Annotated in this window: 102 protein-coding genes and 1 rRNA gene (1 of these 103 only partly in view); 69 read left to right on the forward strand and 34 right to left on the reverse strand. The window is 63.1% G+C overall.

Annotated elements, in window-relative coordinates; genetic code table 11:
• The first annotated feature begins 2 nt into the window (after positions 1–2).
• Positions 3–115: ribosomal RNA gene (gene rrf, locus VPH41_RS00005) — 5S ribosomal RNA — on the forward strand.
• A 215-nt stretch (positions 116–330) separates the two neighbouring features.
• Here rrf and VPH41_RS00010 read toward each other — a convergent pair.
• On the reverse strand, positions 331–903 hold the full coding sequence (locus tag VPH41_RS00010; protein WP_226941203.1) for an acyloxyacyl hydrolase: 573 nt from the start codon (positions 901–903) through the stop codon (positions 331–333).
• A gap of 90 nt (positions 904–993) precedes the next feature.
• Between VPH41_RS00010 and VPH41_RS00015 the strand changes: the two genes are divergently transcribed.
• Positions 994–1,896, forward strand: coding sequence for an NAD(P)-dependent oxidoreductase (locus VPH41_RS00015; protein WP_442906231.1), 903 nt, complete (start codon positions 994–996; stop codon positions 1,894–1,896).
• A gap of 1 nt (position 1,897) precedes the next feature.
• Here the strand turns inward: VPH41_RS00015 and VPH41_RS00020 are convergent, their stop codons facing one another.
• Positions 1,898–3,091: a M20 aminoacylase family protein gene (locus VPH41_RS00020; protein WP_152282206.1), complete on the reverse strand. Its 1,194-nt coding sequence runs from the start codon at positions 3,089–3,091 to the stop codon at positions 1,898–1,900.
• A 206-nt stretch (positions 3,092–3,297) separates the two neighbouring features.
• On the opposite strand from VPH41_RS00020, the gene VPH41_RS00025 reads away from it, so the two are divergent.
• The 4 genes from VPH41_RS00025 to VPH41_RS00040 all read left to right on the forward strand — a co-directional run bounded on the left by VPH41_RS00025 (position 3,298) and on the right by VPH41_RS00040 (position 10,135).
• Complete coding sequence (locus tag VPH41_RS00025) at positions 3,298–5,373, forward strand: molybdopterin-containing oxidoreductase family protein (protein ID WP_328568565.1); 2,076 nt, start codon at positions 3,298–3,300, stop codon at positions 5,371–5,373.
• A gap of 52 nt (positions 5,374–5,425) precedes the next feature.
• Entirely contained in the window at positions 5,426–6,433 is a 1,008-nt protein-coding gene (locus tag VPH41_RS00030; RefSeq protein WP_328569596.1) for an aminopeptidase, read from the forward strand.
• Positions 6,434–6,709: 276 nt separating this feature from the next.
• Complete coding sequence (locus VPH41_RS00035; RefSeq protein WP_287777070.1) at positions 6,710–8,392, forward strand: long-chain fatty acid--CoA ligase; 1,683 nt, start codon at positions 6,710–6,712, stop codon at positions 8,390–8,392.
• A gap of 60 nt (positions 8,393–8,452) precedes the next feature.
• Positions 8,453–10,135 (forward strand): long-chain-fatty-acid--CoA ligase, encoded by a 1,683-nt coding sequence (locus VPH41_RS00040; protein ID WP_152282203.1) that lies wholly within the window; start codon positions 8,453–8,455, stop codon positions 10,133–10,135.
• A 3-nt stretch (positions 10,136–10,138) separates the two neighbouring features.
• On the opposite strand, the gene VPH41_RS00045 is transcribed toward VPH41_RS00040, so the two are convergent.
• Both VPH41_RS00045 and VPH41_RS00050 read right to left on the reverse strand, forming a co-directional pair.
• Positions 10,139–11,728 carry an alkaline phosphatase D family protein gene (locus tag VPH41_RS00045; protein ID WP_328568566.1) on the reverse strand — a complete coding sequence of 530 codons (1,590 nt, stop codon included), beginning with the start codon at positions 11,726–11,728 and terminating at the stop codon, positions 10,139–10,141.
• Positions 11,729–11,752: 24 nt separating this feature from the next.
• Entirely contained in the window at positions 11,753–12,118 is a 366-nt protein-coding gene (locus VPH41_RS00050) for an acyl-CoA thioesterase (protein ID WP_226938791.1), read from the reverse strand.
• A 136-nt stretch (positions 12,119–12,254) separates the two neighbouring features.
• Here VPH41_RS00050 and VPH41_RS00055 point away from each other — a divergent pair, with 136 nt between their 5' ends.
• The 13 genes from VPH41_RS00055 to VPH41_RS00115 all read left to right on the forward strand — a co-directional run bounded on the left by VPH41_RS00055 (position 12,255) and on the right by VPH41_RS00115 (position 24,229).
• Complete coding sequence (locus VPH41_RS00055; protein WP_328568567.1) at positions 12,255–14,108, forward strand: ABCB family ABC transporter ATP-binding protein/permease; 1,854 nt, start codon at positions 12,255–12,257, stop codon at positions 14,106–14,108.
• A gap of 195 nt (positions 14,109–14,303) precedes the next feature.
• Positions 14,304–15,260, forward strand: coding sequence for an amino acid ABC transporter substrate-binding protein (locus VPH41_RS00060; protein WP_152254767.1), 957 nt, complete (start codon positions 14,304–14,306; stop codon positions 15,258–15,260).
• Positions 15,261–15,358: 98 nt separating this feature from the next.
• Positions 15,359–16,108: an amino acid ABC transporter permease gene (locus VPH41_RS00065; protein ID WP_152254768.1), complete on the forward strand. Its 750-nt coding sequence runs from the start codon at positions 15,359–15,361 to the stop codon at positions 16,106–16,108.
• A 1-nt stretch (position 16,109) separates the two neighbouring features.
• Entirely contained in the window at positions 16,110–16,802 is a 693-nt protein-coding gene (locus VPH41_RS00070) for an amino acid ABC transporter permease (protein ID WP_152254769.1), read from the forward strand.
• A gap of 18 nt (positions 16,803–16,820) precedes the next feature.
• A complete protein-coding gene (locus VPH41_RS00075) occupies positions 16,821–17,546 on the forward strand; it encodes an amino acid ABC transporter ATP-binding protein (protein ID WP_152254770.1) in 726 nt (241 codons plus the stop codon).
• Between the two features lie 37 nt (positions 17,547–17,583).
• A complete protein-coding gene (locus tag VPH41_RS00080) occupies positions 17,584–19,032 on the forward strand; it encodes an amidohydrolase family protein (RefSeq protein WP_328568568.1) in 1,449 nt (482 codons plus the stop codon).
• A gap of 163 nt (positions 19,033–19,195) precedes the next feature.
• Positions 19,196–19,594, forward strand: a complete 399-nt coding sequence (locus tag VPH41_RS00085; protein WP_328568569.1) for a type II toxin-antitoxin system RelE/ParE family toxin — start codon at positions 19,196–19,198, stop codon at positions 19,592–19,594.
• The gene (locus VPH41_RS00090) at positions 19,572–19,907 is read left to right on the forward strand and encodes a helix-turn-helix domain-containing protein (protein ID WP_328568570.1); all 336 of its coding nucleotides are present in this window, start codon (positions 19,572–19,574) and stop codon (positions 19,905–19,907) included. The genes VPH41_RS00085 and VPH41_RS00090 overlap by 23 nt, the downstream gene beginning before the upstream one ends.
• Positions 19,908–19,996: 89 nt before the next feature.
• Complete coding sequence (gene pyrC / locus VPH41_RS00095; RefSeq protein ID WP_152254772.1) at positions 19,997–21,061, forward strand: dihydroorotase; 1,065 nt, start codon at positions 19,997–19,999, stop codon at positions 21,059–21,061.
• 7 nt (positions 21,062–21,068) lie between these two features.
• A complete protein-coding gene (locus VPH41_RS00100; RefSeq protein ID WP_152282197.1) occupies positions 21,069–21,887 on the forward strand; it encodes a DUF3025 domain-containing protein in 819 nt (272 codons plus the stop codon).
• Position 21,888: 1 nt separating this feature from the next.
• Complete coding sequence (locus tag VPH41_RS00105; RefSeq protein ID WP_328568571.1) at positions 21,889–22,878, forward strand: Gfo/Idh/MocA family protein; 990 nt, start codon at positions 21,889–21,891, stop codon at positions 22,876–22,878.
• A gap of 11 nt (positions 22,879–22,889) precedes the next feature.
• The gene (locus tag VPH41_RS00110; RefSeq protein ID WP_328568572.1) at positions 22,890–24,104 is read left to right on the forward strand and encodes an MFS transporter; all 1,215 of its coding nucleotides are present in this window, start codon (positions 22,890–22,892) and stop codon (positions 24,102–24,104) included.
• On the forward strand, positions 24,104–24,229 hold the full coding sequence (locus VPH41_RS00115) for a hypothetical protein (protein WP_257571913.1): 126 nt from the start codon (positions 24,104–24,106) through the stop codon (positions 24,227–24,229). Before VPH41_RS00110 ends, VPH41_RS00115 begins: the two co-directional genes overlap by 1 nt.
• Positions 24,230–24,244: 15 nt before the next feature.
• Here VPH41_RS00115 and recG read toward each other — a convergent pair whose 3' ends face one another.
• Positions 24,245–26,347 carry an ATP-dependent DNA helicase RecG gene (gene recG / locus VPH41_RS00120; protein WP_328568573.1) on the reverse strand — a complete coding sequence of 701 codons (2,103 nt, stop codon included), beginning with the start codon at positions 26,345–26,347 and terminating at the stop codon, positions 24,245–24,247.
• Between the two features lie 199 nt (positions 26,348–26,546).
• On the opposite strand from recG, the gene queA reads away from it, so the two are divergent.
• The 9 genes from queA (at position 26,547) to VPH41_RS00165 (ending at position 34,948) form a co-directional block, all read left to right on the forward strand.
• Entirely contained in the window at positions 26,547–27,608 is a 1,062-nt protein-coding gene (gene queA, locus VPH41_RS00125) for a tRNA preQ1(34) S-adenosylmethionine ribosyltransferase-isomerase QueA (protein WP_328568574.1), read from the forward strand.
• A 2-nt stretch (positions 27,609–27,610) separates the two neighbouring features.
• A complete protein-coding gene (gene tgt, locus VPH41_RS00130; protein ID WP_034745502.1) occupies positions 27,611–28,750 on the forward strand; it encodes a tRNA guanosine(34) transglycosylase Tgt in 1,140 nt (379 codons plus the stop codon).
• A 196-nt stretch (positions 28,751–28,946) separates the two neighbouring features.
• Positions 28,947–29,279 (forward strand): preprotein translocase subunit YajC, encoded by a 333-nt coding sequence (gene yajC / locus VPH41_RS00135; RefSeq protein ID WP_034745505.1) that lies wholly within the window; start codon positions 28,947–28,949, stop codon positions 29,277–29,279.
• Positions 29,280–29,375: 96 nt separating this feature from the next.
• Positions 29,376–31,241 carry a protein translocase subunit SecD gene (gene secD / locus VPH41_RS00140; RefSeq protein ID WP_287777043.1) on the forward strand — a complete coding sequence of 622 codons (1,866 nt, stop codon included), beginning with the start codon at positions 29,376–29,378 and terminating at the stop codon, positions 31,239–31,241.
• Positions 31,242–31,331: 90 nt separating this feature from the next.
• Complete coding sequence (gene secF, locus VPH41_RS00145) at positions 31,332–32,354, forward strand: protein translocase subunit SecF (protein ID WP_328568575.1); 1,023 nt, start codon at positions 31,332–31,334, stop codon at positions 32,352–32,354.
• Between the two features lie 75 nt (positions 32,355–32,429).
• Positions 32,430–33,179: a hypothetical protein gene (locus VPH41_RS00150; protein WP_328568576.1), complete on the forward strand. Its 750-nt coding sequence runs from the start codon at positions 32,430–32,432 to the stop codon at positions 33,177–33,179.
• Positions 33,176–33,877, forward strand: a complete 702-nt coding sequence (locus VPH41_RS00155) for a helix-turn-helix transcriptional regulator (protein WP_193317423.1) — start codon at positions 33,176–33,178, stop codon at positions 33,875–33,877. Before VPH41_RS00150 ends, VPH41_RS00155 begins: the two co-directional genes overlap by 4 nt.
• A 74-nt stretch (positions 33,878–33,951) precedes the next feature.
• Complete coding sequence (locus VPH41_RS00160) at positions 33,952–34,578, forward strand: glutathione S-transferase family protein (protein ID WP_328568577.1); 627 nt, start codon at positions 33,952–33,954, stop codon at positions 34,576–34,578.
• A gap of 208 nt (positions 34,579–34,786) precedes the next feature.
• Entirely contained in the window at positions 34,787–34,948 is a 162-nt protein-coding gene (locus VPH41_RS00165; protein WP_328568578.1) for a hypothetical protein, read from the forward strand.
• On the opposite strand, the gene VPH41_RS00170 is transcribed toward VPH41_RS00165, so the two are convergent.
• The 3 genes from VPH41_RS00170 to VPH41_RS00180 all read right to left on the reverse strand — a co-directional run bounded on the left by VPH41_RS00170 (position 34,945) and on the right by VPH41_RS00180 (position 36,773).
• The gene (locus tag VPH41_RS00170; RefSeq protein ID WP_152282188.1) at positions 34,945–35,793 is read right to left on the reverse strand and encodes an HDOD domain-containing protein; all 849 of its coding nucleotides are present in this window, start codon (positions 35,791–35,793) and stop codon (positions 34,945–34,947) included. The genes VPH41_RS00165 and VPH41_RS00170 overlap by 4 nt on opposite strands.
• 215 nt (positions 35,794–36,008) lie before the next feature.
• The gene (locus VPH41_RS00175; protein WP_152254785.1) at positions 36,009–36,293 is read right to left on the reverse strand and encodes a hypothetical protein; all 285 of its coding nucleotides are present in this window, start codon (positions 36,291–36,293) and stop codon (positions 36,009–36,011) included.
• Positions 36,294–36,338: 45 nt separating this feature from the next.
• Positions 36,339–36,773 (reverse strand): MarR family winged helix-turn-helix transcriptional regulator, encoded by a 435-nt coding sequence (locus VPH41_RS00180; protein WP_193317421.1) that lies wholly within the window; start codon positions 36,771–36,773, stop codon positions 36,339–36,341.
• A 132-nt stretch (positions 36,774–36,905) separates the two neighbouring features.
• Between VPH41_RS00180 and VPH41_RS00185 the strand changes: the two genes are divergently transcribed.
• The 10 genes from VPH41_RS00185 (at position 36,906) to VPH41_RS00230 (ending at position 51,916) form a co-directional block, all read left to right on the forward strand.
• Positions 36,906–37,850, forward strand: coding sequence for a GlxA family transcriptional regulator (locus VPH41_RS00185; protein WP_152282187.1), 945 nt, complete (start codon positions 36,906–36,908; stop codon positions 37,848–37,850).
• Between the two features lie 141 nt (positions 37,851–37,991).
• The gene (gene astC / locus VPH41_RS00190) at positions 37,992–39,233 is read left to right on the forward strand and encodes an acetylornithine/succinylornithine family transaminase (RefSeq protein WP_328568579.1); all 1,242 of its coding nucleotides are present in this window, start codon (positions 37,992–37,994) and stop codon (positions 39,231–39,233) included.
• Between the two features lie 94 nt (positions 39,234–39,327).
• A complete protein-coding gene (locus VPH41_RS00195; RefSeq protein WP_152282185.1) occupies positions 39,328–40,359 on the forward strand; it encodes an arginine N-succinyltransferase in 1,032 nt (343 codons plus the stop codon).
• 13 nt (positions 40,360–40,372) lie between these two features.
• A complete protein-coding gene (gene astA, locus VPH41_RS00200) occupies positions 40,373–41,425 on the forward strand; it encodes an arginine N-succinyltransferase (protein WP_328568580.1) in 1,053 nt (350 codons plus the stop codon).
• Positions 41,418–42,914, forward strand: coding sequence for a succinylglutamate-semialdehyde dehydrogenase (astD, locus tag VPH41_RS00205; protein ID WP_328568581.1), 1,497 nt, complete (start codon positions 41,418–41,420; stop codon positions 42,912–42,914). The genes astA and astD overlap by 8 nt, the downstream gene beginning before the upstream one ends.
• 18 nt (positions 42,915–42,932) lie before the next feature.
• Positions 42,933–44,273, forward strand: coding sequence for an N-succinylarginine dihydrolase (astB, locus tag VPH41_RS00210; protein WP_152282182.1), 1,341 nt, complete (start codon positions 42,933–42,935; stop codon positions 44,271–44,273).
• 150 nt (positions 44,274–44,423) lie between these two features.
• Positions 44,424–49,151, forward strand: a complete 4,728-nt coding sequence (locus VPH41_RS00215) for an NAD-glutamate dehydrogenase domain-containing protein (protein ID WP_328568582.1) — start codon at positions 44,424–44,426, stop codon at positions 49,149–49,151.
• Positions 49,151–50,176, forward strand: a complete 1,026-nt coding sequence (locus VPH41_RS00220) for a succinylglutamate desuccinylase (RefSeq protein WP_328568583.1) — start codon at positions 49,151–49,153, stop codon at positions 50,174–50,176. The genes VPH41_RS00215 and VPH41_RS00220 overlap by 1 nt, the downstream gene beginning before the upstream one ends.
• 146 nt (positions 50,177–50,322) lie before the next feature.
• A complete protein-coding gene (locus tag VPH41_RS00225; protein WP_328568584.1) occupies positions 50,323–51,297 on the forward strand; it encodes a DUF2167 domain-containing protein in 975 nt (324 codons plus the stop codon).
• A gap of 109 nt (positions 51,298–51,406) precedes the next feature.
• Positions 51,407–51,916, forward strand: coding sequence for a DUF1993 domain-containing protein (locus tag VPH41_RS00230; protein ID WP_152282178.1), 510 nt, complete (start codon positions 51,407–51,409; stop codon positions 51,914–51,916).
• Between the two features lie 109 nt (positions 51,917–52,025).
• Here VPH41_RS00230 and VPH41_RS00235 read toward each other — a convergent pair whose 3' ends face one another.
• Positions 52,026–52,589, reverse strand: coding sequence for a glycine zipper 2TM domain-containing protein (locus VPH41_RS00235; RefSeq protein ID WP_328568585.1), 564 nt, complete (start codon positions 52,587–52,589; stop codon positions 52,026–52,028).
• Positions 52,590–52,762: 173 nt separating this feature from the next.
• Between VPH41_RS00235 and VPH41_RS00240 the strand changes: the two genes are divergently transcribed.
• The 6 genes from VPH41_RS00240 to VPH41_RS00265 all read left to right on the forward strand — a co-directional run bounded on the left by VPH41_RS00240 (position 52,763) and on the right by VPH41_RS00265 (position 61,788).
• A complete protein-coding gene (locus tag VPH41_RS00240) occupies positions 52,763–53,875 on the forward strand; it encodes an NADH:flavin oxidoreductase/NADH oxidase (RefSeq protein WP_328568586.1) in 1,113 nt (370 codons plus the stop codon).
• Positions 53,876–54,036: 161 nt separating this feature from the next.
• A complete protein-coding gene (locus tag VPH41_RS00245) occupies positions 54,037–55,620 on the forward strand; it encodes an ATP-binding cassette domain-containing protein (RefSeq protein WP_328568587.1) in 1,584 nt (527 codons plus the stop codon).
• Positions 55,621–55,874: 254 nt separating this feature from the next.
• A complete protein-coding gene (locus VPH41_RS00250; RefSeq protein WP_070254760.1) occupies positions 55,875–56,333 on the forward strand; it encodes a RidA family protein in 459 nt (152 codons plus the stop codon).
• A 115-nt stretch (positions 56,334–56,448) separates the two neighbouring features.
• Positions 56,449–57,879: an amino acid permease gene (locus VPH41_RS00255; protein WP_152254799.1), complete on the forward strand. Its 1,431-nt coding sequence runs from the start codon at positions 56,449–56,451 to the stop codon at positions 57,877–57,879.
• 419 nt (positions 57,880–58,298) lie between these two features.
• Positions 58,299–59,771, forward strand: a complete 1,473-nt coding sequence (locus VPH41_RS00260; protein ID WP_099666227.1) for an amino acid permease — start codon at positions 58,299–58,301, stop codon at positions 59,769–59,771.
• A gap of 67 nt (positions 59,772–59,838) precedes the next feature.
• Positions 59,839–61,788: a S9 family peptidase gene (locus tag VPH41_RS00265; protein ID WP_328568588.1), complete on the forward strand. Its 1,950-nt coding sequence runs from the start codon at positions 59,839–59,841 to the stop codon at positions 61,786–61,788.
• Between the two features lie 11 nt (positions 61,789–61,799).
• Here the strand turns inward: VPH41_RS00265 and VPH41_RS00270 are convergent, their stop codons facing one another.
• Complete coding sequence (locus VPH41_RS00270; protein ID WP_328568589.1) at positions 61,800–63,950, reverse strand: FUSC family protein; 2,151 nt, start codon at positions 63,948–63,950, stop codon at positions 61,800–61,802.
• A 90-nt stretch (positions 63,951–64,040) separates the two neighbouring features.
• Positions 64,041–65,729: a M14 family zinc carboxypeptidase gene (locus VPH41_RS00275; RefSeq protein ID WP_328568590.1), complete on the reverse strand. Its 1,689-nt coding sequence runs from the start codon at positions 65,727–65,729 to the stop codon at positions 64,041–64,043.
• A 149-nt stretch (positions 65,730–65,878) separates the two neighbouring features.
• Here VPH41_RS00275 and VPH41_RS00280 point away from each other — a divergent pair, with 149 nt between their 5' ends.
• The gene (locus VPH41_RS00280) at positions 65,879–66,448 is read left to right on the forward strand and encodes a hypothetical protein (protein ID WP_328568591.1); all 570 of its coding nucleotides are present in this window, start codon (positions 65,879–65,881) and stop codon (positions 66,446–66,448) included.
• A gap of 69 nt (positions 66,449–66,517) precedes the next feature.
• On the opposite strand, the gene VPH41_RS00285 is transcribed toward VPH41_RS00280, so the two are convergent.
• The 6 genes from VPH41_RS00285 to purB form a co-directional block, all read right to left on the reverse strand.
• Positions 66,518–68,671: a S46 family peptidase gene (locus VPH41_RS00285; protein WP_251351326.1), complete on the reverse strand. Its 2,154-nt coding sequence runs from the start codon at positions 68,669–68,671 to the stop codon at positions 66,518–66,520.
• Between the two features lie 307 nt (positions 68,672–68,978).
• Positions 68,979–69,248 (reverse strand): GlsB/YeaQ/YmgE family stress response membrane protein, encoded by a 270-nt coding sequence (locus VPH41_RS00290; protein WP_071075198.1) that lies wholly within the window; start codon positions 69,246–69,248, stop codon positions 68,979–68,981.
• A 166-nt stretch (positions 69,249–69,414) separates the two neighbouring features.
• Positions 69,415–69,990 carry a YceI family protein gene (locus VPH41_RS00295; RefSeq protein ID WP_328568592.1) on the reverse strand — a complete coding sequence of 192 codons (576 nt, stop codon included), beginning with the start codon at positions 69,988–69,990 and terminating at the stop codon, positions 69,415–69,417.
• Positions 69,991–70,122: 132 nt separating this feature from the next.
• A complete protein-coding gene (locus VPH41_RS00300) occupies positions 70,123–70,677 on the reverse strand; it encodes a YceI family protein (protein ID WP_152282168.1) in 555 nt (184 codons plus the stop codon).
• 42 nt (positions 70,678–70,719) lie between these two features.
• The gene (locus tag VPH41_RS00305) at positions 70,720–71,244 is read right to left on the reverse strand and encodes a cytochrome b (protein WP_152255127.1); all 525 of its coding nucleotides are present in this window, start codon (positions 71,242–71,244) and stop codon (positions 70,720–70,722) included.
• 188 nt (positions 71,245–71,432) lie between these two features.
• Positions 71,433–72,812: an adenylosuccinate lyase gene (gene purB / locus VPH41_RS00310; RefSeq protein ID WP_152282167.1), complete on the reverse strand. Its 1,380-nt coding sequence runs from the start codon at positions 72,810–72,812 to the stop codon at positions 71,433–71,435.
• A gap of 277 nt (positions 72,813–73,089) precedes the next feature.
• On the opposite strand from purB, the gene VPH41_RS00315 reads away from it, so the two are divergent.
• Positions 73,090–73,704 carry a glutathione S-transferase N-terminal domain-containing protein gene (locus VPH41_RS00315; RefSeq protein WP_101483050.1) on the forward strand — a complete coding sequence of 205 codons (615 nt, stop codon included), beginning with the start codon at positions 73,090–73,092 and terminating at the stop codon, positions 73,702–73,704.
• A gap of 58 nt (positions 73,705–73,762) precedes the next feature.
• On the opposite strand, the gene bfr is transcribed toward VPH41_RS00315, so the two are convergent.
• Positions 73,763–74,239 (reverse strand): bacterioferritin, encoded by a 477-nt coding sequence (gene bfr, locus VPH41_RS00320; protein ID WP_092607216.1) that lies wholly within the window; start codon positions 74,237–74,239, stop codon positions 73,763–73,765.
• A gap of 422 nt (positions 74,240–74,661) precedes the next feature.
• On the opposite strand from bfr, the gene VPH41_RS00325 reads away from it, so the two are divergent.
• Positions 74,662–75,342, forward strand: coding sequence for a Fe2+-dependent dioxygenase (locus VPH41_RS00325; protein WP_328568593.1), 681 nt, complete (start codon positions 74,662–74,664; stop codon positions 75,340–75,342).
• A gap of 222 nt (positions 75,343–75,564) precedes the next feature.
• Here VPH41_RS00325 and VPH41_RS00330 read toward each other — a convergent pair whose 3' ends face one another.
• Both VPH41_RS00330 and VPH41_RS00335 read right to left on the reverse strand, forming a co-directional pair.
• A complete protein-coding gene (locus VPH41_RS00330) occupies positions 75,565–76,266 on the reverse strand; it encodes an energy transducer TonB (RefSeq protein WP_152282165.1) in 702 nt (233 codons plus the stop codon).
• Positions 76,267–76,283: 17 nt separating this feature from the next.
• Complete coding sequence (locus VPH41_RS00335) at positions 76,284–76,505, reverse strand: (2Fe-2S)-binding protein (protein WP_328568594.1); 222 nt, start codon at positions 76,503–76,505, stop codon at positions 76,284–76,286.
• Positions 76,506–76,928: 423 nt separating this feature from the next.
• Between VPH41_RS00335 and VPH41_RS00340 the strand changes: the two genes are divergently transcribed.
• From VPH41_RS00340 to VPH41_RS00355, 4 genes are all read left to right on the forward strand, one after another.
• Positions 76,929–77,213 carry a FeoA family protein gene (locus VPH41_RS00340; protein ID WP_152282163.1) on the forward strand — a complete coding sequence of 95 codons (285 nt, stop codon included), beginning with the start codon at positions 76,929–76,931 and terminating at the stop codon, positions 77,211–77,213.
• A 2-nt stretch (positions 77,214–77,215) separates the two neighbouring features.
• Positions 77,216–79,117, forward strand: a complete 1,902-nt coding sequence (feoB, locus tag VPH41_RS00345) for a ferrous iron transporter B (RefSeq protein ID WP_328568595.1) — start codon at positions 77,216–77,218, stop codon at positions 79,115–79,117.
• A gap of 9 nt (positions 79,118–79,126) precedes the next feature.
• Entirely contained in the window at positions 79,127–79,408 is a 282-nt protein-coding gene (locus VPH41_RS00350) for a hypothetical protein (RefSeq protein WP_328568596.1), read from the forward strand.
• A 64-nt stretch (positions 79,409–79,472) separates the two neighbouring features.
• Positions 79,473–79,634: a hypothetical protein gene (locus tag VPH41_RS00355; RefSeq protein WP_193317420.1), complete on the forward strand. Its 162-nt coding sequence runs from the start codon at positions 79,473–79,475 to the stop codon at positions 79,632–79,634.
• A 35-nt stretch (positions 79,635–79,669) separates the two neighbouring features.
• Here VPH41_RS00355 and VPH41_RS00360 read toward each other — a convergent pair whose 3' ends face one another.
• Complete coding sequence (locus VPH41_RS00360; protein WP_328568597.1) at positions 79,670–80,590, reverse strand: AraC family transcriptional regulator; 921 nt, start codon at positions 80,588–80,590, stop codon at positions 79,670–79,672.
• A gap of 129 nt (positions 80,591–80,719) precedes the next feature.
• On the opposite strand from VPH41_RS00360, the gene VPH41_RS00365 reads away from it, so the two are divergent.
• Positions 80,720–81,709 (forward strand): oxidoreductase, encoded by a 990-nt coding sequence (locus tag VPH41_RS00365; protein ID WP_328568598.1) that lies wholly within the window; start codon positions 80,720–80,722, stop codon positions 81,707–81,709.
• A gap of 46 nt (positions 81,710–81,755) precedes the next feature.
• On the opposite strand, the gene nagZ is transcribed toward VPH41_RS00365, so the two are convergent.
• The 4 genes from nagZ to VPH41_RS00385 form a co-directional block, all read right to left on the reverse strand.
• Positions 81,756–83,297: a beta-N-acetylhexosaminidase gene (gene nagZ / locus VPH41_RS00370; protein ID WP_328568599.1), complete on the reverse strand. Its 1,542-nt coding sequence runs from the start codon at positions 83,295–83,297 to the stop codon at positions 81,756–81,758.
• A 181-nt stretch (positions 83,298–83,478) separates the two neighbouring features.
• Positions 83,479–85,089, reverse strand: coding sequence for an FMN-binding glutamate synthase family protein (locus VPH41_RS00375; RefSeq protein WP_328568600.1), 1,611 nt, complete (start codon positions 85,087–85,089; stop codon positions 83,479–83,481).
• Between the two features lie 104 nt (positions 85,090–85,193).
• Positions 85,194–86,207 (reverse strand): M48 family metallopeptidase, encoded by a 1,014-nt coding sequence (locus tag VPH41_RS00380; RefSeq protein ID WP_328568601.1) that lies wholly within the window; start codon positions 86,205–86,207, stop codon positions 85,194–85,196.
• 1 nt (position 86,208) lies between these two features.
• Entirely contained in the window at positions 86,209–87,261 is a 1,053-nt protein-coding gene (locus VPH41_RS00385; RefSeq protein WP_328568602.1) for a YjgN family protein, read from the reverse strand.
• Positions 87,262–87,426: 165 nt separating this feature from the next.
• Between VPH41_RS00385 and VPH41_RS00390 the strand changes: the two genes are divergently transcribed.
• From VPH41_RS00390 to VPH41_RS00400, 3 genes are all read left to right on the forward strand, one after another.
• Complete coding sequence (locus tag VPH41_RS00390) at positions 87,427–88,098, forward strand: glutathione S-transferase (RefSeq protein WP_328568603.1); 672 nt, start codon at positions 87,427–87,429, stop codon at positions 88,096–88,098.
• Between the two features lie 71 nt (positions 88,099–88,169).
• Positions 88,170–88,943: a 5'-3' exonuclease gene (locus VPH41_RS00395; protein ID WP_034745632.1), complete on the forward strand. Its 774-nt coding sequence runs from the start codon at positions 88,170–88,172 to the stop codon at positions 88,941–88,943.
• A gap of 45 nt (positions 88,944–88,988) precedes the next feature.
• Positions 88,989–89,396, forward strand: coding sequence for a response regulator (locus VPH41_RS00400; protein ID WP_034779039.1), 408 nt, complete (start codon positions 88,989–88,991; stop codon positions 89,394–89,396).
• Here the strand turns inward: VPH41_RS00400 and mnmA are convergent.
• Complete coding sequence (gene mnmA / locus VPH41_RS00405; RefSeq protein WP_328568604.1) at positions 89,393–90,514, reverse strand: tRNA 2-thiouridine(34) synthase MnmA; 1,122 nt, start codon at positions 90,512–90,514, stop codon at positions 89,393–89,395. The genes VPH41_RS00400 and mnmA overlap by 4 nt on opposite strands.
• A 31-nt stretch (positions 90,515–90,545) precedes the next feature.
• Complete coding sequence (locus VPH41_RS00410) at positions 90,546–91,025, reverse strand: NUDIX hydrolase (RefSeq protein ID WP_010401817.1); 480 nt, start codon at positions 91,023–91,025, stop codon at positions 90,546–90,548.
• Between the two features lie 412 nt (positions 91,026–91,437).
• On the opposite strand from VPH41_RS00410, the gene VPH41_RS00415 reads away from it, so the two are divergent.
• From VPH41_RS00415 to VPH41_RS00425, 3 genes are all read left to right on the forward strand, one after another.
• The gene (locus VPH41_RS00415) at positions 91,438–92,550 is read left to right on the forward strand and encodes a Re/Si-specific NAD(P)(+) transhydrogenase subunit alpha (RefSeq protein ID WP_328568605.1); all 1,113 of its coding nucleotides are present in this window, start codon (positions 91,438–91,440) and stop codon (positions 92,548–92,550) included.
• A gap of 64 nt (positions 92,551–92,614) precedes the next feature.
• Complete coding sequence (locus VPH41_RS00420) at positions 92,615–92,929, forward strand: NAD(P) transhydrogenase subunit alpha (RefSeq protein WP_152254822.1); 315 nt, start codon at positions 92,615–92,617, stop codon at positions 92,927–92,929.
• Between the two features lie 8 nt (positions 92,930–92,937).
• Complete coding sequence (locus VPH41_RS00425) at positions 92,938–94,392, forward strand: NAD(P)(+) transhydrogenase (Re/Si-specific) subunit beta (protein WP_287777085.1); 1,455 nt, start codon at positions 92,938–92,940, stop codon at positions 94,390–94,392.
• Positions 94,393–94,441: 49 nt separating this feature from the next.
• On the opposite strand, the gene VPH41_RS00430 is transcribed toward VPH41_RS00425, so the two are convergent.
• From VPH41_RS00430 to VPH41_RS00450, 5 genes are all read right to left on the reverse strand, one after another.
• Complete coding sequence (locus VPH41_RS00430; protein ID WP_287776953.1) at positions 94,442–95,395, reverse strand: GGDEF domain-containing protein; 954 nt, start codon at positions 95,393–95,395, stop codon at positions 94,442–94,444.
• A gap of 115 nt (positions 95,396–95,510) precedes the next feature.
• The gene (locus VPH41_RS00435; RefSeq protein WP_328568606.1) at positions 95,511–96,653 is read right to left on the reverse strand and encodes a UbiH/UbiF/VisC/COQ6 family ubiquinone biosynthesis hydroxylase; all 1,143 of its coding nucleotides are present in this window, start codon (positions 96,651–96,653) and stop codon (positions 95,511–95,513) included.
• A 9-nt stretch (positions 96,654–96,662) separates the two neighbouring features.
• Complete coding sequence (locus tag VPH41_RS00440; protein WP_328569597.1) at positions 96,663–97,985, reverse strand: aminopeptidase P N-terminal domain-containing protein; 1,323 nt, start codon at positions 97,983–97,985, stop codon at positions 96,663–96,665.
• The gene (gene murU / locus VPH41_RS00445) at positions 97,985–98,707 is read right to left on the reverse strand and encodes an N-acetylmuramate alpha-1-phosphate uridylyltransferase MurU (protein WP_328568607.1); all 723 of its coding nucleotides are present in this window, start codon (positions 98,705–98,707) and stop codon (positions 97,985–97,987) included. The genes VPH41_RS00440 and murU overlap by 1 nt, the downstream gene beginning before the upstream one ends.
• A 74-nt stretch (positions 98,708–98,781) precedes the next feature.
• On the reverse strand, positions 98,782–99,849 hold the full coding sequence (locus VPH41_RS00450) for an aminoglycoside phosphotransferase family protein (RefSeq protein WP_152282148.1): 1,068 nt from the start codon (positions 99,847–99,849) through the stop codon (positions 98,782–98,784).
• 99 nt (positions 99,850–99,948) lie between these two features.
• Here VPH41_RS00450 and VPH41_RS00455 point away from each other — a divergent pair, with 99 nt between their 5' ends.
• From VPH41_RS00455 to rsmA, 4 genes are all read left to right on the forward strand, one after another.
• Positions 99,949–102,195, forward strand: coding sequence for an LPS-assembly protein LptD (locus VPH41_RS00455; RefSeq protein WP_328568608.1), 2,247 nt, complete (start codon positions 99,949–99,951; stop codon positions 102,193–102,195).
• A 103-nt stretch (positions 102,196–102,298) separates the two neighbouring features.
• Positions 102,299–103,696 carry a peptidylprolyl isomerase gene (locus VPH41_RS00460; RefSeq protein ID WP_287776947.1) on the forward strand — a complete coding sequence of 466 codons (1,398 nt, stop codon included), beginning with the start codon at positions 102,299–102,301 and terminating at the stop codon, positions 103,694–103,696.
• Between the two features lie 28 nt (positions 103,697–103,724).
• Positions 103,725–104,765, forward strand: coding sequence for a 4-hydroxythreonine-4-phosphate dehydrogenase PdxA (gene pdxA, locus VPH41_RS00465; protein WP_442906210.1), 1,041 nt, complete (start codon positions 103,725–103,727; stop codon positions 104,763–104,765).
• Between the two features lie 49 nt (positions 104,766–104,814).
• Positions 104,815–105,594, forward strand: a complete 780-nt coding sequence (gene rsmA / locus VPH41_RS00470; RefSeq protein WP_152282144.1) for a 16S rRNA (adenine(1518)-N(6)/adenine(1519)-N(6))-dimethyltransferase RsmA — start codon at positions 104,815–104,817, stop codon at positions 105,592–105,594.
• Positions 105,595–105,680: 86 nt separating this feature from the next.
• Here rsmA and VPH41_RS00475 read toward each other — a convergent pair whose 3' ends face one another.
• Positions 105,681–106,598, reverse strand: a complete 918-nt coding sequence (locus tag VPH41_RS00475) for a LysR family transcriptional regulator (RefSeq protein WP_070281784.1) — start codon at positions 106,596–106,598, stop codon at positions 105,681–105,683.
• 226 nt (positions 106,599–106,824) lie between these two features.
• Here VPH41_RS00475 and VPH41_RS00480 point away from each other — a divergent pair, with 226 nt between their 5' ends.
• The 7 genes from VPH41_RS00480 to VPH41_RS00510 are packed head-to-tail and all read left to right on the forward strand — an operon-like array spanning position 106,825 to position 113,773.
• Positions 106,825–107,940 carry a porin gene (locus VPH41_RS00480; RefSeq protein WP_328568609.1) on the forward strand — a complete coding sequence of 372 codons (1,116 nt, stop codon included), beginning with the start codon at positions 106,825–106,827 and terminating at the stop codon, positions 107,938–107,940.
• A 58-nt stretch (positions 107,941–107,998) separates the two neighbouring features.
• Entirely contained in the window at positions 107,999–109,021 is a 1,023-nt protein-coding gene (locus VPH41_RS00485; protein WP_328568610.1) for an ABC transporter substrate-binding protein, read from the forward strand.
• 21 nt (positions 109,022–109,042) lie between these two features.
• Positions 109,043–109,882: an ABC transporter permease gene (locus VPH41_RS00490; protein ID WP_152282142.1), complete on the forward strand. Its 840-nt coding sequence runs from the start codon at positions 109,043–109,045 to the stop codon at positions 109,880–109,882.
• A complete protein-coding gene (locus tag VPH41_RS00495) occupies positions 109,879–110,658 on the forward strand; it encodes an ABC transporter permease (RefSeq protein ID WP_070290842.1) in 780 nt (259 codons plus the stop codon). The genes VPH41_RS00490 and VPH41_RS00495 overlap by 4 nt, the downstream gene beginning before the upstream one ends.
• Before the next feature lie 13 nt (positions 110,659–110,671).
• The gene (locus VPH41_RS00500; protein WP_328568611.1) at positions 110,672–111,703 is read left to right on the forward strand and encodes an ABC transporter ATP-binding protein; all 1,032 of its coding nucleotides are present in this window, start codon (positions 110,672–110,674) and stop codon (positions 111,701–111,703) included.
• 20 nt (positions 111,704–111,723) lie between these two features.
• Positions 111,724–112,668 carry a nucleoside hydrolase gene (locus VPH41_RS00505; protein WP_328568612.1) on the forward strand — a complete coding sequence of 315 codons (945 nt, stop codon included), beginning with the start codon at positions 111,724–111,726 and terminating at the stop codon, positions 112,666–112,668.
• A gap of 28 nt (positions 112,669–112,696) precedes the next feature.
• The gene (locus VPH41_RS00510; protein WP_328568613.1) at positions 112,697–113,773 is read left to right on the forward strand and encodes an adenosine deaminase family protein; all 1,077 of its coding nucleotides are present in this window, start codon (positions 112,697–112,699) and stop codon (positions 113,771–113,773) included.
• On the opposite strand, the gene VPH41_RS00515 is transcribed toward VPH41_RS00510, so the two are convergent.
• Positions 113,770–114,153 carry the 3' portion of a short-chain fatty acyl-CoA regulator family protein gene (locus tag VPH41_RS00515; RefSeq protein ID WP_328568614.1) on the reverse strand. Its footprint extends 999 nt past the window's final position, so the window shows 384 of its 1,383 coding nt (coding positions 1,000–1,383); its start codon lies beyond the right edge, outside the window; its stop codon occupies positions 113,770–113,772. The two genes, VPH41_RS00510 and VPH41_RS00515, sit on opposite strands and share 4 nt — an antisense overlap.

Genomic DNA, 114,153 nt, shown 5'->3' on the forward strand with positions numbered 1-114,153 from the left:
TGCCTGATGACCATAGCAAGTTGGTCCCACCCCTTCCCATCCCGAACAGGACCGTGAAACAACTTTGCGCCGATGATAGTGCTGCAACCAGTGTGAAAGTAGGTTATCGTCAGGCTTGTTATTCGCAGTAGAGAAAAACCCCGTCAGCAATGGCGGGGTTTTTTTTCGTCTGGCGCTTTGTTGGTGAGGTTGACGTTAATGCCGGATGACGCGCTTGCACGCCAATCCGGCCTGCACCCGGTCCGATCCATGCCGGCATCTGCACGCGGCCCATGCAACAGGCGAAAAAAAAGCAGCGCTACGCGCTGCTTTTGTCATTTATCAACCCCATTAGAAGTGATAAGCGACTTTGACGTTCATGTAATTGACGCCGCTATTCGGTTTCTTGTAGCCACCGTTCGAGAAATGCTGGATCTTCGCAGCGACTTCCCATTTGTTATTGAAGACATAGCCGACGCCGATATGGTCGCCGAACTGGAAGTGGGTCGACAGGCGGTTATCGTCGTTATCGTACAGCTTGGACAGCATGTGCACGCCAATGCCGCCTTCCGCATAAAAGCCCAGTTTGTTTGTGTTTTCAAAGCGGAACACGGGAGTAAAGCCCAGATCCCACAGTTTTTGATGCTGGCCAGGGACATTGCGGTAGCTCTTGCCATCCCAACCGCCGATGCTGGCATCCCAGTAACCGCTCAGCTGCGTGCCATTCGATACAAACCAGGCTTTGTCCCAGTTCGACGTCACGCCGGCGCGCAGCATTTGCACTTTGACGCCCTTGGCATATTCGCCGTAGACGGAGTCGATCAGTTTGTCGTCGGCGGCAAAGCCGGCGTTGGCCGCCATCAGCGCGGCAACGGCGGCGATGGATTTGAGGAGATTCTTCTTGAAGAACATAGAGGCTTTCATCGTAAAATTGGCCGATAGGCTATTGTCTTGTTTGCACAGGCACCTTGCTTTGCATGCCGCTCTCGCCACTTGTTGATCTCAGGGGTTCAATTGACATTCTCTACAAAAATCGCATTTCTTGGTATCGGTCTGATGGGGGATCCGATGGTCCGGTGCCTGCTACGCGCTGGATATTCTGTCACAGTTTGGAATCGCACGCACAGCAAGGCCCAAGTTCTGCGTGCGGCCGGCGCGCGGCCGGCGGTTTCCGTGGCGGAGGCGGTCAGCGGTGCGGACGTGGTCATCTCGATGCTGGAAGCCGGTCCCATCGTGGCGCAGGTACTGCACGAGGCGCTGCCGGCCCTGCCTGCCGCCGCGGTGTGGATCGATATGAGTTCCACCAAGCAATCAGAAGCCCAGCAATTCCACGCCACCTTGGAAGCTGCCGGCCATGCCTTCATCGATGCGCCCGTCTCGGGCGGCGTCGGCGGGGCGCAGGCGGGCACCCTGGCCATCATGGCCGGCGCCAGCAGCGCCGATTACGCGCGTGTGGAAACCATCCTGGCCGCCATGGGCCGTCCGACCCTGGTGGGACCGGCCGGCAGTGGGCAAGTTGCCAAGCTGTGCAATCAGCTGATCGTGGGCGCAACATTGACTATCGTGGCCGAAGCGCTGTTGCTGGCGCAGGCGGCCGGCGCCGATGCGGCTGCCGTCAGGGCGGCCATCCGTGGCGGTTTTGCCGAGAGCAAGATCTTGGATGTGCATGGCCAGCGTATGCTGGAACGAAATTTTGTTGCTGGTGGGCAGGTGAAAAGCCAGATCAAGGACATGCACAACATCCTCGCGGCGGCCGATGCAGCGCACGTCACCTTGCCGGTGACGCAACTGGTGACGCAGCGCTATGAAAGCATTGCCGAAACGTATCCGACGGCAGACCATGCGGCGGCCTTGCTGGCCCTGGAAGAACTGAATCCGGGCCAGCGCCTGGGCGATGGTCCGGATCAGCTGAGCTGATTTACGCGACGGGCAGGCTCGCTTCGGCCAGCTTGACCCAGAAACTGGCGCCGATGGGCAGCAGATTGTCGTTGAAGTCGTAGCTGCCATTGTGCAAGACGCATGGACCCAGTCCGTGGCCGCCATCGCGGTGCTCGCCATCGCCATTGCCGATGAAGATGTAGCAGCCGGCTTTTTCTTGCAGGAAGAAGGCAAAGTCTTCCGCGCCCATGGTCGGTTCCACATTCGCGTTGACCTTGTCGGCGCCCACCACGCTTTTCATCACGTCGACGGCAAACGCCGTTTCTTTCGCGTGGTTGACCAGCGGCGGGTAGTTGCGCTTGAAGTGGAAATCGACTTCCGCGCCAAAGGCGGCGGCCGTGTGCACGGCGATCTCGCGCATGCGCTCCTCGATCAAGTCCAGCACGGGCGTGGTGAAGGTGCGCACGGTGCCGACCAGGCTGGCGTCGTCGGGGATCACATTGGTGGCGCTGCCCGCATGGATTTGCGTGATCGACAGCACGGCCGTGTCGAGCGGGCTCTTGTTGCGCGTGATGACGGTTTGCCAGCTTTGCGCGATTTGCACGGCCACCATCACGGGGTCGATGCCCTTGTGGGGCTGGGCCGCATGCGCGCCCTTGCCTTTGACGGTGACGTGGAATTCATTGCTGGAGGCCATCATCGGTCCTTCCACCACGCTCAGCGTACCCGTTTCGGCACCGGGCCAGTTGTGCATGCCGTAGATGGCATCCATGGGAAAGCGTGTAAACAAGCCATCTTCGATCATTTCACGGGCGCCGGCGCCACCTTCTTCCGCCGGCTGGAAGACCAGGTACACGGTGCCGTCGAAGTTGCGGTGCTGCGCCAGGTAATGGGCCGCGCCCAGCAGCATGGCTGTGTGGCCGTCGTGGCCGCAGGCGTGCATCTTGCCCGGGTGGCGCGACGCGTGTTCGAAGGTATTCATTTCCTGCATGGGCAAGGCATCCATGTCGGCGCGCAGGCCGATGGCGCGCTTGGACGTGCCATGCTGGATGATGCCGACCACGCCAGTGCGGCCCAGGCCGCGTACCACGGGAATGCCCCATTCCGTCAGTTTGGCAGCAACGACGTCCGAGGTGCGCTGTTCTTCATAGCACAGCTCGGGATGCGCGTGCAGGTCGCGGCGGATACCTTGCAGCTCGGATTGAAACGCCAAGATGGGATCAACTAGTTTCATCGGACTCTCCTGTGGATGCTGGCACGCAGCAATGTATGGCGCGCCGGACCGCGCTTGTTTGATCAAAAACAGGCGCGGCTAATAATGCATTGTAGCCCTTGTTTGCCGGGGAAATCCAGCGCACGGACGTGCTTGCCATGGCGCCAACAGCAAGCGGGCGGAATGGTTTACAGTATCGCCTTCCCCCAACGTTTTTGGATTGCCCCATGACCACCACCCACGTGCGCGCCGCCTGCCCGCTCGACTGCCCTGATACCTGCGCCTTGCTGGTTACCGTGACCGATGGCGTGGCAACCGCCGTCAAGGGCGATCCTGACCATCCCACCACGGCTGGCGTGCTGTGCACCAAGGTGTCGCGCTTCACGGAACGCACCTACCATGCGGACCGGCTGCTGCATCCGCTGCGCCGCGTGGGCAAGAAGGGAGAGGGCAAGTTCGAGCGCATCAGCTGGGAGGAGGCATTGCAGACCATCGCCGCCCGCCTGAAACCGATCGCCGCGCGCGATCCGCAGGCAATCTTGCCGTACAGCTACTGCGGCACCATGGGACTGGTGCAGGGCGAGTCGATGTCGTCGCGCTTTTTCAACCAGCTCGGTGCTTCCTTGCTGGACCGCACCATCTGCGCCTCGGCCGGCGCCACGGGCTACCGCTACACGGTGGGTGCCAGCATCGGCACGGACCTGGAACAGTTCCAGAACGCCAAATTGATCATCATCTGGGGCGGCAACCCGATCGCCTCGAATTTGCACTTCTGGATGCGTGCGCAAGAGGCCAAGCGCAATGGCGCCACGCTGATCGCCATCGATCCGTACCGCTCGCTGACGGCGGAAAAATGCCATCAGCACGTCGCCTTGCTGCCGGGCACTGATGCAGCGCTGGCACTGGGCTTGATGCATGTCCTGATTGCCGAAGACTGGCTCGATCATGACTACATCGAACGCTACACCGTGGGCTATGATGGCTTGAAACAGCGTGCGCTGGAATGGCCGCCCGAACGCGTGGCCGAAGTCTGCGGCATCACGGCCACGGAAGTGGTGGAACTGGCGCGCCTGTACGGCCAGGCATGCCGCTCTGGCGAGGGGGCCGCCATCCGTACCAACTACGGCGTGCAGCGCGTGCATGGGGGCGGCATGGCGGTGCGTAACATCGCCTGCCTGCCCGCCCTGACAGGCGCCTGGCGCCACCCTGCCGGCGGCATGCAGCTGTCGAGCTCGGGGTCCTTCCCCATCAACCGCAAGGCCTTGCAGCGGCCCGATTTGTTGAAAGGCACGCCACGCACCATCAACATGAGCACCATCGGCGACGATCTGCTGAAAGCCAGCTCGCCCGACTTTGGCCCGCAAGTGGAAGCCGTGATCGTCTACAACTCGAATCCGCTGGCGGTGGCGCCCGATTCCTCGAAAGTGGCGCAAGGCTTTGCCCGCGAAGACTTGTTTACGGTCGTGCTCGAACATTTCCAGACCGATACCGTCGACTACGCCGACATCGTGCTGCCCGCCACCACGCAGCTGGAACACGTCGATACGCATGCCACCTATGGCCACCTGTACATGATGGCGAACAATGCGGCCGTGGCGCCGCTGGGCGAAGCAAAGGCGAATACGGAAATCTTCCGCCTGTTGGCGCAGCACATGGGCTTTGATGACCCGTGCTTCCAGGAAAGCGACGATGCGCTGGCGGCCAAGGCATTCGATGCGACGGATGCGCGCGCCGTGCATTTCGACTGGGAATCGCTGAAACGCACGGGCTGGCAAAAGCTGGCCATGCCCGAGGCGCCATTTGCCGAGGGTGGTTTCCCTACGCCATCGGGCAAGTGCGAGTTTTATTCGGAAGCCATGGCGCAGGCGGGCCTCGATCCCCTGCCCACGTATATCGCACCGCATGAATCGCTGGCCAGCAATCCCGCGCTGGCGGCCCGCTATCCGCTGGCCATGATTTCGCCGCCCGCGCGCAATTTCCTCAACTCCACCTTTGTCAACGTGAAAAGCCTGCGCGCGGCCGAAGGCGAGCCGCACCTCGATATCCACCCCGACGATGGCGCCGCGCGCGGCATCGCGGCCGGCGACATGGTGCGCATCTTCAATGACCGCGGCAGCTTTGTTGCCAAGGCCCGGGTCACGGACAAGGCGAGACGGGGCCTGGTCGTGGGCTTGTCCGTGTGGTGGAAGAAACTGGCCAGCGACGGCAAGAACGCCAATGAAGTGACCAGCCAGCGCCTGACGGACATGGGCCGCGCGCCCACCTTCTACGATACGCTGGTCGAAGTGGAAAAGGCCGGCTGAGGTGAACGCGCTGGCGCGCTGGCCGGCCCGGCTGCTTGTCGGCAGCTTGTGCATGCTGCTGGGCGGCTGCACGCAGCTGCGCTACTACACGCAGGCGGCGCAGGGGCAATATGCCTTGTGGTCCGGCGCGCGCCCCATCGGCGACTGGCTCGATGATCCGGCCACCGAACCGCGCCTGAAAGTACGCCTGGCCAAGGCGCAGCAGATCCGCCGCTTTGCCGTCAGCGAGCTGGACTTGCCCGACAACGGCAGCTACAAGAACTATGCGGCCCTGCGTCGACCGTTCGTGCTGTGGAACGTGGTGGCCACGCCGGAATTGTCGCTGCAGCCGCTGCAATGGTGTTTTCCCATTGCCGGCTGCGTCAGCTATCGCGGCTATTACAGCAAGGACGAGGCGCTCGCGTATGCCGAGGAGTTGCGCGCCCAGCATTACGACGTGCAGGTAGGCGGCGTGCCCGCGTATTCCACCCTGGGCTGGTTCGACGATCCCCTGCTGTCGACCTTTATCAATTATAACGATGCGGAACTGGCGCGCCTGATTTTCCATGAACTGGCGCACCAGGTGGTGTACGTGCCCGGCGATTCGGCCTTCAACGAGTCGTTTGCCGGCGCGGTGGAAGAGGCGGGCGTGCAGCGCTGGCTGGCGCGCGAGGGCAATGACGCCATGCGCGCGTCGTATGCCCAGTACGCGGCGCGGCGCCAGGATTTTTTGGCCTTGCTGCTGCAATACCGGGGGCAGCTGGAGGCCGTGTATGCCAGCGACGCCAGCGATGCGGACAAGCGCGGGCGCAAGGCGCAGGTGTTTGCGGCATTGCAAGATGCGTATCAGGTACTGAAGCAGCGCTGGGGTGGTTTTGCCGGTTACGACCGTTGGTTCGAACAGCCATTGAGCAATGCGCACCTGGCTTCCGTGTCTACCTACAATGAATTTTTGCCTGCCTTCAAAAAATTGCTGGAAGAAAAAAAGAACTTTCGTGCTTTTTATGCTGCAGTGCACACAATGGCCCAGATGAATAAGCCTGAGCGCAGGCGTGCGCTGGAACAATTGTCCAGCCCCTGACCCGTAAAGATTGTCTCGCACGCCAAGGCAAACGATCCGGTAACAGTGTATTTATCATGCTGCATTGCAGCATAAAAAGCCCTTAGAGTTGCCGCTCGAATACTGTTGAAAGCGCTTGCATGGAAGCGCGGCGCCCGATAGCATCGCATTAGTAGCATAGAGCAAATGCTCGTCAGAATGCTCAAACTGACTGCCGGACGACAGAATCCGCAGCAATGATCCGCGCCGACAGGGTGCGTCGGCTCCCCCACGATTATTCGAGACAAGAGGCACAGGATGGAAAAAATTTGGCTGAAGTCGTATCCTCCCGGCGTTCCCGCCGACATCGATCCTGATCAATATCGTTCGCTGGTGCATGTGCTGGAAGAAGCGTTTCAGAAATATGCAGACCGCAATGCCTATGTCTGCATGGACAAATTTCTTACCTATGCCGAACTCGACACTTATTCGCGCCAGCTGGGTGCCTGGCTGCAAAGCCGCGGCTTGAAAAAAGGGGCCAGAGTTGCCCTGATGATGCCGAACGTGCTGCAGTATCCGGTAGCCCTGGCCGCCGTGCTGCGCGCCGGCTACACGGTGGTGAACGTCAACCCGCTGTACACGCCGCGCGAACTCGAGCACCAGCTCAACGATTCGGGCAGCGAAGCCATCATCGTGCTGGAAAACTTTGCCCATACCCTGGAGCAAGTGCTGAGCAAGACGGCCGTCAAGCACATCGTCGTCGCCAGCATGGGCGAAATGCTGGGCGGCTTGAAGGGCATGATCGTCAATTTTGTCGTGCGCAACGTCAAGAAGATGGTGCCCGCGTATTCCTTGCCGAACGCCATGCGTTTCAAGCAGGCGCTGGCGCTGGGCAGCCGCATGAAACTCACGCCGGTCGAGCTGAGCATCAACGACGCCGCTTTCCTGCAATACACGGGTGGCACCACGGGCGTGTCGAAGGGCGCGACCCTGAGCCACCGCAATGTAATCGCCAATGTGCTGCAAAGCGAAGCGTGGTCGGGCGCGGCGCTCGACCAGAACAGCAAGGAGCAGCTGATCATCGTCTGCGCCTTGCCGCTGTACCATATCTTTGCGCTGACGGCGTGCGCGATGTGGGGCACGCGCGTGGGCGCACTGAACATCCTGATCCCGAATCCGCGCGATATCCCGGGCCTGATCAAGGAACTGGGCAAGTACAAATTCAACTTGTTACCGGCGGTTAATACACTGTATAACGCGCTGGTCAATCATCCCGACTTCGCCAAGCTCGATTTCTCGGGCTTGAAGATCGCCAATGGCGGCGGCATGGCCGTGCAGCAAGCCGTCAATGACAAGTGGCTGCAGGTGACGGGCGTGTCCATCATCGAAGGTTATGGCCTGTCGGAAACGTCGCCCGTCGCCACCTGCAACCGCGCCGACAGCACGGCGTTCTCGGGCACCATCGGCTTGCCCGTGCCGTCGACCGATATCGCCATCCTCGACGATGACGGCAAGGAAGTGCCGCTGGGCCAGACGGGCGAGATCGGCATCCGCGGCCCGCAAGTGATGAGCGGCTACTGGAACCGTCCCGATGAAACGGCCAAGGTCATGACACCCGACGGTTACTTCAAATCGGGCGACGTGGGCATCATGGATGAGCGCGGCTACGTGAAGATCGTGGACCGCAAGAAAGACATGATTCTCGTCTCCGGCTTCAACGTCTATCCGAACGAAGTCGAAGCCGTCATCGCGGCCCACCCGGGCGTGCTCGAGTGCGCCTGCGTAGGCGTGCCCGACGAGCATTCGGGCGAGGCCGTGAAAGTGTTTGTGGTGCGCAAGGACCCGAACCTGACCCAGGCCGTGCTGGCCGCGTATTGCAAGGAGCAATTCACGGGTTACAAGCGGCCGAAATACATCGAGTTCCGCGATGAACTGCCGAAGACCAATGTCGGCAAGATTTTGCGTCGCGCCCTGCGTGACGAAACAAAGATAGCAGCATAAACAGTGCCGGGGGCGCCCAAGGCTGCGCCCCCTTCAATACAGATAAAGATGAGGCAATTGATGGACAAGATTTGGTTGAAGTCGTACCCGGACAGCGTTCCCGCAGAGATCGACTGCACGCAGTACCGTTCCGTGACGCATTTGCTGGAAGAGTCGTTCCAGAAATATGCGGACCGTAACGCTTTCGTGTGCATGGATAAATTCCTCACTTACCGCGAGCTCGACAAGCTGTCGCTGCAGATGGGGGCCTGGCTGCAAAGCAAGGGCCTGAAAACGGGTGCGCGCGTGGCGATCATGCTGCCGAACGTGCTGCAGTATCCGGTGGCGATGGCGGCGATCCTGCGCGCCGGCTACACGGTGGTCAACGTCAACCCGCTGTACACGCCGCGCGAATTGCAACACCAGCTGATCGATTCGGGCAGCGAGGCGATCATCGTGCTGGAAAACTTCGCCACCACGGTGGAGCAGGTGCTGCCGCACACGCAGGTCAAGCATGTGATCGTGGCCACCATGGGCGACTTGCTGGGCGGCGTGAAGGGCACCATCGTCAACTTCGTCGTGCGCAAGATCAAGAAAATGGTGCCTGCGTTTTCCCTGCCGAGCGCCATCGGTTTCAACAAGATGCTGGCCGAGGGTTCCCGTTTGACACTCACTCCGGTGCAGCAAGGCCATGACGATATTGTCTTCCTGCAATACACGGGCGGCACGACGGGCGTGTCGAAGGGCGCGATGCTGTTGCACCGTAACGTGATCGCCAACGTGCTGCAAAACGAGGCGTGGATTTCACCCGTGATGACCAAGGAAATGCGCGCCACCTCGATGGGCTTCATGTGCGCCTTGCCCCTGTATCACATCTATTCGCTGACGGTCAGCGCCCTGATGGGCATGCGCGTAGGCGGCTTGAACGTGTTGATCCCCAACCCGCGCGACATCCCCGGCTTCGTCAAGGAATTGTCCAAGCACAAGATCGTTGTCTTCCCGGCCGTCAATACCCTGTACAACGCGCTGCTGAACAATGCCGACTTCGCCAAGCTCGATTTCTCCAGCTACAAAGTGTGCAATGGTGGCGGCATGGCCCTGCAGCGCAACGTGGCCGAACGCTGGCTGAAACTGACGGGCTGTCCGCTGATCGAAGGCTATGGCATGTCGGAAACATCGCCTGTCGTGACGGGCAACCGCGTCGACATCACGGAATTCACGGGTACCATCGGCTTGCCTTTCCCTTCGACGGAAGTGGCGATCCTCAACGACGATGGCGTGGAAGTGCCGCTGGGCGAGCCGGGCGAGATCGCCGTGCGCGGCCCGCAAGTGATGGCCGGCTACTGGCAGCGTCCGGACGAGACGGCCAAGTCGATGACGGCCGACGGCTACTTCAAGACGGGCGACGTGGGCGTCATGGACGAGCGCGGCTATGTGAAGATCGTGGACCGCAAGAAAGACATGATCATCGTGTCCGGTTTCAATGTGTATCCGAACGAGGTGGAAGACGTGGTCGCGTCGTGCCCGGGCGTGCTGGAATGCGCCTGCATCGGAGTGCCGGATGCCAACTCGGGCGAAGCCGTGAAAGTGTTCGTCGTGCGCAAGGATCCGAACCTGACGGTGGAACAGATCCGCGAGCATTGCAAGCATGAGTTGACGGCGTACAAGAAGCCGAAATACATCGAGTTCCGCGATGAATTGCCGAAAACCAATGTCGGCAAGATCTTGCGCCGCCAATTGCGCGACGAAAAGAAAGCGGCTTGAATACTATCTCTGCACGCCAGCCTTGCCGTCCTGCACGGTGAAGCTGGCCAGTGTCGCGATGGGGGACGCGCTGTCGCGCACATTGTCCAGGCCCTGGAAGAGGGCCGTGGTTTTCCCTGGCGTGATATCCAGCAGCATGTAGCCGCGCTTGTCGCTGCGTCCGTAACGGATGTGCGGATTCATCGCCACGTACTGCTCCGTGCGCGCCTGCGGGCGTGAACTCGAGGTGATTGAGGTGCCGCAAAACTCGGTGGCCAGCACGGGATTATCCTTGCTGGCGGGGCGCATGGCGTTGCGGCTCAGTTCCGTGGCATAAAAGGTGTGCACGTCGCCCGACAGCACCAGCGGGTTGCGCGCGCCGCTGCTGCGCAGGGCATCGAGCAGGTGCTGGCGCGCCATCGGATAGCCATCCCAGCCATCGGTCCAGATGCGTTCGTCACCGGGCCGCGCGATGGGCACCTGGCTCGATTGCGCCATCAGGGTTTGCTGGGCCAAAATATTCCAGTGCGCGGGAGAAGTATCGAGTCCCGCTTGCAGCCAGCGCTGCTGTTCTTCGCCCAGCATCGTGCGTTGCTGCTTGAGCAAGTCGGGGCAGCTGCGCGTGGTGACGGAATTGGAGCCGCCACGGCCCGGCTTGGCGCATGCGTGATAGGCACGGTATTGCCGGTCGTCCAGCACGTGGAAGCGCGCCAGGCGGCCCCAGTCATAGCGCTGGTAGATGCGCATGTCGACAAAGCCCCGCCGGCCCAGCGGCAGCAGGCGCAGCGGCATGTGTTCATAGAATGCCTGGTAAGCGGCTGCACGGCGCTGCAAAAAGGTAGGCGTGAGCAACTCGTCGCGGTCATTGCCATAATCGTTGGCCACCTCATGGTCATCCCAGGTGACGATCCACGGCGCGGCCAGGTGCGCGCCCTGCAAATTCTTGTCGCTCTTGTATTGCGCGTAGCGGGCGCGGTATTCGTCCAGGGTAAAACTTTCATGCGTGCGCACGGCCCGGCCTGGGTGCTGCAGCTGGTACGGCCCCCATTCATAGATGTAGTCGCCGAGGAAGGCCACCAGGTCGGGCGCGGCCGCGGCGATATGCCGGTGCGCCGCGTAGGCGCCGAATTCCCAGTGCTGGCACGAGGCCACGGCCAGCTTCAGCGAGGCGGGCAGGGTATCGGCGGCGGGCGCCGTGCGCGTGCGGCCCACGGGGCTGACGGCGTCGCCCAGCATGAAACGGTACCAGTACCAGCGTCCGGGCGCCAGGCCTGCCACGTCCACATGCACGCTGTGCGCGAGGGCGGGCGTGGCCGTGGCTTGCCCTTTGGCGACGATGCGCCGGAACGCTTCGTCGTCCGCCACTTCCCAGCGCACGCTCAAGGCGATGGCGGGCGTGGCGGCGGCGTGCAGCGGATCATGGCAGATGCGCGTCCACAGCACGACGGCATCGGGCAGGGGCGAACCGGAAGCGACGCCCAGCGCGAACGGGTAGCCCGCGCCATTGAGGCGCGTGGCGGCGCGCGCGCCGGAACCGGACAGCACGCTGCCGGCCGCGGCCAGGGACGCTATGCGGGCAGCGCTTTGCAGGAAGACGCGGCGCTGGCTATCCATGCCGTCTGAAAATACAACGCGGGATTATTGTGACAGCAGGGTTTCGATGGGCGGCACCTTGCGCGGCTTGCGGTCGGAGTCGGTCGCTACGTAGATCAGGGTGGCTTCCGTGACTTTCACGATGCACGCCTGCAGGCGGTTGCGCTCGGCATACACTTCGACATTGACGGTGATCGAGGTATTGCCGACCTTGACGATTTCAGCGTAGAAGGACAGCAGATCGCCGACGAAAACGGGGTTTTTGAAGACGAAGGAGTTGACGGCAATGGTCGCGACGCGGCCGTTGGCGCGCCGCGTGGCCGGCAGGGAACCGGCGATGTCGACTTGCGCCATGATCCAGCCGCCGAACACGTCGCCGTACACATTGGCGTCGGATGGCGCTGGCATCATGCGCAATTCCGGCATTTTTCCGGCGGGCAGGCCGGAGGCGAGGCAGTTATCAGGGCGGTCGGGGGAGGTGCTCATCTTTTATTCTCATGAAAGGCTACAATTGCCCCGATTGAACCATAAAAAGCCGACCTTCGCCATGCGCCGTTCCCAGACCCCCCCTCCGCCCCGCTCGCCAGCCTCCGCCAGCCACAGCGATTTCGCCACCATCAAGACCTTGCTGCCATATCTGTGGGTCTACAAATGGCGGGTGCTGCTGGCGCTGCTATGCCTGGTGGGCGCCAAGCTGGCCAACGTGGGCGTGCCCCTGATCCTGAAAAAACTCGTCGATGCCATGACCATCACGGCAGCCCATCCGCAAGCGCTGCTGGTGCTGCCCGTGGGCTTGCTGGTGGCATATGGCTTGCTGCGCCTGTCGACCACCTTGTTTACGGAATTGCGCGAATTCCTGTTCGCCCGCGTCACGCAGCGGGCCGTGCGCACCATCGCCCTGCAAGTGTTCCGCCACCTGCATGCCTTGTCCCTGCGTTTCCACTTGAACCGGCAAACGGGCGGCATGACGCGCGATATCGAACGGGGCACGCGCAGCGTGGGCTCGCTCATTTCCTACACCCTGTTCAACATCTTGCCGACCCTGGTGGAAATCACCCTCGTGCTCGGCTATCTGGTCTTGCATTACGACATCTGGTTCACCGTCATCACGGCAGTGGCGCTCGTGTCGTACATCGCGTTTACCGTGCTGGTGACGAACTGGCGCACGCATTTCCGCCGCACCATGAACGACCTCGATTCGAAGGCAAATACCAAGGCCATCGATTCGCTGATCAACTATGAAACCGTGAAATATTTCGGCAACGAGGATTACGAGGCCAAGCGCTACGACGAGGGCTTGCAGCGCTACGAGTCGGCGGCCGTGAAATCGCAGACATCCTTGTCCCTGCTCAATACGGGCCAGTCCTTGATCATCGCCACGGCCGTCACCTTGATCCTGTGGCGCGCCACGGTGGGCGTGATCGCCGGCACGATGACCCTGGGCGACCTGGTGCTGGTGAACGCCTTCATGATCCAGCTGTACATACCCCTCAATTTTTTAGGGGTCATTTACCGCGAAATCAAGCAAAGTCTGGCCGACATGGAGCGTTTGTTTTCCTTGCTGAACGAGAACCGCGAAATCGCCGATACGCCGGAAGCAAAACCGCTCGTCACGCGGGGCGCGGCCGTACGTTTTGCGCACGTGGATTTCAGCTATGAAGCCAAGCGGCAAATCCTGTTCGACGTGGATTTCCAGATCCCGGCCGGCACCACGACGGCCGTGGTCGGGCATAGCGGCTCGGGCAAGTCGACCCTGTCGCGTTTGCTGTTCCGTTTCTATGAAGTCGATGGCGGCGGCATCACCATCGATGGCCAGGACTTGCGCGCCATCACGCAGGATTCCCTGCGCGCGGCCATCGGCATCGTGCCGCAGGATACGGTACTGTTCAACGACACCATCGAGTACAACATCGCCTACGGCAAGCCGGGCGCCAGCAAGGACGCCATCGTGGCGGCGGCGAAAGCGGCATCGATCCATGATTTTATTGAAAGCTTGCCAGATGGCTACAATTCCATGGTGGGCGAGCGCGGCTTGAAGCTGTCGGGTGGCGAAAAGCAGCGCGTGGCCATCGCCCGCACCTTGCTGAAGGACCCGGCCATCCTGATCTTCGACGAGGCCACGTCGGCGCTCGACTCGAAGGCCGAGCAGGCGATCCAGTCGCAATTGAAGGAGATCGCCAAAAACCGCACCACCCTGGTCATTGCCCACCGGCTGTCGACGGTGGCCGACGCGCAGCAAATCCTGGTGCTCGACCATGGGCGTATCGTCGAGCGGGGCACGCATCCGCAATTGCTGGCAGCGGACGGCCTGTACGCGCAGATGTGGCAACGCCAGCAGGCAAATCTGGACGATGAGGGGGAAGAGGACGAAGCGCTGGCGGGCCTGGCGCCAGCAAAATAAATCGGGAATGGGAAATCAGTAGGAAAAATGCTACAGCCGCGCCCCTTCAGGCGCGCGTATAGCGCCTATTTGATGGCAATCGCAGAAAACGGCTAGTCCAGCGCTGAAAATGAAATAAAATTAATTCCATTGGTGGCGTCTGCACCACAGTTGTTTCGTTCGGAGTACATCCGGTTTGTCCGCCCAGGAGAATTTATGAAATTGACCAAAATCTTCGCCACGCTGCTCAGCGTTGGCGTCATCAGCAGCATGTCGCCAGTCCAGGCCCAGGAATTGACCGGCACCTTGGCCAAGATCAAGAAAGCCGGTTCCGTCACCCTCGGTGTGCGCGACGGCTCCGTTCCCTTCTCCTATCTCGATGACAAGCAGCAATATCAGGGTTATTCGATCGACCTGTGCATGAAAGTCGTCACGGCCCTGCAAAAGCACCTGGGCATGAGCGAACTGAAAGTGGTGATGAGCCCTGTCACCTCGGCCAACCGCATCCCGCTGATGGCCAACGGCACCATCGACCTCGAATGCGGCTCGACGACGAACAATCTGGAACGCCAGCAGCAGGTGGCATTCGCGCCCACCATGTTTGTCATCGGCAACCGCGTGCTGTCGAAGAAAACCTCGAACATCAAGACCCTGGAAGACTTGCGCGGCAAGACCCTGGTCGCCACGGCAGGCACGTCGACCATCAAGCAGATGACGATTCTGAACAAGGAAAAGAACCTGGGCATGACGATTGCCGTCGGCAAGGATCACCCTGAATCGTTCCTGATGCTGGAAACGGGCCGCGCGGTGGCCGAAGCCAACGACGATATCCTGCTGGCCTCGCAAGTGGCCAATTCGAAAAACCCGAACGACTACGAAATCACCAAGGAAGCGCTGTCCGTCGAGCCCTACGGCATCATGCTGCGCAAGGGCGACCCTGCCTTCAAGAAAGTGGTCGACGAAGCCCTGATCCGCCTGTACAAGAGCGAAGACATCAACCGCATCTACGCGAAATGGTTTACTTCGCCGATCCCGCCGAAAAACATCAACCTGAAATTCCCCATGCCGCCGCAGCTGAAGGCCGTGTTCATGAATCCGACCGACTCGGGCGACCCGGCTGCGTATGCGGCCGTTCCCGAAGCGCAGAAGACATCGGACAAACGGAAAAAGTAAAGACTGCGTAAAAAACCGGGGGGCGCAAGCCTCCCGTTTCATTTGCGGGGTGGACGGCCATCGTGCCGCGCCTTGTGAGCTGCATGGGAAGGATGATCATGAATTACAACTGGAATTGGCGCATTTTCTGGGAGATGTCTCCCGATGGCGTGGGCACGTATATGGACACCCTGTGGTCCGGCCTCGTCTGGACCCTGGCCACGGCCGGCACGGCCTGGATCATGGCCCTGATCCTGGGTCTGGTGATCGGCACCGTCCGCACCTTGCCGAATAAATGGCTGGTCGGCGTGGCCAATGCGTATGTTGAACTGTTCCGCAATGTGCCGCTGCTGGTGCAGATGTTCCTCTGGTATTTCGTCATGCCGGAACTGCTGCCGCCGGACCTGGGCGCCTGGGTCAAGTCGCTGCCGAACGCGCCGTTCGTCACGGCCGTGCTGTGCCTGGGATTCTTTACCTCTTCGCGCGTGGCCGTGCAAGTGACGACGGGCATCGAGGCGCTGCCGCGCGGGCAGAAACTGGCCGGCACGGCGCTGGGCCTGACCCTGCCGCAAACCTACCGCTTCATCTTGCTGCCGATGGCCGCGCGCGTCATCATGCCGCCGCTGACCAGCGAATTTTTGAACATCATCAAGAACAGTTCCGTGGCGCTGACCATCGGCCTGATCGAACTGACGGCCAGCGCGCGCGCCATCCAGGAGTTTTCCTTCCAGGTGTTCGAAGCATTTTCCGCCGCCACCATCATCTATGTCGTCGTCAACCTGCTGGTCGTGGTGCTGATGCACCTGATCGAGAAAAAGGTCGCCATCCCGGGCTTCATCGTCGCCGGCGCCAAGACGGGAGGACACTGACATGTTCGGTAATTTCGACTTCGACGTCATCTCCCGCTCGTGGGTCTATCTGTTCCAGACCGGCATGGTGTTTACCCTGAAACTGACGGCGCTGGCCATGGTGGGCGGCATCGTGCTGGGCACCCTGCTGGCGCTGATGCGCCTGTCCGGCAACCGCATCGTCTCGGGCGTGGCGTCGAGCTACGTCAACCTGATACGCTCGATCCCGCTGGTGCTGGTGATCTTCTGGTTCTACTTCCTCGTGCCGTACATCGCCGCCTGGGTCATCGGCGCGAACGAACCCGTGAAAGTGGGGGCGTTTTCTTCCGCGCTGATCACCTTCATCATGTTCGAGGCGGCCTACTATTGCGAGATCATGCGCAGCGGCATACAGTCGATTCCCCGTGGCCAGGTGTGGGCGGGCCAGGCGCTGGGCATGAATTACCGGCAGACGATGGGCAGCATCGTGCTGCCGCAGGCGTTCCGCAACATGATCCCCGTGCTGCTGACGCAAACCATCGTGCTGTTCCAGGACGTGTCGCTCGTGTACGTGCTGTCGATCCCCGATTTCGTCGGCGCCGCCTCGAAGATCGCGCAGCGCGACGGCCGCCTGGTGGAGATGTACGTGTTTGTCGCCGTCGTGTATTTCGTGCTGTGCTATGCCTTGTCGTTCCTGGTAAAGCGCCTGCAGAAACGCGTCGCCATCATTCGCTAACCGAAAAGAAAGAACAAGATGATTGAACTCAATAACGTCAGCAAATGGTATGGCCAGTTCCAGGTCCTCACCGATTGCACCACCAAGGTTTCCAAGGGCGATGTGATGGTCATTTGCGGCCCGTCCGGCTCCGGCAAGTCGACCCTGATCAAGACCGTCAACGGCCTGGAACCGATCCAGCAGGGACAGATCATCGTCGACGGCATCACCGTCAACGACCCGAAGACGAATCTGTCGAAACTGCGCGCGCGCATCGGCATGGTGTTCCAGAATTTCGAGCTGTTCCCGCACCTGTCCATCCGCGAAAACCTGACCATCGGCCAGATCAAGGTGCTGGGCCGCAGCGCCGATGAAGCCAATGCCAAGGGCTTGAAATACCTGGACCGCGTGGGCCTGCTGTCGCAGCAGGATAAATTCCCCGGCCAGCTGTCGGGCGGCCAGCAGCAGCGCGTGGCGATCGCCCGCGCGCTGTCGATGGACCCGATCGCCATGCTGTTCGACGAGCCGACATCGGCGCTCGATCCGGAAATGATCAACGAAGTGCTCGACGTGATGGTGGGCCTGGCGCAGGAAGGCATGACGATGATGGTCGTCACCCATGAAATGGGCTTTGCCAAGCGCGTGGCCAACCGCATCGTCTTCATGGACCAGGGCAAGATCATCGAGGATTGCAGCAAGGATGACTTCTTCAACACGACACGCTCGGACCGGGCGCGCGATTTCCTCGCCAAGATCATCCATTAATTTTCCATCACTTTGAAGTAGAGTACCAATGCCTGTCATGAAAAAAATAGCCGGCGTGATGCTGGCGCTGGGCTTGCTCGCCCAAGCCCACGCGGCGGACAAGATCGCCGTCGACATCGTCCTGCGCGACGCCACCCTGATCGATGTTGCCGGCGGCCGTGCCGTCAAGGGACAATCCGTGCTGCTCAAGGGCGACAGCATCGTCGCCGTCGTCGACGACGCGCAGCTGCGCAACTACGCGCCGAAGCAGACCATCCGCCTGCCCGGCAAATACCTGATGCCGGGCCTGTGGGACACGCACGTGCACTTTGGCGGCGGCCCCGAGCTGATCGACGAGAACAAGCAGCTGCTGCCCCTGTATCTGGCGCATGGCATCACCACGGTGCGCGACTGTTCGGGCGACTTGCCCGACACGGTGCTGGCATGGCGCCAGCAGATCAACGCGGGGCAGCTGGAAGGCCCGACAATCTTTACGTCCGGCGCGAAGCTGGAAGGCATCAAGCCGCTGTGGAAAGGCACCATCGAAGTGGGCACGCCGCAGGAAGTCACGCGCGCGCTCGACGGCCTGCAGGCGCAGCGAGTGGACTTCGTGAAGATCACGGAAAACACCCTGAAGCCGGAGCTGTACCTGGAAGCGCTGCACCAGGCGCGCGAACGGGGCATGCGCACCTCGGGCCATATTCCCGTGCAGCTGACCCTGGAGCAGATGGCCGATGCGGGCCTGGGCACCATCGAACACCAGTCCTACCTGCTGCGCGCCACCACGCCGCGCGAACAGGAGCTGACGGCCAGGGTGGCTGCCGGTACCCTGACCGGCCGCGAAGCCATGCGCGAGAGCCTGCAAAGCTACGACGAGCCGACGGCGCGCAAGGCCTTCAGCTACCTCGCCGCACGCGGCACGGCCATCGTGCCGACCCTGTGGGGTTCGCGTGTGACGGCTTACCTGGACCGCGAAGACCACACGCACGATCCGGCCCTGCAATACATCGGCAAGGGTTTGCGCGCCACCTACGACTGGCGCGTGCAGCGCGCCGCCAAGGATGGCCCGGAAGCCATCGCCCAGCGCCATGCGCAGTTTGAAAAGTCGGCGCAGCTGCTGCCGATCCTGCAGCAGCAGGGCGTGAGCATCATCGCCGGCACCGATGCGGGATTCCTGAATTCCTTCGACTATCCGGGCCAGGCCCTGCACGATGAAATCGGCCTGTACGTGCAGTATGGCCTGACGCCGCAGCAAGCCTTGCAGTCGGCCGTCATCAACGGCCCCCGCTTCCTGGGCAAGCTGGACCGCTACGGCAGCGTGGCGGCGGGCAAGGCGGCCGATCTGCTGGTGCTCGATGCGAACCCGCTGCAGGACATCGGCGCCACGCGCCAGATCCGCCTGGTGGTCAGCCGCGGCCACGTGTATGACCGCGCCGCGCTGGACCGGATGCTGGCCGATATCCGCGCCTGGGTGGCGAAGCAGGAGGCGCCTCAGGCCAAATCCTGATTCGCGTACGCTCCTGATATTGAAAACGGCCGGTGCATACCGGCCGTTTTGCCGTCTGCCAGCCCCCGTGCTTGGCGTGCCGCAAACGACCTCCAGTCAATCCGCCGTACGCTGATTCCTTGCCAGCCAATTCTTCCGATTTATACTAATAAAGGTATAATCCATGAAGACCGTCCAGAAACCGGCAAAGCCCCATAAGCCGCTGGTGTGGGTCGCTTCCGCCAAGAAAGAGTTAATGGGCTTACCTGTGGACATACGTTCGTTCTTTGGCCATGCGCTGGATCTGGCGCAGCGCGGTGACCGTCATGACAACGCCAAGGTATTGCACGGCTTCGGTTGCGCGGGCGTGCTGGAAATCGTCGAGGACGATGCGGGTGGCACTTACCGTGCCGTCTACACGGTGAAGTTCGAGGAGGCGGTGTTCGTGCTGCACTGCTTTCAAAAGAAGAGCAAGAGCGGTATCGCGACGCCGAAGCGGGAGATGGATCTGGTGCGCGCCCGCCTTCACAGTGCACAACAATGGATAGAGGAGTTACGCCATGAAAAAACGCATCGCCGATGAGGTAGAGTTTGAACTGTCCAGCGGTAACGTCTTTGCCGACCTGGGCCTGCCTGGCGCCGACAAGCTGCAAATCAAGTCCGGCCTGGTTGGCGAAATCCGTAATGCCATGCGCAAGCTGGAGCTGACGCAGGACGAAGCGGCGCGGCGCATGGGAATCGCGCAGCCGAAAGTGTCGGGCATGCTGCGTGGCGATTTTTCCGGCCTGTCCGAGCGCAAACTGATGGATTGCCTGAACCGCCTCGGTTACGACATCGAGATCCGCGTCAGGCCGAGCGCCGACGCCATCGGACACCTGAAACTGGCTGTCGCCTGAGCATTCCCCACAGGCTTGCCCAGCCGGTGCTGTAGTCCCGCGGCTGGTAAAATGGCGCTATTCGCAATGACCGCCTGAGAGCAGCCGCCATGTCCACACTCGATCACACCCAGACCGCCGTTCCATCCTCCATCACCATCACCCGCCCAGACGACTGGCATTTGCACCTGCGCGATGGCGCCGTCATGGCCAGCGTGCTGCCGCACAGCGCGCGCCAGTTCGGCCGCGCCATTGTCATGCCGAACCTGAAACCGCCCGTTACCACCACGGCCGATGCTGCCGCCTACCGCGAGCGCATCCTGGCCGCCGTGCCGGAAGGCGTGAATTTCGATCCGCTGATGGTGCTGTACCTGACGAACAATACCTCGCCCGACGAAATCCGCCGCGCGCAGGACAGCGGCATCGTGCAGGCCGTCAAACTGTATCCGGCCGGCGCCACGACGAATTCCGACCTGGGCGTGACGGATTTGAAGAACTGCTACAAGGTCCTCGAAGTGATGCAGGAAGTGGGCATGCCCTTCCTCGTGCACGGCGAAGTGACGGATCCGGAAATCGATATTTTCGACCGTGAAGCCGTCTTCATCGAGCGCGTGATGCGTCCGCTGCGCAGCGCCTTCCCGGCCCTGTCCGTGGTGTTCGAGCACATCACCACCAAGGACGCGGCGCAGTACGTGGCCGAAGCGGAAGGCCCGATCGCCGCCACCATCACGGCGCATCATCTGCTGTACAACCGCAACGAGATTTTCAAGGGCGGCATCCGCCCCCATTACTACTGCCTGCCCATCCTCAAGCGCGAAGAGCACCGCCTGGCGCTGATGACGGCGGCCGCCAGCGGCGACGAGCGCTTCTTCCTCGGCACCGACTCGGCGCCGCACGCGCAAGGCGCCAAGGAAATGGCCTGCGGCTGCGCCGGTTGCTACACGGCCCTGCATGCGATGGAAATGTATGCGGAAGCGTTCGAACGGGCTGGCGCGCTCGACAAGCTGGAAGCGTTCGCCAGCTTCCATGGCCCGGCCTTCTACGGCGTGCCGCGCAACACGGACACCATCACCCTGAAGCGCGAAAGCTGGACCTTGCCGGCTTCGCTGCCGCTGGGCGACAGCCATGTGATTCCGCTCAACGCGGGCGAGCAGATCAACTGGAAAATGGTGTAATCACTCCATGCTGCCATCGATAGACTGGACCCGCCCCTGGTTTGCCACGGTGCTGCCGGCGCGACGGCAGTTGGACCTGCAGCGCGACACGGTGATCGCCGCGCTCAACGGGCAGGCGCGGGCGCTGGACTTGCGCAATCCATCCGGCCTGCCGCTGGCCTTCGTGCCGCAGGCGGACCTACCTGAAGGCGTGGCCTATGAAGAGTTCATCGGCGCGACGGGCGGCGTGCCCACGCGCGACAATCTGCACGATTTTTTCAACGCGCTCGTGTGGCTTACCTTCCCCCGCATCAAGCGGCAGCTGAACGCGCTGCAGGCGGCGCAGATCGCCCTGTCCGGCGTGGGCAAGTCGCGCGGTCCCGCGCGCGACGGCGCGACGATCTTTGACGAAAACTCCGCCCTGCTGGTGCTGCGCGACTGCGACGCGGGGCGTGCGCTGGAAGCGGCTTTGCGCGGGCATGACTGGCGCAGCGCATTCATTGCGCAGCGCGATAAATTTGGCGCGGGCGGCGACGCCGACGTCTGGCTGTTCGGCCACGCGCTGATGGAAAAACTGGTGGCGCCGCGCAAGGCCATCACGGCGCACACGCGCGTGATCTTCGCCGGCGACGCCTACTTTGCGCTCGACGGTGCGGCGCGGCGCGCCTGGCTCGACGAACGGGTGGCGCAGGACCTGGCGCAGCAGGGCCTCACGACGGCGGACTTCACGCCGTTGCCGGTGCTCGGTTTGCCCGGCTGGTGCGCAGACCAGGACGACGATTTTTACAACGATGCGGCGGTGTTTCGCCCGAAGCGCAAGGCAGCTGGCGCAGAAAGAGAGCAATAGCATGGAAAATACCGTCCGCTGGGGCATCCTCGGCACCGGCAAGATCGCCCGCGCGATGGCCAATGGCTTGCGCGATGCGCCCGGCGCGCAGCTGGTGGCGGTCGCTTCGCGCAGTGCTGCCGGCGCGCAGGCCTTCGGCGCCGAATTCGGCATCGAGCGTTGCCATGGCTCGTACCAGGCGCTGGCCGATGACCCCGAAGTGGACGTGATCTACATCGCTACGCCGCACACCCTGCATGCGGAAAATGCCCTGCTGTGCCTGGCCGCCGGCAAGCATGTCGTTTGCGAAAAACCGTTCACCATGAACGCGCGCGAAGCGCAGGCCGTGGTCGACCTGGCGCGCGATAAAAAACTGTTTCTGATGGAAGCCATGTGGAGCCGTTTCCTGCCGGCCGTGCAGGAAGCCAGGCGCATCATCGCCAGCGGTGAAATCGGCGTGCTGCAGCAGGTGCAGGCCGATATCGGCTTTGTCGCCAATTTCCCGCCCGAGCACCGCATGTTCAATCCGGAACTCGGCGGCGGTGCGCTGCTCGACGTGGGCATCTATCCGCTGTCGATGGCGGCCTTCTTCCTCGGCCCCGTATCGCAGGTGCTGGCGCTGGCCGAGATGGGTGCCACCGGCGTCGATGAACAGGTCGTGTTTTCGCTGCTGCACACGGGCGGCGGCACCTCGTCCTGCGCCTGCAGCCTGCGCGCGCAAACGCCGACGGAAATGACCATTTCCGGCAGCCTGGGGCGGATTCGCCTGCCCAACCGTTTTTACAAACCCGACCACCTGATCGTCGAAACGCTGGATGGCGGGCGCCGCGTGGTCGCCGCGCCCCACCTGGGCAACGGCTATGCGCACGAGGCGATCGAGGCGATGCGTTGCATCCGTGCCGGCTTGCTGGAAAGCCCCGTCATGCCGCATGCCGACAGCGTGGCGCTGATGCACAACCTTGACACCATGCGTGGCCAGATCGGCCTCGTTTATCCAGCCGATCAGGCGTGAACAGGAATCCCATGACATTGCACCCATCGCGTCCCAGCCTGAAAACCGTCCTGATCGCCAGCGGCGTCGTGCTGACCCTGGCGATGGGCGTGCGCCATGGGCTGGGTTTCTGGATGCAGCCGATCTCGCAAGCCAATGGCTGGACGCGCGAAACGTATTCGCTGGCGCTGGCCATGCAAAACCTGATGTGGGGCGTTTTCGGCCCGTTCGCCGGCATGGCGGCCGACCGCTTCGGCACCATGCGCGTCGTCATCGTCGGCGCCGTCAGCTACATGGCGGGCCTTGTGTGGATGGCGCTCGTGACGCAGCCGACCCTGTTCATTGTCGGCTCCGGCATCTTCATCGGGCTGGCGCTGGCCTGCACGGCCTTTGGCGCCATCAGCGGCATCATCGGCCGCAGCGCACCGCCCGAGCAGCGCTCGTGGGCCTTCGGCATCTCGTCGGCGGCCGGCTCGTTCGGCCAGTTCCTCATGATGCCGGTCGAGCAGCAGCTCATTTCCGCCGTGGGCTGGCAAAACGCCTTTTATGTGCTGGCCGCGCTGGTGCTGCTGGCCATGATCCCGATGGCCTTCTATTTGCGCGAGCCGCCCGTGTCGCACGCCAGCGGTCCGCAGCAAAGCGTGGGCGCGGCCTTCGGCGAAGCCATCGCCAGCCGTTCGTTCTGGCTGCTGCTGGCAGGGTATTTTGTCTGCGGCTTCCAGCTGGTCTTCATCGGCGTGCACTTGCCCGCCTACCTGAAGGACCAGGGCCTGATGAATCCGAACATCGCCGTCACGGCGCTGGCGCTGATCGGCCTGTTCAACATCGTCGGCTCCTATTACGCGGGCAAGCTCGGTGGAAAAATCGCCAAGCGCTATCTGCTGTCGGCCATCTACGTGACGCGCGCTGTGGTCATCACCGTGTTCCTGCTGGCGCCATTGTCGGCGTGGTCCGTGTACCTGTTCGCTGCCGGCATGGGCGTGCTGTGGCTGTCGACCGTGCCGCTGACGAACGGCATCATCGCCGGCATCTTCGGCGTGAAGCATTTGTCGATGCTGGCCGGGATGGTGTTCTTCTCGCACCAGGTAGGCAGTTTTCTGGGCGCGTGGCTAGGCGGCTATCTGTACGAGCACCAGGGCAGCTACCACGTCGTGTGGATGATCACCATCGGCCTGGGCCTGCTTGCCGCGCTGATCAACCTGCCCATCGACGAGCGCGCCGTCAAGCGCGTGGCGGTGGCCGCGTAATGGGCAACTGGCGCACGTGGCTATGGCGCCTGGCCGGCGCCGCGCTGCTGGCCATCGTCTTCCTGGCCTATCTGCGGCCCGACTTCATGCTCGACCTGGCGAACCGCTTCTGGATGTGCATGTAGCAGGCAGCCGGTTTTTTATACCTTCAAGAATTCCTCTTTCCCGCCCAGCCAGCGGGCCAGGTGGGCTTCCACGGTGACCGCGGCGGCCGCCGTGGTGGCGTGCAGCAGGTCGTGCGCCACGTCGCGCGCCTGGTCGACCAGCCATTGATCCGTTTCCAGGTCGGCGAAGCGCAGCATGGCCTGGCCGGACTGGCGCGCGCCGAGGAACTCGCCGGGGCCGCGGATTTCCAGGTCGCGGCGGGCAATTTCAAAACCGTCCGTCGTTTCGCGCATGGTCATCAGGCGCTGGCGCGCCACGCCGCCCAGCGGGCCCTGGTACAGCAGCAGGCAGACGCTGGCCGCCGAGCCGCGTCCCACGCGGCCGCGCAGCTGGTGCAGCTGCGACAAGCCGAAGCGCTCGGCGTGCTCGATCACCATCAGCGAAGCGTTCGGCACGTCGACGCCCACCTCGATGACGGTGGTGGCCACCAGCACGTGGATATGGCCGGCGATGAAGGCATCCATCACTTCCTGCTTTTCCGCCGGCTTCAGGCGGCCGTGCACGAGACCCACCTGCAGCGCGGGCAGGGCCTCGGCCAGCATCATGTAGGTGTCGGTGGCCGTTTGCAGCTGCAGCGCTTCCGATTCCTCGATCAGCGGACAGACCCAGTACACCTGCCGGCCCTCCAGCGCGGCCGCATACACGCGGGCGATGACTTCGTCGCGCCGGTTTTGGTCGATGGCGCGCGTGACGATGGGGCTGCGGCCCGGCGGCAGTTCATCGATCACCGACACTTCCAGGTCGGCGTAATACGTCATGGCCAGGGTGCGCGGGATCGGCGTGGCCGACATCATCAGCTGGTGCGGCACGGCTGCGCTGTCGCCCTTGTTGCGCAGGGTTAGGCGCTGGCCCACGCCGAAGCGGTGCTGCTCGTCGACGATGACCAGGCCCAGTTTGGCAAACAGCACGTTGTCCTGGATCAGCGCATGCGTGCCGATCACCAACTGCGCCTCGCCCGATTCGATCAGGGCCAGCGCCGCCGTCTTTTCCTTTTTCTTCAGGCTGCCCGTCAGCCAGGCCACCTTCACGCCCAGCGGCTCCATCCAGGCGGCGATCTTGCGAAAGTGCTGCTCGGCCAGGATCTCCGTGGGCGCCATCAGCGCGGCCTGGTAGCCGCTGTCGATGGCTTGCGTTGCCGACAGGGCGGCAACCACCGTCTTGCCGCTGCCGACGTCGCCCTGCAGCAGGCGCTGCATGGGATACGGCTGGCGCAGGTCGGCGCGGATTTCCTCGAGCACGCGCGCCTGCGCGCCCGTCAGCTTGAAGGGCAGGGCGGCGCCAAAGGCTTCCGAGAGCGTGCCGACGATGGGCAAGGAGGCGGCGCCTTTCGAGCGGCGCGCGCGCTGGGCGCGTTTCAGCGACAGCTGCTGCGCTAGCAGCTCATCGAACTTCATGCGCACCCAGGCCGGGTGCGAGCGGTCCATCAGCGCGCTTTCATCGATGTCCTGCGGCGGATAGTGCAGCAGGTGCACGGCGGCGCGAAACGGCGACAGCTGCATCTCGCGCAGCAGGTGCTCGGGCAAGGTGTCCTGCCAGTCGATGCGGCGCATGGCGTCGGCGATCTCGCGCCGCAAGACGTGCTGCGACAGGCCTTCGCCCGATGGATACACGGGCGTGAGCGCCGTGGGCAGCGGCGCGCCCTCGTTGACCACCTTGTAGGTCGGGTGCACCATCTCGGCGCCGAAGAATCCGTGTTTGAGTTCGGCGCGCGCGCGCACCCGCGTGCCTTCGGCCAGCTGCTTGACCTGGCTGCCGTAGAAATTCATGAAGCGCAGCAGCAAATTGCCCGTTTCGTCGGCGATCGTCACCAGCAGCTGCTTGCGCGGCTTGAAATTGACTTCGCACTTGGTGACGATGCCCTCGACCTGCCACGATTCGCCGCCCCGCAGGCAGGCGTCGCGGATGGTGTAGACCTTGGTCTCGTCCTCGTAGCGCATCGGCAGGTGCAGCACCAGGTCCATATCCGTGCGCAAGCCCAGTTTGGCCAGCCGGCTTTCCGTGCTGACCACCTTTTTGACCGCTTTCGGCTTCGCGGCGGGCTTGGCTATGGGAGGAAGATCGGGCGTTGGATCGGGCATATGCAAGGTTTTGGTGCCATTAGCGCAGGTTTTTATGCCGCTAGCGTAAAATAGAGGGTTGTCCGGCACACCCTGTGCGTACCGCAGTCATCGCGTGTTGCGGCGGATTATTGTAATGCCTGTATAGGCGCACAGTATAGTGCCAGATGTTCCATTGCGCACTCCTAATCATTTTTGACGTACTTTTGAAGCAAAACGCATGTATTCGCTTTCCGATTTCGATTTTAATTTGCCGCAAGAAAATATTGCGCAAACTCCGTTGGCCGAGCGCAGCGCCTCGCGCCTGTTGCATCTGGACGGCGAGGCCCTGGTCGATCGCCAGTTCGCCGACATCGTCGGGCTGTTGCAAGCGGGCGACCTGCTGGTGATGAACGATACGCGCGTGCTCAAGGCGCGCTTCTTTGGCGTCAAGGAAAGCGGCGGCAAGATCGAGGCCCTCGTCGAGCGCGTGCTGGACGAGCGCACCGTGCTGGCCCAGGTGCGCGCGTCGAAGTCGCCGCCGCCTGGTTGCCGCATCCGCCTGGCCGATGCCTTTGACGTGACGGTCGGCCAGCGCGCCGGCGAATTTTTTACCCTGCACTTCGACGCCGACGTGTTCGAGCTGATCGAGGCGCATGGCCGGCTGCCGCTGCCGCCCTACATCGAGCACGATGCGGACGCATTTGACGAAACGCGCTACCAGACCGTGTTCAACAAGGTGCCCGGCGCCGTGGCGGCACCGACGGCGGGCCTGCATTTCGACCAGGCCCTGCTCGATCAGCTGAAGGCCAAGGGCGTCAACTTTGCCTATGTGACCCTGCACGTGGGCGCCGGCACCTTCCAGCCCGTGCGCACGGAAGTGCTGGCCGAGCACAAGATGCATACCGAGTGGTACACCATGCCGCAGGAGACCGTCGACGCCGTGCGCGCCACGCAACTGGCCGGACGCGACGTGGTGGCCGTCGGCACGACCAGCCTGCGCGCGCTGGAATCGGCGTCGCAAAGCGGCCAGCTGGTGGCGGGCAGCGCCGATACGGCCCTGTTCATCACGCCCGGCTATGCGTTCAAGACGGTGACGCGCCTGATCACCAACTTCCATTTGCCGAAATCGACCCTGCTGATGCTGGTGTCGGCCTTTGCCGGCTATGCGCCGATCCGCAGCGCCTATGCGCATGCGATCGCACAGAACTACCGTTTCTTCAGCTATGGCGATGCGATGCTGCTCACTACGCAATCGCGCGCGCCGCTGCCGCTGAACCTTACCCATACCGTGAAAGAATAAGAATGCTGGAATTTACCCTCCTCAAGACCGACACGAGCGGCCTGACCAAGGCACGCCGCGGCACCTTGAAACTCAACCATGGCGTCGTGCAGACGCCGATCTTCATGCCAGTGGGCACTTACGGCTCCGTGAAGGCCATGTCGCCGCTGGAACTCAACGAGATCGACGCGCAAATCATTTTGGGCAACACCTTCCACTTGTGGTTGCGTCCTGGCAACACCGTCATGGAGAAATTCGGCGGCTTGCACGGTTTCATGGGCTGGAACAAGCCGATCCTGACCGATTCGGGCGGATTCCAGGTGTTTTCGCTGGGCGCCATGCGCAAGATCACGGAAGAGGGTGTGCATTTCAACTCGCCCATCAACGGCGATAAACTGTTCCTGTCGCCGGAAGTGTCGATGCAGGTGCAGCGCGTGCTGAACTCCGACATCGTCATGCAGTTCGACGAATGCACGCCGTACGAAATTCAGGGCCGCCCGGCCACCATCGAGGAAGCGGCCAAGTCCATGCGCATGTCCTTGCGCTGGGCGCAGCGCTCGAAGGACGAATTCCACCGCGGCGAGAACCCGAATGCGCTGTTCGGCATCGTGCAGGGCGGTATGTTTGAAATGCTGCGCGACGAGTCGCTGGCCAAGCTGGAAGAGATCGACTTCCCCGGCATCGCCATCGGCGGCCTGTCCGTCGGCGAGCCGAAGGAAGACATGATGCGCATGCTGGCCCACGTGGGCCCGCGCCTGCCGGCCAACAAGCCCCATTACCTGATGGGTGTGGGCACGCCGGAAGACCTGGTGGCGGGCGTGTCGAACGGCATCGACATGTTCGACTGCGTCATGCCGACGCGTAATGCCCGCAATGGCTGGCTGTTTACCCGTTTTGGCGACATCAAGATCAAGAACGCCAAGTACAAGGAAGACCAGGCGCCGCTGGACGAGACGTGCAGCTGCTACGCCTGCCGCAATTTCTCGCGCGCGTATCTGCACCATTTGCACCGCTCCAAGGAAATCCTGGGCGCGCGCCTGAACACCATCCACAACCTGCATTACTACCTGGACCTGATGCGCCAGATGCGCGAAGCGCTGGACGAAGACCGTTTCCACGCATTTACCTTGCAATTCCATGCGGAACGCGCACGGGGAACTTAAGAAAAGCTTAGCTTGAGCCCTGGCTGCCGCATGGCCGGAAGTTTTGTGTATTGGTGCTTGGACTGGGGCGATAAAGCATTGCATAATGCTTTTTTAGCCCCATTTAAAGTTGCCATGCCTGCAATTCGGGTTATGGCGTATGGCCAATGCTAGAATACAGCGCTATTTTTTCAAACTGATTAGAACTGGAGTCACCGTGTTTTTCATTTCCAACGCTTATGCGCAAGCCCCAACCGACGCCCTGGGCCTCGGCGGCAACCTGACCAGCTTCCTGCCGCTGGTATTGATGTTCGTGGTCATGTATTTCCTGATGATCCGCCCACAGCAAAAACGCGCCAAAGAACAACGGGCGATGATGGACGCGCTGGCCAAGGGTGACGAAGTCGTCACCGCCGGCGGCATGCTGGGCCGCGTTGTCAAGGTAGTGGACGCTTACGTCACTATCGAAGTGGCGACCGGCACCGAAATCACGGTGCAAAAGAGCTCCATTACCACCTTGCTGCCTAAAGGCACCCTGAAGGCGCTGTAATTCCTCGCTGTCATTGCCTCGGCAATGATAGACCGGGGTGGCTATCCGCCGCCCCTCGCGACGCCTCCGACGCTCAACACTGAACGCTGAATCACTATGAATCGCTATCCTGCCTGGAAATACATCATCATCGTCGTCGCCTTATTGCTGGGCGCACTCTATACGGCACCCAATTATTTCGGTGAGTCACCGGCGCTGCAAGTAACCAGCGGCAAGTCGACTGTCAAAGTGACGGGCGAGCTGATGACGCAAGTCGAGCAAATATTGACGAAAGAGAACGTCAAGTCGGAAGGCGTCACCATGGATGGTGCCGGCAACCTGGCCTCCGTGCGCGTGCGTTTTGCCGATCCCGATACCCAGTTCAAGGCAAAACTGGTGCTGGAAAAGGATTTGAATCCCGATTCCACCGATCCCGCGTTCATCGTGACGGTCAACCTGCAAGCCAATACCCCGATGTGGATGCAAAAATTGCATGCCTTGCCCATGTTCCTGGGCCTGGATTTGCGCGGTGGCGTGCACTTCCTGATGCAGGTCGATGCGAAAGCCGTACTGAACAAGAAAGTCCAGGGCGTCCAGTCCGCCTCGCGCAGCGTGTTGCGCGACAAGAATATCCGCCATGCGGGCATCGAGCGCGTGGGCGATAGCGTGCAAATCAACTTCCGCGATGCGGAAACGCGCCTGAAAGCGAAGAACGTGCTGTCCGACCAGATGACGGAACTGGCGTTCGCCGATGCGGGCGAAGGCAGCGATTTGAAACTGAACATCACCCTGAAGCCGGCCGCCCTGAAAGCGACCATCGACGAAGGCGTGAAACAGAATATCTCCACCCTGTCCAAGCGCGTCAACGAGCTGGGCGTGGCCGAGCCGCTGATCCAGCAGCAAGGTCCTGACCGTATCGTGGTGCAATTGCCTGGCGTACAGGACGTGGCCCGCGCGAAAGCCATCATCGGCCGCACAGCCACCCTGGAAGTGCGCCTGGTCGATGAAACCATCGTGCCTGGCACCGAACTGTCGAGCGCCATCCCGTTCAACTCGGAATTGTTCACAGTTGGCAAGGGCGTACCTGTCGTGCTGGCGAAAGACGTGATCCTGACGGGCGACTATATTTCCAGCGCCACGGCCAGCTTCGACCAGAACCAGCAAGCGGCCGTGTCGATCGACCTGAATGGCGACGGCGGCCGCAAGATGCGCGAAGCGACGCGCGAACGCGTGGGCAAGCGCATGGCCATCGTGCTGTTTGAAAAGGGCAAGCCGGAAGTATTGTCCGTCGCGACCATCCAGCAGGAACTCGGCTCGCGCTTCCAGATCACCGGCATGGGCGGCGCGGAAAACGCGAATGAACTGGCGCTGCTGCTGCGCTCGGGCGCCCTGTCGGCACCGATGACCGTCATCGAAGAACGCACGATCGGACCGCAGCTGGGCGCGGAAAACATCGCCAAGGGCTTCCATTCGACCCTGTATGGCTTCATCGCCATCGCCATCTTCATGATCGCCTACTACATGCTGTTCGGCGCCTTCAGCGTGCTGGCCCTGGCCACCAACCTGCTGCTGCTTGTCGGCCTGCTGTCGATGATCCAGGTGACCTTGACCTTGCCCGGTATCGCCGCTATCGCGCTGGCGCTGGGCATGGCGATTGACGCCAACGTGCTGATCAATGAACGTATCCGCGAAGAGCTGCGCGCCGGCAATACGCCGCAAGCGGCCATCGCCGCCGGCTTCGACCGCGCCTGGGCCACGATTCTTGACTCGAACGTGACCACCCTGATCGTCGGCCTGGCGCTGCTGGCCTTCGGCAGCGGTCCCGTGCGCGGCTTCGCTGTTGTGCATTGCCTGGGTATTCTGACCTCGATGTTCTCCTCCGTCTTCGTGTCGCGCGGCGTGGTCAACCTCTGGTATGGCCGCAAGAAAAAGCTGACGACCCTGTCGATCGGCACGGTATGGGTGCCGGGCACGAGCAAATAAGCCAGGGCTCCGACTTACCGAATAGCGTCAACAGCGATAGCGTCCGGCGGCCCAGCCGCCGGACGCACAGAAAAGAACTCAGAGGATTTCATGGAATTTTTCCGGATCAAAAAAGATATTCCCTTCATGCGCCATGCGTTGATTTTCAACGTCATTTCGGCCGTGACCTTCATTGCCGCCGTCTTCTTCCTGTTCCACAAGGGCTTGCACCTGTCCGTGGAATTCAAGGGCGGCACCGTGCTGGAGGTGAAGTACCCGAAAGCGGCCAACCTAGAAGGCATACGCGGCACCTTGATCAAGATGGGCTACGAAGAGCCGGGCGTGACCAGCTTCGACACGGCGCGCGACGTGATGATCCGTCTGCCGGTGGAAAAGGGCGTGACTGCCGCGAACACTTCGCAGCGCGTGTTTGAAACGCTGTGCAAGGTCGAGCAAGGCACGACCAAGGGCATCGATACCGTTACCGACAAGGGCGAGCACGTCATCAAGACCGCCTGCGTGGACGCTGCCGGCAACGAAGCGCTGGTGCTGCAGAAAGTCGAATTCGTCGGCCCGCAAGTGGGCGACGAACTGACGCAGAACGGCTTGAACGCGCTGGTGGTGGTGATCCTGGCCGTGATGGCTTACCTGGCCATCCGCTTCGAGTGGAAATACGCTGTCTCGGCGATTATCGCCAACTTGCATGACGTGGTCATCATCCTGGGTTTCTTCGCCTTCTTCCAGTGGGAATTCTCGCTGACGGTGCTGGCGGCCATCCTGGCGGTGCTGGGCTACTCGGTCAATGAGTCGGTGGTGATCTTTGACCGTATCCGTGAAAACTTCCGCAAGCAGCGCAAGGCTTCCGTGCATGAAGTGATCGACAACGCGATCACCAGCACCATTTCGCGTACCATCATCACCCACGGTTCCACGCAGATGATGGTGCTGTCGATGCTGGTCTTCGGCGGCCAGACCCTGCACCATTTCGCGCTGGCGCTGACCATCGGTATCTGCTTCGGTATTTACTCGTCCGTGTTCGTCGCGGCCTCGATCGCCATGTGGCTGGGCGTCAAGCGCGAAGACTTGATCAAGCCGATCAAGGAAAAAGACGAAACCGACGGCGCCGTGGTGTAAACGCAGGTTTTTTGCATAGCGAACCCAAGAACGATCACCCTTCGCGGTGGTCGTTTTTTTTTGTGACGGATGACGATGAAGCGTTTTGTATGGATGGCGGCGATGATGGGCGTGACCGCGCTGGCCGGCGCGGCGGATGTCAGCCGGGCGGCGGGCGACGCCATCGTCGTGCGCGGCGCCATCGCTGACGGCGATGCGGAGAAGGTGCGGCAACTGGCCACGTCGGAAACCACCGTGTTGCGCGTGAATAGCGACGGTGGCGATCCGCAGGCGGCCATGCAGCTGGGACGCTACCTGCGCCAGCGGCAGTGGGACCTGTCCGTCGACACCGTCTGCGCGGGCAGTTGCGCGCTGTATGTCTTCCCGGCCGCGCGCCGCAAGCTCATCCCTGCCGGCGCCGTGCTGGCGCTGCAGGACACGGCCTTCCTGCGCGCGCAGGCAGGCCCGCAGCACATGCGCCGCAGCCTGGTGGAGGCGGGCGTGCCGGCCGATGAGCTCGAGCGTGAAACGGCGGCGCTGGCGGCGCAACTGGCCGCGACGGCGGCGCAGGAAGCAGCTTTTGCCGCGGAGCTGGGCATCGCGCCCGCCTTTTACCGCGACTTCCGGCAGGTGGCGGCGCAGGCCGACAGCGTGCGCCAGCGTTTTCCCGACCAGGATGCCGCCGTCTACTGGTGGCCCGCTGCGGCCCGTCTGCAGCGCTGCTACGGCATCGCGGGCGTGCAAGAGGGGCCGCGCGCGGCGCGCCTGGCGCCCGACGGCTATCTGTACGTGCCGGCCCTGTCGGCCCTCGTCATGGGCGACCAGGCATTGCAGGACTGTCCATGAGCCGCAGCGGTCGCCTGTTCCTGCTGATGGACGCCATGCGCGCCAGGCGCGTGCCCGTCACGGCGGCCCAGTTGGCGCAGCAACTGGGCGTATCCGAGCGCACGATTTACCGCGATATCCAGACCCTGGCCGAACTGGGGGCGCCCCTGCAGGGCGAGGCCGGCATCGGCTATGTGCTGCGCCGTGGCGCCTTCTTGCCGCCGCTGATGTTTGGTCCCGATGAACTGGAGGCGCTGGTGCTGGGCGCGCGCTGGGTGCGCCGGCAAGGCGATGCGGGCCTGGCGCAGGCGGCCAGCAATGCGCTGGCGAAGATCGCGGCCGCCTCGCCGCGCGACCTGCGCGACAGCATGGCCGACACCAGCCTGTGGGTGCCGCTGGGCCGTCCTGCCGATGGCACGCAGCCGGCCGACCTGCATGTGCAGCCCGTGCGCGAGGCGATCCGCTATGAACAGAAAATCACGCTGGGCTACCAGGATGAACACGGCAGCGCCACCTCGCGCACCGTGTGGCCGTTCGCCCTGGCGTTTTTCGAGGGCAAGCGCCTGCTGGCCGCCTGGTGCGAGCTGCGCGGCGATTACCGGCACTTCCGCATCGACCGCATCGCCAGCGTGCAGCGGCACGAGGAACGCTATCCCACACGCCGCCACGCCTTGCTCGACACCTGGCGCAAGGCGCATGATATTGATCCGGAATCCTGATAGCTGCTCCTGACAAAAACTGTCAGTGACTGGTTCTACGATGGTGGCTTCTTCACTCACCGGAGTACTCCATCATGCGTCTGTACCACCACCCCATGTCCTCGAATGCCCGCCGTGCCCTGATGACGGCGATCCACCTGGGCTTGCCTCTGGAACTGGCCGAAGTCGACCTGATGAATGCGGATGACCGCCGCCGCCTGGGCGAACTGAATCCGAACGGCAAGGTGCCCGTGCTGGCCGATGGCGCTTTCCTGCTGTGGGAATCGTGCGCCATCATGCAATACCTGGCCGAGCAGGTGCCGGGCCAGACCGTCTATCCTTCGGCGCCGCAGGCCCGCGCCGACGTCAACCGCTGGCTGTTCTGGGCGGCGCAGCACTTTGCGCCCGCCATCAGCGTGCTGGCTTGGGAACGTGCGTGGAAGGGCATGACGGGCAATGGTCCTGCCGATCCGCTGGAAGAGGCGCGCGGCGAGCACGAGCTGCACGCCTGTGCCGTGGTGCTGGACGCGCATCTGGCGGGACGCAGCTGGCTCAGCGGCGAAGACGTGACCCTGGCCGATTTCGCCGTGGCCGCGCCGCTGATGTACAGCGAAGCGGTGCGGCTGCCGCTGGCGCAGTACCAGCACATCCACGCGTGGTTTGCCCGCGTGCGGCAGTTGCCGGCCTGGCAGGAAACGGAAGTGGAGCTGTTGCCGCAATAATGTGCGCACTAAGTGTGCCAGCGCACGGAGCCGGTGTGGCGCAGCGCATAAGATAGGGCTGTCTCTTTCAGGACATCCCTAGCTTTGGACTTTACCCGCTTTCGAGCGGGTTTTTTTTGTTCGGCGTTTGAAGGGGGGGTAATTTAAGGCTTGATAATTTGATACCTGCTGCGCATGTGGGGCCTATCCCACTGCCAGCAGGTACGCCATGTTCATGCCACGCCATCCGCAGCCCCTGTTGAGCACCAGGGCGGTCGCCACGCAAGTCGTCCGGCAACAACAGGGAACGCAGGCCATGGACAAGCATGTGCTGATCGTCGAAACGGCCAAGCCGGCGCCGCCGCCAGTGGCCAGGAAGCCGGCAGGCTAGTGCACGAGCACCTTCAGCAGCGACTGCACTTCATCGTCCGATTCTTCCATGATGCTCGACAAGGTCGCATCGTCGCCGATCAGGCAATCGATGCTGCGTGCGGCGCGCGCGGCCCGCACGGCGATGGCGGCCGGACTTTCGTTGAGTGGGGAAGAGACGGGCGCCAGGTCGTTTGCCAGCAGCAGGGTGTCGCCCAGCGATTCGGGCGGGATGGCGCGCAAGCCTTCCCACAGCGCATCGATGGCGCCCATCACGGCTTCCGGCACCTTCAGTTTGGTCAGCACGCCATGGCCGATCGCCTGTTCGCCATGTTCGACCCAGTCCTGCGGTTCGCCGTCCAGGATGCCGGGAAATTCGGCCGCGCGCGACAGCAGATAAAAGCCGCCCACTTCATGCATGATGCCCGCAAACAGGGCCGTATCGGGGTCCACCTTGGTGACGCGGCGGGCCAGTACCTGCGACAGGGCCGCCACGTGGGCCGTGTGTTCCCACAGCTGGTTGGCCTTTGCCTGCAGCGCGGGATCGGTGATGGTGCTGCCCAGCTGGCGCACGATCAGCGATGCCACCACCGATTGCAGGGTACGCACGCCGAGCCGTTGCACGGCATTGCGCACGCTGGTGATTTCGTTGCCGGAACGGTTGAACGCCACCGAATTGGCGATGGCCACCGTGCGCGCGGCCAGCAGCGGGTCGGCCTGCACCAGCTTGGCAGCGGCCTCGATGTGGCAGTCGGGATCGGCCAGCGCCTCTTGCAGCTTGAGCGAAGCGTCCACATTGGCAGGAAAGGTCAGCTCGCCACGAGCGGCTTGTGCGGCGATGCTTTTAAAGGCGTCGAGTCTGTTCATTGAAAAAATTATACTCGCAATATTTCCGTACGGAACTTTTTAACCGTGATCTTTTCGCAAACAGCCGGGCAAAAGGCAAGCAAAGCCCCGTAAACGGAAAAAGGCATGCCGCTGGATCAGCGGCATGCCTTTTTTTAACGACAGCGATCGTCAAGGCGTTGAACAGGAGCCGCCGGCCGCACAGCCCACGGCGCAGCAGGTCCTGTCAAGCGCTACTACAGCGATTCGCTGAAGATGGCGTCGCAGCCTTCGACCAGTTCGTCGCTGTCTTCCAGTTCATCGGTCAGGCCCAGGTCGAACAATTCTTCGACGGCGTTCATGAAGCTGTTGTGCTTGGTGGCGCCGATCAGGCGGTAGATTTCGCCGTCTTCGTTGCGCACGCCGATGATCAGTTTTTCCTGGCGGACCAGTTCCGGCGTGCTGGCGTTGAGCAGCAGGTTGCCGATGATGCTTTTATCGAAATGAGCGGGCTTTTTGCCTTCGAGCAGTGTGGTTTTCAACTTGGTTTCCTTTGTCTTGTTTGAATGTCTGTGCTTGATGAATGGTCAGCTGTGGCCGTTGGCGATGGCGTGTTTCAAGCCTGCCAGGGTGGTTTCCAGGCGCATGAAATCGTCTTCCGTATAGCCGTCAAACAAGCGCTGGCCCTGCTTTGTGAGCTTGGGGAACACGTCATGGAACACCTGTTCGCCCTCGCAGCTCAAGCGCACAAAATAGGAGCGCTTGTCTTTCGTGCAACGTTCGCGTAGCACCAGCCCCTTTTGTTCGAGCCGGTCCACCACGCCCGTCAAGGTACCCTTGGTAATCAGGGTTTTCTGGCCCAGTTCCTTGTAGGACATGCCGCAGGTGTTGCCGAGCGTGGCAATGATGTCGAATTGCGCATGCGTCAAGCCGTACTGGCGCACGAAGTCGCTAGAAAACCGCTCGAAGCCCTGCATGCATTCGGCCAGCAGCCGGATACTTTTTAAATATCGTTCACCCATAGAGCGTGATTATATCCTTCCGTTCCGCTTTTTTCCGCCGCGTCGGGAGGCGCGGTTGCAACAGGGCTTCGACGGGGCGGAACTCCGGTATCATGTGTGCAACTCAGCCCTTGTCCGTATCCTGCCCCGCCGATGTCTTTCGCAAATCTCTCCCGTATCGGCCTTGATAAACCGTTGCGTTTGCTGCTGGTCCATGCCGGCGATGCCGAGTCGATTACCTGGGCGGGCCTGGTGCAGCCGCTGCGCCTGTGCGCGCGGGCGCTGGGACCGGAAGCCCTGCAACTGGACGTGCGCACGCCCGAGCAAGTGGCCCAGCAGGGCGGCAACTGGCATATCGCGCTGCTGGTGGCCGATGAAACGGAGGCGCCGCTGCGCGCCGAGCTGTGCCGGGCCGTGATCGAGCGCTGCCGTTCGGCGCCGTTCTGGGGCGGCGTGGGCGCGGCCGTGCTGTGGCTGGCCGACGCGGGCGTGATGGATGGCGTGCGCATCGCCTTGCCCTGGGCCCTGTACGCGGATGCGGAGGCCAAGGCCGAGCGGGCCATTCTGACGCCGCACCTGTTCGACATCGACGGCCCCCACATCACCTGCTGCGGCGGCGCGGCCAGCATCGACTTTTCTCTGACCCTGATCGAGACCGTGTTTGGCGCCGACGTGCAGGCGCTCGTCAAGGAAGCGTTGTGCGTGGACAAGGTGCGCGGCAAGGAAGAGCGCCAGCGCGTGGCCCTGCAGGCGCGCTTTGGCGTGCTGCAGCCGAAATTGTCCGAAGCGGTGACCTTGATGGAAGCCAATATCGAAGAACCGCTGTCGACCGATGACATCGCCAGCCTGGTGGGTCTGTCGCGGCGCCAGCTGGAGCGGCTGTTCAAGCAATACCTGGGCAGCCTGCCGTCGCGCTACTACCTGGAGCTGCGCCTGCAGCGCTCGCGGCAACTATTGCTCGATACACATTATTCCATCGTGCAAGTGGGCCTCATGTGCGGCTTTTCCTCCGGTTCCCACTTTTCCACGGCGTTTGGCACTTTATTTGGCAATACCCCCCGCGAAGAGCGGCAGCGCAAGCTGATGCCGCCAGCCTAGCCCCGTGTCAAGGCAGCTGTGATGAATTGTGAAAATCCTTGTCGCAGATTCAAAAGAGTTTTAGCATCCCGCTTTTTATAATGCAGTACACACGTAGCTGTCGTAGCTGCGGAGTACCTAACATATTGATGGGGAAATGCTATGAATGCCAAGCTTGATTCGACCGTAACGGCTCGTCCAGTCACCCGGGAAACCTTTGACCAGGTCCTCGTTCCTACCTACGCCCCCGCAGCCATGGTGCCCGTGCGCGGTTCCGGACTGGATCTGTGGGACCAGGCCGGCAAGCATTACCTCGATTTCACCTCCGGCATCGCCGTCAACAGCCTGGGCCACTGCCATCCGGCCCTGGTCGACGTGCTGACCAAGCAAATCAACAACTTGTGGCATTTGGGCAACGGCTACACCAACGAACCGGTGCTGCGCCTGGCGCTGGCCCTGACGGAAGCGACGTTCGCCGACCGCGCCTTCTTCTGCAACTCGGGCGCGGAAGCCAACGAAGCGGCCCTGAAACTGGCGCGCAAGTATGCGCACACCAAGTTCGGCGCGCACAAGTCGCGCATCATTTCGTGCTTCAGCTCTTTCCACGGCCGCACCCTGTTTACGGTGTCCGTCGGCGGCCAGGCCAAGTACACGGAAGGCTTCGAGCCGCTGCCGCCATCGATCGACCACATCGCCTACAACGACATCGAAGCGGCGCGCGCCGCCATCGGCGATGACGTGTGCGCCGTGATCGTCGAGCCGGTACAAGGCGAAGGCGGCGTGGTGCCCGGCAATCCGGAGTTCCTCAAGGAACTGCGTGCCCTGTGCGACAAGACGGGCGCCCTGTTGATTTTCGACGAAGTCCAGTGCGGCATGGGCCGCACTGGCGCGTTGTTCGCCTACATGGGCTACGGCGTCACGCCGGACATCCTGACGGCCGCCAAGGCGCTGGGCAACGGCTACCCGATCGGCGCCATGCTGACCACCAATGAACTGGCGCAGACCCTGGCCGTCGGCACGCACGGCACCACCTACGGCGGCAACCCGCTGGCCGCCACCGTGGCCCTGACCGTGCTGGAGACGATCAACACGCCGGCCTTCCTGGCCCGCGTCAAGGATGCGAGCGTCAATACCATCGCCATGCTGCAAGGCTTGATCACGGATTACCCGCAAGTGTTCTCCGCCGTGCGCGGCAGCGGTTTGCTGCTGGGCCTGGTAGTCAGCGATGCCTGGAAGGGCCGCGCGAAGGACATCCAGAAAGCGGCCGAAGCGCAAGGCTTGATGGTGCTGATCGCCGGCATGGACGTGGTGCGCCTGGCGCCGGCCCTGATCGTCTCGGACGAACAGATTGCCGAAGCGGGCCGCTTGCTGCGCGTGGCCATCGACGGCATGCTGAAAGCCTGAGGCTAGCCTCGCTCCCTGTTTGATCACCGGCCCGCCGCTTTGCTGCGGGCCGGCTTGGTTCTACCCTGGCATTGTCTGCACTGAAGGAGTATCCATGTATGTTGTCCGTCCGGTAGAAATTGCGGATATCGCAGCCCTCGAAGCGCTGGCCGCGGTAACCATGCCGGGTGTCCATACCCTGCCGAAGACGCGCGAAAAAATCGCCGCCTCCGTCGAGCGCTCCATCGCCTCGTTTGCCGCCCATGTCGACATCCCCAGCGAAGAGTCGTATCTCTTCGTGCTTGAATCCCTGCTCGACAAGAGCATCCTCGGTACGGCCGCCATCTTCGCCTCGGCCGGCTCGAACGGTACCTATTTTTCCTTTCGCAACGACGTCATCCAGCAAGTCTCGCGCGACCTGAACATCAGTCACAGCGTGCATGCGCTGACCCTGTGTTCGGAGCTGACGGCGTACTCGCAGCTGTCCGGCTTCTATGTGCGCAATATGGAGCAGGCGGGCCTGGAGGCGGCCTTGCTGTCGCGCGCGCGGCTGCTGTTCGCCGTGCTGGCGCCGCACCGTTTCGGCGACCGCTTCTTCGTGCCGCTGGCCGGCATCACGGACGCCAACGGCCAGTCGCCGTTCTGGGATGCGCTGGGCCGCAAGTTCTTCCAGATGGATTTCCTCGATGCCGAGAAAGTCATCGGCGGCGCGCGCAACCGTACCCTGATCGTCGAACTGATGCCGCATTACCCCGTGTACGTGCCGCTCTTGCCCGGCGACGCGCAGGCGGCCATGGGCCAGATCCACCCGAGCGGCGAACTGGCGTTCAATCTGCTGACGGAAGAAGGTTTCGAAGCCGACGACTACATCGACATCTTCGATGGCGGCCCGATCCTGCAGGCGCACAAGAATTCGCTGCGCTCGTTTACGGGTTCGCTCACGCGCCGTGTCGTCGCAGGCGTCACGCCCAGCCGCACGGGCCTGAAAGTGCATTACGCGATCGCTTCGGGCGCGGAGCGCAACTTCCGCGCCGTCACCTTCACCTGCGATGCGCTCGAAGGGCAGGACACCGTCGGCTTGCCGGCCGAGCTGCTCGAGGCGCTGGCCGTGGCCGAAGGCGACAGCGTCATCTGCGTACGCATCTAACCGAGAGAACATTATGCTAGTAGTACGCGCCATCAACGCTTCTGACCTGGACGCCCTGTACGGCCTGGCCAGCCAGGTCGGCACCGGCATGACCACCCTCAAGCCGGACATGAAAATGCTGGGCGACCGCCTGGCCATCGCCTGCGCCTCGTTCGCCGAAACGATCCCGCCCGAAAAGCGCGACTACATGTTCGTCATGGAGGATACCGACACGGGCCGCCTGGCCGGCGTGTGCGCCATCAAGGGCGCCGTGGGCCTGGACGAACCGTTCTACAACTACCGCATCGGCACGCTCGTGCACTCGAGCCGCGAGCTCGATGTGTTTACGCGCATGGAAACGCTGTACCTGTCGAACGACCTGACGGGCAGCACGGAACTGTGTTCGCTGTTCCTGCACCCCGATTACCGCAGCGGCAACAACGGCAAGCTGCTGTCGAAAAGCCGTTTTCTGTTCATCGCCCAGTTCCCGCACCTGTTCACGGAAAAGTTGATCGCGGAAATGCGCGGCTACCAGGCGCCGGACGGCAGTTCGCCGTTCTACGAGGGCCTGGGCCGCCACTTCTTCAAGATGGATTTCCACCACGTCGACGACCTGACGAGCCTGGGAAAGAAATCGTTCATCGCTGAACTGATGCCGCGCCAGCCCATGTACGTGGCCTACCTGCCCGACGAGGCGCAGGAAGTCATCGGCAAGGTGCATCTGAGCACGGCGCCCGCGCGCCGCCTGCTGGAGCAGGAAGGCTTGCACTTCGAAGGCTATGTCGACATTTTCGACGCCGGTCCCGTGCTGCAGGCGCGCGTCTCGGAGCTGCGCGCCATGCGCGACAGCATGCCGGCCGTGCTCGACGCCGAGGCTGCGCCTGACGTGTGCGGCGATGCTGCCCAGGCCGAGCCTTACCTGGTGTCGAACACCGACCTGAAAGATTTCCGCATGATCGTCACCAGCGCCAATCCGCACAGCGGCAAGATCGCGCTCGATGACGATGAATTGCATTTGCTGCGTAGCCGCAATGGCGACACCGTGCGCACCTTGTCACTCAACCCGAGGAAGCATCCCCATGTCTAAATCGTCCGACCTTCATTCATCTACCGCAGCATCGAACTTCATCAACGGCGCCTGGCTGCCAGGCACGGGCCGCGAACTGGTCACCATCGATCCGTCGAACGGCAAGCAGACCTGGGCCAGCCTGGAAGCGACGGAGAACGAAGTGGAACAGGCTTGCCAGGCCGCCCGTGCAGCGTTCGAAGCGTGGGCCGATACGCCCGTCGAAGAACGCATCGCCATCTGCGTGCGCTTCCGCGAGCTGCTGAAGGAGCACGCCGAAGCGCTGGCGCTGCTGATCTCGGAAGAAGTGGGCAAACCGCTGTGGGAATCGCGCACGGAAGTGGCCACGATGGCCAACAAGATCGATATCTCGGTGCAGTCGTATCACGCGCGCACGGGCGTCACGCAAAGCAAGATCGCCGATGGCGACGCCGTGCTGCGCCACCGCCCGCATGGCGTGTTCGGCGTGTTCGGCCCGTATAACTTCCCCGGCCACCTGCCGAACGGCCACATCGTGCCGGCCCTGATCGCCGGTAACACCATCGTCTTCAAGCCCAGCGAATATGCGCCCCGCACGGCCGTGAAAACCGTGCAGCTGTGGCAGCAGGCGGGCTTGCCGGACGGCGTCGTCAACCTCGTCAACGGCGGGCGCGACACGGGCGTGGCCCTGGGTGCCAATGCCCTGCTCGACGGCGTGCTGTTTACGGGTTCCTGCCAGACGGGCATCAGCCTGCACCGCCAGTTCGGCGGCCAGCCGGGCAAGATGCTGGCGCTGGAAATGGGCGGCAATAACGCCCTCGTCGTGTGGGATGTGAAAGACGTGGACGCGGCCGTGCATCACGCGATCTTCTCCGCCTTTGTCTCGGCCGGCCAGCGCTGCACCTGCGCGCGCCGCCTGGTGGTGCAGGACAATGCAGCCGGTGCCGCGTTTGTCGCGCGCCTGGTGGAGGTGGCGGCGAAGCTGGGCATCGGCGCCTCCGATGCGCAGCCGCAGCCGTTCATGGGCCCAGTGGTATCGAGTGCCGTGGCCGCGCGCCTGGTGCAGGCGCAGGCGGACATGGTGGCCAAGGGCGGCACCACCCTGCTGCAGATGCGCCAGTTGAATCCGCAGGCGGGCTTTGTGACGGCCGGTATCGTCGACGTCACCGCTGCCGTTGGCATTGCGGACGAAGAATGGTTCGGCCCCCTGCTGCAAGTGATACGCGTGGCCGATTTCGATGCGGCCCTGAAGGTGGCCAACGCTACCGAATTCGGCCTGGCCGCCGCCTTGCTGTCCGACGATCCGGCCCTGTGGCAAACCTTCCAGGTGCGCGCGCGCGCCGGCATCATCAACTGGAACCGTCCTACCACGGGCGCGGCCAGCACGGCGCCGTTCGGCGGCATCGGCAAGTCGGGCAACCACCGTCCGAGCGCCTATTACGCGGCCGACTACTGTGCCTATCCGGTCGCCTCGATCGAGAACAGCGCACTGGAAATGCCGGCCAAGCTGTCGCCCGGCCTGAATTTTTAAGTTTTGAAGGACATACCCATGCACAGCACGCGCGAATACAATTTTGACGGCCTGGTGGGCCCATCGCATAACTATGCGGGGCTCTCGTTTGGCAACGTGGCTTCGTTCAGCAATGTGAAAAGCGCTTCGAATCCGAAGCAGGCCGCCTTGCAGGGCCTGGCCAAGATGCGTGCGCTGGCCGCGCGCGGCTTTGCGCAAGCCTTGCTGCCGCCGCAGGACCGGCCCAATTTCCGCCTGCTGCGCTCCATCGGTTTCACGGGCACGGACGCCGAGGTGCTGGCGCGCGCCTACAAGGAGTCGCCCGTCATCCTCGCTTGCGCGTATTCGGCCTCGCCCATGTGGACGGCGAATGCCGCCACGGTCAGCCCGTCGGCGGACACGCACGATGGCCGCGTGCATTTCACGGCCGCCAACCTGAACAACAAGCTGCACCGCGCCTTCGAGCACGCGCAGTCGGCGCGCAGCCTGCGCGCCATTTTCAGCGACGACAGGCACTTTGCCGTGCATGACGCGCTGCCGTCAACGCCCGCCTTTGGCGACGAGGGCGCGGCCAACCACACGCGCCTGGGCGCGAACCACGGCGCGCCATCGGTCGAGCTGTTCGTGTATGGTCGCGTGGAGTTCGATCCATCGGCGCCGTCGCCGAAGCGCTACCCGGCGCGCCAGACCCTGGAAGCGTCGCAAGCCGTGGCGCGCCTGCATGGCCTGGATGCGAAGCGCACCGTGTACGTGCAGCAGAACCCGGACGTGATCGACCAGGGCGTGTTCCATAACGACGTCATCGCTGTCGGCAATGGCAATGTGCTGTTCTATCACGAGCAGGCGTTTGCGGACGAAGAGGCAAGCCTGTCGCAGTTGCACCGCGCCGTTGCCGCGACGGGGGCCGATTTGCAGGCGCTGCGCGTGGACACGGGCCAGGTGCCGATCGCGGACGCCGTCAGCAGCTACCTGTTCAACAGCCAGCTGCTGACGAAAGAGGGCGGCAGGATGGCGCTGGTGATTCCGCAGGAGTGCCAGGAAAACCGCGCCGTGGCGCGCTACCTGGAAGGCCTGGTGGCCAGCGGCGGCCCGGTCGATGAACTGATTCATTTCGACCTGCGCCAGAGCATGCGCAACGGCGGCGGGCCCGCCTGCCTGCGCTTGCGCGTGGCCTTGACGGAAACCGAGGCGCGCGCCATGCACCAGGGCGTGATCATGACGGAAGCGCTGTACCATCGGCTGGTGCAGTGGGTGGAGAAGCACTACCGCGACCATCTGGAGCCGAGCGACCTGGCCGACCCGCAGCTGGCGCTGGAAGTGCATGCGGCGCTTGAAGAATTGACGATCATCCTCAACTTACCGGGATTGTACGACTTGTAGGCGATAGAAAAACACACAGAAAAAATCCGAGACAGACTATCCGTAGCACAGAATTGGACGGGCGACCCCCGTCTCTTGACACCGCTGCCGCCCAGCCACAAGCCCGAACGACAGCGTTGGACATTCACATTACCGTAATGGAGATGCAAGATGAATCACACGCCACAAGATTTGCGTACACAAACGCTGGAGCTGATTAACGCGGCTGGCAATGCGAACAAGGCGGCAGCGCCTGTCGTACAACTGGTGCAGGCATGGCTGGACTCGCTTGACGCCGAAGACCTGGCCGACATCGCGCCCGGCAGCCTGGCGCCCGTGCTGGTCGACGGTTTTACGCAAGCGGCCAAGCGCACCGGCAGCGGCTGCCAAATCGCCACCCTGCGCTATGCGGATGGCCGTGGCGGCATGGCGAGCGCCTTGCTGATCCTGAACGAAGACATGCCTTACCTGGTCGACTCCATCGTCATGGCCATGCGCCGCCAGCACCTGGCCGTGCGCGGCGTGATGAATACCGTGCTGCCCGTGCGCCGCGCCGCCGACGGCAGCGTGGAAGCGGTGCGCCAGCCTGGCGATCCGCTCGAATCGTACGTACTGGTGCTGCTCGATGAAGAGCTGGCGCCCGATGCACTGGCCGCCCTGGTCGCCGCCATCGACATGGTGGCGCGCGACGCCGCCGTCGTGCGCCGCGACAGCGCCGCCATGAGCGAGCGCCTGGCAGCCGTCGCCACGGCCGCCGCCCAGCATGGCGAAGAAGGCGCGGAAGTGGCCGCCTTCCTGGAATGGGCCCGCAGCGGCGGCTTTGAAGTGTTCGGCTACGCGTATTACCGCGTCAAGCCGGGCGTGCGCGAACTGGAACGCGACATCCCGAGCCGCGTGGGCGTGCTGCAGGATACGGCGCACCCCGTCTACGGTACCTGCCTGGCGAATATTCCGGGCGATTTCGATACCCTGGCCAAGCGCGAATCGGCGCTGTCCATCGTCAAGGCAGACGTGGCCGGCACCCTGCACCGCGACCAGCAGCTTGATTTCATCGGCGTGCGCGACACGGATGCGCAAGGCGCCATCCTGGGCGAACACTGCTTCGTCGGCTTGTTTACCCGCGCCGGCAATTCCACCCCGCTGGCGGCGCTGCCCTTTGCGCGCGGCCGCGTGGCCAAGGTACTGAGCCTGGCCGGCGTGCGCCAGCAAGGCTTCCGCGCCGAGAAATTCCGCGAGATCCTCGAATCGCTGCCGCGCACCGAAGCGCTGGAAGCGGACCTCGACTGGCTGGCGCAAGTGTGCGGCGCCGTCGTCTCGCTGTACAAGCAGCCGCGCACCAAGGTCTTCGCGCGCCGCGACGTGTACGCGCGCCACCTGAACGTGCTGGTGTACCTCCCGCGCGAGCGCTACAGCGCCAGCGTGGCATCGAGCCTGGCCAAGGCGCTGCAAGCCAGTTCCGGCGCCACGCATGTGAGCACGCAAACCCTGGTGGCCGACGGCCCCCTGGCGCGCGTCTACCTGATCGCCCACGCCGCCCGCTACCCGCTGGACCTGGAAACGGATATCGAACAGCCGCTCTTGGGCGTGCTTGATGGCTGGCATAACGGCTTTGCTGCCGTCGCCGACGCCGTGCCCGACGTGGCCCTGCGCACCAGCCTGCGCAAGCTGTGCGCCACCCTGCCGCTCGACTACGTGGCCGCCACTGCGCCGGCCGTCGCTTTCCGGGACCTCGACACCATCTTGCGCAACACCGATCCATCGCACGTGGCCGTGCGCATCGAGACGGGTGCCGTCACCACCATCCGCCTGTATTCGGCCAACAAGGTGCCGCCGCTGTCGGCCATCCTGCCGGCGCTGCATAACGCGGGCGTGGCGATCGACCGCGAGCAGGCATTTTCGATTTCGCCGCTGGACGGTACGCGCTATTTCGTCACCAGCCTGACGGTCGATGCCGCCAGTGCGGCGAAACTGGCGCAGCCATCCGTCGTCGCCGTGGCGCAGGAACTGTTTGCCGCCCTGTTCAACGATGAAGCCGAAGACGGCCGCCTGAACGGCCTGGTCATCGAAGGCGGCCTGTCGACGCGCGAAGTGCAGCTGGTGCGCGCCTACACCAGCTACTGGCGCCAGACGGGCAGCCGCTTCTCGGTGCGCTACATTGCCGAAAGCCTGCGCAAGCAGCCGGCCCACGTGAAAGCCCTGGTCGACGCCTTCCTGCAGCGCTTCGATCCGTCGCTGTCGGACGCGCAGCACGCGGCCGCCCTGGAAGCCATCGCCACCATCAAGGCCGGCCTGCCGTCCGTGAACCATGCGGACACCGAGGAAATCCTCGGCGCGCTGGCCGACCTGATGGCCGCCACCCTGCGCACCAGCTACTTCCAGAACAATCAAGCCGGCGACAAGATCATCTTCAAGTTCGACACCAGCAGCCTGGCGCTGGTGCCGGAACCGCGTCCTTACCGCGAGATTTTCGTCTTCTCGCGCCGCTTCGAAGGCGTGCACCTGCGCGGCGGCCCTGTCGCCCGCGGCGGCTTGCGCTGGTCCGACCGCATGGAAGACTACCGCACCGAAGTGCTGGGCCTCGTCAAGGCGCAGATGGTCAAGAATGCTGTCATCGTGCCGGCCGGCGCAAAGGGCGGCTTTGTCTGCAAGATGATGCCGAAGGACGCCGTGCGTGAAACCATCGCGGCCGAAGGCGAAGCCGTGTACCGCCTGTTCATTTCCAGCCTGCTGGAAGTGACGGACAACCGTTCGCTGGGCAATATCGTCCCGCCCGTCGACACCGTGTGCTTCGACGACGCCGACCCGTATCTGGTGGTGGCTGCCGACAAGGGTACGGCCACCTTCTCGGACATCGCCAACGGCATCGCCGTGCAGCGCGGTTTCTGGCTCGGCGACGCGTTCGCCTCGGGCGGTTCGAACGGCTACGACCACAAGAAACTGGGCATCACCGCCAAGGGCGCGTTCGAAGCCGTGAAGCGCCATTTCTATGAAATGGACCACGACCTGAACACCACCCCGATCACCATGGTCGGCGTGGGCGACATGTCGGGCGACGTGTTCGGCAATGGCGTGCTGCTGTCGCGCCAGCTGAAGCTGGTGGCCGCGTTCGACCACCGCCACATCTTCCTCGACCCGACGCCGGACGTCGCCGTCTCGTTCGACGAGCGCGCGCGCCTGTTTGCCTTGCCGCGCTCCTCGTGGGACGACTACAACAAGGAGCTGATCTCGGCAGGCGGCGGCGTGTATCCGCGCTCCGCTCGCACGATCGAGCTGTCGCCGCAAATCCGCGCCGCCCTCGATATCGCCGAGACCTCGCTGCCGCCCGAAGAACTGATGCACCGCATCCTGAAGTCGCCCGTGGACCTGTTCTACAACGGCGGCATCGGCACCTACATCAAGGCCTCCAGCGAGACCCATGCCCAGGTGAAGGACCGCGCGAATGACCATATCCGCGTCAGCGGCAATGAGCTGCGCGTGAAGGTCGTCGCCGAAGGCGGCAATCTGGGTGCAACGCAGGCCGGCCGCATCGAGTTCGCGCTGGCGGGCGGACGCATCTTCACCGATGCGATCGACAACTCGGCTGGCGTGGATTGCTCGGACCATGAAGTGAACGTGAAAATCTGGCTGGACGTGGAAGTCAATGCGGGCAAGCTGACGGAAGCCGACCGCAACCGCGAGCTGTATGCGATGACGGACGACGTCGAGCGCCTGGTCTTGCGCGACAACACGCAGCAGACGCATTTGCTGGTGCGCGAGTTGCAGGCGCAAGGCGAGAGCGCCGTGCAGGATGGCTATGCCGCCCTGATCGCCAGCCTGGAAGAAGAGGGTGCCCTGTCGCGCGAGCTGGAGCAATTGCCGTCGGTGGCCGAACTGGCACGCCGCAAGGCCGACGGCCGTGGGTTGACCACGCCGGAACTGGCGGTGGTGATCGCCAACGTGAAGAACCGCTTCAAGCGCATTCTGTCCGCGCTGCCGCTGACGGAAGAAACGTGGGCCGAGCCGGTGCTCAAACCCTACTTCCCGTCCCTGCTGGTGGAAACCCGTTCGGCGCTCGACCACCCGCTGGCCAACGCCATCCTGGCGACCGTGCTGGCCAATGAAGTGATCAACCGCTGCGGTCCGCTGATGATACGCAACCTGGCATTCGAGCATGGCGTGGACGAATCGGCAGTGATCCTGGCCTGGGGCCAGGCCTGGGTGGCGTTGAACCTGGCGCCCGTGTTCGACGCGCTCGATGCGGATGCCCTGACGATTCCGCGTGCCGTGTCGATCAAGGTCGATGCTCAAACGCGCGTGCTGCAGCAAACGATGATCGCCGGCGTGCTGTCCGTGCCGGCAGAGCAATTGCGTGGCGCGGGCCTGGCCGAACTCACGCGCCTGTTTGGCGCGGAATCGAAGCGCGAGCTGCTGCAAGCCGTCGGCATCAAGTCCGAGGCAGCGCTGGTGCCGGGCCTCAAGCCGGCCTTCGTGCAGGCGTGGGATGCGGTCGATGCGCTGGAAGTCGTCTCCGGCTTCCTGTTCCCGGCCCTGTCCGTGCCGCGTCCTGCGTCGATGGACCTGGCGGCCTTCCTGCAAGTGGGCCTGGCCCTGCGCAGCCAGGCAGGCATCGATACGCTGGAACGCGGCCTGAAGCTGGCCGCGCAAGGCAAGTCGCAGGAACAGTTGCGCAACTACGCGCAGCAGGCGCTGCGCCGCACGCAACAGCGTTTGCTGACGCAGGTACTGGCGCGTGCCGAGCAAGGCAACGCGGGCAAGGCCGTCGATGCGGTGACGGGCGCGCTGGGCCTGTCGGCCTATGTGGCGGCGACGGAACTGGAGCAAGCCATGCTGGACGTGTGGACCTTGTCGGAAGCCGTGAATAAAATCACGGCGAAACCTACCGCGGAAGCGACGGTGTAATGACGCAAGCAGCAACACAAGCAGTAACACAGGCAGTGCAGGGCGCCGGCGGCTTGCCGCCGGCCGTGCAGGCGCTGGCGCAGGCCGATTTCGGCGCCGTGGCGCAGCTGTTCTCGGACGCCGGCTTCACGGTGGCCTTGCCGGCGCCCGGCATGCTGCAGGTGCTCAAGCCGGGAGAGGGCCGCGTCAGCGTGGCCGTCTCGGTGGGCGTGCATGGCGACGAAACGGGGCCGATCGAGGTGCTCGCGCATCTGCTCGACGCCCTGTCGCGCGATGCGTCGAAGCTGGCCGTCGATTTGCTCGTTTGCGTGGGCAATGTCGATGCGATCCGGGCCGGCAAGCGTTTCATCGACGCCGACCTCAATCGCATGTTCCGCCCCGTGCGGGGAAGCCTGGCGCAGGCGGCGGAAAGTGCGCGCGCCGATGAAATGATCGCTGCCACGGCAGCGTTCTTCGGCGCGGCCGGTCCCGTGCGCTGGCACCTGGATCTGCACACGGCCATCCGGCCTTCCGTGTATCCCACGTTTGCCATCGTGCCCGACCTGGTGGCCGACGAGGCCAAGGCGCAGCTGGTCGACTGGCTGGGCCAGGCGGCCATCGGCGCCATCATCATGAATCCGCAGTCGGCCGGCACGTATAGCTATTATTCGGCCGAGCACTTCGGCGCGGCCGCCAGCACGGTGGAGCTGGGCCGCGTGGGCACCCTGGGACAGAACGATTTGTCCCTGTTCGACGATGTGTCGCGGGCGCTGGACGGCCTGTTGCGGGGCCAGCCTGCGCAGCCCGTCAAGGCGGCGCCCCACGTGTTCAAGGTGGCGCAGGAAATCATCAAGCACAGCGATGAATTCCGCATGGCGTTTGATCGCAGCACGCAGAATTTCACGTCCTTGCCGCAACACGCCGTGATCGCCAGCGATGGCGACCACGTCTACACGGTGCAGCACGCGGAAGAGCTGGTGGTGTTCCCCAACCCGGACGTGCGGGTGGGCTTGCGCGCCGGTCTGATGGTGGTGCGCGTGTCTTAATCGCTGTACGGTGTTCGTACGTCAGGCGCCAGCCGGGGAAACCCGCCTGGCGCTTTTTTTGCAAAAAAATTCCGCACGGAAATAATTATCCATTAAGCAATCAATTGATATAAAATATTTACCCTTTGCAATTTTTTGGACCGATCATGTTGAAACGCCTGCTGACAGCCCTGCTGTGCCTGACCCTCTCCGGCCTGACGGCTGCCGCCCCTGCCGACGACAAGGCTTCCGCGCCGGAAATGACAGCCGAGCAATTCCTCGCCCAGTTGCACTTGCAGCGCGGCAAGATCACTTTGCCGGGCGGCATCGCCACCCTGGACTTGCCTGCCAACTTCCGTTATCTGTCGCCGACGGACGCCGAGCGCGTGCTGGTCGATGCCTGGGGCAATCCACCGGGCATGGTGTCGCTGGGCATGATCGTGCCCGCCAAGACCAGCGTGCTCGAGCGCGATAGCTGGGGCGTCATCGTTACGTATGAAAAGGAAGGGCACATCAAGGACGACGATGCGGACAGCATCAAATATGACGAATTGCTCAAGGATATGCAGGCGTCCGTGCTCGAACATAACGCGGAGCGCAAGAAGCAGGGCTATCCCGGCATCCATTTGATGGGCTGGGCGGAAAAACCCAGCTATGCCAAGGATACGCACAAGCTGTACTGGGCCAAGGACCTGATGGTCGACGGCGGCGAGCACTCGCTCAACTACAACGTGCGCGTGCTGGGCCGCGAAGGCGTGCTGAACCTGAACGCGATTGCCGGCATGCAGCAGATCGAGGCGATCAAGAAAGAAATGCAGCAAGTGACGGCGTTCACGGAATTTACCGAGGGTAACCGCTACACGGATTTCGACAGCAAGACGGACAAGGTGGCCGAATATGGCCTGGCGGCGCTGGTGGCGGGCGGCGTGGCCAGCAAGCTGGGCCTGTTTGGCAAGCTGCTGGCGCTGTTGCTGGCCTTCAAGAAAGTACTGATCCTGGCCGTCGTGGGCGCCGGTGCGGCCATCGTCAAGTTCTTTGGCGGCAAGCGCAAGGACCAGCCCGCACCGCAGCCGCTGCCGCAAGCGGAACCGGCAGAACAGCCTGGCCATGTGCCGGATGGCAAGGTCAACCTGGAAAAGTAAGGGCAAGTGGGCCGTTCGGTGCGCTGGCGCACGGGAGCGGCATGGCGCGCGCTGCCGGAAGACGAAGCCTCGGGTACACTGGCGCATCGTTCATTATCAGGAGTGCGCCATGTCCGTGTCCATGTATCAGGCAACCATCCCCGTCTTCATCCGCGGCTTGAAAGTCGTCTCGGCCTTGCTGGAAAAGGGCCAGGCGCATGTGGAGGAAGATGGCATCGTGCCCGAGATTTTATTGGGTGCGCAGCTGGCGCCCGACATGCTGGACCTGACGGCGCAGGTGCAGCGCGCCAGCGATACGTCGAAGATGTCGGTCGAGCGCCTGAGCGGCGTGCCGGCGCCGAAATTCGACGATAACGAAACGTCGTTCGAGCAGCTGCAAGAGCGCATCGCCAATACCATCGCCTACATCGACAGCGTGAATGCGGGCCAGATGGCGGGCAGCGCGCAGAAGGAAGTGGTGCTGAACTGGACCGATGCAGGCACGAAATTCTCGGGCGACGATTACCTGCTCAGCTTTGCCTTGCCCAACTTCTATTTTCACGTCTCCATGGTCCACGCCATCCTGCGAAACAATGGCGTGGCCGTGGGCAAGCTCGATTACCTAGGCCCTTACGATTGATGGGCCTGAAAAACCGTCGCGAGCGGCGATGATGGGCGGCCGAGAAGCGCAACTGTGCTGAAGCACCGTGAGCATCGCAGGCCGCAAAGCGCGACGCGCAGCAGGTTTGTTAACGTTGCGGCTGCTGCACCTGATTCTGCACCGCATTACCCAGCATGCCGCCGCCGATCACGCCGGCCACGGTCGCCAGCGCCTTGCCGCGGCCGCCACCGACCTGATTGCCGATCAAGCCGCCGATGACGGCGCCCGTGCCGATGCCCACGTAATTGGGTTGGGCAGGTGCCGGCGCCGGCTGCTGCTGGCGCACGGGTTCGCGGTAAGCCGTGTCGCGGTAGCCATCGTTGTTATCGTTGTAGGCAGGGCGCGCTTGCGCCACTTGCGTGTGGTGCACGACCCGCTTGTGCACGACGGGGGCCGGCGCCGGTGCCGGAGCGGCCTGCGCCACGACGGGAGCGGCGAGCGGGGCGGCCACGGGCGCCGCCAGGGCAGCCGCGCTCGCTGGCGTCAGCGCCGCCACGTCCGCAGGGATGGCCGGCGTGGCAGGCACGTTGGCCCGCGAATTGGGCAGGATGCCGGCGATGGACGCCGCGCCCACCAGGCACAGGACCGTGACGGAAATGGCGGCGCCGGCCATCAAGGGGTGGATGCGGTTGGCGGTAGTCGTCGTGTTCATGTGTTCTCCTGGGGGCAATATGTTGCGGTGGTGTTGCTGTGTTGTTGATGTGTCCAGATTAACGGCCGCGCCTGCGCAAGGCTAGCCCCTGCGCTGTATCAAACGTAAGCAGGTGTAAGCCGCGCTTTCCAAAGCACAGTAGAATCGGTGCTTCCCCTTTTCCGGAGTCCGCCATGAGCCAGCTATTCACGCCGTATGCACTGGGGCCGCTGCAAGTGGCCAACCGTATCGCCATCGCGCCCATGTGCCAGTACTCGGCCGACAATGGCAACGCCACGGACTGGCACATGATCCACCTGGGCCACCTAGCCCTGTCCGGCGCGGGGCTGCTGATGACGGAAGCGACGGCCGTCTCGCCCGAGGGACGCATCTCGGCCGAGGACCTGGGCCTGTGGTCGGACGCGAATCAAGCGGCGCTGGACAAGGTGGTGCAGGCGATCCGCCGCCACGCCCCGATGCCACTGGTGGTGCAGCTGGGCCATGCGGGACGCAAGGCATCGAGCCGCGCGCCCTGGCAGGGCGGCGCCTGCGTGCACCTGGCCGAGGGCGGCTGGCAAACGGTGGCGCCATCGGCCATCGCCCACGCGCCCGGCGAAACGGTGCCGATCGCCCTCGACGAGATGGGTTTGTTGCAAATCAAGGGCGCCTTTGTCGCGGCCGCCCAGCGCGTGCATGCGCTCGGTATCGAAGGCATCGAACTGCACGCGGCGCACGGTTATCTGCTGCACCAGTTCCTGTCGCCCCTGTCGAATCAGCGCACCGATGCGTATGGCGGCAGCCTGGAAAACCGCATGCGTTTTCCGCTGGAAGTATATGAAGCCGTGCGCGCCGCCGTGCCCGCCAGCGTGGCCGTGGGTGTGCGCATTTCCGCCACCGACTGGGTCGACGGCGGATGGGAGATCGAGCAAAGCGTGCGCTTCGCGCAGGAACTCAAGCAGCTGGGCGCCGACTTCATCCACGTCTCCAGCGGCGGCATTTCGCCCCAGCAGCAAATCCCCGTGGGGCCTGGCTACCAGGTGGCGTTTGCCGAGCGCATCAAGCGCGACAGCGGCTTGCCCACCATCAGCGTGGGCTTGATCACGGAAGCGCAGCAGGCGGAAGATATCGTTGCCAACGGCCAGTCCGACATGGTGGCGCTGGCGCGCGCCATCCTGTTCGACCCGCGCTGGCCCTGGCATGCGGCGGCCCAGCTGGGCGCACAGGTGCAGGCGCCGCCCCAGTACTGGCGTTCGCAGCCGCGCGAATTCAAGAACCTGTTCGGCGACACGAGCCTGGGCCAGCGCTGAACCGGCCGTCTCTGCTACACTGACGCTTCTTTCCCCTTTCTCCAGGACGCTTCGACATGCGCCATTGATACTGCCGTGCTGTGCACGGCCTCGCCCTTCCCGCCACGGCGCCTTGCGCCGCGCGGGTTCGCCAGCCCTGTCTGCACGTACCAGGAGTATCCATGCCCGCATTCCTACAACTCGACCGTCTGTCCCATGCCTTGCCCGATGGCCGGGTGCTGTTTTCCGATTTGCAATTTTCCTTTGCCCCGCAACGTATCGGCCTCGTCGGCGATAACGGCGTGGGCAAGAGCGTGCTGGCGCGCCTGCTGGCGGGCCACGAGCAGCTATCGGGCGGCGCCGTGCGCTGCGACGGCAGCGTGCATTACGTGGCGCAGGAACTCGATCCGCAACACTATCCTACCGTGGCGGCACTCGCCGGCATGGAGGGCTTGCTGGCCGCGCTGGCGCGCATCGCCGCCGGCAGCATCGACGAAGCCGACTACGCCTTGGTGGGCGAGCGCTGGGATGCGCCTGCCCGTTTGCGCCAGGCGCTCGACGCGCTCGATCTGCGCCATGTCGACGCCGGCACGCCCACGGCTAGCCTCAGCGGCGGCGAACGCCAGCGCATCGCCTTGCAGGGCGCCTGGTTGTCGCAGGCGGACTGGCTGGTGCTCGATGAGCCGAGCAACCATCTCGATGCGCAGCAGCGCGCCCGTTTGGTGGCGCAGATGGCGCGCTGGCCCGGCGGCTTGCTGCTGATCAGCCATGACCGCGCGCTGCTGGAGCACGTCGATGCCATCGCCGAATTGTCGCCGCAGGGCTTGCGCAGCTATGGCGGCAATTATTCCTGGTATGCGCAGCAGCGCGCGCTGGAGCAGGCCGGCTACGCTGCCGCCTTGCAGGCGGAAAAGGCCGGTGCCCGACGCGAACAGCGCGAAGCGCAGCAGCAGGCCGAGCGCCAGCAGCGCCGCGTGGGACGTGGCGAGCGCGAGGGCCGCGAAGGCAATCAAAGCAAGCTCTTGCTCGATGCGAAAAAGGAGAAAAGCCAGGATAGCCAGGGCAAGCTGCGCGTGCGCGCGCAGGAAGCGCAGCAGGCGCGCCAGCAAAGGGTAATGGACGCCAGCGCCCGCTGCGCGCCCGAGGCCGAACGGCTGCTGCTGGCGCCTGACAGCGCTGTGCCGAACGGCAAGTTGATCCTGGCATTGCGCGACGTGGTCTTGCCGCATGGCCAGGCGCACACCATCAACCTGATACTGAGCGGGCCGCGCCGCCTGGCCGTGACGGGAGACAATGGCAGCGGCAAGTCGACCCTGCTGCGCGTGATCGCCGGGCAACTGGCACCCGCCGGCGGCACCGTGCAATGCCATGCCAGGATCGCCTGGCTGGACCAGCATGCGGGCGCGCGCGAAGGAGACCGCAGCGCCGTGCAGCGCTTGCAGGCTCGCAATAGCATCCTGGCGGAAGGGGACTTGCGCACGCGGCTGGCGCTGCTGGGCATTGCCAGCGCGCGCGCCACCATGCCCAGCCATTTGCTGAGCGGGGGCGAGCGCATGAAGGTGGCGCTGGCGGCCGAACTGTATGCGCAGGCGCCGCCCCAGTTGCTGCTGCTCGACGAACCGGACAATCACCTGGACCTGGCCAGCCTGCAGGCGCTCGAGCACATGCTGCTGCAATATCAGGGGGCGTTACTTGTGGTTTCGCATGACCGGGCATTTCTGGAAGCGATAAACCTTGACCCGGAGGGCTTGACATTGCATAAGTGATAATTGAATGAAAAAATACACGCTCGATGCCTGGAGAGCATGCTTCATGAACCGATGCTGAATTTTGTTTGATTGTCGGTATAATCCACTGAATAACCGGGCCTATTTGTGAACTAAAACTGCTGGTTCACCAATATGATGACGTTTAATCTGGCACTGTTGTCGGTCACTACCGCGCTGCCAGGGCGACGCCGTCCTTGCCCTGCCGCTCATGAATTTCGGTTTCGTTTATATTGTTTTCTTGGAGAAATAGCATGTCGTTTTACGAAAAACTCAAAGCCCTCAACATCGAACTGCCAGTCGTTGCTGCGCCAGCTGCCGCTTACGTGATGCATGCCCGCACGGGCAACACCGTCTTCCTGTCCGGCCACCTGGCCAAGAAGGATGGCAAGGTGTGGGTCGGCCAGCTGGGCAAGGACGTGACCACGGAAGAAGGCAAGATCGCTGCGCGCGGCATCGCCATCGAACTGATCGCTACCCTGCAAGACGCGTGCGGCGGCGACTTGAACAAGGTCAAGCGCATCGTCAAGGTCATGAGCCTGGTCAATTCCACCTCCACATTCACGGAACAGCACCTGGTCACCAATGGCGCCTCGGAACTGTTCGTCGAAGTCTTCGGCGACAGCGGCAAGCATGCGCGCTCCGCCTTCGGCGTGGCACAAATCCCGCTGGGCGCTTGCGTCGAGATCGAACTGATCGCCGAACTGGCCTGATCGTCTGAGCATGCCGGCGCTTGCCGCCGGCTCACCGTTTCCTCCCTTCCAGCAAGAGCGGAACCGCCATTGGGTGGAGGGATCGGTGTATTCAAGAAAAAAACGGAGACACGTAATGAAAACGAGTGAACAAGGCTTGCACCGCGGCCTGGGCGAGCGGCAGATCCGCCTGATGGCGCTGGGCGCCGCGATTGGCGTGGGCCTGTTTCTGGGTTCCGGCAACGCCATCAAGATGGCCGGTCCCGGCATCATGCTGTCCTACATCATCGGTGGCGCGGTCATCTTCATGATCATGCGTGCGCTGGGCGAAATGGCCGTGCACAATCCCGTGGCCGGTTCCTTCAGCCGCTACGCCCAGGATTACCTGGGCCCGCTGCAAGGCTATCTGACGGGCTGGAACTACTGGTTCCTGTGGCTGGTCACATGCGTGGCCGAAATTACCGCCGTTGCCATCTACATGGGCATCTGGTTCCCCGACGTGCCGCGCTGGATCTGGGCCCTGGCGGCTTTGGGTTCCATGGGCGCGATCAACCTGCTGGCCGTGAAAGCGTATGGCGAGTTCGAATTCTGGTTTGCCCTGATCAAGGTCGTCACCATCATCCTGATGATCGTCGGCGGCACGGGCATGATCATCTTCGGTTTCGGCAACGGCGGCGTGGCCATCGGCATCTCGAACCTGTGGACGCATGGCGGGTTCTTCCCGAACGGCGCGCAGGGCGTGCTGATGTCCTTGCAGATGGTGATGTTTGCCTACCTGGGCGTGGAAATGATCGGCCTGACGGCCGGCGAAGCGGCGAACCCGAAGAAATCGATTCCCGACGCCATCAATTCCGTGTTCTGGCGCATCCTGATTTTCTATGTCGGCGCCTTGTTCGTCATCCTGTCGATCTACCCATGGAATGAAATCGGTACCTCGGGCAGCCCGTTCGTGATGACGTTCGAACGCCTGGGCATCAAGACGGCAGCGGGCATCATCAACTTCGTCGTGCTGACGGCAGCCTTGTCCTCGTGCAATGGCGGCATCTTCAGCACGGGCCGCATGTTGTACAACCTGGCGCAGCAAGGCCAGGCGCCGAAGGCGTTTGCGGAAACCACGGCCAGCGGCGTGCCGCGCCGCGCCATCCTGGTATCCGTGTTTGCGCTGCTGCTGGGCGTGCTGCTGAACTACCTGGTACCGGAAAAAGTGTTTATCTGGGTCACCTCGATTTCCACCTTCGGCGCCGTCTGGACCTGGGGCGTGATCCTCGTCACGCAGATCCAGTTCCGCAAGACCTTGACGCCGCTGGAAATCAAGAACCTGGCCTTCCGCATGCCGTTCGCGCCCTACGGTTCCTGGATTTCGCTGGCTTTCCTGGCGCTGGTGATCGGCTTGATGGCGTATTTCCCCGATACGCGCATCGCCCTGATGGTGGGGCCTGCCTGGCTGATCCTGCTGACGGTGCTGTACTACGTGCTGGGCCTGGCGCCGAAAGACCGCCGCGACGACGTGCCGCAAGGCTACGAAGCAGGCTGGCCGCCGGCCGACGTGCCGCACGGTAAAAAGTAATCCAGCGTAGTTGAGCTGAATCAAAAGCGCGCCCCTGCTCTTGCAGCGGCGCGCTTTTTCTTTCATATTGGCAATTCCATGCAGCGCTAGCGCCAGTGCGCGTTTGATGGCGCACGCCTGGCGTTGTTTCCTTGCATCAAACTTCTGTTTAGCTGAGCCGATGAAAGCCCTATAATCGCTTAGTTTTGAAAATGGACGCGATCTTTCCGGTTTTTTGCCAGGTAGGGCCGGAGCGCCGTTTTTAAGTGTTTTTACCCGTCATGTTTCGAACGACACCTGACAAAACCGTAGCGAGCGGATGCGAGTTGTGGCTAAGAAGCGCAGCTGTGCGAATGCACAGTGAGCATCGCAGGCCGCAAATCACGACGCGCAGTAGGTTTTGGCAGGTGTTCAAGTGCATGCCTCATAAAGGAATGCTAGTGAGCCAAACCCTGGTCCAGAAACTTTGCCGCACCAAGCCGATCGATACCACGGTCGAATATGGTGAAGGCCTCAGCAGCAGTGGCTTGAGCCGGTCCATCGGCCTGTTTTCCCTCACCATGATCGGCGTCGGTGCCACCATCGGCACGGGCATTTTCTTTACCATGGTCGAAGCCGTACCCAAGGCAGGCCCGTCGGTCGTCCTGTCCTTTTTGATCGCCGCCATCACGGCCGGTTTGACGGCCTTGTGCTATGCGGAATTGTCATTCCGCATTCCCGCTTCCGGCTCCTCGTATTCGTTTGCCTACGCCACCGTGGGCGAGTTCCTGGCCTTCATCATGGCCGCCTGCCTGCTGCTCGAATACGGCTTGGCGGGCAGTGCCGTGGCCATCGGCTGGTCGTCCTACCTGAATAATTTCCTGGAAAATGCCTTTGGCTGGCATATTCCCGAGATGCTGCGCACGCCGATGATCGTTTCTGGCCCGCATGGCATGGAGTTTCATGCCGGCCACATCAACCTGCCGCCCATCTTCCTGATCTGCATGTGCGGCTTTCTGCTGCTGCGCGGTGCCAAGGAGTCCGCCCTGATGAACGCCATCATGGTCATCATCAAGCTGGCGATTCTCGTGTTTTTCATCGTCATCGCGTTTTCCGGTTTTAATGCCGACAATTTTTTCCCTTTCTTCAATGCCGACAACAGCAAGGGCTTTGCCGGCATGACGGGCGTGACGGCTGCGGCCGGCACCGTCTTCTTCTCCTTCATCGGCCTCGATACGGTGGCGACGGCGGGCGACGAAGTGAAAAATCCCACGCGCAATGTGCCGCGCGGCATCCTCGGCGCCTTGCTGATCGTCACCGTGTTTTACTTGCTGGTGGCCGTGGCCGCCCTGGGCGCGCAGCAGGCCAAGCTGTTCGAAGGCCAGGAAGCGGGCCTGGCGGTGATCCTGCAAAACGTCACGGGCAAGACCTGGCCCGCGCTGGTGCTGTCGGCTGGCGCCGTCATTTCCGTCTTCAGCGTGACCCTGGTGACGATCTACGGCCAGACGCGCATCCTGTTTGCCGTCAGCCGCGACGGCCTGATCCCGAAGTCGTTCCAGAAGATTCATCCGCGCACCTTGGTGCCGGTCAGCAATACCATCATCGTCTGCCTGGTGGTGGCCGTGGTGGCGGGCTCCGTCGATGCCACTTACCTGTGGGACATGGTCAGCATCGGCACCCTGACCGCGTTCATGGTGGTGTCGATTGCCGTGCCCGTACTGCGCCACAAGCAGGGCGCCAACCGCATCGAAGGCTTCAGCGTGCCGTTCGGGCCGTATGTGATTCCTGGCCTCAGCGTGCTCGCTTGCCTGTACATCATGCGCGATTTGCCGCATACGACGTTTGTCGTGTTCAGCGTGTGGATGGCGGTGACCGTGGCCATTTATTTCTTGTACAGCATGCGGCATTCGCACTTGGGCAAGAAGGCCCGCTGATGCAGTCTGTTCCATCCGAAACCGCCGCGCTTGCCGGCGGTTTTTTTTATTCTTAACTGGAATTTACATGATGAAAATAACTGATCTGGCCGCATGCGGCTTGCTGGCAAGCAGCCTTCTGGGCACCACGGCGCAGGCCGCTCCTGCAGCCGAGCCGGCGTTGCGCGACTACCGCGCCGTTGCCCTGTCGGCCAATGGCCAGCGCATTGCTGCCATCGAGTCGAGCAAGGCCGGTGAACAGCCGCAGCGCCCGCATGCGGCCATCGTCGTGCGCGACGCCGCCAACGGCGCCATCGTCCAGCAATTCGACCCTTGCGCCGTGTGCTCGTACGACAAGCCCAGCTGGTCGCCGGACGGCAGGCAGCTGGCCTTTGTTGGCTACGATGCCAAGGCGGGCATGGCGCATCTGTACCTGGCCACGATGACACAGGCGCAAGCCCAGGTATTGACGAGCATCAAAGGTGTGGCCAGTACGGCGCGCTGGTCGCCCGATGGCAAGCAGCTGGCCCTGCTCGCGACGGTAGGCGCGCGCAAGCTGGCCGGCGCCGTCGAGGCGGGCGCACGCCAGGTGGGCGAAGTGGGCAGCGAAGACGATGCGCAGCGCATCGCGGTCGTGCCTGTCAGCGGCGGTGAGCCCCGTCTGCTGTCGCCAAGCGACACCTATGTGTATGAATACAACTGGACGCCCGATGGCCGTGGCTTTGTTGCCACGAGCGCGCAGGGCAATGGCGACAGCAACTGGTGGGTCGCCAAGCTCAGCCATATTGATGGGGCCACGGGCGCGCTGCGCGTGATCGCGTCGCCGGCCATGCAGCTGAACCTGCCCTCGGTCTCGCCGGACGGCAAGACGGTGGTCTTCATCGGCGGCCTGATGAGCGATTTCGGCTCCATCGGCGGCGACCTGTACACGGTCCCCCTGGCTGGCGGCACCCCGCGCAATCTCACGCCAGACTATCGCGGCACCTTCAATGGCGTCGTCTGGCGCGGCGCCGGCTTGCTGGCGACCGCGCTGATCGATTCGCAGCTGGCGCTGGTGCCTGTCGATGCGCAAGCCGGTCCGGCCCAGCCGGTGATGCTCGGTGAGCTCAGCAGCAGCGGCAGCGACGGCCGCTTGTCGTTCAGCGCCGATGGCCGCCACGCCGCTGCTGCGCAGGAAGACTTTACGCACGCCAGCTACCTGGTGGCGGGACCGGTGGGCCAGCTGAAAAAAATCACGCGCGACAATGACGGTTTTGCGCCGCAGCTGACGGTGCAAAACGTGGGCTGGAACAACGAACAATACAAGGTGCAAGGCTGGCTGCTGGGACCGTTGTCGGTGGAGGCCGGCAAGCGCTACCCGATGATCGTCAACGTGCATGGCGGGCCCGGCGCGGCTGCCTCGCCCCGTTATGTGGCGGCCAGTACCCTGATCCGCGAATTGACGCAAAAAGGCTATTTCGTCTTCCTGCCCAATCCCCGCGGCAGCTTCGGCCAGGGCCAGGCATTTACGCGTGCCAACATGGCCGACTTTGGCGGCGGCGACTGGCGCGACATCCTGACCGGCATCGATGCGGTGGAAAAAGTGGCGCCCGTCGATGGCCAGCGCCTGGGCCTGATCGGCCATTCGTATGGCGGCTTCATGACCATGTGGGGCGTCACGCACAGCGACCGTTTCAAGGCGGCCGTGGCGGGCGCGGGCGTGTCGAACTGGATCAGCTATTACGGCCAGAACGGCATCAACCAGTGGATGATCCCGTTCTTCGGCGCGTCCGCGTATGACAACCCGGCCGTCTACCGCAAGGCGTCGCCCATCGAATCGATCAAGGCGGCGAAGACGCCGACCCTGATCTACGTGGGCGAGCGCGACGTGGAAACGCCGGCCGCCCAGTCGCTGGAATTCTGGCACGGCTTGCGCGCCATGGGCGTGCCGTCCAGCCTGTTCATCTACGATGGCGAAGGCCATTCCTTCCGCAAGCCCGAGCATCAGCGCGACTTGCAGCAGCGTACCGTCGGCTGGTTCGAGCGCTACCTGAAGTAAGTTGCGACTGCTTAGCGTGGTGAAACAATGTGCACGATCGCCGCGCTATGTATCACGATCTTGTCCGCATCGGCCTGCAACAATCGGATGCGTCTCTGGACCAGCGGCCAGCCCGACCAGGCCACGTCGCTGACCGGCGGCGCGGCTGGGGCGGCCAGCGGCGCGCTGATGGCCGCTTTGTTGTCGAGCTGTTCCAGCGCGCGCGACAGGGTCAAACACACTTGCGTATGGCTGTGGCTGAGCAAGGCGTTGACGGGAGCGACAGGCAGCTGGCTGGCATGGCGGCCCAGGATCGAACGCAGGGCCGCCACATGGGCAACCAGCAGGTAATTTTGCACGATGAACAGGTTGATGTCTTCCACGGCCCGCTGCTTGCTGGCCGGTTCGTCGAGCATGCGCACCAGCGCCGAGCTGAGCGCTGCCAGGCTGTCCATCAGGCGCTTGCGTTCGATGCGGTAGGCGAAGTCATCGAAACATTTCCCCTGCAGCAGCTCGAAGCTGGCCTGCATATAGCTCAAGTTCACATTCAGCACCTGGCGCACGAGGCGTGGCAGGCTCTGGTATTCCCAATTGGCCAGCACAAAGCTGAACACGGTTGCCACTGCCGCGCCGATCAGGGTATCGATCAGGCGCTCGCTGACGAGGTTCGGGTTGCTGGGCGCCACCAGGTGCATTTGCAGCAGAATCATCAGGCTGACGGCGATGGCCGTGTAGCGGTAGCGTAAATAGATGAAGGTGGGCGTGGCCACGATGGACAGGAACAGGATGGCCATCAGCACGATATTGCTGTGCACGAAACGGATCACGATGGCCGTGATGACGCAGCCGATGATGGTGCCGATGATGCGGTCGGCGCGGCGCTGGCGCGTCATGCTGAACGTGGGCCGCAAAATGATGACGATGGTCAGCACGATCCAGTAGCTGTGCGCCGCATACGGCAGCCAGTGGCCGATGGCCAATCCTACGGAAATGGCCATCGATACGCGCAGGGCGAAGCGGAACACGGGCGACTCCAGGCGCAGGTTCGACAGCAGGGTCTTCAGCTCGTATTTTTGCTGCGACAGGAAGGGCGCCATGTCCGCGCCGCTCCAGAACGGCACGTTGTCATAGACTTTCTGGCTGGCCAGATGCAAGTCCGCGATCATTTTCAAAATGGCGCGGATCTTGTTGCGCTGTGCGCGCAAGGTGGCCAGCGCTTCCTGCGCGCTGTCGCCTTTTGCGTGCAGGCGGGCAATTTCCTCCTCGATGTCGGCCCATTCCTTGTCGTAGCTGATCTGCGCATACGAGGCGCGCTTGCGCGTGACGGCATACGCCACGGATTCGATATCGCGCGCCGCCTTGTAGGCGAGGTCGTGCAGGGATTTGAGCACGTCGGAGTCGGCCAGGTGCTGGCGCAGCAGCGCGTAATCCGTGTGCGTGGAGAGGATCAGCTCATACAGATCCAGCATGCATACGTGCACCTGCACGACGATGGCATCCTTGCTGTTCTTGTGGCTGCGCAAGATCAAGTCGCGCGACGCCTGCTGGCGGTCGGCCAGGATGCTTTGGTGGCGCACCAGTTTGTTGAACTGCTCCGTCAGGTTAAAACGCGTGTCGTAGAAATCGGCCTTGATGTCGATGTAGGCGGCCAGTTCGAACAGGGCCTCGGCCAGCACCTGCTGCTTGATGCGGTGGCGCAAGACCCAGGCGATGGCCATGGCATAGGCCAGGTAAATCAATCCCCCCAGCATGAACAGGCCAGCGTGGTGAAACGATTGCTGCCACGTCATCTGGTGCTCCATCGACATGGTCATGATGAACAGGGCAGCCAGTTGCAAGGGCATGGATTTCTTGCCGTACACCACCATCATGCTGGCGAGGAAACTGACCAGCACGAGCACCGTCAGCAGCAGCCAGTGCACGGGTCCGCACAGGCTGATCAGCAGGGTGACGGCACTGCACAGCAGCACGGACGCCAGCATTTCGTTGAACTTGTGGCGCAGGGGGCTGGGCATGTCCATCAAGGTCGTGCACAGGGCGCCGATGCACACAGTCATGGCGGTATTGCTGTCGCTGATTTCCTGGGTCAGCAAGGCCAGGCCGACGAGACCGATGGCCACGCGCAAGCCCAGGTAAAAATAATGGCTGTAAATAAAGGTGCGCAGGTTCAGTGCGTAGTGCATGGGATTACCTTGTGGGTAGAGCACAGAAAGAGGCGCCGCACCGGGGTCTCCGATGCGGCGCCAGGATGTTGCATTCGCTACAGCCCCGAGTTACATGAGGGCAATCACGGGATATCGACGCCATTCCGGTTCGGCAAAGCGCTGGCAGTGTGCAAAGATGAAGTTCAGCACGGCTTCCTGATTGCTCAGCAAGGCCGGATTCGCCGCTTTCCAGTCGGCAAACTTGGCGGCCAGGGCCGGCTCGTCGCGCAGCAGTTCGGATGCCATGTCTTCGAACACGTAATCGGAAAACGCTTCCTTCTTTTCCAGCACGCTGTTGAAGAAGCCCCAGCGGAAGAAGCTGTCGTGCGCCTCGGGTTCCAGGGTTTCCACGGCGTAGCGCGCATTGTCCTGGTCCAGGCTGACCACATAGTCGCCCGCCTGCACGGTGAACTGGCCCGTGCGCGCTTCCACGTCCACCGTGTCGTGGAACATGTGGCCTTCGTAGGCGGTCGCGCGGGTGCCCACGTTATGGATGTGGTAGTAGCGCGCCGTTAAGGTCTGTTCGACGGTGATGCGGTGCATTTCCACGCCATTCCAGCGCAGGCGCTCGATGACTTCGCGCCATGCCTGCGGCACGACATAGGCTTTCGGCGCGGCTACGGTGACGTCCGCATCGAAGCGGTTGTAGTAGGCGATGTCGCGCTCCCACGGCTGCGAGCGGTCGTAGGACAGGCGCTGGTAGTTGCCGAGGATACTCGGCGTGTATTGCGCCGCATAGCCCTTGAAAGGGAAGGTCGACGGCTGTTCTTCGTTCATGGCCCAGTGGATGGGCCATGCGGCTTGCGTGCGTCCTGCCGCCTTCGCTTGCGCGCGCAGCTGCTTGATCTGTTCGCCATGTTGGACCGTGAACGCCATGGTGATGTCGAGCAGGGCGCGCATGGACGCGTAGCGGTCGGCAAATGGTTTCAGCATGTGCGTTTCCGGCATGAAACCGATGACGTGATGCAAGGCTGCAAAACCTGTCGAGAAACGGGGCACTTCGAGGAATTCGGCGATGCCGTGGTCGGGGCTGTCCTTGACGGGATTCACATACGGGCAGGTGGGCCAGCCCGCTTGTTCCATCTGCGCAAAGATGTGCGGCAGCATGGTGTCTTGCAGGAAGGGACCCAGGCCATTGCCCAGCTTATCCGTCTGCGTGTGGATCAGGGTCATCGTGTACGGGTAGTCGGCGCCGTTGGACGTGTGCGTATCGACCATCACGTCCGGGTCCCAGCTGGCCAGCAGGCGGTTGAACACTTGCGCGTTCAGGCTGTCGCACTTGATGAAATCGCGGTTCAGGTCCAGGTGGCGGCTATTGCCGCGGAAACCGAATTGCTCCGGGCCATCCTGGTTCACGCGCGACGTGTTGGCACGGTTCAGACTGCCATCGACGTTGTAGATCGGGATGAACAGCAGCACGGTGCTGCCCAGCGCCGCCAGGCGTTCGGGCTGCGTGCAGAGGTCGCGCACGATGGCCATGCAGGCGTCGATGCCTTCCGGTTCGCCCGGGTGGATGCCGTTGTTGTTGAAGAACACGGTGCGGCCCGCGCGCTTGATCTGCTCGCGGTCGAAGACGCCGTCCGCGCTGACGACGCCAGCGTGGATGGGCACGCCCGAGTCGGACAGGCCGATCTGTTCGAAATGCAGCACTTGCGGATAGCGTGCGGCGAGATCTTTGTAGAAAGTGATGCATTCCAGCCAGGTCGTGGTCTGGTTGTGGTTACCGAGTTCGTAGGTCGTGCGCAAGTCTGGTGGCATAGCGGTCTGAGTCTGGGAGGGGGAAGGCGCGCTGGGTAAGTACGCCCGCTAGGGGCCAATTGTAGCACCGGCGCTCCTGCCTTGAGGCGCCGCAGCAGGCAAGTGCGGGACTTGTGTTATGAATACGTTTCACGCGCAAGGGAGGCGGCATGGGCAAGGCAGCGATGGCGGCGCTGGTGTGGTGGGTGTGCCTGGCGGCACAGGCGGCGCCGTTGCGCTTGCCGGCGGGCAAGGAGCCCGTGGCGCAGGGCGGGACCGTCACGGCCACGGCGCAGGGCGCGCTGATACGCTACCGGGGCTGGCTGCTGGCCGTCGATGGGGCCGTGCCGGAAGAGCGCCCTGACATCGTGCTGACGTCGGCGGAGGCGCACCACGCGCCGCTGCTGCAGATCGGCGCCACGCAGCGCACCTTGCCCCTGTGGTCGGCCGTCGCGCTCGTCAAGGGCAGCGCGCGCCTGCGCATCACGGCGCTGCCGGGGCCGGACGAGGTTGCCGCGCTGCTGCTGGACTTTGGCGATAGCGACTACCGCATCGTGATCCTTGCCGCGCCCGTCGAGCGGCAAGCTTATGCCTTGCTGGCGCAGCGTTTTCCCGGCGCCGACCTGGCCTTGCTGCAGCAGCAGGGGCGGCGCGTGATGCTGCCGCTGGGAAGCGGCCGGGTGCAGGTGTTTGGCGCGGAGCAAGCCGTGCCTTACCGGTTTTCAAAGGTCAGGCGCTAGACGAAAAAAAGCCACTCCCGCAGGAGTGGCTCAGGTGACAAGCGCCCGTTACCGGGTTATGGCTTTTTGTTATTCAGCGCCCATTTCTTTCAGCAGGTTGTCTGCGTGGTCGATGTGTTTCATGTTCCACAGCATGTAGCGCAGGTCGACCTGGATCGAACGGGTGTTGGCCTTGTTGTAGTCCCAATCGGAAATGATCGAGTCCAGGGTGCCATCGAAGGCCAGGCCGATGAATTCGCCTTTCGAGTTCAGCGCAGCCGAACCGGAGTTGCCGCCGGTGATGTCCAGGGTCGCCAGGTAGTCGACCGGCACGGTTTTCAGCTTCGGATCGACAAATTTGCCGAAGTCCTTGGCTTTGATCGCGGCCAGTTGATTGGCTGGTGCATTGAACTCGCCCTGGCCCGTGGCTTTGGCCACCACGCCATTGACGGTGGTGAACGCGGTCCAGGTGGTGCCATCGGCGCCATGGTCACGGCCGGCAACGCGGCCGAAGGTCACGCGCAGGGTGCTGTTGGCGTCAGGATAGACGGCTTGGCCCTTGCTCTTCATGAAGGCGATCTTGGCTTTCATGTAGTTGGCGTAGGCTTGCTGGATCTTGCCGGCCAGTTCTTCGTCTTCCGCTTCGTTTTTCAGCGAATCCGGATACATGGCAACGGCTGCCTGGATGAAGCTGTCCTTGCTGGCCTGGAACTCGGCTGGCGTGCGTTTCAGCCATGCTGCGCGCTCGGCCTTGTCGGCCAGCTTGCTGCCCGCATACAGTTTGTCCAGGGCGGCGGACAGGTCGGCTTGCGACATGCCGTCCTTGATGCCGATGGCGGCGTCGAAGCTGGCGCGGCGCTGTGCTGCCGGTTGCGCGGCGTACTTGGCCAGGCTGTTCAGTACCAGCGCCTTGTCGACTTTTTCATCGTAGGTGCGCTCGACCGACGTGATACCCGCTTCCAGGCGTGGCAAGTCGCGCGACTGGTAGCCGGACTTGCGTTCCGTATCGGCCTTGGTGCTTTCGTTGGACAGGCGGTACAGGCTGCGTGCCGTGTTCAGCAGGCGTGGCTGTGCGTAGCCCAGGAAGAAATCGCGCTTGGTGTCGGCATCGCGCTCGGCGATCAGCTTTTCCACTTGCTCGATGTCGCCGGCAAATTCCGCCTTGCGGGCAGCATTTGCGTTGACCCAGGTTTTCAGGGCTTCATGTTCTGCCGTCTTGCGTGCCAGGAAGTCGCTGCCCGCGTACGAATCGAGCATGCCCTGGCGGTTCTTGTAGTAGTTGTTCACGCCAGCCACCTGGCCCGCGTATTTCAGGGCAACATCCTTGTTGTCCTTGGTTTCGCGCGCGATGATGGCCAGGGTTTCGCCCGACGCTTTCACGAAGGCCGGGTAGTTCCAGTCAAACGTGAACGCCACTTCCGATGGCAGGCGGTGACGGTTGGTGCGGCCAGGGTAGCCCAGCGCCATGACGAAATCGCCTTCTTTCAAGCCATCCTTGGCCAGTTTCAGCACGTGTTTTGGCTGGTAGGGCACGTTGTCCTTGCTGAAGTCGGCAGCCTTGCCGTCCTTGCTGACATAGGCGCGGTAGAAACCGTAGTCGCCCGTGTGGCGCGGCCACATCCAGTTGTCGGTGTCGCCGCCGAACTTGCCCACGCCGGCCGGAGGCGCGTGCACCAGGCGCACGTCGCGGATTTCCAGTTGCTTGATCAGGTAGAACTCCAGGCCGCCGTAGTAGCTCGACACGGTGCAGCGGAAGCCCGCTTCTTTTTCGCATTCGGCGACCAGTTTCTTCTGGTTTTTCTCGATCGCGTCGATGCGTGCCTTGCCTTGCAGCTTGGCCACGTCGGCGGTGATGATCTTGTCGCTGACATTGGTCACGGCCGAGGTGACGAAGATGCGGCTGCCTGGGGCGGCCGGCAATTCTTCAGCGAAGGTCTTGGCCAGGAAACCGTTGGCCAGCAAATCGCGCTCTTTGGTCGAATTGACCGCCACGCTGTTGTAGACGCAGTGGTGGTTGGTGGCAACCAGGCCTTGCGGCGAGACGAACGACGCCGAGCAACCGCCCAGGCTGACGATGGCGCCCATCGGGAACTCGGTCAGTTTGGTCAGCGTGGTCGGGTCCAGTTTCAAGCCGGCGGCTTTCAATTCCTTGGCTACTTGTGGCAGCTGTTGGGGCATCCACATGCCTTCGTCGGCGTGTGCGAAGTTGCTCAGGATGGCGAGCGCGATTAAAGATTTTTTCATTCGAGTTCTAGTCTTTTTACATGGTGGGAAGTCGGAACCAACGTGTACCCAGTGTTTTTTCTCAGCGGGCGACCTAGAGTATCCGTATCGAACTCGCACTAGTCAATCACATTTTCCGGAGGGCATGATTGCATTTAATTGTCGAATGAGTACAATTTTCAGTGGTGCAGGGGCGCAAACGGGCCGCCAGGCCCCATTTTTCCGTGCAACGGCTGTGGTATTGTCCATACAATTGTCTTGGCGGAAATGAAAAATGGCCGGGCGCTGGCGCGGCCCGGCCACTTCGTGATGGAGGGCGTTTGCCCGTCTAGCGTATTTTGCCGCGGCGCAGAAGATTCACGATGCCCAGCAGGATCACGGCGCCCAGGAAGGAAACGAGCAGCGAGGACAGGCTGAAGTTGTCGCTATTGATGGTGCCCGTGCCGAACAGGGGCGCCAGCAGCCAGCCGCCCAGGAAGGCCCCCACGATGCCGACGACGATATTGAGGAAGATGCCTTGTTGCGCATCGGTTTTCATGACCATGCTGGCCAGCCAGCCGATGACGCCGCCAATAACGATCCAGATAATGAAATTCATGTAGTCCTCCGCGCGATGGGTGAGTAGGGGTGCCATGTTAGAAAAACATCATGCCAGGTGATACTGATGCCGCACGATAGAAAAGTCCAGCGGATTCGCGCGGCGCATGCAAAAGCCCGCCTGGCTGCGGGCAGCGAGGCGGGCTTGTCATGCGGCAAGGCGGTGTTTAATCGGCCTTGATCGCTTCCACCTGGATGGCCAGCTTGACTTCCGGCGAGAACGCCGGCATGCCGTAGTTCAGGCCAAAGTCGCTGCGCTTGAATTCCGCACTGGCATCGGCGCCGCACACTTCGCGCTTGTAGCGCGGGTGCATGATGCACTTGAACTTGCTCACGTTCAGCTTGACGGGCTTGGTCACGCCCAGCAGGGTCAGTTCGCCGTCCACTTCCACCAGCTGTTCACCGTTGAACTTGAGCGATGTGCTCTTGTAGGTGATTTGCGGGAATTTCTCGACGTTGAACATGTCCGCTTTTTTCGCGTGCGTGTTCATGGCATCGAGGCCGAAGTCGATCGAATCGGCATCGATGACCAGGTCCAGGCTGCCCGTCCTGGCGGCGCGGTCCAGGGTGACCGTGCCCTTGGTCTTGTTGAACTTGCCACGCCACACGGACATGCCCATGTGATCGGCTTCGAAGCTGGGGAAGGTGTGCGTCGGGTCGAGGTTGTAGGTATCGGTGGCGGCCATGGCCGAACCGGCGCCGGCGGCGGCCAGCACGGCGATCATCAAGTGCGAAAATTTCATGCAGATCCTAAAGGGTTGTGGGGTTGTTTTTGCTAACGTCTGAAAAACGTTCAGGACAAGGCGCCTTGCCGAAGGCAGTACGAATAGTACGACGAGGCAAGAGCAACGCAGTCATGGACGTTTTCTCAGGCGTTACTGAGCCGAAACATGGAACTTGATCGTGACCTCATCGGCAACCATGCTCGTGTCCTTCCACTCGCCTTCGCCGATGTTGTAGGTCAGGCGCTTGATGGGCAGGGCGCCGTCAAATGCATATTTGCCGCCATCGGCTTTCACCGTCAGGGGGAAGGTCACGTCGGTGGTCTTGCCTTTGATGCTCAGCTTGCCCGATACCGTCAGCTTGCCCGCACCGGCGGCCTTGATGCTGCTCGAGACGAATGTGGCTTTCGGGAACTGCGCCGCGTTGAACCATTCTTTCTTGGCCACTTCCTTGTTGTATTCCGGGTCGCCGATATCGATGCTGGCCGTCTCGATTTCCACCGACGCTTTCGAGGCGTCCGGCGTGGCCGGGTTGTAATCGATGGCGATATTGAATTTCTTGAACTTCGCTTCCACGGGTACGTTCATTTGCTTGAACACGGCCGACACGCTGGTCTTGGCGGGATCGACTTTCAGCAGGGTGGCGGCGGTGGCGGCCACGGACAGGCCCAGCAGGGAAGCGAGGACGATGCGTTGGGTGGTTTTCATCTTATTTTTCCTGGAGTTTCAGTGAGCAAGGGGAAGTCGGTGTTACGGCAGCATGCGCTTGAGCACGCCGTCGCGGTCGATGAACTGGTGCTTCAGCGCCGCCAGCACATGGGCGGCCACGGCGGCGGCCATCGTCATGTTCAGAACATAATGAATTTCTTTTAAAAGCGGCTTAAGTTCCGGGTTCGGCGCCATGATGACGGGCAGCTGGAACAGGCCCAGGTACACCACCGGCACGCCGGCGGCCAGGGTGTACAGGTAGCCGGAGATGGGCACGGCGAAGATCAGGATGTACAGCAGCACGTGCATGGCGTCGGCTGCCTTCTTTTGCCAGGCAAGCATGCTGGCCGGGTGCGGCGGCGGCACGTTGGCCTTGCGCCACAGCAGGCGGATGGCGGCGATGGCCAGCACGGTCACGCCCAGCCATTTATGCCAGGAGAAATATTTGAGCTTGGTGGGCGTCAGGCCGGGAATGTCCGTCATGACCAGGCCCATGACAAAGGCGCTGATGATCAGCAGGGCGGTCAGCCAGTGCAGGATGATGGCGGTGGTGGTGTAGCGTTGCATCGGCGGGGCTTTCTTGAAAGTAGTACGCATTAGGACTAGTTCGGCCTAATATACCAAAGAAAAGCAAATTGCGCTGCGTGCTGGAGATTCTACAAGAAAGACTGCCGGAAAAACCGCGGGGCGGCCAGCATTTGTGTGCTGGCCGCCCCGCGGCAGCGGATCGGCGTGATCCGGGGAGTGCTGGTCGCTTAGATGGCCTTGGCCAGTTGCGCCGCGATACCGATGTAGTTAGCCGGCGTCATGGTCAGCAGCACGTCCTTGGCATCCTGCGGAATGGCCAGGCCATTGACGAAGGTTTGCAGCGCTTCTTTCGAGATGCCCTTGCCGCGCGTCAGCTCTTTCAGCTGCTCGTACGGATTTTCGATGCCGTAGCGGCGCATCACGGTTTGTACGGGCTCGGCCAGCACTTCCCACGTCGCGTCCAGGTCTTGCGCCAGGCGCGCGTGGTTCACTTCCAGCTTGTTCAGGCCGCGCAGGCAGCTGTCATAGGCCAGCAGGGTGTAGCCCAGGCCCACGCCGATGTTGCGCAGCACGGTCGAATCGGTCAAGTCGCGCTGCATGCGCGAGACGGGCAGTTTTTCCGACAGGTGCTTCAGCACGGCGTTGGCCAGGCCCAGGTTGCCTTCCGAGTTTTCGAAGTCGATCGGGTTGACCTTGTGCGGCATGGTCGAGGAACCGATTTCGCCCGCTTTCAGCTTCTGCTTGAAGTAGCCCAGCGAGACATACGTCCAGATGTCGCGGTTCAGGTCCAGCAAGATCGTGTTGGCGCGCGCGAAGGCGTCGAACAGTTCGGCCATGTAGTCGTGCGGCTCGATCTGGATGGTGTACGGATTGAACACCAGGCCCAGGCGCTGTTCGATGACGGCTTGCGAGAAGGCGGGCCAGTCGAAGCCAGGGTAGGCGGACAGGTGGGCGTTGTAGTTGCCGACGGCGCCATTCATCTTGCCGAGGATTTCCACTTGCGCGATGCGTTTCACGGCGCGCTGCAAGCGGGCCACGACGTTGGCAAATTCCTTGCCCAGGGTGGTCGGGCTGGCCGTCTGGCCGTGCGTGCGCGACAGCATCGGCACGTCGGCATTGTCGTGCGCGATCTGCGTCAGCTTGGCCACCAGGCCGTTCAAGGCCGGCAGCATCACGCCATCGCGGGCCGCTTTCAGCATCATGCCGTGCGACGTGTTGTTGATGTCTTCCGAGGTGCAGGCGAAATGGATGAATTCCGACGCCGCCACCAGTTCCGGCACGTCCGCCACTTGTTCCTTCAGCCAGTATTCGACGGCCTTGACGTCGTGGTTGGTGACCGCTTCGATGGCCTTGATGCGGGCCGCGTCGGCTTCCGAGAAATCGGCCGCCATCTTGTCGAGCAGGGCGGTCGCTTCGGCCGAGAACGGCTTGATTTCAGCGAAACCGGCTTGCGACAGCGCTTGCAGCCAGGAGATTTCCACTTTCACGCGGTGGTGCATGAAACCGGCTTCGGACAGGATCGGGCGCAGCAGATCGGTCTTGCTGGCGTAGCGGCCATCGAGCGGAGACAGGGCCGACAGCGTGGAATACGGAGTAGTAGAAGTCATGAGAGCGGACGCAAGTTAAAGAAACGGTTGGCGTGTGGCGCGCGGGGAGGGCAGGGCTATTGCAATACAGCAACACTGACGGCGCCACAGTAAAGGGCGATTTTACCACCGCTGGCCGCTGGTTAGCCGTCCGTTGGCTGCTGATGGCCCCCATTCCGGCCGAATCGGGCCCCGATGCGGCGTGCCTGCCACACCGTGCCGGGCGCCGGGTGCGCGCTGCCAAATGCCGCTGCCGCCGATGCTATACTGCTTGCTGCTCCTTTACCTTAAAGTACCTATGAAACTGATCGGTTCCCTCGCCAGCCCGTATGTCCGCAAAGCCCGTATCGTGCTGGCGGAAAAAAAGCTCGACTATGTCTTCGAGCTGGAAAACGTGTGGGTGCCGGAAACCCGCATCGCCCAGGCCAATCCGCTGGGCAAGGTGCCCTGCCTGGTGATGGAGGATGGCAGCACCTTGATCGATTCGAAAGTCATCGTCGAATACCTCGACACGCTCACGCCCGTGTGCAAGCTGCTGCCGGCCGGCGGCAATGGCCGCGAGCGGGCCGACATCAAGAACTGGGAAGCGCTGGCCGACGGCATCCTCGATGCGGGCGTGCTGGTGCGCCTGGAGCGCACGCAGCGTCCGCCCGAGCAGCAAAGCGCCGCCTGGATCGCGCGCCAGCTCGACAAGATTACCCTGGGCCTGGCGGCGCTCGAAGCGCGCCTGGGCGAGAGCGCGTATTGCGCCGGCAAGAACTACACCCTGGCCGACGTGGCCGTGGGCTGCACCCTGGGCTGGCTCAGCTTCCGCTTCCCGGAAATCGACTGGCGCGCCGATCACCCCGCGCTCGCGCGTTTGTTCGACAAGCTGTCCGAGCGGCCATCGTTCAAGGACACGGTGCCGCAATAAAGGCACGGACGTAAAAAAACCGGCCATTGCCGGTTTTTTTATCTGCATCGAAGAAAAATTACTCTTCAATCGCCATCTGGCTTTGCAGGTAGTTCTGGATGCCGATCTTGGCGATCAGGTCGATCTGCGTTTCCAGCCAGTCGATATGCTCTTCCGTGTCTTCCAGGATCATCAGGAACAGGTCGCGCGACACGTAGTCGCCCGCTTTTTCGCTGATGGCGATGCCTTCCTTGACGGTGGCGTGCGCGGCGCGTTCCAGCTTCAAGTCGCATTCCAGCATTTCCGGCGTGTTCTCGCCGATCAGCAGCTTGTGCAGCGCTTGCAGGTTAGGCAGGCCGTCGAGCATCAGGATGCGGTCGATCAGCTTGTCGGCGTGTTTCATTTCGCCGATCGATTCTTCGTATTCCTTCTTGCCCAGCTTTTCCAGGCCCCAGTGCTTGTACATGCGTGCATGCAGGAAGTACTGGTTGATGGCCGACAGTTCGTTGGTGAGCTGTGCGTTGAGCATGCGGATGACTTCTTTATCGCCCTTCATGGGATTTCCTTTGTTCTGTGTCGCGTTCGATGATGAAACCGGAGGCTGCTGGCGGCCACAGCCGGGTGGCGAAGGGCTGCCTGGTGGCGCGCATGTTGCCGGTCTCGCTATGCCCGCATGATAGCGCAAAATATGGGCGATTTCGGGCGGTAAACGGCATTTTTCCGTCTTTTTAACGTAAATATCGTGCGAATAAAACCCATTCTCAAATGGATTGCCACATTTTTCCGTTTTTTATTTGTTAAGGAAAATGAAGGCCATTCTCATTCGCGTTCATGCGGTCTTGTGGGGATGGCCGGCACGCCGGTACGGTCGTGTGAAAATGGCGCGCAATGTTTGCGCCATTCTTGCCTTTATGTATTCTTGGCCGCCGGTGGCGATGCGATAATCAGCGGGGGAATTTCACGATAAAGGAAAGCAAGATGATGCTGCATATACCCGGCGTGCTGACGCCGGAACAGGTGACGCAGTTTCGCCAGCGCCTGGCGCAGACGGACTGGGTCGATGGGCGCGCCAGCGTCGGGGCGCAAGGGGCGCAGGTCAAGCGCAACCGCCAGCTGGCCGAGGGCTCGCCGCTGGCGCTGGAATTGGGCGAGATCGTCAGCCGCGCGCTGATGGCCAATCCGCTGTTCTTCTCGGCCGTGCTGCCGCTGCGCATCCTGCCGCCGTTCTTCAACAGCTATGCGGGCGGCGAGCACTATGGCCTGCATATCGACGGCGCCATCCGCACGCCGAAAAACGGCATGCAGTCGATGCGCGCCGACGTCTCGTCGACCGTGTTCCTCAGCGAACCGGACGAATACGAAGGCGGCGAGCTGGTGGTGGTCGATTCCTACGGCACGCATGAAGTGAAACTGCCGGCGGGCGACGTGATCGTGTATCCGTCGAGCAGCGTGCATCAAGTGTTGCCCGTCACCAGCGGCGAGCGCATCTGCTCCTTCCTGTGGACGCAAAGCATGGTGCGCGAAGATTGGAAGCGCAGCATGCTGTTTGAGCTCGACCAGAACATCCAGAGCGTGCGCAGCGAGCACGGCGATTCGCCGGCGACCGTGGGCTTGACGGGGCATTATCACAACCTGCTGCGGATGTGGGCGGAGATGTGAGGCTGGGGTCAGACCCCCGGCGACGTTGGCGCTGAGCTTGGCGTTGGCGGTGTTGAGGGTCTGCCCCCCATAGCGGACAAAAAAAAGTCTGCCTGGCCCGGGGATGTAGGCTGGCAGACTGAAACAAGCAAATCGCTTGACTAAAAACAGGGCGCAAAAAAGCAAGCAGGGCACACGGTGCGATGCTTGCGGGCTGGCAGCGGCGCAAGGGCCGCCGGAAGGCTAGCTCAGTTGGAAGGTCAGCGGGACGAGCACGTACACGGGCACGGGCTTGCCGTTTTCGATCATGGGTTTGAACAGCGCGCGCTGCGCTGCCTGGCGGCCCGCTTCGTCGAGGTTGCCGTAGCCGGTCGATTTATGGATCAGGATTTGCTCGGGCAAGCCCTTTTCATTGATCAGGATGCGCAAGACCACGGTGCCGCTCTCGCCCAGGCGGCGCGACAGATTCGGGTAGATCAGTTGCGGCGCCTTGATGTATTCGACGCTGCTGACGGTGCGCGGCGTGGATGGGGCCGGCGGCGTGGGCGACGGTGTCGATGGCGCTGTCGGCGCGGCGGTGGCCACGGGCGCTGCTTCGGCGCGCGTCGGCTGCGGCGGCGTGATGGTCGGTTCCGTGGGTGCCACGGCGATCAGCGGCAGCGGCGGGATCACGGCGCGCGGCATGGGCGCGCTCAGTTCCACGGTTTTGGGGACGGACGGTGTCGGCGGCTTGGGCGGCGCCGGCGGGGCGATGATGCTGATGGTGGTGATGGTCGGCATGGCCGCCGTGACGACTTTGCTCAGCAAGCCGCTCTGGATCGCATAGAACCCGGCGAGGTGCAGGACGACGATGGCCATCAGCGGCGCGAACTTGTTGCGCTTCTTGTCGAAGTCGGCAAATTGTTGCACGGCCTGCACCGTTACGGGCGGGGGCATCATCGTCATGGCGTTCATCGCTTTCTTTAGTTTGTCAGTACAGCTCGCATCAATACGGTTTCTTGCAGCGCTACGGTAGCGGTAGCGCTCAGGTGATCGTTCAGCACTTCCCGTGCGCAGGTATGGCATTTGCCGCAGCAGGTTGCCACGCCCAGGTCGCGGCGCAGCTCGGCCATGCTGGACAGGCCAAGATCGACGGCTTGACGGATTTCACGATCAGATATGTTGTTGCAGACACATACAATCATTGATACACCTTCTGGCTGGATGATGAAAATGCACTAGTGCCGCGAAGCATTATTGCTAGTGTTTTAATGAGAATCATTATCATTACGTTTCATTGTCGCGCAAAGCGGGGGACAATGCAAGCGATTTTGATCAAGCGTGCGGCCGCTGGCGGCCCGGCGCGGCACGCCGGCGGCCGGGCCGCTATGCCGTGTGCGCGAATGAGACAGCCCTTGACGGGGGCCACTCTCCGGGCTAAATAAAAACTATTCGCATTCATGTTTATAATGCTGGTATTGTCTCGGACGGTCGCCGTCTGGACATAATGAAAGGCCGCTTGTCGGTAATGCGCAACAGTTGCGTTTTACCTCACAACACTGGCAGTATGCCCTGCGCCTGGCGCGGCAATTTGTCTCCGGTGTTCTTAATTTGAACGGATTTTGCTCATGACTCTAGTTCCACCCTTGATGACGCTCGATGCGCTGGCAGTCGGCCAGAGCGGTACGGTGTTGCATATCACGCCCCTCGCGGCAGGACAGACGGAGGACGGCGTGGACCTGCCCCGCCGCCTGATGGAGCTGGGATTCGTTCCTGGCGAACGCATCCGCATGCTCAAGCGCGGTATTCCTGGCGGCGACCCGCTGGCCATCAAGGTCGGCAATGCCACGTTCGCCCTGCGCCGCTTCGAAGCGGCGCTGATCGCGATTCAACCGTTGACTCAACCGGAATGACCATGGGTGCTGTAGAAACTATCGTCGACGCGGGCATGCACAAGCCGCCGCATCAGCCGCAAATTGCCTTGCTGGGCAATCCGAACTGCGGCAAGACCGCCCTGTTCAACCGTTTGACGGGCGCGCGCCAGAAAGTGGCGAACTACGCCGGCGTGACCATCGAACGCAAGGAAGGCCATTTCACGTCGCCCGCGGGCAAGCCCGTGCGCGTGCTCGACTTGCCGGGCGCCTACAGCCTGTCGGCCACCACGCCCGATGAAGCCATCACGCGCGACGTGGTGGGCGGCCTGCGCCGCGGCGATCCCCGTCCGGACGCCATCATCTGCGTGGTCGACGCCACCAATCTGCGGTTGAACCTGCGCCTGGTGCTGGAAGTCCAGCGCCTGGGCCTGCCCATGCTGCTGGCGCTGAACATGACGGACGTGGCGCGCAAGCGCGGCATGCTGATCGACACGGTGAAACTGTCGCAGGAACTGGGCATGCCCGTGGTGGAAACCGTGGCGGTGCAGCACGATGGCGAAAAAGCCCTGCTGGATGCCATCGACGCCATGCTGCCGTTGCCGGCCGTGGACGCCAAGCCGCTGGCGGCCATCGATGCCGTCACCGTCGAGGAAACCCAGCGCGAAGTGCGCCGCATCCTGGCCGCCGTCAGCAATGACGCCAGTGACCGTGGCAACCTGACGGAAAAGATCGACGATGTGGTGCTGCACCCCATCGTCGGCCCCATGATCCTAGCCGTGCTGATGTTCCTGATTTTCCAGGCCGTGTTTGCCTGGGCCGCCACGCCGATGGAAATGATCACCGATGGCGTGGGCCACCTGGGTGCCGTGCTGACGGCGAACATGCCCGATGGTCACCTGAAGAGCTTGCTGGTGGAAGGCATCATCGGTGGCGTCGGCAGCGTGCTGGTGTTCCTGCCGCAGATTCTGATCCTGTTCTTCTTCATCCTGGCGCTGGAAGACTGCGGCTACCTGCCGCGCGCCGCGTTCCTGCTGGACCGCCTGATGGGCGGCGTGGGCCTGTCGGGCCGCGCTTTCATTCCACTGCTGTCGAGCTTTGCCTGCGCCATTCCCGGCGTAATGGCGGCGCGTACCATCCAGAACCCGCGCGACCGCCTGGTGACCATCATGATCGCCCCGCTGATGACGTGTTCGGCGCGCCTGCCCGTGTATGCGCTGATCATCGCCGCCTTCATCCCGGAACGCCAGGTGTGGGGTTACCTGAGCCTGCAAGGCCTGGTGCTGTTCGTGCTGTACTTTGCCGGCATCATCTCGGCCATGGCGGTGGCCTGGGTCATGAAGCGCAGCATGGGCGTGCGCGGCAACCAGCCGCTGATGCTGGAACTGCCGGCCTATCACTGGCCGCATTTGCGCAACCTGGCCGTCAGCCTGTGGGAGCGCGCGAAGATCTTCCTGACGCGCGTCGGTACCATCATCCTGAGCCTGATGATCATCCTGTGGTTCCTCAGCACCTTCCCCGGTGCGCCGGACAACGCGGTCCACCCGCCGATCTACTACAGCCTGGCCGGCATCCTGGGCCGCGGCCTGGAAGTGATCTTCGCGCCCATCGGTTTCAACTGGCAGATCTGCATCGCGCTGGTGCCGGGCATGGCGGCGCGCGAAGTGGCCGTCGGCGCCCTGGGCACCGTGTATGCGCTGTCGCAGACGGGCGACGCGCTGGCCTCCACCCTGGAGCCGCTGATCGCCCATTCGTGGTCGATGGCCACGGCGCTGTCCTTGCTGGCCTGGTATGTGTTCGCGCCGCAGTGCCTGTCGACCCTCTCCGTGGTGAAGCGCGAGACGGGCGGCTGGCGCTATCCGCTGCTGATGGCCGGCTACATGTTCGCGCTGGCCTACGCCGCTTCGTTCATCACGTACCGCCTGGCCCTGCTGGCTGGCGCATAGGAGAGCACCATGTGGCAAACCCTTATCGTCGCCCTGATCGTTGCTGCAGCGCTGCTGCATTTTTCGACCAAGTACCTGCCGGCGGGCGTGCGCCGTGCCATCGTGCGCGGCCTCGTGCGCTGCGGCTTCGAGGAAGCGAAGATGTCGACCTTCTTCAAGGTGGCGCCGGGCTGCGGCAGCGGCTGCGGTTCCTGCGGTTCCTGCGACAGCCCGCCGCCGCCGTCCGCCACGCCGCCGGCCGATGGCAGCAGCAAGCGCGTGATCCTGATGCAGGTACAGCGCCAGGACTGATCTACGTCTAGCCACGGGCCCGCCCGTCGGCTACACTGGGTTTTCCGCATGGCAAGGAGTGGCAATGGCGATACTGTTGATCTTCATGTTTTTGTTTGCGATGGCGTCCTGGCTGCTGGCCAGCCGGCGCGGCCGCCACGGGGGACTGTGGTTCGGCATCGGCCTGTTCCTCGGACCGTTTGCCTTGCTGGCGGTGGCGGCCCTGCCGCCCGTGCCGGCGCGCTGACCCTGTATTGCCACAACCCGCCAGCGCGGGTTTTTTTACGCCTGCGCGTTTGCGTGGCGCAGCCGGTACTGGCGCGGCGAGCATGCCATGACGCGCTTGAAGGCATGGCTGAAGGCGCTGTCCGAATCGTAGCCCAGCGCCTGCGCGATCGACGTCACTGTCGCGGCACTGTCCTTCAGGCGCCGCGTGGCCAGGCGCATGCGCCAGCGCAGCAGGTAATCGAGCGGGGTCACGCCCACCCGGTTCCTGAAGTGCAGGGCAAAGGCGGAGCGCGACTGTCCCGCGACGGCGGCCAGCTGCAGCAAGGTCCAGCGCTGCGCCGGCTGCGCATGCATGGCCTCGATGGCGGCGCGCAGCCGGGGATCGGCCAGCGCGAACAGCCAGCCCACCGGATGCGACGCCTGCGCTTCAAGATACTGGCGCAGCATTTGCAGCAGCATCATGTGGCCCAGGTGGCGCGTCATCAGCGCCGCACCGGGCGCCGTCGCCTGCAGTTCCTGCGCCAGGCGCTGCAAGGCCCACTGCAGCACGCTGGCCTGGTCCGTATCGCCGCGCACGTGCAACAGCGGCGGCAGGCAGTCGAGCAGGATGGCTGCTTCGTCGCCAAAGTGGAAACGTCCACCGATGAGGAAGAAATCGTGCTGCGGCGCGCCGTGGCGGGCCACGCCCTGCTGCGCGTGCCGGTACACTTCCAGCGCCGGCGCGGCCGGCAAGCCGGGCGCGCTGGCCAGCGTGAACGCGCGTCCCGGCGCCAGCAGGAAGCAGTCGCCCGTACGCAGCGGCACGGGAGCGTCGATGCCCGCGACCGTCAGCCAGCAGCTACCCTCGATCACGGCGTTGAACTTGATGCCGTCCGGCGGCGGAAAGTCGATGGCCCATGCGCCGCCCGCCTTCAGGCCGGCAAAGTAGGAGCTGCGCGTGTCAAACAGCGACAGTACATCGGAAAGCAGATCCATGGCGGGTTCCAGTTCTGGACGATAGCGACAGTATTACGGATTTTACGCCATTCACAGTCCAGAACAGCCCGCGCAAAATACACATGTCGCCAGCCATCCCGCGCTGGCCACCCACATGCAGAGGCAGACATGACATACGGCGATCCCAGGCAGACTCCCCTTCACACCGGCTTCGGCGCGGCCACCACCGCCACCGAAGCGCTGGCCGGGCGCACCCTGTCCGGCATGCAGGCCATCGTCACGGGCGGCGCTTCAGGGCTGGGCCTGGAAACGGTGCGCGTGCTGGCCGGCGCGGGCGCCCGCGTGGTGGTGCCGGCGCGCGACCCGCGCCAGGCGCAAGCGGCGTTGGCCGGTCTGGCCGGCGTGGAAGTCGCCGCGCTCGACCTGCTCGATCCGCAAGCCATCGACTCCTTTGCCGCTGCTTTCCTCGCCTCCGGCCGCGCCCTGCACGTGCTGGTGAACGGCGCCGGGCTCATGGCCTCGCCCTTGCTGCGCGATGCGCGCGGCTATGAGGCGCAGTTCGCGACGAATCACCTGGGGCATTTCCAGCTGACGGCGCGCCTGTGGCCCGCCTTGCGGCAGGCGCGGGGCGCGCGCGTGGTGTGCGTGTCGTCGCTGGGACACCGGCAGGCGGGCGTCGACCTGGACGACCCGCATTTCCTGCGCCAGCCGTACGACAAATGGCGCGCGTATGCGCAGTCGAAAAGCGCCAACGCCCTGTTTGCCGTGGAGCTGGACCGGCGCGGTGCGGCGCACGAGGTACGTGCCTTTTCGCTACACCCGGGCGCCATCCTGACGCCGCTGGTGCGCCACCTGGACCAGGATGATTTGCGCAGGGTGGGCGCGCTTGACGATGCGGGCCAGGTGAATCCGCCGCCGCAATCGGGTTTCAAGAACGTGGCGCAGGGGGCCGCCACGGCCGTCTGGTGTGCTACCAGCGCGCAGCTGGACGGTCTTGGCGGCGTGTATTGCGAGGATTGCGATATTGCCGCCCTGGTGGCGGACGACAGCACGGGGGCGGGCGTGCGGCGCTGGGCGGCCGACCCTGCGCAGGCGCGCCAGCTATGGGCGCTGAGCGAACAGATGACGGGTGTGCGTTTCGATCCCGGCGCTGCATGAAAAATGCCGGGCGGTGCCCGGCATGTGCAGGAAGGGCGGCGTGGATTTACGCCTGGCCAGCCAGTTTTTCCACCACGGGCGCCAGCGCGGCCGGGCGGCAGCCGAAGGCGGCCAGGCGGCCTTGCGCATTCGGCGCCAGGTCCAGGTCATACGGCAGGCGGCCCGCCACCAGCCACAGTTTATCGTGCGGCAGGGCGTCGACGAGGCGGCGCTGGCCGTCGACGAACATGGCGTTATACGTCTGCAGCACGATCTGCTGCGCGCCCTGGGCAAACGCGATGGCGGCGTCCACTTCCTCGTCCAGCGCTTCGGCCGACAGGGCGTATTCGCGCACGTCCAGGCCCGCTTCGAGCAGCGCCGGCAGCATCGAGCTGCGCGCTTCCTTGTTGCGGCCCAGCGCCACTTCGTCGATTTCGCTGCGCGAACGCACTTCCACCGTCAGCAGGGTCACGGGCAGGCCCGCGTCCAGCGGGCGGTAGTCGCCCTGCACGCGCAGCGCCGCTTTTTGCAGCAGCTGCGACAGGGCCATGGCGGCCGGCTGCATCAGCGCCGGTGGGTTGAGCGGGCGGTTGCGCCAGTCGCGCACGGCGCGGTTGCGCTTGAGTTCAGCCACGCGGGCACAAGCCGCGTCGATGCGCTCCATGGCGATCTCGCCCCTTTCCACGGCGGCGATGACGGCGTCGATGGCCGCCGTCTGCTGCGCTTCGCGGTGCGAAATCAGGACGATGTCGGCGCCCGCCTGCAGGGTGGCGATGGCGCCCTTGGGGATGCCGATACCGTCGGCAATGGCCGCCATTTCCAGGCAGTCGGTGATGACGACGCCCTGGTACTTCATCTCGCCGCGCAGCAGGTCCGTCAGCACGCCTTTCGACAGGGTGGCCGGCACGCTGGTGTCGGCTTCGAAGGCGGGGAAGACCACGTGCGCCGTCATGATGGCATCCACGCCGCCGGCAATGGCTGCGCGGAACGGCGCAAGTTCCACGGCGCGCAGGCGTTGCTTGTCGTGCGGCACCAGGGCCATGGCGTAATGCGTGTCGATGGCCGTGTCGCCGTGGCCGGGGAAGTGTTTGGCGGTCACGGCCAGGCCGCTGGCGCGCTGGCCGCGCATGGCCGCCATGCCGTAGTCGATGACGGTGGTGGCGTCTTCGCCATAGGCGCGCACGCCGATGACGGGGTTGTTGCGGTTGTTGTTGACGTCCAGCACGGGGGCGAGCAGCATGTTGATGCCCACCTGGCGCATTTCATCGCCGCTGATCTGGTTCATGCGTTCGCAGTCCTCGACGGAGCCGGCGGCCTGGAAAGCCATCGCCGCGGGAATCGGCGTGACGCCCTGCTCGATGCGCATCACCATGCCGCCTTCCTGGTCGATGGAGATCAGCAGCGGGGTGTCGGACACTTCCGCGTTGATTTCCTGCAGCTCGCGGCACAGGGCCGACACTTGCGCGGGCGTATGCACGTTGCGGCGGAACAGGATCACGCCGCCCACCTTCTTTTGTCGTATCAGGGTCTTGATATGCTCGTCCGCCTGCAGGGCGTCGAAGCCCACCATGAACAACTGTCCTACTTTTTCGCGCAAACCCTGCTCCATGCTGCAACTCCTCCGGTATTCATTCTGATGACGACAAGTCCGTATTGTGGCCCGCGGCGACGCAATGGAGCGCTCACCGGAAAGCTGCCTTGGTTTTGACCTTATTTTGGTATTGTATTGGATTCAGATTTTTGCGCAAGTGGTTATTAAGTGGTATTGCCGCACTTGCGCAACACAGGACTCAATCGAGGCGCTGGAACGAGGCCGCCTGGGCCTTGGGCCAGTACAGGCCGAACACGGGCGGCAGCTGCGGCAGCTGGCTCGGGTCCAGCAACTGGCCCGCTTCCAGGAAGGGCAGCAGGGCGGAAGCCAGTTTCACCTGGTTCGGCGAGATGCGCCGCACCAGGTGATGCGGGCGCAGGTCCTGAGGATGGGCCAGGCCGGCGGCGGCGATCAGTTCGGCCAGCGCTTTCATGGTGTTCTGGTGGAAGTGCGCCACGCGCGAGATCTTGTCGGACACCACCAACGCGCGCTGGCGCTGCGGGTCTTGCGTGGCCACGCCCGTGGGGCAGCGGTCCGTGTGGCAGCTTTGCGACTGGATGCAGCCCAGCGCGAACATGAAGCCGCGCGCCGAATTGCACCAGTCGGCGCCCAGCGCCAGCAGGCGGGCGATGTCGAAGGCCGTGATGATCTTGCCCGAACAGCCGATCTTGATCCGCTCGCGCAGGTTGGCGCCCACCAGGGTGTTATGCACGAGCACCAGCGCTTCCTGCAGCGGCGTGCCCACGTGGTCGGTGAATTCCAGGGGCGCGGCGCCCGTGCCCCCTTCGCTGCCGTCGACGACGATGAAGTCGGGCGTGATGCCCGTTTCCAGCATGGCCTTGACGATGGCGAAAAACTCCCACGGATGGCCGATGGCCAGCTTGAAGCCCGTCGGCTTGCCGCCCGACAGATTGCGCAGGCGGTCGATAAAGTGCAGCATTTCCAGTGGCGTGGAAAAGGCGCTGTGCGCGGCCGGCGAGACGCAATCCTCGCCCACCATCACGCCGCGCGTGGTGGCGATTTCAATCGTCACTTTCGGACCGGGCAGCACGCCGCCGTGGCCCGGCTTGGCGCCCTGCGACATTTTCAGCTCGATCATTTTCACCTGCTCGGAGCTGGCGTTGGCGATGAAGCGCTCTTCCGAAAACGTGCCGTCCTGGTTGCGGCAGCCGAAATAGCCGGAGCCGATTTCCCATACCAGGTCGCCGCCGTTTTCGCGGTGATACGGGCTGATGCTGCCTTCGCCCGTGTCGTGCATGAAACCGCCGCTGCGCGCGCCGCCGTTCAGGGCCAGGATGGCGTTGGCCGACAGGGCGCCAAAGCTCATCGCCGAGATATTGAAGACGCTGGCCGAATACGGTTTTTCGCGCGGGCAGTCGGGATGGTTGCCGATCTCGATGCGGAAGTCGTGGCCCGTGACCTTGGCGGGGGCGATGGAGTGGTTGATCCACTCATAGCCCGCTTCATACACGTCGAGCTGGGTGCCGAACGGGCGCTTGTCCGTCTGCTCCTTGGCGCGCTGGTAGACGATGCTGCGCTGGCTGCGCGAGAACGGCGTCGCTTCGCTGTCGCTTTCCAGGAAATACTGGCGGATCTCGGGGCGGATGCTCTCGAAGAAAAAGCGGAAATGCGCGAGGATGGGGTAGTTGCGGCGCAGGGCGCGCTTGGTTTGCAGCAGGTCGCTGATGCCGACCAGGGTCAGCGCACCGGCCAGCACGGGCAGCCAGTAATGGTCATAGTAAAACAGGGACAGGACAAAGATGGCTGCCGTCGCAATGAAGGTCAGGTAGCGAAATGGTACTAGGTGCATGGGCACTCCGGGGAAGTCAGACTGATAACTGATGAGTCTACCTTCGATTCGCGGAACGTGCTGGCTGGAAAGAACGCGGCGCCCGGTGGACGCCGCGTGGGTACTCAGCGCTGTGCGGCGCGGATGCGTTCGATGCGTTCGGTGCTGGCCGGATGGCTCGACAGGTATGGCGTGCCGCCATCGAGCTTGCCCAGCGCGACAAACACTTGCGCCAGGTGTTCCAGGGGAATGCCGTTCTGGCGCAGCATGGCAATCGCGTAGTCGTCCGCGTCGCGTTCCACGTCGCGCGAATACTTCAGATCCAGCAGCAGCGGCGGCAGGGTCGCCACCACCGTCGAGACGTCGCCGAACAGCAGTGCGGCGCCGGCGCCCACGGCCGAAGTCTGGATGATGCGCCGCGTCAGGTGGCGCTGCTGCAAATGCCCCAGTTCATGCGCGAGCACGCCCATGATGGCCTCGTTGTCCGGCAGCAGTTCGATCATTTCATCGGTCAGCACGATGTCGCCGGACGGCAGGGCAAACGCGTTCGGGCCGATCTTGCTCTTGCGGAACACGATGCGGTGCTCGGGCATGCTGTCGCCAGGCGTAGCCAGGCGGGCGAACTGGGCGCGCAACGCTTGCTGGCGCTCCCCATCGAGCTGGCTGGGGGCGAACACATGGCGGTCCAGCATGTCGAGCACGCCCTGGCCCAGTTGCCGTTCGACGGACTGCGGCAGGGCATACGCCACGCCCTTGGCCGCCAGCGGCAGCAGGTACTGATAGCTGAGCCACAGGGCGACGATGGTGGCCACCGTGGCCAGCAGGGCACCGCGCCAGCTTTGCTGCAGCCGTACCACCCAGCCGTCGCGGTGGCCCGTGTCGTGCAGCAGGCTGTTGAAGGCCGCCTGGTCGGCGATTTCCAGGTAGGCGCCGTCGGCAAAGCTGACCTTGCGCACGGCGTGGCTGCTGCGTTCGGACACGTGCAGCTCGTCCAAGGGGCAACTGCGCTCGATGTCGCCGGCCAGCACGGCCTGGCCATCGCGCACGCTGAGCGTCACGTGGTACAGGCGCGAGGTCTGGCCATCGAAATAGCGCGCGGGCACGGCGGCCGCATCCGGCGCGTGGTGATCGGGCGTCATGCTACAGCGACAGGTCGAAGTCCAGCAGGTCGACCATGCCTTCGCCCGTGGCCGACACTTGCTGGCCCGTGGCGGCGACAAACTCGTCCAGGCTGCCATGCACCAGCATGGATGTCGCTTCCAGGCGGTACTTCAGCCAGCGCACGTGGGCGAATGGCGTAAACAGGCCCAGGGTGACGACGATGCCCAGCAGATTGCTCAGCATGACGAAGGTGGTGCGGCCCCACGTCAGCTGCGACTGGAACTGGTGCTGCTGCAGGCGCGTATGGTTCCAGATCAGGTTCTGGATCATGGTCAGGAACAGCGGCAGCACGGTGAACGCCCACAGGTACAGCGCGCCGACGGCCAGCAGCAGGCTGCCTACCTTGGTGCTGTCATTCGCATTGGCGGCAAACGAGGCGAACACGCCGCCGAAGACGAGGAAAATCAGCACCAGCAGGCCGCCCAGCAGCAGCGCGAAGAACAGCAGATAGGTCTTGTAGAAGCTGCCGACCGTGGCGTCGAAGCTGAAATGGGTGGTGCCGAAACGGCTTTGCGTATGCTGGAAACGCTTCAGGCGCTGGTGCAGGAACGGCGTCATCAGGCCGCCCGTGAAGGTATTCAGGATAGGCAGCCACAGGAAGTACTTGTAGGCTTCCCCGGCGCTGCCGCCAAAGCCGAAGCGGATGCCACGGTAGCTGGTGTTGTACAGTTTGAATTGCAGGCTTTTCCAGACCAGCCAGGGCAGGATGGCGGCCATGAGCACCAGCATGATCAGGCCGACGATGGGCGAGACCTGGAAGGCGATGTTGTAGCCGGCGATCAGCACCACGGCCGCGATGCGGCCTTTCAGGATGGCGACGGCGTTGCCGTGGTATTCGAAGCTGCCGCCCGCCAGGTGGGTGCTCGAATAGAAGTAGCGGTTGCGGCGCACCTTGGCCCAGGCAGAGTAAATGCCCAGGGTGACAATGCTCAGCAGCAGGTTGACGATCCAGATCCGGAAGTATTCGCTGCCGGTGGCGCTGAAGGTGATGGCTTCGCGTTGGGCGCTGTTGTTGTTGACGTCGACATCCACGGGGAAAATCCTTACTTATTGGAAACAAAACAAGATAAGGGAATATGGAATAGTTATCAATTGAAAATACTGTTTTTCGCAATTTCTTTTTGCGCATCTTCATGCGCTGCCCGATCCGGCCGTCCCGGCTATACTGGAACTCAACCATCGCCTAACGGGAAAACCATGATCGTCGTCCACCATCTGAACAATTCGCGCTCGCAGCGCGTGCTCTGGCTGCTCGAGGAACTGGGCCTCGACTACGAGGTCAAGCGCTACCAGCGCGACCCGAAAACCATGCTGGCGCCCGCGTCCTTGAAGGCCGTCCATCCGCTGGGCAAGTCGCCCGTGATCACGGATGGCGCCAACACCGTCGCCGAATCGGGCGCCATCATCGAGTACCTGGTCGAACGCTACGGCAATGGCCGCTTGATCCCGGCGGCGGGTACGCCGGACAAGCTGCGCTGGACCTACTGGCTGCATTTCGCGGAAGGCTCGGCCATGCCGCCGCTGCTGCTGAAGCTGGTATTCGATAAGGTCGAATCGTCGCCCATGCCGTTCTTCGTGAAACCGATCGCGCGCGGCATCGCCAGCAAGGTCAAGCACAGCTTCATCTTGCCCAATATCCACAGCCAGCTGGCCTACATGGAAGCGGAACTGGAAAAAACCAAATGGTTTGCCGGCAATGAATTCACGGCGGCCGACATCCAGATGAGCTTTCCGCTGGAAGCGGCAGCCATGCGCGGCGGACTCGACGAGCGCCAGCCCAAGCTGACGGCCTTCCTGCAGCGCATCCATGCGCGGCCGGCGTATCAGCGCGCGCTGGAAAAGGGCGGGCCCTACGATTTCGCCAAATAAGGGGTATTCAAGGCCGATGTGCGGGGAACCATACGGTAAAATGCCCGATTCAACCAGTATCCACTTACCGCATGGCCAGACTCCTCGCTATCGACGGCTTGAATATCGTACGCCGCGTCTACGAAGCCAGTCCTGAACCCGATTCCGACCTGAAGGCGGAGATCGCGCTGCGCCATGCGCTGTCGTCGTTCCGCACCCTCATCAACGACCACGAGCCGACGCACATCCTGCCGGCCTTCGATTTTGGCGGGCCCACCTGGCGCCATGCCCTGTATGCGGGCTACCGCGAAGGGCGCCAGCCCATGCCGCAAGTGCTGCGCGACGCCTTGCCCGGCTTCTATGCCACCCTGGCCAGCTTCGGCATGCATGTGGTCAGCATTCCCGAGGTCGAGGCCGACGACGTGATCGGCACGGCCGTCATGCGCTGGCTGCACGAGGGGCGCGGCGCGGCCGTCATCGCCACCACCGACAAGGATCTGCACGGCCTGATCGCCCACGGCGCGCTCGTGTGGGACCATTTCAAGGGCGTCTGGCACGACCATGCCTGGGTCGAGAAAAAGTTCGGCGTGCCGCCGGAACTGCTGCCCGACCTGCTGGCGCTGATGGGCGACGTCACCGACAGTATTCCCGGCGTGTCGAAGATCGGCCTGAAGACGGGCGCGAAACTGTTGCGCGCCTACGGCAATATCGACGCCGTGATGGCGGGCGCGGGGATTTTGCCCGGCGCGCTGGGCGAAAGCCTGCGAAAAGAGCGGGAAATACTGTATCTTTCAAGAAAGTTGGTAGAACTCAAGACGGACGTGACCCTGGGTGTTACCTGGAACAAGCTGGTCTGGGAAAAGTGATCGCCGGCGCAAGACAAGAATAATCAAGCAAGGAAAGTAATCATGATGTTAAAGACAGTCCTGATCGATAGCAGCGCCGTGGCGCGCGGCCTGCTGAACACGGTCCTGACCGATGGCGGCTACGATGTCTGCGGGCAGACGCATACCAGCGCGCTGGGGCTGGCGCTGCTGGTCAAGCACCACCCGCATTTCGTGTGCATCGCGCGCGAGCAGGTGGAAGACGGCAGCAACGTGGTGCAAACCATCCGCGCCCAGTATCCGAAGACGCTGATCTTCATGGTGTCGGGCGGCATCGACGCCGCCTCGCTGCAGGCGGCCCATGCGATGGGCGTGTCGGGCTTCATCGTGAAACCCTTCATGGCCGACACGGTCCTGAAAACCGTGCGCAATACCGTCATTGCCATGGTGCGCAAGCAGCAGGCCCTGGCCGCCGCTGCGCAGGGCAACTCCTAGCTGCCGGCCAAACCTGTGGCGCTGGCGATGATGCCGCCGCCCAGACACACGTCGCCGTCGTACAGCACGGCCGACTGGCCCGGCGTGACGGCCCATTGCGCCTGGTCGAAGGCCAGGCTGAACAGTTCATTTCCATCCGGCAGCAATTGGCAAGCCACGTCGGCCTGGCGGTAGCGCGTCTTGGCGCTCAAGGCGCCCGCCTGCGGCGCCACACCGGCCACCCAGCTGGCCTGGTCGGCGCTCAAGGCGGGCGACAGCAGCCAAGGGTGGTCATGGCCCTGCACCACCCACAAGGTGTTGTTGGCGATATCCTTGCGCGCCACATACCAGGCGTCGCTGCTGCCATCGGCATTCTGGTACGACTTCACGCCGCCAATACCGATGCCCTTGCGCTGGCCCAGCGTATAGAAACTCAGTCCCACGTGTTCGCCCACCGTCTTGCCGTCCGCCGTTTTCATGGAGCCCGGCTTGTACGACAGGTAGCGGTTCAGGAATTCGCGGAACGGGCGTTCGCCGATAAAGCAGATGCCCGTCGAATCCTTCTTCTGCGCATTCGGCAAACCCAGTTTTTCGGCGATCTGGCGCACTTGCGTCTTCGGGATTTCACCGAGCGGAAACAGGGTTTTCGACAGCTGCGCCTGGTTCAAGCGGTGCAGGAAGTAGCTCTGGTCCTTGCTGGCGTCGACGGCCTTGAGCAATTCATAGCGGCCCGCATCCGTCGGCGCCTGGCGCACGCGCGCATAGTGGCCGGTGGCGATCAGATCGGCGCCCAGGGTCATGGCGTGGTCGAGGAAGGCCTTGAACTTGATTTCGGCGTTGCACAGCACGTCCGGGTTCGGCGTGCGGCCGGCCTGGTACTCGCGCAGGAAATCGGCGAACACGCGGTCCTTGTATTCGGAGGCAAAGTTGACGGCTTCGATGTCGACGCCGATGACGTCGGCCACGCTGGCCGCGTCGATCCAGTCCTGGCGCGTGGAGCAGTATTCCGAATCGTCGTCATCTTCCCAGTTTTTCATGAACAGGCCGATGACTTCATAGCCTTGTTCCTTCAGCATCCATGCCGCGACCGAGGAATCGACCCCGCCCGACATGCCGATAACGACTTTCTTCTTGCTCATCTTGCTTTCCAGTTACTTTTAGATAATATTGCTATGCGCTATTGAAAACGGACGCATGCGTGTGCAGCAGGGCCAGCGGCGCGCGCCGGCCAGCCAGGTATTCGTCCACGCACTGCAGCACCAAGGGGCTGCGGTGGCGTTCCTGGCACGCGGCCAGCTCGTCGCGCGTCATCCACAGGGTGCGGATGATGCCTTCGTCCAGCGGGCGGTCATGCTCGGCGCCGGCCGTGCCGCAAAAGGTGAAGCGCAAATAGGTCACGTCCTCGCCCGTGCGCAGTGACTGATAGCGCGACATGTACATGCCGACCAGTGCCGTGGGGATGAAATCGTAGGCCGCTTCTTCCAGCGTTTCGCGGATCACCGCCTGCTCCAGCGACTCGAACGGGTCGAGATGGCCGGCCGGCTGATTCAGCTTGATGCCTTCGCTGGTCTCTTCTTCAATCAGTAAAAACAGGCCGTCGCGCTCGACGATGGCGGCAACGGTGACAGAGGGTTTCCAGATTCTCGGCATGATTCCATCCTTGAAAGAGCCGACATTTTATCTTGTTCTGCGCGCGCGGTTTGAACCCGGCCTTCTGTTGCGCGGACATATTGATAAATGACAACGTTTTAGCAAATAGCGGTGGGAGGTACTTACGTCTTTCCCGGGGAGCGCACTAGCATGGGGGCTTTGGCGGCAAGATGGCAGGAAGCGCCCGCTAATATAGGCTTTCCCTGTGGTCAAAACAAGCGCGCACGCACGCTCGACTGTGGTGAGATTGACACAACTTTCCCACAATATGGTCGCCGCGCCGCATGGTGAAACGAATCGGGGGATGCTGGTGGAATTAGTGTCGCACGACTAAAAGTTGCTGGTTCACAAACGTTTAACGCGCTGCTTTCCGTGTTAGATTCTAGTCAGTTTATCAATTAGCGGAGGCATCATGAGGATAGGCATACCGGCCGAAACACGGCCTGGTGAAACACGGGTGGCAGCAACGCCCGAGACAGTCAAGAAGCTGGCAGCCAAACATCAAGTCGTCGTGCAGTCGGGAGCGGGCCTGCAGGCCTCGATTCCCGACGATGCGTATGCCGCCGCCGGCGCGCAGATCGGTAGCGCCCAGGAAGCCTATGGCTGCGCCATCGTGCTCAAGGTGCGCGCGCCCGATGCCGATGAACGGGCCCTGATGGCCAGCGGCACGGTGCTGATCGGCATGCTGAACCCGTTTGACGCGGACAATATCGCCGCCATGGCCACGGCCGGGCTGTCCGCCTTCGCCCTGGAAGCCGTGCCGCGCATCACGCGCGCGCAGTCGATGGACGTGCTGTCGTCGCAGGCGAACATCGCCGGCTACAAGGCCGTGCTGGTGGCGGCCAATACCTACCAGCGCTTCATGCCCATGCTGATGACGGCGGCCGGCACCGTGAAGGCGGCCCGCGTGCTGATCATGGGCGTGGGCGTGGCAGGCTTGCAGGCGATCGCCACGGCCAAGCGCCTGGGCGCCGTCATCGAAGCGTCCGACGTGCGTCCGCCCGTCAAGGAACAGGTGGAATCCCTGGGCGCCAAGTTCCTCGACGTGCCGTTCCTGACCGATGAAGAAAAGGAAATCGCCAAGGGCTCGGGCGGCTATGCGCGCGCCATGCCGGCCGACTGGATGCGCCGCCAGGCCGAACTGGTGCACGAACGGGCGAAGCTGGCCGACATCATCATCACCACCGCCCTGATTCCCGGCCGCGCCGCGCCCGTGCTGATTTCCGAAGAAACGGTGAAGGCCATGAAGCCGGGCTCCGTCATCGTCGACCTGGCCGTGGAGCAGGGCGGCAACTGCCCCCTGTCCGAACTGGGCAAGACGGTGCTCAAGCATGGCGTGTATATCGTGGGCGAGCCGAACCTGGCCACCCTGGTGGCGGCCGATGCCTCGGCCCTGTACGCGCGCAACGTGCTGGACTTTTTAAAGCTCATCATCGACAAGGACGACCAGCTGCTGATCGACCGCGAGGATGAAATCATCAAGGCCAGCCTGGTGTGCGCGGACAGCGCCATCTTGCGCAAGTAAGTTACGCCACCAAGCTACGCAACCAAGCTACGAAAATCACGCGGCACCGGGAGAGAACCACATCATGGAAATCAGTCACACCATCATTAACCTGATCATCTTCGTGCTGGCCATTTATGTCGGCTACCACGTCGTCTGGACCGTCACGCCGGCGCTGCACACGCCGCTGATGGCCGTTACCAATGCCATTTCCGCCATCATCATCGTCGGCGCCATGCTGGCGGCCGGCCTGACGGAAGGCCCGCTGGCGCAGGCGGCCGGCACCCTGGCAGTGGCGCTGGCCGCCGTCAACGTGTTTGGCGGCTTCCTCGTCACGCAGCGCATGCTCGAGATGTTCCGCAAAAAAGAACCGAAGGCCAAGCAAGGAGCAAAAGAATGAGTCATGCCATGAGCTTCGTCACCATGAACCTGGTGACGATGATGTACCTGATCGCCTCGGTGTGCTTCATCCAGGCCTTGAAAGGGCTGTCGTCGCCGTCGACGGCGCGCCGCGGCAATGCCTTCGGCATGAGCGGCATGGCGATTGCCGCCGTCACCACCGTGGCGCTGATCCTGAAACTGAAGGAACAGCAGACGGGCGGCATGGGCCTGACCCTGGTCGTCATCGGCATCGTCACGGGCGGCGCCATCGGCGCCTACCTGGCGAAAACCGTGGAAATGACGAAGATGCCGGAACTGGTGGCGGCCATGCATTCGCTGATCGGCCTGGCGGCCGTCTGCATTGCCGTGGCGGCCGTGTCCGAGCCGTGGGCCTTCAATATCGCCAGGCACGGCGAGGCGCTGCCCATCGGTAACCGCTTCGAACTGTTCATCGGCACCTTTGTCGGCGCCATCACCTTTTCCGGTTCGGTGATCGCCTTCGGCAAGCTGTCGGGCAAATACAAGTTCCGCCTGTTCCAGGGCGCGCCCGTCAGCTTCAAGGGCCAGCACATGCTCAACCTGGTGCTGGCGCTGGTGATGATCGCCCTGGGCCTGGTGTTCTGCTTTGCCGACGGGGTGGAACCGGCGTGGACGCCGTTCATCGTCATGGCCGTCATCGCCTTTGCGCTGGGCGTGCTGATCATCATCCCCATCGGCGGCGCCGACATGCCGGTGGTGGTGTCCATGCTCAACAGCTACTCGGGCTGGGCCGCGGCCGGCATCGGTTTTTCGCTGAATAACTCGATGCTGATCATCGCCGGCTCGCTCGTCGGTTCGTCCGGCGCGATCCTGTCGTACATCATGTGCAAGGCGATGAACCGCTCGTTCTTCAACGTCATCCTCGGCGGCTTCGGCGGCGATGCGCCGGCAGCCGGCGTGGCGGGCGCGCAAGAGCAGCGTCCCGTGAAATCGGGTTCGGCCGACGATGCCGCCTTCATCATGGGCAATGCGGAAACCGTCATCATCGTGCCTGGATACGGCCTGGCCGTGGCGCGCGCGCAGCACTCGCTGAAGGAACTGGTGGAAAAGCTCACGCACAAGGGCGTCACCGTCAAGTATGCGATCCACCCCGTGGCGGGGCGCATGCCGGGCCACATGAACGTGCTGCTGGCCGAGGCGGAAGTGCCGTACGACCAGGTCTTCGAGATGGAAGACATCAACGGCGAATTCGGCCAGACGGACGTGGTGCTGGTGCTGGGCGCGAATGACGTGGTGAACCCGGCGGCGAAGGACCCGAAATCGCCGATCGCCGGCATGCCGATCCTGGAAGCGTATAAAGCCAAGAGCATCATCGTCAACAAGCGCTCGATGGCGTCCGGCTATGCGGGCCTGGACAACGACCTGTTCTACCAGCCGAACACGATGATGGTGTTTGGCGACGCCAAGAAGGTGATCGAGGATATGCTGAAGGCCGTCGAGTAAGGCCGTCCCTTGCGCCAGTGAAGATGGCCCGCCTTGCGCGGGCCGTTTTTTATGGGGCGGCCGGCGCCGCGATGACCTGGTTGCGGCCCTGGTGCTTGGCCGCATACAGGGCCTTGTCGGCATCGGACATGGCCGCGTCCAGGCTGGCGCCGGCCATCAGGGACGCCACGCCGATGCTGATGGTGACCTGCAGCTGGCGGCCATCGGGCAGGGGGGTGATGGCGGCGGCCACGGCTGCGCGGATGCGTTCGGCCACCTGGTGTGCCTGCTGCAGGGTCGCGTCGGGGAACAGCAGGCCGAATTCCTCGCCGCCCAGGCGCGCGGCCACGTCGGTGATGCGTCCCGTGTCGCGCAGCACCTGCGCCACCGTGCGCAGCACGGCGTCGCCCACGGCATGGCCATGGCGGTCGTTGATCTTCTTGAAATGGTCGAGGTCGGCCACGCCCACGGTCAGTGCGGCGCCGCTGCGCGCCGCGCGCGCCATCGCCTGCTCGGCCTGCGCTTCATAGGCGCGCCGGTTGGGCAGCGACGTCAGCGCATCGTGCAGCGCCTGCTGTTCCAGCTGCGCCAGCAGGCTGGCGTTTTTTGCCGCCAGTTCGCGCCGTTCGCGCACGTCGAGCAGAAAGGCGCCGAAATAGCGCAGGCCATCGACCACGCCCAGGTCCAGCGCCTTCATCTCGATGGGGATCATTTGCGTGTCGCGGTGGCGGATGGCGAATTCGCGTATCTTGCCCAGCACGCTCGAGGTGCGCGAGCTGCGGATGTAGTTGATCACGTGGTTGTCGTGCTGCGCGCTGACGGCGTCGGGCAGCAGGCCGTTCAGGGTCTGGCCCAGCAGTTCTCCGCTGGCATAGCCCGACAAGGCCTGCATGGCGCCATTGATATAGCGGATGCGGCACTGCTCGTCGATGATGATGACGGCGTCGAGGGCGTCTTCCAGCAGGCGGGAAAAAAGGACTTCGGGAAGAGCGGCAGGCGGTGCTGCGGGCAATGCATCTGTCATGGAACGGTCGCCAAAAGCCAGGTGACAGCCATTGTCGCATCCGCGGGCCGTTTACTCCATGCCCGATATCCCGCCTGTTTCTTTTTCGCCCGTGCTCTTTCCTTATTGTCAAGACTCAGCGGCGGCCGTACATCATCAGTTCCGCCAGGCCTTTGCGGGCCGGGCGGAAGGCGTCCAGCAGACCCAGCGACAGGCCCAGCAAGCCCTGCGCAGGGGTATTGCCCGTGAAAATGCGCGCCATGGTGTCGGTCACGCGCACGGTCAGTCCCCGGTCGGCCTGGCGCAGGCTGGCGTAGCGTTCCAGCGCGGCGGGGCTGGCATCTTGCGCCAGCACGCGGGCCAGCACGGCGGCGTCGCGCAAGCCCAGGTTCAGGCCCTGTCCCGCCACCGGATGCAGGGTTTGCGCCGCATTGCCGATGGCCACCGTGCGCGCCGTACCGCCCGCCTGCGCGTTCAGGCCCAGCGGATAGGCCAGGCGCGCCGTCGTGTGGGTGAAGCGTCCCAGGCGGCTGCCGAAGGCGGCGCCCAGGCGCGCCAGGAAGGCCGCGTCGTCGAGCGCCAGCAATTGTTCGGCGCGCGTGGGCGGCACGCACCACACCAGCGCGTAGCCGTCGTCCTGCGGCAGCAGGGCCAGCGGCCCCTCGTCGGTGAAGCGCTCGTACGCGCGGTGGGCGATGGGGCTACTTGTGCGCACATGGGCAATGATGGCGCTTTGGCCATAATCGCGGCTGACGGCGCGTTCCTGCTGCTGGCCGAACAGGCCGCCCTCGGCCTGCACCAGCAGGCTGGCGCGCAAGCTGGACGCGGCGCCCGCCTGGTCGATCTGCACGCTCACGCCATCGGCGTCTTCCACGCTGCCCGTCACCAGCGCCGGGCGCAGGCTGGCCACGCCCAGGCGTTCGCAGACGTCGGCCAGCGCGCTGACGACGGCGCCGTAACGGGCCACATAGCCGAGCGCCTCGACGCCATGCTCGCCGCGGTCCATCAGGCTGCGCCCGAACTGGCCGCGGCGCGAGACGTGGATCTGGTGGATAGGCGTCGCCTCGACGGGCCAGGCGCCCGCTTCCTCGAGAATCTGGCGGCTGCCGTGCGACAGCGCGATGGTGCGCGGGTCGCGTCTGGCCTGTTCGATGGACTTGGCGTCGAGCAGGGCGATGCCGGCGGCGCGGCTGCCCCGCTGCACCAGCAGGGCGGCCAGCGCCATGCCGACGGGGCCGGCGCCGCAGATGGCGAGATCGAAAGTGGACGGTGTATGCATGCGGCGGCGTTAATCCTGTGACATCAGTTGTTCGATTTCAGCGACGCTCCGGGGCGCCGTGCTGAAGACTTCATGGCCTTGCGGCGTGACCAGCACATCGTCTTCGATGCGGATGCCCGTGTGCCAGAACTGCTCCGGCACACCGGCGCCGGGGCGCACGTAGATGCCCGGTTCCACCGTCAGCACCATGCCTGCTTCCAGCGCGCGCCACGGCTTGCCGGGCGCGCCCGTGTCGCGGTAGGCGCCCACGTCGTGCACGTCCATGCCGAGCCAGTGGCTGGTGCCGTGCATGTAGAAGGGCAGGTAGGCCTTGTCGGCGATGACGTCCTGCACGCTGCCGCTCTTTTGCCGGTCCAGCAGCTGTAAATCCAGCATGCCCTGCGCCAGCACCTGCACGGCCGCCTCGTGGATGGCGCTGTGCGGCAAGCCGGGGCGCACCATGTCCAGCGCCGCCTGCTGCGCGGCCAGCACCAGCTCATACAGGTCCCGCTGCGCGGGGCTGAAGCGGCCGTTGACGGGCCAGGTGCGCGTGATGTCGGAGGCGTAGCCATCGAGTTCGCAGCCCGCGTCGATCAGCACCAGTTCGCCCTCTTTCAGCAGCGCGTTGTTGGCGCTGTAATGCAGGATGCAGGCATTGTCGCCGCCGGCCACGATGGAGGAGTACGCGGGAAATTGCGCGCCGCTGCGGCGGAATTCATACAGCAGCTCCGCTTCCAGCGCATATTCGTGCATGCCGGGCCGCGTGGCACGCATGGCGCGCACGTGGGCCGCGCTGGAAATGGCGGCCGCGCGGCGCATCAGGCCCTGTTCTTGCGGGTCTTTCAGCAGGCGCATGGCGTCGAGCATGCCGCTGATGTCATGCGCGATGGACGGCGCCGTGATGCCGCTGCGGGCTTTTTGCCGCACATTGTGCAGCCAGACCTTCACCTGCGCATCGAGGCTGCCGCCCAGCGCATAGTAGATGGCGGGGGCGTCGGCCAGCAGGCGGCCCATTTCCACGTCGAGTTCCTCGATGGGGAAGGCGCTGTCAAAACCGAAGGTGATGCGCGCCGCCTCGGGGCCGTGGCGAAAGCCGTCCCAGATTTCGCGCTCCGTGTTCTTGGCGCGGCAAAACAGGATGGCGCGCGCGGGCGCCGTGGCGCTGGCGGCCACCAGCGCCACGGCGCTGTCGGGTTCCGTAAAACCGCTGAGGTAATAGAAAGAGCTGTCGTGGCGGTACGGATAGTCGCAATCGCTGTTGCGCGGCACTTCGGGCGCCGTGGCGAGGATGGCGACGCTGCCGGGCAGCATCTGCGCCAGCAGCGCGGCGCGGCGTGCCGCGTAGTTGGCCATCATGCCGCAGGCGCCTTCGGGCTGGCGACGCCGTTGAGGGCGTCGAGCTGCGCCGGCGTGCCCACATTGGTCCATTCGCCCGGATAGACTTCGCCGCCCACGCGGCCCTGGTCCGCGTAGCGGCGCAGCAAATCGCCCAGCCTGGCGTGGCTGCCCGGCGTGATGCCGTCGAACATCTCGGGACGGTACACGCCGATATTGGCGAAGGTCCACTTGGTTTCGTCCGTATTGTTGATCGCAAATAAGGTCAGGCCGAAGTCGCCTTGCGGATGGAAGTCGGGATTGGGCACCAGGTAGGTCCAGGCGATGTCGCGCTGGTCGGCCGGATACGGCGTGCCCAGCACATCCTTGTCGGCCAGCACGTCGAGCACTTGTTTGAAATCAAAATAGGGGCAGTAGATGTCGCCGGAAATGGCGAGGAACGGTTCCTCGCCCAGCAGGTGGCGCGCCTGGGCGATGCCGCCCGCCGTTTCCAGCGGCGTGCTTTCCGGCGAATACGCGATGCGCGCGCCATATGCGCTGCCGTCGCCCAGGGTTTCCTCGATCAGGTGGCCCAGGTGGGAATGGTTGATGACGATCTCCGTGATGCCGGCGCGCACCAGGTTCAGCACATGCCAGACGATCAGCGGACGGCCGCGCACTTTCAGCAGCGGTTTGGGACAGGTATCGGTAAGCGGACGCATCCGTTCACCGCGGCCTGCGGCAAAGATCATGGCTTTCATGGTGGAACTCGTTTTCTGTGCAATAAGTGAAAGGCGGGGCCGTGGCCCCGCAGCGGACGGGTCAGGTGCGCCGATTAAAAAGTGTAGCCGACTTGCGGTGTCTTGTTTTCCAGCGCATCGAGCAAACGCACCAGCGGCTTGAGTTCCGTGTAGCGGTTGGCCGTCTTGCGCACGTAGTCGAGCACGGTCGGCAGGTCGCCCATGTACAGGTCCTTGCCGTCGCGGTAGTTCAGGCGCGCGAACAGGCCGAGGATTTTCAGGTGGCGCTGCAGGGCCGTGAATTCGAAATCGCGGTAGAAGGCGTCGATGTCGGGATTCACTGGCAAGCCCAGCTGCTTGGCGCGCTGCCAGTAGCGGATCACCCAGTCGAGCACCAGTTCTTCATCCCACTGGATGTAGGCGTCGCGCAGCAGCGAGGCGATATCGTAGGTGACGGGACCGAAGACGGCGTCCTGGAAGTCGAGGATGCCGGGATTGGGGATGGAACCATCGTTGATGTGCATCAAATTGCGTGAATGGTAGTCGCGGTGCATGAAGACTTGTTGCTGCGACAAGATGTTCGCTGTGATGGCTTCGAAGACCTTGTCCAGCTGGGTCTGTTGCACATCCGTCAAGGTGGCGCCCAGGTGCTTGCCGATAAACCATTCCGGGAACAGATTCATTTCGCGCAGGATGAAGGCGCGGTCGAATTCGGGCAAGACGTCGGGCTGGCTGGCCAGCTGGATTTTCATCAAGGATTCCAGCGCTTCGGCGTACAGCACGCTGGCGTTGTCGTGGTTCAGCGCGTCCAGGTAGGTGGTCGTGCCCAGGTCGGAGAGCAGCAGGAAGCCATTGTCCAGGTCTTGCGCGATGATCTCGGGCACGGAGACGCCGGCGCCTTTCAGCAAGCCGGCCACCTTGACGAAGGCGGGCACGTTTTCGCGCTCGGGCGGCGCATCCATGGCAATTAATGTACTTCCTGGCAATGTTGTGTTGCCTGGCAGTACGTCGAGACGGTAGTAGCGGCGGAAGCTGGCATCGCTGGAAGCGGGGCGGGCAGAATCGGGTGCGACGAGGTTAAGCGAGGTCAACCAGGCTTTCAACAGGGTCAGGCGAGCGTCGGCCTGGGCCGGCGCGGTGGAGGAATTGGAAGAGAATGACATTAAGCGGCCTGTGGAATCGGGTTGATGGTGCAGATTCCCATATAATAAGGGATTCAAATCAAAAAATCGCCTGTCAATGGTGCTTGCCCCTTCCAATTCATGAGCTGGTTTTCGGCCTCCCCCCCTTCGCAGCGCTGGGCTTTCGCCATCAGCGCGCTCGTCGCCGCCACGACGGTGCCTGTCCACGCCCAGAAAGCACCGCGTCCCGTGCATGTGGAAGATCCCGACGCGTCCACCGTCATGACGGCGAACAGCATGAACGGACGGCCGGAAAGGGAGATCAATCTCGACAAAAATGTCGTGATTGAGCGCGGAAAAACCACAAAAATGACGGCCGATACAGCTTGTTACAAACAAGTTGAAGATCAGTTCGATGCCGAGGGCCATATCAAGATGTGGCGTTTCGGCGATTACTACACGGGCGACGTGCTGAAGCTGAACATGGAGACCGGCAAAGGTTTCCTGCTCAACCCGACGTACCGTTTCGAAGTGGGCGGCGGCCAGGGCAAGGCCGAGCGCGTCGACTTCATCAACCCCGATGAAGCCAACGTCATCGACGGCACGTACAGTACCTGCGAAGGACCGAATCCCGACTGGTACCTGAAATCGAGCACCTTGAACCTCGATACGGGCCGCGACGTGGGCACGGGCAGCAAGACCATCATCTATTTCAAGGACGTGCCTATCCTGGGCACGCCTGGCATCTCGTTTTCGCTGTCGGGCGCGCGCCGCTCGGGCTGGCTGGCGCCCACGCCGGGCTTTGCCTCGAAGAACGGTTTCGAGCTGCTGGTGCCGTATTACCTGAACATCGCGCCGAACCGCGACCTGACTCTGTTCCCCCGCTACATACAACGGCGCGGCATCCAGCTCGGTGCGGCGGGCCGCTACATGGGCGAGACGGATGCCGGTCTGTACAGCGGTGAAACGTCGTTTGAGTTCTTGCCTAACGACAAGCAAACCAAGACCAACCGCTACCTGATCAAGTCCAAGCACGAGCAGGCGCTGGCCAAGGGCTGGACCTATAGCTGGGACCTGCGCGACGCATCGGATAATAATTATCCCAACGATTTCTCGAAAACCGTCGCTTCCGCCACCGAGCGCCAGTTGCTGCGCGAATTGCGCACCGATTACCGCACCGAAGACTGGAGCCTGACGGCGCGCGTGCAGAATTACCAGGTGCTGCAGGATCCCGATCCCACGGTGACCGTGCCGCGTCCGTATGACCGCTTGCCGGCGGTGAACTTCCATGCTGGAAAATATGACGTCTGGGGCGGCTTCGACTGGACTTTCGATGCGGAAGCGACGCGCTTTGCCCATCCGACCCAGGTGCAAGGGTCGCGCCTCGTGGTCGTGCCGCAGGTGAGTTTCCCCATCGTCCGTCCCGGCTACTTCGTCACGCCCAAGCTGATGCTCAATGCCAGCGCGTATCAGCTCGACAACGACGCCAGGACCAAGGCGCTGCTGTTCAATACGACCTCGTTTACGCGCGCCGTGCCCACCTTCTCGGTCGACAGCGGCCTGGTGTTTGAACGCGACACGAACCTGTTTGGCGCCAAGGGCGGCACGCAAACCCTGGAACCGCGCCTGTTCTACGTCTACACGCCATACCGCGACCAGTCGCAGTTCCCGAAATTCGATACGGCCGACGGCACCTTCAACCTGACGCAGATCTTCACGGAAAACCGGTTTGTCGGCAGCGACCGCATCGGCGACGCCAACCAGGTGACAGCCGCCCTGGTCTCGCGCTTCCTGCAGGCAGATGGCACGGAACGCATGCGCCTGACCTTCGGCCAGCGTTTCTATTTTGCCGACCAGCGCGTGCAGCTCAATTCGACCACGCCCGTCAACCAGTCGCGTTCGGACATCCTGCTGGCCGCGACGGGCCGCGTGTCCGAGACTTGGACCGCCGACAGCCTGGTGCAGTACAATCCCAGCGATCGCCAGTTGATGAACTACAACTACACCTTGCAATATCAGCCTGGTGCCAAGAAAGTATTGAATTTCAGCAACCGTTTCCAGCGTGGCGATGCTGGTTGGCGCAATGCGGAAGTATCGACGCAATGGCCGCTGACGGACCGCCTGTATGGCGTGGGCCGCATCAGTTACTCCTTGAAGAATCGCAGCATGCTGGAAAGCCTGGTCGGCCTGGAATACAAGGGCGACTGCTGGGTCTTCCGCATGGGGGCGCAGCGTTTCGTGACGACGTCCAATACGGTATCGACGCCGATCTTCTTCCAGCTGGAACTGACGGGGCTGTCGAATGGCCTGGGCCTGGGCGCGAATGGCCTGGAAACATTTACAAAAACCATCCCTGGTTATCAGGCACTGAGCCAGCCACTCCGTTAAGATAGGCACCGTTGCCGCCGCCGGCGTTCCCGGCGCTGGCACAAACCGGTTTTTTTATTCACCTGAACTCATGAGCGCTCTACACATTATGCGTAATGCCAGTATGCACCAACTCAAAATTGCAACGGTTTTGTTGTGCGCCATTTCCGGCGCCACGACCAGTAGTGTCTGGGCGCAACAGGCTGCGCCAGCTCCTGCGGCCACCCCCGCTGCTGCACCCGCTGCCGCACCGGTCAAGGGCTTCACGCCACCGGCGTCCAGCAGTGGCCAGACCATCGATTCCATCGCCGTCGTCGTCAATGACGATGTGATTACGCGCAATGAAGTAGCGGCCCGTATCAAGAGCGTGGAGCAGCGCATGAAGGCGCAGAACGTGCCCTTGCCCGATCCTGCCGACCTGCGCCGCCAATTGCTGGAGCGCATGATTGTCGAGCGCGCGCAAATGCAGCTGGCCAAGGAAATGGGCGTGCGCGTGGATGACCTGACCCTGGACCGCGCCATCGGCCGTATTGCTGAACAGCAAAAAATGACGGTGCAAGACTTGCGCAACCAGATGGAAAAAGAAGGCACGCCGTTTGCGACCTTCCGCGAAGAAATTCGTGATGAAATCATCATGCAGCGCCTGCGCGAGCATGAAGTCGACGCCAAGATCCAGATTTCCGATTCCGAAGTGGATAACTTCCTGGAAGCGGAAAAAGCGGCGGCCAGCGAGCAAGTCGAGCTGAACCTGGCGCAGATTCTCGTGCGCATTCCGGAAAACTCCAGCCCCGAACAGATCGCCGCACGCCGCGCGCGCGCCGAAGAAGTCAGCCGCCAGCTGCGCACGGGCGCCGATTTCGCCAAGATGGCCGCCAGCTATTCCGACGCCAGCGATGCGCTGAGCGGCGGCGATATCGGCTGGCGCAATAGCGACCGTTTGCCGCCCCTGTTCACGGAACAGCTGCTGAAACTGAAGCCGGGCCAGATCACGCCCATCATCAAGAGCAACACGGGTTTCCACATCCTCAAGCTGGTGGACCGCCGCAGCGCGGCCGAGGCGCAAGCCGTGGCTGCCGTGCAGCAGACGCACGCGCGCCATATCTTGCTGAAAATAACCCCGACCCTGTCGGCGGCCGAAGCCAAGCGCAAATTGCTGGAATTGAAAGAACGTCTCGATAACAAGGCCGCCAAGTTCGAAGACCTGGCCCGTTTGTTCTCGAACGACGGTTCGGCGGCCAAGGGCGGCGACCTGGGCTGGTTGTATCCGGGCGACACCGTGCCGGAATTCGAAACGGCGATGAATGCGCTGAAACCGGGCGAGGTGAGCGAGCCGATCGAGTCGAGCTTTGGCTTCCACCTGATCGAAGTGCTGGAACGCAAGAGCGACGATGTCTCGAAAGAGAAGCAACGCAGCGCCGCGCGCAACGCCTTGCGCGAACGCAAGCTGGAAGAAGCGACGGAAAACTGGGCGCGCGAAGTGCGCGACCGTGCCTACGTCGAATTCCGCCCGGACGACCAGTAATGTTGCCGACTATTTGCGCATGAGTAACTTGCCTGTTGCACGCCGCCCGGCCATCGCCATCACCTGTGGCGAACCGGCCGGCGTCGGCCCGGAAATTTCGATCCGCGCCGCCTGGGCCATGCGGCATGAAGTCAACGCCATCCTGCTGGGCGACGCCGCCTTCCTGGCGCTGACGGCCAGCCTGATCGACCCGGAGATCCGCCTGGCGGCGCTGTCGCTGCAAGCCGTGCGCAACAGCGGCCTGCCCCAGTTCGGACCGGGCCGCCTGGCCGTGATCGACATCCCCACTGTAAACAATGTCATTCCTGGCGTGCTGGACAAGGAAAACGGGCGCTCCGTGCTCGCGACCCTGGACGCGGCCGTGGAAGGTATACAGGCCGGCTGGTTTGGCGCCATGGTCACGGCACCCTTGCAAAAGAGCACGATCAACGATGCGGGCGTGGCTTTTTCCGGCCATACGGAATACCTGGCAGAAAAAACCGGCACGCCGCAAGTGGTCATGATGCTGGCCGGCGAACCCGGCCATGGCGAACCGACCCTGCGCGTGGCGCTGGCCACCACGCATCTGCCATTGAAGGACGTGTCCGCCGCCATCACGATGGACAGCCTGGCCGTCACGCTCGATATCATCGCGGCGGACCTGCAACAGAAATTCGGCATCGCCGCGCCGCGCATCCTGGTGACCGGCCTGAACCCGCACGCGGGCGAGGGCGGGTATCTTGGGCGCGAGGAAATCGATGTCATCGCCCCGGCCATTGCCGCGGCGCAAGCGCGCGGCATCGATGCGCGCGGACCGTATCCGGCCGACACCCTGTTCCAGCACAAATACCTGGCCGATGCCGATTGCGTGCTGGCCATGTACCACGACCAGGGCTTGCCCGTGCTGAAATACGCGACCTTCGGGCGCGGCATCAATGTCACCCTGGGCTTGCCGCTGATCCGCACCTCGGTCGACCACGGCACGGCGCTGGACCTGGCCGCGCAAGGGCTGGGGCTGGCTGATTGCCACAGCATGGAGCAGGCCCTGCAAACGGCGCTCGGCATGCTGCGCGCCAGCACCCGCGCCTGATTTCCCGGTTTTACCCCGCTACACCGCCTCTAGAATAGAAAAACAGAATATGAAACACGTTGCCCGCAAACGCTTTGGCCAGAACTTCCTGCATGACCGCTTCGTCCTCGACGACATCACGGCCGCCATCGCGCCGCAGGCGGACGACGCCATGGTCGAGATCGGCCCCGGCCTGGGCGCCATGACGGAGCAGCTGCTGCGCCATTTGAAACAGATGCATGTGGTGGAGCTGGACCGCGACCTGATCGTGCGCCTGGAAAAGGCCTTCAATCCCGCCAAGCTGACGATCCATTCGGGCGACGCGCTGAAGTTCGATTTCGCGCAGATTCCCGTGCCGGCCGGCCAGAAGCTGCGCATCGTGGGCAACTTGCCGTACAACATATCCAGCCCCCTGCTGTTCCACCTGGCCGATTTCGCGCCGCTGGTGCAGGACCAGCATTTCATGCTGCAAAAGGAAGTCGTCGAGCGCATGGTGGCCGAACCGGGCAGCAAGGCGTATGGCCGCCTGTCCGTGATGCTGCAATGGCGCTATGACATGTCGCTGCTGTTCATCGTGCCGCCGACGGCGTTCGATCCGCCGCCGAAGGTGGAATCGGCCATCGTGCGCATGATCCCCGTGGCCGAACGCCTGGCCTGCGACCAGGCCACCCTGGAAGCGGTGGTCATGAAGGCTTTCTCGCAGCGCCGCAAGGTGATCCGCAACTGCCTGGCCGGCATGTTTACGGAAGAGCAGATCAAGGCGGCCGGCATCGACCCGACCCTGCGTCCGGAAACGGTGGGGCTGGAGCAATACGTGGCCCTGGCGAATTTGCTGAAGGCGCCGCAGTAATCGCAAGAGCTGGGGTCAGATCCACTCTACCCGCAGCGCCTGAGCAGGCGTCGACGCGAGTGGGGGGCTGACCCCGGTAGTGACCATCAAAACCACTGGTCGACTTGCTGCAGATCCTGCCGCAACGCTGAAAAGCAGTCGTCGACATGGTGGTTGCGGCTGATTTCATTGCGCCGCATCAAGGCGATCTTGCGCTTGCACGTGGGCTGGCGCAGGGGCGCCACGTGCAGGTCTTCGTCGTTGAGGAAGGTCGTGTACAGGCTGGGCATGATGCCTACGGCGATGCCGGCGCGTACTACGCCATACAGCGACTCGCTGTGGATCATCTGGTACAGGCTGGACGGGCTCAGGCCATGCTGGCGCAGCGCGCTCGAGGCGAACTCCCAGATGCTGCCCTTGGTAAACACGACGATTTCCTGCCCCGCCAGCTGCTCCCAGCGCACTTCCTTCAGCGGCGCCAGCGCATGGCGTCCCGCCGTCACCAGCACCAGTTCATCTTCGAACAGGCCCACGCTTTCCAGCGACACGGAACCGGGCACCTCGATGCCCACGCAAAAATCCAGCTGCCCCGAATGCAGCGCGTGCAGCAAGCCGTCATTGGGCATGTCCGACAGGACGATTTCCACTTCATCGCCATGCTGCTCGCAGTAGCGCGCCACCACCACGGCCGTCATGGCCATGGCCGAAGGGATGGCGCCGATGCGGATGCGGTGGCGTCCGCTGCCGATGGCGCGCTGGATATCGGCAAAGGTGTTGCTTGCCGTATTCAATAAATGCGTGGCGTAGTCGAGCGCCAGCTTGCCTTCGCGCGTCAGTTCCAGCTGGTGGGTTGTGCGGTTAAACAACTTTTTTCCCAGTTGGTTTTCCAGCAGCTTGATCGACGCGCTGAGGGCCGGCTGGGTCACGCACAATTCCTGTGCAGCCTTGCTGAAGCTGTTTACCCGGGCTAGGGTGGAAAACGCTTGTAAATGTCGTAAGGAAATCTTCTTGCTCAGTTCATGCATGGGTTTGCTTATTAGAAAAAGTAATGGATTTATAAAAATAAACAAATTTTCTTATCCCTCAATTTACCATATTCTGGACTGGTCTTTACTTGTCTTGAATGCAACAATATTCGGGAGAAGCGCCTGGAATGCGGCGCCGGCACTCGCGGCGCAGCGCCAGGCAAGGGACGCATCAATAAAATAATTCCAAAAAAACTCAGGGTTTACTCTTTTTAGGGCGGCGGCGATGAATAAATGGATGACTGGAACGATGGTGGTGGGTGGCTTGCTGGCGGCGCAGGGCGCGGCGCAGGCGCAAAGCAGCGTGCAGGTGTATGGCTTGCTGTCGGCCGGTATCGGCTACGTGTCGGATGAGGGTAACGGCAGCCGCACGCATGCGCTGAGCGGCACGAATCAGAATCCCCGCATCGGTTTCCGCGGCCAGGAAGACCTGGGCAACGGCACCAAGGCCATCTTCGCGCTGGAAAACGGTTTTAATGTGATGACGGGCACGGCGGCGCAAAGCGGCCGCCTGTTCGGCCGCCAGTCGTACGTGGGCCTGTCGAGCAACGACAAGGGCACCCTGACCCTGGGCCGCCAGTACGAGGCCGTCAAGGACCTGCTGGGCCCGGTGGTCATCGCCAGTAACGGCGTGCACATCGGCGACAACGACAATGGCTACAACAACTTGCGCGTGCAAAATGCCGTCAAGTATGTCAGCCCGAACATCAGCAACCTGTCGTTCACGGGCTTGTATGGTTTCAGCGAAAATCCGGCAGATTCCAACCGCAACCGCGTCTACAGCATGGGTGCCGGCTACAAAGTCGATGCCTTCAGCTGGGCCGTCGCCTACACCAAGATGGATCACCCGAACAGCCCCGACGCGCCGAATGGCGCCATCGGCAACGACTATGGCAGTTCCCTGTTGATCTTCAACAAGAGCGCCGTCAAGGGCGCCGGCGTGGACAGCCAGGCCATCGCCGGCACGGGAGGCTTTTATAATGTGGGCAGGACCAAGTTCGGCGCGCTGTATACCAACGTGCGCTACCACTACCTGGATCAAAGCAATCTGACCTTGCAAAACGTGGATCTGAACGTGAACCACAAGCTGACGGAAGCGTTGAACCTGGGCGCGTCGTATTTCTTTACTACCGGAAAATATGACGTGATCAACAAGACGCCGAAATGGCATCAGGTCAACTTCCAGGCCGATTACTTCCTGTCCAAGCGTACCGATGTCGCCATCACCTGGAGCTACCAGAAAGCGGCCGGCGATGCGACGTTCGCCCGCGTGTTCGGCTTTGGCGCCTCCGGCGGCAAGACGCAAAGCGTGCTGATCGTCGGCATGCGACATTATTTCTGAGTCTGATTCATCTTTTACAGGCGCTGTCCCGCAGCGCCGCCCCCTGAAAGGAAGCATCTTGAAAAAGCACCTCATGTTGGCTTTGAGCCTAGGCTTGCTGGCAAACGCCGCCCACGCGGAAAAACGCGAGCTGGTCATTTCGGCCTATCCGATTGCCCAACCCTTGTTCATGAAGTATGTGTACGAGCCGTTCAAGGCCAAATGCGGTTGCGATATCAAGGTGGAAACAGGCAATAACGCGGACCGCATCGCCAAGCTGGTGGTGCATGCCAAGAACCCGGTCATCGACCTGGTGCTGCTGTCCGATTCCGGCATGCTGGAAGCGGCGCAAAAGGGCGTGATCCAGCCCATGGATTATTCCAAGCTGAGCAATTACAAAGCCCTGTACGACGTGGCGAAAAACCCCATCGGCGGCAACTACGCCGTCGGCTACACCCTGTATTCCGTGGGCCTGGTGTACCGCAGCGACAAGATCGCCCCGCTGACGTCGTGGAAGGACCTGTGGCGCCCCGAACTGAAGGGCCGCGTGGCCTTCCCCGACGTGAGCACCACGCAGGGTCCGCTGATGCTGCGCATGGCCGATGCGGCCTGGGGCGGCAAGACGGACGACTACGCGACCGGTTTTGCCAAGATCGTCGGCATGAAGGGCAACGTCGTCACGTTCTCGAAGAACAGCGCGCAGCTGGCCGCCCTGCTTGCCCAGGATGAAATCTGGGCCGCGCCCGTGGCGCGCTTCACCTGGTCGCAGATGCTCAAGACGGGCCTGCCCCTGAAATGGAGCATCCCGGCCGAAGGCCAGGCCGCCGGCATGAACGTGATGGGCATCGTTGCCGGTTCGAAGAATGCGGACCTGGCGTACCAGCTGATGGATTTCTGGCTGTCCAAGGAAGTGCAGACGCAGCTGGCGACCAACCTGGTCGACTCGCCCGTCAACAAGGACGTGCGCCTGTCCGTGGCTGCCGCGCAATTCAATACCTATGGCGCCGACCAGATCAATTCGCTGAAATTCGTCAAGCCGGAAACCATCCTCAAGCAGCGCACGAACTGGATGACGCAGTGGAACAAGGCCATGAGCAAATAGTGGTGACGAGGAGAGAACACCATGTTTGCTGATCCAAAAAAGCGCCTGGGCCTGCTGTTGGTCCTGCCGGCGCTGATCTTTATCGTCGTCTGCTTCCTGCTGCCCGTGCTGGCCTTGCTGGTCGACGCCTTCCGCGTCGGCGACGGCATGCAGTGGGGCGTCGACCGCTTCGTCGAATTCTTTTCGCAGGAATTCAACCGCACCATCTTCTGGCGCACCCTGCGCATCGCCGCGCTGGTGACCCTGGCGTCCATCATCCTCGGCTATCCGGCCGCGCAGGCCGTGGCGCGCGTGTCGCCGAAGTGGCGCGGCCTGGTGGTGGGCATGATGATCCTGCCGCTGATGGTGTCGCCGATCGCGCGCACCTATGCCTGGATCGTGCTGCTGGGGCGCAATGGCGCCCTCAACGCGGCGCTCGTCAACATGGGTTTTACGGACGAACCGCTGCGCTTGCTGTTCAGCGAGTTCGCCGTGTTTGTCGGCCTGCTGCAACTGCTGCTGCCGCTGATGCTGATGTCGCTGGCGGGCGCGCTGGAAAACCTGCCGCGCGACGTGGAACCGGCTGCCGCCACCCTGGGCGCCAATCCATGGCAAGTCTTTTGCAAGGTCACCCTGCCGCTGACGCAGGAAGGCCTGGTCGTCGGCGGCACCCTGGTGTTTACGGGCTGCGTGACGGCCTACGTGACGCCGGCCCTGCTGGGCGGCACCAAGGTGCTGATGCTGGAAACCCTGCTGTACCAGAAGGTCAGCGTGGAGAGCGATTTCGGCGCCGCGAATGTGATCGCCGTCATCCTCGTCTGCATGACCTTGCTGGTGAATGCCGGCCTTAAACGTATTTCCTCGAGCCGGAGTTCCGTATGAAAGAAAGCCTATTCTCGCGCGCAGTCCTGTGGCTGGTGTTCTTGTTCCTGCTGGGACCGTTTGCTATCGTCGTGCTGGCGGGTTTTTCCGGTGGCGAAACCCTGGCGTTCCCGCCCGAGTCCTACTCGCTGCGCTGGATCCTCGAAGTGTGGGCGGCGCCCGAGTTCCGCCGCGCCTTCCAGACCAGCCTGGAGATCGGCCTGATCGCCACCGTCATCGCGCTGTTGCTGGGCATTCCCGTCGCGTATGCGTTTTCGCGCATGCCGCCACCGGGCATCGGCGCCATCCGCCAGATCCTGACGTCGCCGCTGATCATTCCCGCCATCCTCGTGGGCCTGGGCTTGCTGCACCACTTGGTGCTGACCATCAATGCGCCCGTCTACGTGGGCCTCCTGATCGGCCATATCGCGCTGCTGATTCCGTATTCGGTGCGCGTGGTGTACGCGAGCCTGGTGAACCTGCGCGTCGATATCGAGGATGCCGCCATTACCCTGGGCGCGTCGCGCCTGCGCGCGTTTTTCATGATCGTGCTGCCGAATATCCGCAACGCCGTGATCGCCGCCTTCTTCCTCGCCTTCGTCACCTCGTTCAACCAGGTGCCCGTGTCGCTGTTCCTGACGGGACCCGGCATCAGCACCTTGCCGATCGAGATGCTGGGCCATATGGAAAACAGTTTCGATCCTTCGATCGCAGCCCTGTCGACCTTGCTGGTCTTGTTCACCATGGCCTTCGTGATGGTGACCGAGAAGGTGCTGGGCATTTCTAAATACATGTAAGAGGCAACACACCATGAGTTATCTGGAACTGCACAAGCTGAACCTCGGCTACGCCAAGAACACGACGTCCGTGAAGGACCTGGACCTGCACGTCGAGCAGGGCGAACTGATCTCGCTGCTGGGCCCCAGCGGCTGCGGCAAGACCACCACCATGCGCGCGATCGCCGGCCTGATGCCGCTGCAGTCGGGCCGCATCGTGCTGGATGGCCGCGAAATCGGCAAGCTGGCGCCGAACAAGCGCAATATCGGCATGGTCTTCCAGTCGTACGCGCTGTTCCCGCACTTGAACGTGTACGACAACATCGCGTTCGGCCTGCGCCTGCGCAAGGTGGCGCCGGCCCTGCTGAAAACGAAAGTGGAAGCCGTGATCGCCGCCGTGGGCCTGACGGGCTTTGAAACGCGCCTGCCGGCGCAGATGTCGGGCGGCCAGCAGCAGCGCGTGGCGCTGGCGCGCGCCATCGTCGTCGAGCCGGCCCTGCTGCTGCTCGATGAACCGCTGTCGAACCTGGACGCCAAGCTGCGCGTGCAGATGCGCGCCGAATTGCGCCGCATCCAGCGCGAGCTGGGCATCACCATGCTGTACGTGACGCACGACCAGGAAGAAGCGCTGGCCCTGTCCGACCGCATCGTCGTCATGAACGGCGGGCGCATCGAGCAATTGGCTGCGCCGGAGGCCGTCTTCAATACGCCGTCGACGCGCTTTGTCGCCAACTTCATGGGCTTTGAGAACCTGTTCGACTACCGCGATGGCGCGCTGCACCACGCGGGCGCCAGCCTGCCGTACACGGCGCCGGTCGCCGCTGGCACGACGGTGCTGGGCTGGCGTCCGGACAAGGTGCGCGTGTGCGCGCCGGACGACGCAAGCGCTCAATACCCGGGCACCGTGCTGGCACGGGGCTTCCTGGGCGACACCGTCGAATACCTGCTGCAAACGCCGCTGGGCCAGGTCAAGGGCATCTGCGCGGCCGGTGGCGCCGCCTGGCGCGAAGGCACGGCCGTCTCGTTCGTGCTGCCGGCCGACAGCGCCCTGTGTTTGGCTGCCTGATGTTTTAACCGGAGACCATCATGGACAAACCCCTCAAGAAAATCTGGCTCGATACCGATCCCGGTTTTGACGACTGGCTGACGATGCTGCTCTTGGGCAGCAATCCCGATATCGAGTGGCTGGGCGTGAGCGTGGTGGCGGGCAATGCGCCCGTCGACATCACCTACGACAATGCCTTGCGCATCAAGGCCCATGATGGCTTGACGGTGCCCATCTACCGCGGCTGCGAAGAACCGCTGGCCGGCGTCATCGAGACGGCGCAGCGCATCCTCGGCGACAGCGGCATGCCGACGACAGGCGAGATCCTGCCGCCCGGCGCGGCTACGGATGCTGCCGGCCATGCCGTCGACGCGCTGATCGCCGCCGTGCGCGCGCATCCTGGCCAGATCACCATCATGGCGATTGCGCCGATGACGAACCTGGCCACGGCCTTGAGCCGCGCGCCGGACATCGCGGAAAAAATCGTCGAAATCATCCTGATGGGCGGCTCGACCGACCAGGGCAACCACACGGCGGCGGCGGAATTCAATATCTTTGCCGACCCGGAAGCGGCTGCCCAGGTGTTCAAGGCGGGCATCCCGCTGCGCATGTTCGGCCTGAACCTGTGCCGCCAGCTCTTGGTGACGAACGTGGAAGTGGAGCGCCTGCGCGCCATCGGCACGCCGCGCGCGCAGCGTCTGGCCGGCTACCTGGAAGCGTATGTGCGCATCCGCAGTGCCGACGGTTCCGTGCCCATGCCCATGTACGACCCCGTGGTGGCCTTGTACCTGGAAGCGCCGCAGCTGTTCCAGTTCCAGCCGGCCCACGTGGCCATCGAATTGACGGGCGAACTGACGCGCGGCATGACGGTGTGCGAATTCCGCGTGCCGCGCCGCGCCGCCATCAACACGCAGGTGGCGATGCTGGCCGATGGCCCGGCCGCCATCGAGCGCTTGATGCGCCGCCTGGCCGCCATTCTCGTTTGACCCTTTTTCCACTAACGAAGCGAGCTTCATGAGTCATCCTGCCGACACCCTGCCTGCCCTGAGCATCGAACAGTTTTTACGCGCCATGCCGAAAGTGGAGCTGCATTGCCACCTGTTCGGCACGGTGCGGCAAGCCACTTTCCGTGCGCTGGCCGCCAAGACGGGCAATGTCGTCACTCCCGAGGAAATCGACGCGTTCTACACGCGCGGCGACAAGCCCGTCGGCGTGCTGCGCGTGCTGCGCGCGCTCGACGCGCACCTGATCGTCTCGCCCACGGACCTGTATTGCCTCGCCTACGAATACCTGGAAGACGTGCATGGCCACGGCGTGCGCTACGCCGAGTTCTTCTGGAATCCCACCGGCACCGTGCGCGTCTCGGGCATCCGCTACGATGCGGCGCAAGACGCCATCGTGGCCGCCATCCGCGACGCGCAGCGCGATTTCGGCGTGATCGGCCGCCTGATTCCCAGCATCGACCGCGAAGCGGCTCCCGCGGAAGCCGTGCAGATGGTGGAATGGATGAAGGCGCACCGCGCGCCGGAAGTGATCGGCATCGGCATCGACTACCGCGAAAACGACCGTCCTCCCGAGCTGTTCATCGAAGCCTACCGCGCCGCGCGCGCCGCCGGCTTCAAGTGCACGGCGCACGCGGGCGAATTCGGCATGCCGTGGATGAATGTGGAAACGGCCATCGAGCAGCTGCAGGTGGACCGGGTCGACCACGGCTACACCATCGTCGACAATCCTGAACTGGCGCAGCGCTGCGTGGAGCGGGGCCTCGTATTTACCGTGGTACCGACCAATTCGTATTATCTGCGCACCCTCGCGCCCGAGCGCTGGGCCCTCGATCACCCGATTCGCGCCATGGCCAAGCTGGGCCTGAAACTGCATCCGAACACGGACGATCCTACCCTGCACCACGTGACGCCGACGGGCGCCTGGATGATGATGCGCGAATTCGGCTTCGGCCTGGACGACATGCGCGGCTTCATGTTGAATGGCCTGGACGCGGCCTGGATAGACGAGTCCACGCGGCGCGACTGGCGCGTCGAATTTGCGCGCGAATTCGACGCGCTGCGCGCGCGCGTCATCGACGCCTCCTAAGCCGAGACGGGCGGCGGCAGCAGCAGCGAGGGAAACGCCCGCTGCGGGCAGCTTTGCCGCTCGCACACCTTGCAGCCCGTGCCGATCGGCGTGGCGCTGGACGGGTCGTGCAGATCGAGTCCCTTCGAATAGATCAAGCGGTGCGCCTGCGAGATGTCGCAGCCCAGCGCCACGGCAAAGGTCTTGCCGGGCGCCCGGAATCCGGGCGAGGCCGTGCTGACCTGGCGCGCAATCCACAGATACGTGCAGCCGTCCGGCATGCTGGCCATCTGCGTCAGTACCTGGCCCGGATGGCTGAACGCGTCGTAGACGATCCATAGCGGACACGTGCCGCCCACCCTGGAAAAGTGAAAGTCCGTGGCCGACTGGCGCTTCGAGAC

It is taken from the genome of Janthinobacterium sp. P210006 (assembly GCF_036231885.1).
Classification (GTDB): Bacteria; Pseudomonadota; Gammaproteobacteria; order Burkholderiales; family Burkholderiaceae_D; genus Janthinobacterium; species Janthinobacterium violaceinigrum.

Excerpts from the sequence above, each read along its gene's own strand:
- VPH41_RS00330 (WP_152282165.1), bottom strand. The coding sequence starts at position 76,266 with ATGACGATGATGCCCCCGCCCGTAACGGTGCAGGCCGTGCAACAATTT.
- VPH41_RS00215 (WP_328568582.1), top strand. The coding sequence starts at position 44,424 with ATGAATCACACGCCACAAGATTTGCGTACACAAACGCTGGAGCTGATT.
- VPH41_RS00355 (WP_193317420.1), top strand. The coding sequence starts at position 79,473 with ATGGCGATACTGTTGATCTTCATGTTTTTGTTTGCGATGGCGTCCTGG.
- VPH41_RS00475 (WP_070281784.1), bottom strand. The coding sequence starts at position 106,598 with ATGCATGAACTGAGCAAGAAGATTTCCTTACGACATTTACAAGCGTTT.
- VPH41_RS00240 (WP_328568586.1), top strand. The coding sequence starts at position 52,763 with ATGAGCCAGCTATTCACGCCGTATGCACTGGGGCCGCTGCAAGTGGCC.
- VPH41_RS00085 (WP_328568569.1), top strand. The coding sequence starts at position 19,196 with ATGAAGACCGTCCAGAAACCGGCAAAGCCCCATAAGCCGCTGGTGTGG.
- VPH41_RS00235 (WP_328568585.1), bottom strand. The coding sequence starts at position 52,589 with ATGAACACGACGACTACCGCCAACCGCATCCACCCCTTGATGGCCGGC.
- VPH41_RS00480 (WP_328568609.1), top strand. The coding sequence starts at position 106,825 with ATGAATAAATGGATGACTGGAACGATGGTGGTGGGTGGCTTGCTGGCG.
- VPH41_RS00045 (WP_328568566.1), bottom strand. The coding sequence starts at position 11,728 with ATGGATAGCCAGCGCCGCGTCTTCCTGCAAAGCGCTGCCCGCATAGCG.
- VPH41_RS00070 (WP_152254769.1), top strand. The coding sequence starts at position 16,110 with ATGTTCGGTAATTTCGACTTCGACGTCATCTCCCGCTCGTGGGTCTAT.
- astB (WP_152282182.1), top strand. The coding sequence starts at position 42,933 with ATGCACAGCACGCGCGAATACAATTTTGACGGCCTGGTGGGCCCATCG.
- VPH41_RS00195 (WP_152282185.1), top strand. The coding sequence starts at position 39,328 with ATGTATGTTGTCCGTCCGGTAGAAATTGCGGATATCGCAGCCCTCGAA.
- astC (WP_328568579.1), top strand. The coding sequence starts at position 37,992 with ATGAATGCCAAGCTTGATTCGACCGTAACGGCTCGTCCAGTCACCCGG.
- VPH41_RS00340 (WP_152282163.1), top strand. The coding sequence starts at position 76,929 with ATGACTCTAGTTCCACCCTTGATGACGCTCGATGCGCTGGCAGTCGGC.
- VPH41_RS00230 (WP_152282178.1), top strand. The coding sequence starts at position 51,407 with ATGTCCGTGTCCATGTATCAGGCAACCATCCCCGTCTTCATCCGCGGC.
- VPH41_RS00265 (WP_328568588.1), top strand. The coding sequence starts at position 59,839 with ATGATGAAAATAACTGATCTGGCCGCATGCGGCTTGCTGGCAAGCAGC.
- rsmA (WP_152282144.1), top strand. The coding sequence starts at position 104,815 with ATGAAACACGTTGCCCGCAAACGCTTTGGCCAGAACTTCCTGCATGAC.
- purB (WP_152282167.1), bottom strand. The coding sequence starts at position 72,812 with ATGACTTCTACTACTCCGTATTCCACGCTGTCGGCCCTGTCTCCGCTC.
- tgt (WP_034745502.1), top strand. The coding sequence starts at position 27,611 with ATGCTGGAATTTACCCTCCTCAAGACCGACACGAGCGGCCTGACCAAG.
- queA (WP_328568574.1), top strand. The coding sequence starts at position 26,547 with ATGTATTCGCTTTCCGATTTCGATTTTAATTTGCCGCAAGAAAATATT.
- VPH41_RS00255 (WP_152254799.1), top strand. The coding sequence starts at position 56,449 with ATGAAAACGAGTGAACAAGGCTTGCACCGCGGCCTGGGCGAGCGGCAG.
- VPH41_RS00090 (WP_328568570.1), top strand. The coding sequence starts at position 19,572 with ATGAAAAAACGCATCGCCGATGAGGTAGAGTTTGAACTGTCCAGCGGT.
- VPH41_RS00390 (WP_328568603.1), top strand. The coding sequence starts at position 87,427 with ATGATCGTCGTCCACCATCTGAACAATTCGCGCTCGCAGCGCGTGCTC.
- VPH41_RS00110 (WP_328568572.1), top strand. The coding sequence starts at position 22,890 with ATGACATTGCACCCATCGCGTCCCAGCCTGAAAACCGTCCTGATCGCC.
- VPH41_RS00305 (WP_152255127.1), bottom strand. The coding sequence starts at position 71,244 with ATGCAACGCTACACCACCACCGCCATCATCCTGCACTGGCTGACCGCC.
- VPH41_RS00055 (WP_328568567.1), top strand. The coding sequence starts at position 12,255 with ATGCGCCGTTCCCAGACCCCCCCTCCGCCCCGCTCGCCAGCCTCCGCC.
- VPH41_RS00050 (WP_226938791.1), bottom strand. The coding sequence starts at position 12,118 with ATGATGCCAGCGCCATCCGACGCCAATGTGTACGGCGACGTGTTCGGC.
- VPH41_RS00075 (WP_152254770.1), top strand. The coding sequence starts at position 16,821 with ATGATTGAACTCAATAACGTCAGCAAATGGTATGGCCAGTTCCAGGTC.
- VPH41_RS00415 (WP_328568605.1), top strand. The coding sequence starts at position 91,438 with ATGAGGATAGGCATACCGGCCGAAACACGGCCTGGTGAAACACGGGTG.
- VPH41_RS00105 (WP_328568571.1), top strand. The coding sequence starts at position 21,889 with ATGGAAAATACCGTCCGCTGGGGCATCCTCGGCACCGGCAAGATCGCC.
- VPH41_RS00165 (WP_328568578.1), top strand. The coding sequence starts at position 34,787 with ATGTTCATGCCACGCCATCCGCAGCCCCTGTTGAGCACCAGGGCGGTC.
- astD (WP_328568581.1), top strand. The coding sequence starts at position 41,418 with ATGTCTAAATCGTCCGACCTTCATTCATCTACCGCAGCATCGAACTTC.
- murU (WP_328568607.1), bottom strand. The coding sequence starts at position 98,707 with ATGAAAGCCATGATCTTTGCCGCAGGCCGCGGTGAACGGATGCGTCCG.
- VPH41_RS00315 (WP_101483050.1), top strand. The coding sequence starts at position 73,090 with ATGAAACTGATCGGTTCCCTCGCCAGCCCGTATGTCCGCAAAGCCCGT.
- VPH41_RS00365 (WP_328568598.1), top strand. The coding sequence starts at position 80,720 with ATGACATACGGCGATCCCAGGCAGACTCCCCTTCACACCGGCTTCGGC.
- VPH41_RS00170 (WP_152282188.1), bottom strand. The coding sequence starts at position 35,793 with ATGAACAGACTCGACGCCTTTAAAAGCATCGCCGCACAAGCCGCTCGT.
- VPH41_RS00460 (WP_287776947.1), top strand. The coding sequence starts at position 102,299 with ATGCACCAACTCAAAATTGCAACGGTTTTGTTGTGCGCCATTTCCGGC.
- VPH41_RS00455 (WP_328568608.1), top strand. The coding sequence starts at position 99,949 with ATGAGCTGGTTTTCGGCCTCCCCCCCTTCGCAGCGCTGGGCTTTCGCC.
- secF (WP_328568575.1), top strand. The coding sequence starts at position 31,332 with ATGGAATTTTTCCGGATCAAAAAAGATATTCCCTTCATGCGCCATGCG.
- VPH41_RS00450 (WP_152282148.1), bottom strand. The coding sequence starts at position 99,849 with ATGTCATTCTCTTCCAATTCCTCCACCGCGCCGGCCCAGGCCGACGCT.
- VPH41_RS00350 (WP_328568596.1), top strand. The coding sequence starts at position 79,127 with ATGTGGCAAACCCTTATCGTCGCCCTGATCGTTGCTGCAGCGCTGCTG.
- VPH41_RS00490 (WP_152282142.1), top strand. The coding sequence starts at position 109,043 with ATGTTTGCTGATCCAAAAAAGCGCCTGGGCCTGCTGTTGGTCCTGCCG.
- VPH41_RS00395 (WP_034745632.1), top strand. The coding sequence starts at position 88,170 with ATGGCCAGACTCCTCGCTATCGACGGCTTGAATATCGTACGCCGCGTC.
- feoB (WP_328568595.1), top strand. The coding sequence starts at position 77,216 with ATGGGTGCTGTAGAAACTATCGTCGACGCGGGCATGCACAAGCCGCCG.
- VPH41_RS00270 (WP_328568589.1), bottom strand. The coding sequence starts at position 63,950 with ATGCACTACGCACTGAACCTGCGCACCTTTATTTACAGCCATTATTTT.
- VPH41_RS00150 (WP_328568576.1), top strand. The coding sequence starts at position 32,430 with ATGAAGCGTTTTGTATGGATGGCGGCGATGATGGGCGTGACCGCGCTG.
- VPH41_RS00100 (WP_152282197.1), top strand. The coding sequence starts at position 21,069 with ATGCTGCCATCGATAGACTGGACCCGCCCCTGGTTTGCCACGGTGCTG.
- VPH41_RS00160 (WP_328568577.1), top strand. The coding sequence starts at position 33,952 with ATGCGTCTGTACCACCACCCCATGTCCTCGAATGCCCGCCGTGCCCTG.
- VPH41_RS00500 (WP_328568611.1), top strand. The coding sequence starts at position 110,672 with ATGAGTTATCTGGAACTGCACAAGCTGAACCTCGGCTACGCCAAGAAC.
- VPH41_RS00375 (WP_328568600.1), bottom strand. The coding sequence starts at position 85,089 with ATGCACCTAGTACCATTTCGCTACCTGACCTTCATTGCGACGGCAGCC.
- VPH41_RS00250 (WP_070254760.1), top strand. The coding sequence starts at position 55,875 with ATGTCGTTTTACGAAAAACTCAAAGCCCTCAACATCGAACTGCCAGTC.
- secD (WP_287777043.1), top strand. The coding sequence starts at position 29,376 with ATGAATCGCTATCCTGCCTGGAAATACATCATCATCGTCGTCGCCTTA.
- VPH41_RS00425 (WP_287777085.1), top strand. The coding sequence starts at position 92,938 with ATGAGCTTCGTCACCATGAACCTGGTGACGATGATGTACCTGATCGCC.
- VPH41_RS00430 (WP_287776953.1), bottom strand. The coding sequence starts at position 95,395 with ATGACAGATGCATTGCCCGCAGCACCGCCTGCCGCTCTTCCCGAAGTC.
- VPH41_RS00295 (WP_328568592.1), bottom strand. The coding sequence starts at position 69,990 with ATGAAATTTTCGCACTTGATGATCGCCGTGCTGGCCGCCGCCGGCGCC.
- VPH41_RS00180 (WP_193317421.1), bottom strand. The coding sequence starts at position 36,773 with ATGGGTGAACGATATTTAAAAAGTATCCGGCTGCTGGCCGAATGCATG.
- VPH41_RS00245 (WP_328568587.1), top strand. The coding sequence starts at position 54,037 with ATGCCCGCATTCCTACAACTCGACCGTCTGTCCCATGCCTTGCCCGAT.
- VPH41_RS00300 (WP_152282168.1), bottom strand. The coding sequence starts at position 70,677 with ATGAAAACCACCCAACGCATCGTCCTCGCTTCCCTGCTGGGCCTGTCC.
- VPH41_RS00510 (WP_328568613.1), top strand. The coding sequence starts at position 112,697 with ATGAGTCATCCTGCCGACACCCTGCCTGCCCTGAGCATCGAACAGTTT.
- VPH41_RS00275 (WP_328568590.1), bottom strand. The coding sequence starts at position 65,729 with ATGCCACCAGACTTGCGCACGACCTACGAACTCGGTAACCACAACCAG.
- VPH41_RS00285 (WP_251351326.1), bottom strand. The coding sequence starts at position 68,671 with ATGAAAAAATCTTTAATCGCGCTCGCCATCCTGAGCAACTTCGCACAC.
- mnmA (WP_328568604.1), bottom strand. The coding sequence starts at position 90,514 with ATGAGCAAGAAGAAAGTCGTTATCGGCATGTCGGGCGGGGTCGATTCC.
- VPH41_RS00335 (WP_328568594.1), bottom strand. The coding sequence starts at position 76,505 with ATGATTGTATGTGTCTGCAACAACATATCTGATCGTGAAATCCGTCAA.
- VPH41_RS00065 (WP_152254768.1), top strand. The coding sequence starts at position 15,359 with ATGAATTACAACTGGAATTGGCGCATTTTCTGGGAGATGTCTCCCGAT.
- VPH41_RS00495 (WP_070290842.1), top strand. The coding sequence starts at position 109,879 with ATGAAAGAAAGCCTATTCTCGCGCGCAGTCCTGTGGCTGGTGTTCTTG.
- VPH41_RS00020 (WP_152282206.1), bottom strand. The coding sequence starts at position 3,091 with ATGAAACTAGTTGATCCCATCTTGGCGTTTCAATCCGAGCTGCAAGGT.
- VPH41_RS00040 (WP_152282203.1), top strand. The coding sequence starts at position 8,453 with ATGGACAAGATTTGGTTGAAGTCGTACCCGGACAGCGTTCCCGCAGAG.
- VPH41_RS00030 (WP_328569596.1), top strand. The coding sequence starts at position 5,426 with ATGCTGCTGGGCGGCTGCACGCAGCTGCGCTACTACACGCAGGCGGCG.
- VPH41_RS00010 (WP_226941203.1), bottom strand. The coding sequence starts at position 903 with ATGAAAGCCTCTATGTTCTTCAAGAAGAATCTCCTCAAATCCATCGCC.
- VPH41_RS00220 (WP_328568583.1), top strand. The coding sequence starts at position 49,151 with ATGACGCAAGCAGCAACACAAGCAGTAACACAGGCAGTGCAGGGCGCC.
- nagZ (WP_328568599.1), bottom strand. The coding sequence starts at position 83,297 with ATGGAGCAGGGTTTGCGCGAAAAAGTAGGACAGTTGTTCATGGTGGGC.
- VPH41_RS00025 (WP_328568565.1), top strand. The coding sequence starts at position 3,298 with ATGACCACCACCCACGTGCGCGCCGCCTGCCCGCTCGACTGCCCTGAT.
- recG (WP_328568573.1), bottom strand. The coding sequence starts at position 26,347 with ATGCCCGATCCAACGCCCGATCTTCCTCCCATAGCCAAGCCCGCCGCG.
- VPH41_RS00035 (WP_287777070.1), top strand. The coding sequence starts at position 6,710 with ATGGAAAAAATTTGGCTGAAGTCGTATCCTCCCGGCGTTCCCGCCGAC.
- VPH41_RS00360 (WP_328568597.1), bottom strand. The coding sequence starts at position 80,590 with ATGGATCTGCTTTCCGATGTACTGTCGCTGTTTGACACGCGCAGCTCC.
- VPH41_RS00400 (WP_034779039.1), top strand. The coding sequence starts at position 88,989 with ATGTTAAAGACAGTCCTGATCGATAGCAGCGCCGTGGCGCGCGGCCTG.
- bfr (WP_092607216.1), bottom strand. The coding sequence starts at position 74,239 with ATGAAGGGCGATAAAGAAGTCATCCGCATGCTCAACGCACAGCTCACC.
- VPH41_RS00115 (WP_257571913.1), top strand. The coding sequence starts at position 24,104 with ATGGGCAACTGGCGCACGTGGCTATGGCGCCTGGCCGGCGCCGCGCTG.
- VPH41_RS00155 (WP_193317423.1), top strand. The coding sequence starts at position 33,176 with ATGAGCCGCAGCGGTCGCCTGTTCCTGCTGATGGACGCCATGCGCGCC.
- VPH41_RS00440 (WP_328569597.1), bottom strand. The coding sequence starts at position 97,985 with ATGGCCAACTACGCGGCACGCCGCGCCGCGCTGCTGGCGCAGATGCTG.
- VPH41_RS00290 (WP_071075198.1), bottom strand. The coding sequence starts at position 69,248 with ATGAATTTCATTATCTGGATCGTTATTGGCGGCGTCATCGGCTGGCTG.
- VPH41_RS00380 (WP_328568601.1), bottom strand. The coding sequence starts at position 86,207 with ATGACGCCCGATCACCACGCGCCGGATGCGGCCGCCGTGCCCGCGCGC.
- VPH41_RS00060 (WP_152254767.1), top strand. The coding sequence starts at position 14,304 with ATGAAATTGACCAAAATCTTCGCCACGCTGCTCAGCGTTGGCGTCATC.
- VPH41_RS00420 (WP_152254822.1), top strand. The coding sequence starts at position 92,615 with ATGGAAATCAGTCACACCATCATTAACCTGATCATCTTCGTGCTGGCC.
- astA (WP_328568580.1), top strand. The coding sequence starts at position 40,373 with ATGCTAGTAGTACGCGCCATCAACGCTTCTGACCTGGACGCCCTGTAC.
- VPH41_RS00225 (WP_328568584.1), top strand. The coding sequence starts at position 50,323 with ATGTTGAAACGCCTGCTGACAGCCCTGCTGTGCCTGACCCTCTCCGGC.
- VPH41_RS00185 (WP_152282187.1), top strand. The coding sequence starts at position 36,906 with ATGTCTTTCGCAAATCTCTCCCGTATCGGCCTTGATAAACCGTTGCGT.
- pyrC (WP_152254772.1), top strand. The coding sequence starts at position 19,997 with ATGTCCACACTCGATCACACCCAGACCGCCGTTCCATCCTCCATCACC.
- VPH41_RS00280 (WP_328568591.1), top strand. The coding sequence starts at position 65,879 with ATGGGCAAGGCAGCGATGGCGGCGCTGGTGTGGTGGGTGTGCCTGGCG.
- VPH41_RS00325 (WP_328568593.1), top strand. The coding sequence starts at position 74,662 with ATGATGCTGCATATACCCGGCGTGCTGACGCCGGAACAGGTGACGCAG.
- VPH41_RS00505 (WP_328568612.1), top strand. The coding sequence starts at position 111,724 with ATGGACAAACCCCTCAAGAAAATCTGGCTCGATACCGATCCCGGTTTT.
- VPH41_RS00435 (WP_328568606.1), bottom strand. The coding sequence starts at position 96,653 with ATGCATACACCGTCCACTTTCGATCTCGCCATCTGCGGCGCCGGCCCC.
- VPH41_RS00080 (WP_328568568.1), top strand. The coding sequence starts at position 17,584 with ATGAAAAAAATAGCCGGCGTGATGCTGGCGCTGGGCTTGCTCGCCCAA.
- VPH41_RS00410 (WP_010401817.1), bottom strand. The coding sequence starts at position 91,025 with ATGCCGAGAATCTGGAAACCCTCTGTCACCGTTGCCGCCATCGTCGAG.